The following is a 112,774-nucleotide window of genomic DNA, read 5'->3' on the forward strand; positions in this document are numbered from 1 at the left end:
CCGGCGGTCTCGGCATGCTCCGATTCAGATTTATGCCTGTTCCGGCTGCGAACCGTGTCGCGTTTGCGGTGTCGACGGCGCTGACCCTGTGGCGGACCGGCCGCCGCCTTGTATTTCGATGATCGCATCCCCAATTATTAATGGCGGTTTCTGCGAACTTCGCGGCGCGCCTCGAAATATTGTCAGCCGATCTTCTCCGCCGTGCTAACACTCCATAGCCACTGAACTGGCGGAGAGACGCCTCGCGCCGAGTCGTCCCCGGGGGCGATACAAACATTCTGCCGCGCGCCAGCGCCCGCAGTCCGAACTCCGAAGGGATAGACTCAATGGCCAAAGCTGAACTCGGCGTGAAGCGCCGATGCCTGACGTGCGCAACTGCTTTTTACGATCTCAATCGCGCGCCGATCGTCTGCCCGAAATGCGCCGCGGTCTTTCAAGTCGTCGAGGTCTTGCGTTCGGCGGCGAGGCGACCGGCTTACCATTCTTTCGCCAGGTCGGCGCCAGTCGCGCCGGTCATCGCGCCGATTGTCGACGATGTCCTCTTGTCAACGGCTGACGAGGAGGAAGACTCGCCGGCCGATGAGGAAGAAGACAGAATCGAGGCGGTGCTGGAAGAAGTAGAAGCGGACGTCGTCGAAACCGCTATCGAATAGGCTGTTGGCGTTCTGAGCCGCTTAATCGAGGCTTGGATCGATCCCGGCCAAGGACAAAGCGAAGACGACGATGCACAGGGCGAGCGCAACCGTGACGCCGACGAGCGGCGCGGCAAAGCTTGGGAGGTTTTTGAAGAAGCGCATGAACCCGTTCGCCTGAGAAAGATCGCGATCTAAATGGCGAGCCGTTAAGAGTAGGTTTACTGACCGCTGTCAAGTGGGAAAGCGAAGCTTGGCGACCGCCCATCGACGATTTGCCCGGTCAACCGTCTATTTGCGCCGCATTCGACGCCAGGCGTTGAAGATCCAGGCGCCGACGAGCAGCACGAAAAGATAGACGACCGCCGCCAGAGCCAGTTCCGGGAGCTGATCCGCCACCGCTGGCCAAAAAAGGAAGGCGAGGAGCGTGACGACTCCTGCGACGAGGGCGGCCAAGAGCGCATCGTAATGCATCGTCCGCGAAGCCTCCGACCTGAACCGCCAGTCCGATGAAATCGGTCATGGCCCGACGTGGAGCGGATCAAATCCCCTTCAGGGAACGTCGCGGCAGAAACCATGCTTGGCGCGCCAAATTATGGAAATTCTTGGCTGGGGGACCTGGATTCGAACCAAGATTAACGGAGTCAGAGTCCGCTGTTCTACCGTTGAACTATCCCCCAACGGCGCCGCGCCGGCACAACGCGACGACCTTGTCGATGACGCTCTACTTCGTCGCCGCCGACTTCAGTTTGGCGAGCGGCCGGATTTTGACGCGCACGCTTGCGGGCTTGGCGGCGGCTTTGACCATCTCGCCCGTCGCAGGATTGCGCACCAACGTCCCCGCCTTGCGCGCCGGCACCTTGCGAAGGGTCGCTTTCAGAAGGCCCGGCAGGGTGAATTCGCCCACGCCGCGCGGGTGAACTGACCCGAGAAACACATTCTCCAACGTCGCATAGACGCCCACCGCGGTCTTGCGAGGAATGTCATTTTCCTCGGCGATCCGGTTGATGAGAGCCGATTTCGTAAATGTCTCTTTGATAGGCCGAATGGCGGCAGGCTCAGCCTTGCTGACCTTCCTGCTCGCGGCCTTCACCGGTTTTCCTCTAGCCATATGATGTCCCTTATAAAATAAGCGCCTGCATTGTTGCTCATCCGCACAGATGCGATTGCTAACGATTTCATTGGTGATTCGCAAATTTCTGCGCAGCAATCGCAAGCGGCGGAAGCTCCCGCGTCAACGCAATACTGATAATGTTGGGTGAGGAGATCATGGCGACGCCCTCGGCCTGGCCTCGTTCAGGACCCTGTCGAGTGAACATCGGCGCTCCATGGGAGCGCAGCGCTGAGCCTGCCGGACGCCTGGCGCCGGTTAGGTCAGCGCAGATGTTGCGCAGCGTTCGCTGACCACCGAGCCAACCAACTAAAAATCAGCTTCCGTCCGATTTGCTCGAACTGAATCGCCTCGCGCCGAGCGATTTCCGGCAAGTTCTCTATGACGTTCGCGCGCTTCGGCTCGCGGCTTCACGACCGCGCTATCTTGGCAAGCGCCCCTTTCGGGTTTTCAGCGCATCGGCGCCGAGCCCCAGACCTTTGCCTCCCTGCGTCTCGCCGGTCGATCCGCCCAAATCGAAACCGGGCCGGTCGACTTGCTCGGAATCGCCCGTCTGCTCTGGCCTGTCGGTCCTGGGCGACGGCTCCTTCGTCTTCTCGGCGGCTGACTTGATGTCAGGTTGAAGTCCACCGTCGCGCGACGGGCGGCGATTGGCCGGATTGTCCTTGTATTCGTCGACCTGAACGCCTTTGCTGTCCAAGCTCTGTCCGGGTCGTCTTTGCGCCTTGTCGCGATTGCTGAGGATTTCGTTCTTCCTCACCTTTTCATCGTCCAGTTCGGTCCTCGCCCCGGTTCCACTGCTTTGTCCTGTCGACATTCTGCCTGCTCCTGTTCGCTCCACGGGGACTGCGGCGCCTAACGAAACCAACCCCTGGACGCGGCGAGGGTTCCCTTCCGGGCCGCATCCGCGCCGGGACCCATCGCGGCAACCGCAAGGATGGCCGGAACCTCGTCGGCTGCGTTACGGACGGCTCGACGTCGGCCATCCGGCGAGCGCCGTCGCAATGCGGTAACGCGCGAATGATGGCGCTTCGCTGAGCTTCATGCTGCTTGGGATCGGCGATGCGGCCGCAATCTTCCGCCGGCCTTTGGGTCTCGGAAATCGCGACTGTCGCCGCCGATTCTGAACAGGCGCAAGGGCAAGTCGCGAAGCGAGTCTGGCTGGGGGACCTGGATTCGAACCAAGATTAACGGAGTCAGAGTCCGCTGTTCTACCGTTGAACTATCCCCCAACGGCGCGCCGCGCAGAGCGCGCGCGAACGGCTGGTGACTTAGAGAGCGCCGCCGACAGTGTCAACCTTCCGGCCGCCAACGCCGCCGCGCGCGCTCTTAATGCTTGCAGGAAACGCCCTTGCGGGCGGCGCGCCGATCCTGCATGAAAGAAATTTACGCTGGCATCACGGCGTTACGATGATCGCCGCTCCGCTTCCGTCGATGCGGCGCGAGGCAGGACGGAGCGGCTTCGCGGAAGGGATCGAGTGAGGGAAACCGGTCTACCGTCTACGGCGTCGGCGTCGGCGCAGGCCGCGCCCGAGCTTCACATAAACCCCGGCGTCGCTTCCGGCGCGCTCGACTCGCGCCATGTCTACGCCGCGCTCGACCTCGGCACCAACAACTGCCGGCTGCTGATCGCCCGGCCCGAGCACAGGCCGCGGCGGCGCAACAATGATTCTTTGCGCATCATCGACGCCTTCTCGCGCATCGTGCGGCTGGGAGAGGGCCTCGGCAAGGCTGGCCGGATCAGCGAGGAAGCGATCGAGCGCACCATCGCGGCGCTCCAAATCTGCCGCGAAAAAATGGATGCGCGCGGCGTCACCCGCGCCCGGCTCGTCGCGACCCAGGCGTGCCGCAGCGCGGCGAACGGCGATGATTTCGTCGAGCGCGTCCGCGAACGCACCGGGCTGCAGCTCGAGATCATTGACCGCGAAACCGAGGCGCGCTTCGCCGCCCGCGGCTGCGGATCGCTCGCCGATCCGGCCGCCGAAAGCGTGCTGCTGTTCGACATCGGCGGCGGCTCCACCGAGCTCGTGTGGCTGACGCGTGAACGGCGCAGTGAAAATGGCGCTTACGCCTTTCGCGCCTGGACGTCGCTCGAACTCGGCGTCGTGACGCTCGCGGAGCATTTCGGCGGCCGCTGCGTGTCGGCCGAGACGTTCGCGGCCATGGCGCAGCAGGTGCGCGAGACTCTCGCCCCCTTCGCGCGTCGCATGGCCTCGGAGCGCCGCTGTCCGCGCTTCCATCTACTGGGCACTTCGGGAACGGTCACCACCCTGGCCGGGGTCCATCTTGGGCTTGAGCGTTACGACCGCTGGCGCGTCGACGGCTTGTGGATGAGCGACGATGATGCGACGCGGGCGATCCTGCGGCTGCGCGACATGGATTTCGATGAGCGCGTCGCCAACGGCTGCATCGGCCCGCAACGCGCAGATCTCGTCCTTGCCGGCTGCGCGATTTTCGAGGCGATTCGCACGCTTTTCCCGGCGCAGCGCACGCGCATCGCCGACCGCGGGTTGCGGGAAGGCATGCTGCTGGAGCTGATGGAGGCCGACGGCGCGCTGACGCGGCGCGTCTAGCCGCGAGATTTCTATAGGTTGTCCATCCGGACGAGACAGAGGAAAGTGGAGTCGCGAAGCTTCGCCTTTTCCGGAAGATCCGGATGAACATCCATAAGAATGCCCGTTTGACGCCGAGCGGTCGAGCGGAATTGGCGCGGATTTGGGCGATTCCGTCCACATGCAGCGTGATCTGGCGGCTCGACGGCGGGCGCGCGGACGGGCAGAAGTGTCCGCGCCAAGAATGCGAACGCTTGGGGGAAGCGGATGACAGATGCAACCGATGGAGCGCGCCAGCATGGGCTGCGCCGCGAGATAGGGCGATGAGCGGCCGCGGATTATATCGGCCCTGCGTCGGCGTCTTGTTGCTCAATGCGCAAGGCCTCGCCTTTATCGGGCGGCGGCGCGCGAAAGGCGCCCACGACCAGACCCGCCCGCCCTATCTGTGGCAGATGCCTCAGGGAGGCATCGACGAGGGCGAGACGCCCTATGAGGCGGCGCTGCGCGAGCTTCACGAAGAGACCAATGTGTCGAGCGTCGCCCTTCTCGCCGAGGCTCCAGACTGGCTTTGCTACGATCTCCCTAGAAACTCCGCCAACCGCTGGAGCGGCAAATATGTCGGCCAAACCCAGCGCTGGTTCGCGCTGCGCTTCACCGGCGACGAAAGCGAGATCGATATTCATGCGCCGGGCTGCGGCGCGCATAAGCCCGAATTCGACGCCTGGCGCTGGGAGACGCTTTCGGCGCTGCCGGAACTCATCGTGCCGTTCAAGCGGACGGTCTATGAGCAGGTGGTGAAGGAATTCGCGCCCCTGGTCGCGGCGCGGGCCTAGAGGGGGTTCCGAAAAAGCCGACAGGCTTTCGATGAGAACCTGCTCCAAGATTTGATTTTTGTGCGCTGCCTTATCGAGCGCATCAATCCATGTGATCGGGAACGCCCTAAGCCGACCGGAGCAGCCGCGCGGCGAAGAATCCGTCGATGCCGGCAAGGCGCGGATCTTCATTTGGCCAGTAATGCGGCAAGGTGCGCAGATCGCCGTCCCGGTTGATGAACTCCCCGGGGACGCCCTCGCCCGGATTGATCGGCATTCGGCGGAAATCCGGATTGCGGCGCAAAAACGCGGCGATCTGCTGCTCGCCTTCCTCAGGCTCCAGCGAGCAGGAGCAATAAACGATGCGTCCGCCGGCCCGCGTCAGGAGCGCCGCGCGATTGAGCAGCTTTGCCTGCAAGGCCGCGAGCGTCTCAATGTCGCCCGGCTTCTTGGTCCAGGGCACGTCGGGATGGCGGCGGATCGTTCCCGTCGCCGAACAGGGCGCATCGATCAAAATCGCGTCGAACGGCTGCGCCTGATAGGCGGCGGCGTCGCCGACCGCAACTTCCGCGTGCAACTGCAGCCGAGCGAGATTGGCGGCGAGCAGCTTCAGGCGCTCCGCCGAACGGTCCAGAGCGACCACCTGCGCGCGGGCAAGCGCGATCTGCGCCGTCTTGCCGCCGGGCGCGGCGCACATGTCGAGCACGCGCTCATCCGGCCGCGGCGCGAGCAGGCGCGCCGGCAGAGCGGCGGCGGCGTCCTGCACCCACCATTCACCGTCCTCATAGCCGGGAAGTTCGCTGATCGGCGCGTGGCTGCGCAGCCGCACCGAACCTGTCGGCAGCACGACGCCGCCGAGCCGCTCCGCCCAGCCTTTGGGATCGTCTTTGACCGACACGTCGAGGGGCGGTTCGAGCATGTGCATCGCCGCGATAGCGCGCCCGGCGTCTTCGCCGTAGTGCTTGCGCCAGCGCTGCGCCAGCCATGGCGGCGCGTCATGTTCGCCGCTTGCGGCGACGTCCAGGAATTCCTGCCGCCGTCGCGCGAGATTGCGCAACAGGCCATTCACCAGGCCGCTGAAGCCGGCGGTCTTCGGTTCAAGGCGCGCCGCCCGCACCGCGAGATCGACGGCGGCGTGATCGGCGGCGTCGAGAAACAGGATTTGCGCGGCCGCGGCGATCAGCGAGAACTCAAGCCGCGCGGCCTGACGCGGCAGCCCCTTTTCGAGGAGTTCGGCGAGAACGTAGCGGATGAGGCCGAGCCGACGCACCGCGACCGTAACGATCGAGCGCGTGAGCGACACGTCACGGGCGTCGAGCCCGGAGAGGCGCGAAGGAACGGCGTTCGGAGCGAAACACTCATCGAGGCGATGTCCGCCCTGCACGATGTCGCCGATGATGTTGGCGGCGGCGAGACGCGCCGGCAACCCGGGAATCTTCGCCGCTTCAGCCTCCCGCACCGCTTCGGCGGGCACGAAGCCTTGCCGGGACCCTTGACGCACCGATTTGGTCCGGGCGGAAATTGATCTACTGTCGCTGTTCGCCAACCGGCTTCTCCCTCCGCGACCGAACCGAATCATAGCATAATTGGCGCGGCGGCGGGCGATGAATGCACACAGGAACAGACCGTGTCGAAGACAGAAGACGCCGCGCGTTTGACGGAGCGGCCCGCGCAGCCGCCGCCAGCCGCGCAGCGCGCGCTGGCCGAAGCCGAGGCGCGTCGCCGCGAGGCGGCGCAAGCTCCGGCCGCGCCGCAGGAACTCGGCGGCCGCGGCGGACTCGACCCGGCGCGCTACGGCGATTGGGAAGTCAAAGGAATCGCTAGCGATTTTTGATCAGCTGCGCGCGAGCGCATTGCCGGAGAGCGTCCCGATATGAAAAAACGAATGGCGTTAGGCGGTCTGTTGCTGTGTCTGACGTTCTCCGCCGCACGGCTGGAGCCGGCGCAAGCTCAGAGCCTCGATCTCGCGTCGAGCAAGGTCGTCGACCTCAGCCACGCCTTCAACGCCGAAACCGTCTATTGGCCGACCTCGCCGTCGGGTTTCGAGCTTAAAGTGCTGCATAAGGGGCCGACAAAGGCAGGCTTCTTCTATTTCGCCAACGCCTTTTGTTCGCCCGAGCATGGCGGCACCCATCTCGACGCGCCGATGCACTTCGCCGAGGGCCGCTGGACAAACGCCGATATTCCCGTCGAGCGCTTCGTCGGTCCGGCGATCGTGATTGACGTCGCCGCCAAGGCCGCGGCGAACCCGGACTATCTGCTGACGATCGACGACATCGCCGCCTGGGAGGCGGCGCATGGCCGCATACCCGACAAAGCGATCGTGCTGCTGCGCACCGGATGGAGCGCGCGCTGGCCCGATAAGAAGGCCTATCTCGGCGACGACACGCCGGGCGACGCCACGCATCTCCATTTCCCGTCTTTCGGGCCTGAGGCGGCGGACTGGCTCGCGAAAGAGCGCCGCCCCAACCTCATCGGCGTCGACACGGCGAGCGTCGACAATGGGCCGTCGCAGGATTTTCTGGTGCACAGGATCATTGGCGCCGCGAATATCGGCGGGCTTGAGAACCTCGCCAATCTCGACCAGCTGCCGCCGACGGGCGCCGTCGTCATCGCCCTGCCGATGAAGATCGAGAAGGGCTCGGGCGGCCCGGCGCGCATCATCGCGCTCGTCCCGCGATAAAGCCATTCTCATCGCATGTCGCAATCTCACGCCGCCATGCGCGAGGCCGACCCCGTTTCGCAAAAGATCGTTCGCTTTACGAGTCCTGCCGGGAGCCAGGAAACCTGCGGGGAACCCGAGCATGCGCCGCGAGCAAGGCCGCGAGTTGCGATTGGCGGCTGACGCCGGTTTTCGCGAAGACTGTCTTGAGCTGATAGCGCACCGTTTCACGCGACGTTCCATCGCGACGGGCGATCTGGTCGGGAGTCAAGCCTTCGGCCACGCCGCTCGCCACTCGCGCCTCGGCCGCGGTGAGATCGAACAGCCCTCTGACGAGCGCAATGTCGGGCGTCGAGGGCGCCGCTGCCGGGGTGAACGCGAGCACGCCAAAACCGCCTTCAAAAATATCGCGCGACCGGCCCGTAGCGGGAATCAGATGGACGACGACGGGATTTTCGGTCGCCGGCTTAGACGGAAATGAGCGAACAGATGTCGCCGCAGCGTTGGAAATGTCTGCCATCGCGCGCGATAGCAGCGCATTGGCCGACGGGTCGACAAGCGCGATACGGTCTCGTGGCAACCACGCGAGATGTGAGTTCAACGCTTCGAGAAGCGCGTTGGCCGCAAGCACTTTTCCTCTGGAATCGAGAACGGCGGCCGGTAGTCCGATCGTGGCGAGCGCGTCGGCGACCGCTCGCAGCCGCTCCAGCCGCCAGCGCGCCGCGAGCATCCCGGCGCGGGCAAGATGGGGACGCAGCGCGTCAAGACGCCTGATGTCTTCAGCGCTGAATTGAGGAAGACCGACACGGCGAATAATCTGGACGACCACCAGGTCGCCGGTCGGCGCTTTGATCGCCGTAGCCGTGCTGTGATGCAGCCCCGCAGGCTTCAGGCACTCGGCCACCATCGCATCGGCGAGATACTCTTCCTCGGAGAACGCCTGGTGATCGGCGACGAATCCGGCCCGGTCGGCCGCCAAGAGGCGCGCCGTCGCTTGCGTCCGCGTCACTGCTTCCGACGCCACAAATGCGCCTGCGGCTTCCATTCCGACGGAGTAGCGCCAGCCAATCCAGGCGTGGCCATCGCCGGCTGCTATAAGACCGCCCGCAGCGTCAACTAAGCGAGCAAGGTCATACATCACCTCTGGCCAAAGGTCGGGGCTGGCGGCGGCGCCATAAATATCGTCGATGAGACGTTCAACGTTCATTGCAAAAATATTCTTTGAAAGGAAAGCTATTTTACAGGGCGGATGTGATCCGACCGCCAACACTCGACAATAGAACAGTATAACAAGTTTTCAACGCGACAATCCAGGAAGAGCGGCGCGGGCAAGTAGCGCCGACGCATGCGCGTTGATTAAAACTCTAAGAGCTCCGTGCGCCGCAACGTTACTCAACGCCCTTCACGCGCAGGAAGGCCAGCGCCCTTTCCCAGGCGTCGCTGGCGGCGTCCAGCCGATAGCTGTCACGATAATCGGCGAAGAACGCATGCGGCGCGCCGTCATAGACGATGATCTCGGCGGGCGCCTGCGCCTTCTTCAGGCGCTCTCGCATGGTCTCGATGAGTTCGGTGGGAATGCTCGGATCAGCGCCGCCATAGAGCGCGAGCGTCGGCGTCTTGAGCTGCGCGGCGACGTCGATCGGCCAGCGTGGCTGCTCGGGCGTATGCGGTCCGTCGAGGCGGCCGTACCAGGGAATGCAGGCGCGCAAGCGCGGATGATGGACCGCATAGAGCCAGGCGATGCGCCCGCCCCAGCAAAATCCGGTGATCGCCGCGCGTTTGGCGTCGCCGCCTCTCGCCACGGCGTAGGCGAGCGCCTGATCGAAGATCTCCATCGTCTCGGCGTCGGGAACCCTGGCGACGATGGCGCGAATGGCCTCTATGTCCGGCGCTTCCTGCGGGTCCCCATAGCGAATGAGGAAGTCGGGCGCGATGGCCAGAAACCCAAGCTTCGCGAATCGCCGCACGATGTCGCGGATGTGTTCGTGCAGGCCAAAGATTTCCTGCGCCACGAGAATAATCGGGAAATCGCCGCCGCTTTGCGGGCGGGCGATATAGGCCGGCGCGCCGCCGGGCAGCGTCGCCATGCCCGCCTCAAGCCCCTCCACATCCGTGGCGATGGCGCTTGGCGCGGGCGCGCCCGCCGCCTGGGCGAACCGGCCCGGATCGGTCGAAGACGAAGGCATGAGGCCACCTCAAAAAGCTGTCGTTGAGTTTAGCCAAAAAAGCGACGCGCGTCGCCCGGCGGCGCGCACCGCCAGACTTGCGCCGTCGCCGCGACTTCTCTTCGCGCGCGAAACCGCGTATATCGCCGCACCGTATCGACGGCCCGCGCCGAAGGAGACCAACCGTTGCTCCTGTTCGCGCGCGACCTGAGCGAGCGCCTGGCTGCTGCTTCGGTAAGAGCTGCGGCGGGTCCGATTAAAGGAAACGTCCCATGACGCAGCGATCCGACGCCGGCCCTGCCTCCGGCGGCGATGGGCAAGTTCACGCCCATCACGGATCCGAGCGGACGCGCGCCGGATTCGCCGGTCTCATCATCGGCTCGATCGGCGTCGTCTACGGCGACATCGGCACGAGTCCGCTCTATGCCCTGCGCGAGTCGCTCGCGCATCAGGTCCAGTATGACGCGCTGACCGAGGAGTCGGTCATCGGCGCGATTTCGCTTCTGATTTTCGCGCTCGTTTTCACCGTGACGATCAAATACGTCATCTTCGTCATGCGCGCCGACAACCGCGGCGAAGGCGGCATTCTTTCGCTGATGGCCCTGGCGCAGACCGCCATGGGCCGGCGCACGAAAGTCGCCTTTCTGCTCGGCGTCGCGGGCGCGGCGCTCTTCGCCGGCGAGGCGATCATTACGCCGGCCATCTCGGTGATGTCCGCCATTGAAGGGCTGGAGCTCGTCACCCACCGCTTCAGCGAATTCGTCCTGCCGATCACCATCTTCATCCTTGTCACGCTGTTTTGGGTGCAAAGTCACGGAACGGCGCGGGTGGCGGCCTTCTTCGGGCCCATCATGATCGCCTTTTTCCTGACCATCGGCGTGCTGGGCGCGATGCATATCCCCGAAGCGCCCCAGGTGCTGCGCAGTTTCGACCCGCGGCAAGGCATCGCTTTTCTCGTGAGCCACGGCTGGCTCGGCTTCGCCGTCCTCGGCTCGGTTTTCCTCGCGGTCACCGGCGTCGAGGCGCTTTACGCCGACATGGGGCATTTCGGCCGAGGGCCGATCCGTACGGCCTGGCTCGGATTCGTGCTGCCGGCGCTGCTGCTCAACTACCTCGGCCAGGGCGCCCTCGTCCTGTCGCGCCCCGAAGCCGTCGGCAACCCGTTCTTCCTGCTGGCGCCGGACTGGGCGCTGTTGCCGCTTGTCGTGCTTTCGACGCTGGCGACGACAATCGCCGCGCAAGCGGTGATTACCGGCGCCTTCTCGCTGGCGCGGCAAGCGATTCAGCTCGGCCTTATTCCGCGACTCGAAGTCACGCATACGTCGGCGTCGCAGGAGGGCCAGATCTATATCGGCCGCATCAACCGGCTGCTGCTCATCGGCGTGGTGCTGCTCGTCATCGCCTTTAAGAGCTCTTCGGCGCTTGCGTCCGCCTATGGCATCGCGGTCACCGGCACCATGGTGCTGTCGACGTCGCTGCTGTTCATCGTCGCTTGGCGCAAATGGGGCTGGCCGCTATTCGTATCGATCCTCTTCGCGGCCTCGTTCCTGGTCGTCGAATTCGCCTTTCTGGCCGCCAATCTGATGAAGGTCAAAGACGGCGGCTGGGTGCCGCTCGCGCTCGGCGGCTGCGTCATGATCATCATGTGGACCTGGACGCGCGGCACGCATCTTCTCGCCGAGAAAACCCATCGCGACTCCATCCCGATGATGGAGCTCATCGCGATGCTGCAGAAGTCGAAACCGACGCGCGTGCCCGGCACGGCGATCTTTCTGACGAGCGATCCGGCGGTCGCCCCGACCGCGCTGATGCACAATCTCAAGCACAACAAGGTTCTGCACGAGCGCGTGCTGGTGATCTGCGTGAAGACCGAAGACCGGCCGCGCGTCGCGCCGGGCAGGCGCTTCGAAATCGATAAGCTCAGCGACGATTTCTATCGCGCGACGCTGCATTATGGCTTCATGGAGAGCCCGCGCGTACCGGCCGCGCTCGCGGCCATGCGCAAGGCGGGGTTCAAATACGACATCATGACCACGAGCTTCTTCCTGGGCCGGCGCTCGATCAAGGAAAGCCCCTCCTCCGAAATGCCCGTCTGGCAGGACAAGCTCTACGTCGCGCTGACCCGCCAGGCCGCCAATGCGACGGACTTCTTCTCGATCCCCTCCGACCGCGTCGTCGAACTGGGCGCGCAGGTGACGATTTAGCGCGCGCGAAAACAGTGGACGGGAGGGGGGCCAGGCACTAAGCAACGGCGGCCCCCGCGTGGCGCGCGCAAGAGCCGAAAAGGGCCGGCGGCGCCCGGTCGAGAAGGCTTTTTGAAGATTTCGCCGCTTACGAAGGACGTCTGTCGCTTATGCCCACCCGCATCGATGATCGCTTCGCCGCCCTCAAGAAGGAAGGGCGCGCCGCCCTCGTGACCTTTGTGATGGCCGGCGACCCGGATCTCGCGACGTCGCTCGACATCTTGCGCGGCCTGCCCGGCGCCGGCGCGGACGTCATCGAAGTCGGCATGCCTTTCACCGATCCGATGGCGGATGGGCCGGCGATCCAGGCGGCGGGCCTGCGCGCGCTCAAGGCCGGGACCACGCTCAAGAAGACCTTGAAGCTGGTCGCCGACTTCCGCGCCGGAGACGACGCCACCCCCATCGTGCTGATGGGCTACTACAATCCGATCTATGTCTACGGCGTCGACGCCTTCCTGCGCGACGCCCGGGACGCCGGCGTCGACGGCCTGATCGTCGTGGACCTGCCGCCCGAAGAAGACGCCGAACTCTGCGTTCCCGCGCGCGACGCCGGGCTGAACTTCATTCGCCTCGCGACGCCGACGACCGACGACAAGCGGCTTCCCAAGGTGCTCGAAAATACAAGCGGCTTCGTCTATTATGTGTCGCTCACCGGCATCACCGGCGCGGCGCTCGCCGACTACGCCGGCGTCAGTCAGGCGGTTGCGCGCATCAAGCGGCACACGGCGCTGCCGATCGCCGTCGGATTTGGCGTCAAGAATGCGGAGAACGCCGCTGAGATCGCCCGCAACGCCGATGGCGTCGTCGTCGGCACGGCGCTGGTCCAAGCGCTTAAGGCCTCGCTCGACGCCGAGGGCCGCGCCGGGCCGTCGAGCGTGGGCGCGGTGACCGGGCTCGTCGCGTCCATCGCCGAAGGCGTGCGCGACGCCCGCCCTAAGGGCGGCGTGTTGAGTTGGCTGACGAGGCTCGTGTCATGAATTGGTATTCGAACGTCGTCCCGCCGAAGATCAAGGCGCTGATCAAGCGCGAAGCGCCCGAAAATCTCTGGGTGAAATGTCCCGAGAGCGGCCAGCTCGTCTTCCACAAGGACATCGAGGCCAATCTCTATGTCGTGCCCGGTTCGGGCTATCACATGCGCTGTCCGGTCGAGACGCGGCTCGCCAGTCTTTTCGACGGCGGCGAATGCGAGCTGATTCCGACGCCGGAAGCGCCGCTGGATCCGCTCAAGTTTCGCGACATCAAGCGTTACGTCGACAAGCTGAAGGAATATCGGGTCAAAACCGGCATGGCGGACGCCGTGACGATCGCCTTCGGCAATCTCGAAGGCTCGCCGGTCACCGTCGCCATTCAGGATTTCGAATTCCTGGGCGGCTCGCTTGGCATGGCGGCCGGCGAGGCGATCATCGCCGGCTGCGAACATGCGCTCGCCAAGCGCACGCCTTTTGTGATCTTCACGGCGTCGGGCGGCGCGCGCATGCAGGAGGGCATGTTCTCGCTCATGCAGATGCCGCGCACGACCATCGCCGTGCAGCGCCTGCGCGATGCCCGCCTGCCCTATATCGTCGTGCTGACCAATCCGACGACGGGCGGCGTCACGGCGTCCTACGCCATGCTCGGCGACGTGCAGATCGCCGAACCCGGCGCGATCATCGGCTTCGCCGGCGCCCGCGTGATTGAGCAAACGATCCGCGAGAAGCTGCCCGAAGGCTTCCAGCGCGCCGAATATCTGCGCGATCACGGCATGGTCGATATGGTGGTGCCGCGTCAGGAGCTGCGCCAGACGCTGGCGCGCCTCTGCGGTCTCCTGACCAAGTCGCCGCCGCGACGCGCCGCCGCCTGATATCGCGAGGCGCAGCCGCAATGGATCAGCATGACGCGATCCTGTCGCGACTGCTCACGCTTCATCCAAAGAAGATTGATCTGTCGCTGGGGCGCACGGAGCGGCTGCTCGCCGCGCTCGGACGACCGGAGCTCAGACTGCCGCCCATCATTCACGTCGCCGGAACCAACGGCAAAGGCTCGACGCTCGCCTTTCTGCGCGCGATGCTCGAAGCCGCCGGCAAGCGCGTGCATGTCTACACCTCGCCTCACTTGCTGCGCTTCAATGAGCGCATCCGTCTCGGCGCCGACGGCGGCGGCAAGCTTGTCGACGACGAGCGTCTGAACGCGGCGCTCGAACGTTGCGAACAGGCGAACGCTGGGCAGCCGATCACCTTCTTCGAGATCACGACCGCGGCGGCCTTTTTGCTCTTCGCCGATGCGCCGGCCGACTGGCTGCTGCTCGAGACGGGCCTCGGCGGGCGCTATGACGCAACCAACGTCATCTCGCAGCCCAAATGCGCCATCATCACCTCGATCTCCCTCGACCATCTCGAATTTCTCGGCGATACGGTCGAAAAGATCGCCCATGAGAAGGCCGGAATCTTGAAGAAGGGCGCGCCGGGCGTGATCGGCTTCCAGTCGGAGCCCGTGGCGAGGGCGCTGGAGCGCGAGGCGCGACGCGTCGGCGTGACGCCGATCGTCGCCGGGCGGGACTTTCACATCTGCAACGAGAACGGGCGCCTCGTTTATGAGGACGAGCGCGGTTTGCTCGATCTGCCGCTGCCGCGGCTCGCCGGACGCCACCAGCATGAGAACGCCGCCGGCGCCATCGCCGCCCTGCGCGCCGTCGCCCCGGAGATTCCGCCCGCGGCGATCGAGGCGGGGCTCACGCGCGCCGAATGGCCGGCGCGGCTGCAGCGGCTCATACGGGGGCGCATCGTCGAACTCGCCCCGCCCGGCGCCGAGGTGTGGCTCGACGGCGGCCATAATGAGGATGGCGGCCGCGTTCTGGCCGAGGCGATGGCCGAGTTCCACGACAAGGCGCCGCGCCCGCTGGCGCTGATCTGCGGCGCGCAGACGACCAAGGACATTCGCGCGCTGCTCAAGCATTTCGTCGGACTGGCGCGCGAAGTCGTCGCGGTGCCGGTCGAAGGCGAGCATAAGAGCTGGCCGCCCGAGGACGTCGTGAACCTCGCCAGAGCCGAGGGGATGCCCGGCGCCGCGGCGGGCGGCGTCGAGGAAGCGCTCGCGCTCCTTTCGACGCGCCGCTTCGACGCGCCGCCGCGCGTGCTGATCGCAGGTTCGCTGTATCTCGCCGCCTCGGTGCTGGCGGCCAACGGCTCGGTGGTGGAGTGAGCCGCGCCGCCCGTTTCGCCCGCGCCGCGACATCGCCGAAGCGGGCCGGGTCTCACGCTCTTGAAAGCGCCTCCACAAGCTTGCGGGCCGCCGGATCGGAGGACGCCGGATTCTGACCGGTGATCAGCTGGCCGTCCCGGACGACATGCGGAGCCCAGTCCGCCGCCTTCGAGAAGCGCCCGCCCTTCGCCTGAAGCTCGTCCTCGACAAGGAACGGAACGACGTGGGTGAGGCCGACCGCCTCCTCCTCGCCATTGGTGAAGCCGGTCACCGTCTTGCCCGCGACCAGCGGCAGACCGTCGGGACCTTCGACATGGCGCAGCACGCCCGGCGCGTGGCAGACGAGCGCGATGGGTTTGCCGGCGCGGACGAAGGATTCGATCAGCCTGATCGAATCCCGGTCCTCGGCGAGGTCCCACATCGGCCCATGGCCGCCGGGATAGAACACCGCGTCGAAATCCTCCTGACGGACGCTGTCGAGCCGCGCGGTGTCGGCGAGGCGCGCCTTGGCCGCCTCATCCGCCTCGAACCGGCGGGTGAGCTCGGTCTGGAATCGGGGTTCACTGCTTTTTGGGTCGAGCGGCGGCTGACCGCCCTTGGGCGACGCCAGCGTGATCTCGGCGCCGGCGTCGAGAAAGACGTAATAGGGCGCCACCAGCTCTTCCAGCCAGAAGCCTGTCTTTTCACCGGTGTCGCCGAGCTTGTCGTGCGAGGTGAGAACGATGAGGATTTTCATGGATTTCTCCTGTTTGGGGAGCACGTTCGCATGCTTGGAGTTGCGAAAAAATGACGCAATGGTCCGGCGGCGCCCGGCGCGAGCAGGAGGGTAGGCGCGCGAGGCCACTTGGATTCGGGGAAAATTTGCTCCACAAGCGCGCGGAAGCGCGTTGCGCAACGACTGGAGCCAAGAACTCATGACCTTGATGTTGGCGAGCGTTCTCTCCCGCGATGAGGCGGAGATCGCCCTCGCGCGCGGCGCCGACATCATCGACTGCAAGGCGCCCTCGCGCGGCGCGCTGGGCGCCCTACCCCTGGACACCGTCGCCGAGATCGTCGCCTTCGTCGACGGCCGCCGCCCGGTCAGCGCCGTCGTCGAACTGCCGCATGACGTCGCGCATGCGCGCCGCGACTTTGAAGAGGTCGTCGCGGCGGGCGTCGATTATGTGAAATTCGCCCTGCCGGCGACGCCCGACGCCGTCGAGATCATCGAGGCGCTGGCGCCGCTGACCGCAAGAACAAAGCTCGTCGCCGTCCTCTTCGCCGATCTCGGCCCCGAATTCGACACTCTCGAGCCGCTGGCCGGCGCCGGCTTTCATGGCGCGATGCTGGACACCGCGCATAAAGGCAAAGGCCGACTGGTCGACTTTATGAGCGTCGGCGCGCTGTCCGAATTCGTCGCGCGCTGCCGTGAGCTCGGGCTCGCCTCGGGACTGGCTGGGGCGTTGGAGTCTCCCGACGTGCCGCGCCTGCTCGTCACCGGCGCGGATGTGCTGGGCTTTCGCGGCGCGCTCTGCGCGCATGGCGAGCGGCGCGCCGCCATCGACGCCCGCGCCACGATGCTGATCCGCGATTTGATTCCTTCGACGCGAGGCGCGCACGCCGAATTTCACGCCCACTGGTCGTTCCTTGGCCGCGGCTATATCGAGCCCCCCGGCGCGAACGACACCGATTGCGTGTTTCTCAAGGATTATGTCGCGCCCGTCGAGATCGGCGCCTACGCCCACGAACACGGCCATACGCAGCGTGTGCGTTTCAACGTCGAAGCGGAAGTGACCCGCATCAACGGCTCCGACGACATGCGCTCGATCTTCTCCTATGACGTGATCATGGACGCGATCAAAATGATCCTCGCCGGCGGCCATATCGAGCTTGTCGAAACCATCGCCGAGCGCCTCGCCGAAAGCGTGCTGCTGCATGAGCGCGTGCGCGCCGTCACCGTGCAGGTGGAAAAGCTTGATGTCGCGCCCGGCGCCGTCGGCGTGAAAATCCGGCGCGTCCGCGCCCATGAGGAGGCGCGTCGCGTGCAGCCGGCGCCGATGCGCATCGATGCCGTCAAGTAGCGCGCCCCTCGTCGTCAAATTGGGCGGAAGCCTGCACGCCTCGCCGCGGCTCGCCGAGTGGCTCGCGGCGCTGAAGCGCTACCCGCGGCCGCTGACGATCGTTCCCGGCGGCGGACCCTTCGCCGACGCCGTGCGCGCCGCGCAGCCCGCATTAGGCTACGACGATAAAACCGCGCACGCCATGGCGGTTCTGGCGATGGAGCAATATGCGCTGGCGCTCGCGAACCGTGACGATTCGCTGGAGCTCGCGGCCTCTCGTGACGCAATCGCCGCGGCGCTGGCGCGCGGACGCATCGCCCTTTGGCGGCCGAGCGCCATGGTCGCCGCGGCGGACGATATCGCGCCCTCCTGGGAGGTCACCTCCGACAGTCTCGCCGCCTGGCTTGCCAAAAAAATCGGCGCTTGCGCGCTGACGCTTATCAAAAGCGTCGATGTCGGCGACGGCGCCTTACTCAGCGAGATTATGCGTACGGGCGTTGTCGATCCGGCGCTTCCGGATTATCTCGAAGGGACGCCGCTCTTCCTCGCCGGCCCCTCGTCTCTCCCGCGCGCCGCCGCGCTTCTTGCCGACGGCGTCCCGCCGGGCGCAGCCATCGCAAATTTTCCAACGCGGAAGTTCGCCTGATGACCAAAAAGAAAGTAGTCACGCCGCGCTGGGGCTGGGCGCTCACCGGATCCGGGCATTTCTTCACCGAATGTCTCGACATGATCCGCACGCTCGATCACGTCGATCTTTTCGTCAGCAAAGCGGCGGCGGAAGTCGTGCGCATGTACAAGCACGATCTCGATCTGCCGGAGACCGTTCGCATCTTTAAGGACACCACCGCGAGCGCGGCGCCGGTCGGGAATTTCTACTATAATTTTTATCACACGCTGGTTCTCGCGCCCGCGACCTCGAACACCGTCGCGAAATGCGTCGCCGGCATTTCCGACAATCTCGCGACGAATGTCTTCGCGCAGGCGGGCAAATGCCGCGTGCCGACGATCGTCTTCGCCTGCGACACCGCGCCCGAACTCGAAACGCGCGCGCCCAAGGGCATGGTGATGGTCTATCCGCGCCGCATCGATTTGCAGAACACCGACGCGCTCAAATCCTTCGAAGCGACGCAGGTCGTCGAAAGCCTCGCGGCGCTGCAGGAGGCGGTGGAGCGCCGCCGTCGCGAAGTCGAGCCGCAACCTTAAACGAAGTCTCCGCATGAGCGAGCGCCTGCTGTTCCTCACCGGCCATCTTGCACTGCCGCGGTTGGAGCGCATGGTCGCGAGCTTCGGCGAAGCGGCGCAGGCGTGGCGCATCCACGACATTGGCGTGAAGGTCGCCGCGCTGATGACCCAGGAAATCATTCATCGTCGCCTGCCGCGACCCGTGCAAGCGGACCGCGTCATCCTGCCGGGGCGCTGTCGCGCCGATCTCGCCGTGCTGACCGAGGATTTCGGCGTCGCGTTCGAACGCGGGCCGGAGGAGATCGCCGATCTTCCCGCCTATCTCGGGCGCGGCGGCGGCCGGCCGGATCTGTCGCGTTACGACATGCAGATTTTCGCCGAGATCGTCGACGCGTCAAAGATGAGCGTCGCGGATATTTCGATCAGCGCGCGCGAACTCGCCGCGGGCGGCGCCGACGTCATCGATCTCGGCTGCCTGCCGGATACGCCGTTCAACCATCTTGAGGAAACGATCGCGGCGCTCAAGGTCCACGGCCTCAAGGTGAGCGTCGATTCGGCCAATGTCGCCGAGCTTGAACGCGCGGCGAAGGCCGGCGTCGACCACCTCCTGAGTTTGGACGAAGCAACGCTGTCGATCCTTCCCGACAATTCGCCCGTCATTCCCATTCTGACGCCGCGCCCGCACGGCGATCTCGACTCGCTGCAACGCGCCGCGCGTCGCGCGCGCGAACGCGGAATCAGCGCCATTCTCGATCCGATCCTCGATCCGATTCATTTCGGTCTTGCCGCCTCGATCGCCCGCTACGTCGAGCTGCGCGCCCGCGAGCCTGAGGCCGAGATCATGATGGGAACGGGCAATCTCACGGAGCTGACCGACGCCGACTCCGCCGGCGTCACCGCGGCGATGCTCGGCGTATGTTCCGAGCTGGACATCCGGCATCTGCTCACGGTGCAGGTGTCCCCGCATACGCGACGGACGCTGCAGGAGCACGACGCCGCGAGGCGGTTGATGTTTGCGGCGCGCGCCGACGGCGCGCTGCCAAAAGGCTATAGCGACGCCCTGCTGCAGATCCACGACCGCAAACCTTATGCTGCGACGCCGGAAGAGATTGCCGCGCTTGCGCGCGAACTGCGCGATGCTAATTTCCGCATAGATGTGGCGCAGGACGGCGTGCACGTCTACGCCAAAGGGTTCCACCATGTCGCGGCCGACGCGATGGCGCTTTTTCCGCATCTTGCCGTCGAACATGACGGCGCCCACGCGTTTTACCTTGGCGCGGAATTGATGAAAGCCGAGATCGCCTACAAGCTCGGCAAGCGCTATCGTCAGGACGAGCCGCTCGACTTCGGCGTCGCGACGGAGAGCAATGAAGAGGATTCGACCCGCTTCAAGGAGATGGGTCACACCATGCGCAAAGCGGGCCAGGGACCTGCGAAAGATGCCTCTGATACATGAATGCGTCGTCACGACGCTGTCGCCGGAAGGTCGACCGCATATTGCGCCGCTCGGACTGATCGAGGAACACGGCTTCTGGATCGCCGCGCCGTTTCGTCCCTCCTCCACCCTGTTCAATCTCACGCATAATCCGAAAGCGACGGCGAGCTTCACCGACGACGCGCGGATTTTCGCCGGACTCGTCGCCGGCCAACGCAACTGGCCGCTCACCGACATCGAGGGCTGGCCGGCGCCGCGCCTTTCCGCCGCGCTGGCGCACGCCGAACTCATCGTCGCGCGCGTCGAGGAGCACGAATTGCGGCCGCGCTTTTTCTGCAGGGTGAGGCGGATTGAATCGCATCGCGCCTTTCTCGGCATGAACCGCGCGCGCGCCGCCGTGCTGGAAGCGGCGATTCTCGCGACGCGGCTCGACATGCTGCCGCGCGAAAAGATCGAGAGCGAACTCGCCTATCTGCAGATCGCCATCGACAAAACCGCCGGCGACGCCGAGCGCGAAGCCTGGAACATGGTGATGGAGAAAATTGACGCGTATAAGGAGCGAGCGGAGAAGTGCGCGTCGCGTTAGAGCAGGTTCCGAAAAAGTTGACTGACTTTTTCGATGAGAACCTGCTCCAACGGTTTGATTTTGAGCGTTTCCTTATCGATCACATGATTCCATGTGATCGGGAAGCGCTCTAGCGAAGCTTGGTTGCGCGATTCGCTAGCATGCCCCGTGAAAGAAGCGTGCGATGAACCCAAACGTCTGCGCGATGGCGGCGATCATTCTCCTTTCAACGTCGCAGGCGATTTGTGGCGACGCGTCGCCGACGAAGTCATCGGCGTCTACGCCAAGCTGGCTCGACAGCCTTACGATCGACGGATATTTGTCGGGAGGCGTCGCCATCAACTTCGCTCTCCCATACAATAAAATCAATTTCGGGCATCTTGATACGGATCGCGCCAACTGGCCCCAGTTCAATCAAGCGATTCTGAACGTCGAGCGGCCGCCAGACAAGAAGGCGGCCAACCTCGACTTTGGGTTAGCCTTCATCGGAATGCTCGGCACGGACGCTCGTTACACTCAGTTCCTTGGCCAAACCGAATATCTCATTCACGATCGCACGCAGCTTTCGATCGTCAAGGCGAATCTTCAGGCCCATCTGCCGATCCTGACGAAGGGCGGCGTTGACGTCACTGTCGGCCAATTCACAAGCTACAACGGTTTCGAAATGCTCACGTCGAAGGACAATATTTTCTATACGCGCTCTCTTAGTTCGAATGCCGGCCCCTTCGTCGACACCGGCGTCATGTCGATCATCCATGCAGCGGACTGGCTCGATCTTTACGCAGGCATTGTCACCGGCGTCGACACATCGATCGGCTGGCCGGGCGACAACAACAATTCGCCTTCCATTCACGCCGGCTTTGGCCTGAACCTCTTAGACGGCGATCTGACGATCCTCGCGATTACGCATTCGGGACCAGAAAATCCGAATGTGAAAGACCCTTTGTTGGTGGGTTGGCCGGATGGCGTCATCGGCGGCGTTCCTGCGGCTTGCGCCTGCAATCCCAACAACGCCTGGCGTCTGTTCAATAATTTGACGGCGACATGGAATGTCACGGAAAATCTGAGCCTCACGTCGGACATCAGCTATTTTCGAGAGAGCGGCTGGTACCCGGTATCAATTTTCGGATCCTCGTTCGACGCGCTTAACGCCCTTCCGAACGGCTGGGGCTTCAATCTCTCTCTCGTCCCGCAACATCCTCGCGGCGCCACCGCATATGGGATCGCCCAATATGCGACGTATAAGATCGACGACTCGATCAAACTCGGCGCGCGCGTCGAATTTTGGCGCGACGCCAAGAATTTCTTCGCCGCCGCCTATCCGGGCTACTTCGACAGCGTCAACGCCGAACACGGCTTTCCGGCTCCATCAGTGATTGTGCAGCCGCAGGGACAAGGGACAAGCTATCTTGCGATCACCGCCGGCGTCACCTTTTCGCAAAAGCTGACGGGGCTTCCATATTTGTCGGGATTGATCCTGAGACCCGAATTTCGATGGGAGGCCGCGGTCAATGATACAGCGCCTTTCTTCGGGCCGAACGGTCCAAAGCGCACGCAGGGCCTTTTCTCGATGGATGTGATCGCGCCATTCACGATCCAATGATCATTGTGCGCTACCGGACCTCCAGCAGCGCGAGCGCCGAAGCCGGCGCGCAATTCGCCGCCCTTGCGGCCAAATCCGGCGGCGCCGCGATCAGATCGGCGAAATCCACAAATGTTCGGCCTTGCGCATGCGCCAGACGCGCAGCGAGTTTGCGGCCGACGCCGGCGCCGACGATCGGCGCATCACACGCAATCGCCTCACGCGATTCGAGCAGCGCGATCTGATCTTCGATGGCGCGCAATTGCGCGCGCGCAAGATACTGCGCGAAGGCGCGCCATTGCGCATCGCGCAATTCGGCGGCGTCGCGCCCGGCCATGCGCGCCAGCCGCGCGCGCGACGCCGCAACGGTCTTCGGGCGTCCGTCCGCCGTCGGCGAAAGATCGGCGTCGGTTTCGCCTTCGGGGAGATCGCCGAGCACGCGCCGCACGTCGGCCATTGACGCAAAGGCTTCGTTGACGAGCGGCGTCCAGCGTCCGGCGATCGGCGCGCGCGCGGCGTAGGCCTGAGGCGCGCCGCGTGAAAATCCGGCATAGGCGAGTTCGCCATCAGCGAGGCGCGCGGCGTCGCTCGCCCCGCGCGCCGCGACGCGCCCGGCGCAAATCGGCGCAAGGTCCGTCGTCGTCGATCCAATGTCGATGAACAGCGCCTCGGCGCAATGGCGCGCGACGAGTTCGGCCGAAGCGCGCCAATTGGCCGAAGCGACGGCGTCGACGTGCGCGCCGACCTCGTCGCGGCGGATGAAGCCGCGTTCGCCGGCATAAAAAAGAATGTCGCGAACGCCGATCTCGCGGGCTGCGATGGCGGCCACCGTAACGACGCCGCGCGATCTGCTTTCGAAGGCGTCGGAGAGCTCCGCCGTCATCGTGACGTGATGACGCTCGGCCTCGCCGAGCGCCGCGCGCACGGCGCGTAGCGCCTGCTCCAGGCTGGCGACGCTTTCGTGGGGGGCGCAGGCGATCTGCACGACCGCCGTGAGGCGCCCGTCATCCGCGCGCGCCGCCTTGATATGGGCGCCGCCGATATCCCAGCCGATGACCGCCGCCATCCGCCTCTCCCAAAAGAAAAAGGGGAGCCGCGCGGCTCCCCCTCAATTTCGAAGATGCTGCGCGGTTCAGTTCGGCGCGAAGGGATGCTTGGCTTCGTTGCGCTTGGCGACGACTTCCGAAGCCTTCGGCTCGCCCTTGACGGCGCGGGCGATCGCTTCCTTCGTTGCGGTGTAATTATAGTCCTGGATCTTCTTGTCGTCCGAAGCGTCCCAGTGAATGAACACGCCGACCGAAATGAAGATGTCGTCGGCTTCGTCGACCGGGATCACGCCCTCGGCGACCGAATCCGCGACGGCCTTGGCGACGCCATGCTGCGCCGGGCCGAACATCTGCACGGCCTGCTTGGCGCCCTTGATCGTCACCTTGTTGAACAGGATCGTGTTGGGCTTGCAGAGCAGGTTCGGCGCGACGACTGCGAGCAGCGTCGTGAAGCCGTCCTTGTTGTTGACGAGCGCATTGGCGAAGGCGAGTTCGGCCGCCGAGCCGCGCGGACCCATGATCAGATCGATATGCGCAACTTCATTGCCGTCGCCGACCAGCGACTCGCCGACCAGCATCTTGTTGATTAAAGCCATGTTTTTCTCCCAGAATTCTGGCGCCGGATTCACGAGCGCCCTATGCAAGCCGCACGCGGGGGCGCGGCGATGAGAGCCCACGCACGCGGCGCGGACTCAACCATTTTTGCGCGGCCTTGCCAAGGCGCGAGACCAGGCAAGCGCGCGAGACGTCACACGAGTTCGCGGGCCAACGCGAAAGCGTGACGGAAGTCAAGGCAGAGCGGCTCGTCGGACGTCGCCATCTTCTTGAAGAGACCAGATTCCGTGCCGTATTTGACGTTGCCGATCGCCAGCGCGCCGATGCCCAGGGCGCCGTGAGGCGAGACCACGACGCCATTGTCGTGCAGGCCGCACCCTTCGACGCCGAGAGGCGGCACGGCGTTGACGTCGGCGGCGATCAAGAGATCCTCGGCGGCGGCGAGATCGTCTTTCGACAGCACCTGGACGCCGGCGCGCGCCGCGCACAACGCGATTTCATGCTGGCGCAGCAGGTCCCGCACTTGCTCTGGAGTGGAGCCGTCGGCAGGCGCCACCTTGATGTTAAAGCGCTTGCACATTTCGTCGGCGAGCTTGGCGACACGCTCGAGGCCGCTATAGCCGACAACGGTGACCTCTGCGCCTTCAAGCGCCGAGATGACGGCGGCGGAATAGCCAACGACGCCCGTCGCCCCGTAGATGACGACCTTCGAGCCCTTGAGCTCGCGCTGTTTCTTCTCCCGCAGAATCTTTTCGACGCAGGCGACCATGGCGCCGGCGGTGGTGAAGGAGCCGTAGGGATCGGCGAAGAGCGACACTTCGAAGGGCTTGAGTAGCGCTTTCTTTGCCTTGTCCATCATGTCGAGCGCGAGCACCGCGTCGCGGCCGGCGAAGAAGATGCCGGTGCGCAGCGCCGCCGAAGGCGCGCGCGAAAACATCGCGTCCTGCACGAGCGCGGTGACTTCGTCGAGCGTGACATTGGTGTAGGGAATCGCCGCGTCATAGCCGGCGTCGAGCGCCATGTTCACGTCGAAGGGGCTCATGTGCTTCAACGTGCTGAGCATGTGCAGAATCGCTTTGGCCATTGAATCTCCCCAACCTTTCCTCGATTTTCGCGTCTTACGCGGCCATGGGCGACGCGCGGCGGGAGACAGTCTCCAGCCCCTCGATCTCTCAAAGATTCCCGGCAAAAGGAACGGCGCGCGGGCGCGCGCCTCGGCCTCGCCCGGAGCGATGGGAGGCTTAGAACCCAGAACGAAGCCGATGTCTAGAGGCGTGTGCGCCGCAGCGTGCGGCCGCATGACGGCGGCTGTTGGTTGACGCCGGCCGCGCTTTGCCTCTATAAGCCCCGCAAACGAGGCTCGGCGCATCGGCGTCGCGCCTCGCTGTCTTTTTCACCCTCTGCTGGCCGACCGCGAGCGACTGACGCCGCGGTCGACGCATGGAAGAATAGAGCGAAAGGAACCATTATGTCCCGCCGTTGCGAGCTGACCGGAAAGGGCGTGCAGTCCGGCAATCTCGTCAGCCATTCCAATCGGAAGACGAAGACCCGCTTTCTGCCCAATCTCGTCAATGTGACGCTCGCCTCGGAGGCGCTGGCGCGTTCGGTGCGGCTGCGCATCTCCGCGGCGGCGCTGCGCTCGGTCGAGCATCGCGGCGGGCTGGACGCCTTCCTCGTGAAGGCGAAGAGCGAAGAGCTCTCGCAGAACGCCCGCGACTTAAAGCGCGAAATCGAGAAGAAGCAGGCCGCCGCGAGCGCTTAATCAGGCCCATTGGCTGAGATCATTCTCGTTCGGCATGCCCCGTCGCTGTCAAGGCAACGGGGCTTTTGTCTTTTATGCGCCGCCGAGTTTGCCACGAACATAATCAGCGACAATGCCGATGACGCCGATACGCTTAATCGCCGCCCATAACTGCGGGAAAATCGTGTGCACCGCTGCCGCCCAATAGCGCCACTTCGCGCGACGCAGCGATATGCCGCTGACAATGTCGTTCCGGAAGTCTTCATCGAGGCATTGAAGAAGGCTGGCGCGATAGCGCTTCTTGGCGAAGAGACCAACGAGGAACTCCGCAAATAGTGGAGGCTCCCTCATGCTCTGAGGTTCAAACTTAAATTTTAGTCTACGCAAATTCTCTCGATAAACCAAATCCTTAATAAGAGCTGAAAAAACTGAAATACGATAGCTACAGCGATAGATACGCCGTACGTAAAATTAGCGCTAAGCTCGATATATACGCAAGCTTTGAAACATAGCCCAAACACGATCAACGCTAATGCATTTTCGCCACCTTGTAGCACGCCTCCTTTCAGTCCTCGGACAAGCGCTTGCGAGTTGCTCCGAGCCTTCATGCCGAAGCCCCTTCAATTTCAAGTCCATCGCGCATCGCGTCCAGCGCTCGCAGTGACGCTTGCAACGCCAACTGCCCCGGCCCGGTGATAGCGAAATACTGCTTCTTCCGTCCGCCGCGCGCGGCCGTCGCCTCACCTTCTCGCGAAGAAATCAACCCGCGGTCTTCAAGACGCTCCAGCACGGCGTATATGGAGCCGAAGGAATATTCGCGATCCGTCCGCTTCTTGATTTCATCGCGGATCGAAACGCCATAGGCGTTGGGATGCTGAATCATGATGGCAAGCAGCGTTTGCTGCTCGGCGGTCGTCAACTCAGGGATTTTGGACAAGAAACGCTCCGCGATTCGATTTCTTCGTGATCTTGGAAGAAATCGAACGCGGGGTCAAGCTCTCCTCACCCTCATGCTGAGGAGGCTCCGAAGGAGCCGTCTCGAAGCACGAGGGTGAGGAGAGGCGCATTATGTTTATCGAGTTTCCTCGTCCTTCGAGACGCGCGCGTTGCGCGCTCCTCAGGATGAGGAAACTCTTGGCCGCCCTATCCCCTATATCCGGCCCCTACCCCCGCAGATCCGGCGGCGTCGCTTCCTCCGCCAGCCGCTTCAACGCCTCATCGAGCGGCAGCTGCGTCTGCGCCTGCGAGCCCAGCCGGCGCATCGAGATCGTGCGCTCGGCCGCTTCTTTCTTGCCGGCGACGAGCAGCACGGGGACCTTCGCGAGCGAATGTTCGCGCACCTTGTAGGTGATCTTCTCGTTGCGCGCGTCGACCTCCACCGCCAGCCCGAGCTTGCGCGCCGCGACGGCGATCTCATAGGCGTAGTCGTCGGCGTCCTGCGTGATCGTGCAGACGACGATCTGCAGCGGCGACAGCCATAACGGCAGATGTCCGGCGAAATGCTCGATCAGAATGCCGGTGAAGCGTTCGAGCGAACCGAAAATCGCGCGATGGATCATCACCGGCGTCTTCTTCTCGCTGTCCGGGCCGATGTAATAGGCGCCAAAGCGCGACGGCAGGTTGAAGTCGACCTGCGTCGTGCCGCATTGCCACTCGCGGCCGATCGCGTCGCGCAGCGTATATTCGAATTTGGGGCCGTAGAACGCGCCCTCGCCCGGATTGATTCCCGTCTTGATGCGCCCGCCCGAGCCCGCTTCGATGTCGCTCAACACCCGCGTCATGATCGCCTCGGCCTCGTCCCAGGCCTCGTCGGAGCCGACGCGCTTTTCAGGACGCGTCGAGAGCTTCACGACGACTTCCTCGAAGCCGAAATCGGCGTAGGTCGACAGAATGAGGTCGTTGATCTTGAGACACTCCTCGGCCATCTGCTCTTGGGTGCAGAAGACATGCGCGTCGTCCTGCGTGAAGGCGCGCACGCGCAGCAGGCCATGCAACGCGCCGGAGGGCTCGTAGCGATGCACGACGCCGAACTCCGCCATGCGCAGCGGCAGATCGCGATAGGATTTGAGGCCATGTTTGAAGATCTGGATATGGCCCGGACAGTTCATCGGCTTGATCGCGTACAGCCGGTCCTCGTCGGTCTGTTCGCGCGCCGGCTGCGAGACGAACATGTTCTCGCGGAACCATTCCCAATGGCCGGACGTCTCCCAGAGCGTCTTGTCGAGGAGCAGCGGCGCGTTGACTTCCTGATAGTCGGCCTTCAGGCGCCGGCGCATGTAGGAGATGACGTTCTGGAACAGCGCCCAGCCCTTCGGGTGCCAGAAGATCGCGCCGGGACCTTCCTCCTGAAAATGGAAGAGGTCCATCTCGCGCCCGAGTCGCCGGTGGTCGCGTCGCTCAGCTTCCTCGAGCCGGTGCAGATAGGCGTCGAGCTCCTCCTGCGTCGCCCAGGCGGTGCCGTAAATGCGCGACAGCATCGGATTATTATGATCGCCGCGCCAATAGGCGCCGGCGACCTTCATCAGCTTGAAGGCCGTGCCGACCTTGCCGACCGAAGGCAAATGCGGACCGCGACAGAGATCGAGCCACTGGCCCTGCTTATAGATCGAGAGCGGCTCGTCGGATTTGATCGCGTCGATGAGCTCGCCCTTGAAAATCTCGCCCTTGGTTAGAAACCATTGCTTGGCGTCGTCGCGATCCCAGACTTCACGCGTGATCTTGGCGTCGCGCGCGACGATCTCGCGCATCTTCTTCTCGATCGCCGGCAGGTCTTCGAGCGTGAACGGCTCGGCGCGGAAGAAATCGTAATAGAAGCCGTTCTCGATGACGGGTCCGATCGTCACCTGCGTGCCGGGATAGAGCTCCTGCACGGCTTCCGCCAGCACATGCGCGGCGTCGTGCCGAATGAGATCGAGCACGCGCGGATCTTCGCGCGTGACAAATTCGATGTTCGCGTCGCGCGCGATCGGCAGCGCCAGATCGACGAGCGCGCCGTCGAGCGTCATGGCGACGCTGCGCTTGGCGAGAGAGGGAGAGATGCTTTTGGCGATGTCGACGCCCGAAACGCCGGGCTCGAACTGACGGGACGCCCCGTCGGGGAAGGTGACCGCTATCATCTTGCGCTCCTGACGCGCTCAGTCGCCGATACGAGTCGACGTAAGTCGCTAGGGATGGACAGACGCTTTCATAGCGCGCGTCGCGCGCGGGCGCAATCGTGGCGCGCGTGTGCTTCGAGGTGAAAAAGAACTGGCGCGCCCGAAAGGATTCGAACCTCTGACCCCCAGATTCGTAGTCTGGTGCTCTATCCAGCTGAGCTACGGGCGCCTGCTTCGCCATAGACCCCGTGCGTTGGACGGGCCATGGCGACGTGTCGGCTCGTTTAGCGGCTAGCGGCGCGAATGGCAATAGCGCATCTACTTTGCCGCCGAGCGGCCTTGCGTCGACCGCGCAAGCATTTAGATAAAAGGCTCTAAGTGGGATTGCTAATGGAAACGTTCCTGTCGGACGGCGTCGAGATAGCCTATGTGGATTTCGAGCCTTTAACGGAAGATCGCGGCGAACCGATCGTCCTCGTGCATGGCTTCGCCTCGACCCATGCTGTGAACTGGCTGTTCACGCAATGGGTCAAGACGCTGACCGAAGACGGCCGCCGCGTCATTGTCTTCGACAACCGCGGGCATGGTCGCTCGGCCAAGCTGTACGATCCGGCGCAATATAGTCTCGACCTGATGGCCGCCGACGTCGTGCATCTGCTCGACCATCTGTCGATCCCACGCGCCGACGTCATGGGCTATTCGCTCGGCGGACGCATCGGCGCGGTGCTGGCGCTGACCGCGCCCGAGCGCGTGCGCTCCTTGATCCTCGGCGGCATCGGCGAAAATCTCATCGAGAACTCCGGCCTGCCGCGCGGTCTCGCCGAAGCCATGGAGATCGAGCGCATCGAGGACATTGATGATTCGACGCTCAAGATCTTTCGCGGCTTCGCCGAATCCACCCGCAGCGATCTCGCCGCCCTCGCCGCCTGCGTGCGCGGCGCCCGCAAGTCCGTCGAGCCTGAGCTGCTCGCGCGCATCACCGCGCCGGTGCTGATCTGCGTCGGCACGCGCGACGACGTCGCGGGCGACCCGCTCCCGCTCGCCGAGTTCTTCCCCAACGCCCGCGTGGTCGACATTCCCGGCCGCGATCACAACCGGGCCGTCGGCGACAGAATATATAAGCAGGCGGTGCTGGAGTTTCTGGATACGCGGCCTTAACGGCCGCCGGCGGGGCCCCCGTGCTATTCTGCAAGCGCTCCGCTATGTAACTGCCAGACCAAGGAGGGGCGGATGGGCGCCGAAACGCGCGAATCTGGCGCGAAAATCATCGATTTCGCCCAGAATGATCCTTTGTTAGCGCGCCTGCGCGTGGAGGCGGAGGACGTGCTGCGCCGCGAGCCGGAGCTCGGCGGCTTCCTGCATCCGGCGATCCTCTCGCAGAACGGCGTCTTGGGAGTGGTCGCGCATCGCGTGGCGCAGCGCCTCGACCGGCCGGAGGCGCCCTATATCGCCATCCGCCAGGCGTTCGAAGAATGCGCCGCGCGCGAACCGGGACTGGTCGAGGCGTTCCGCGCCGACCTGCTCGCCGTGTTGGAGCGCGATCCCGCCTGCACAAGGCTGATCGAGCCGGCGCTGTATTTCAAAGGCTTCCATGCGCTGCAGACCTATCGTCTGGCGCATTGGCTGTGGAAGAACGGCCGCAGCGACTTCGCCCTGATCCTGCAGAGCCTGTCCTCGCAAACCTTCCAGGTCGACATCCACCCGGCGGCCGTGATCGGCAAAAGCATCTTCATCGACCACGCGACCGGACTTGTCATCGGCGCGACCAGCGTCGTCGAAGATGAAGTCTCGATGCTGCATGGCGTGACGTTAGGGGGCACCGGCAAGGCGCGCGGCGACCGCCATCCGAAGGTCAGGCGCGGCGTGCTGATCGGCGCCGGCGCGAAGGTCCTCGGCAATATCGAAATCGGCCGCTGCGCCATGATCGCCGCGGGATCGGTCGTGCTCGACCCGGTGCCCGCCAACAAGACCGTCGCCGGGGTGCCGGCCCGCATCGTCGGCGACGCGCGCTGCGCCGAGCCGGCGCTTGCCATGGATCAGATGCTGGCCTATCTCGACGCCGGCATGTGAGGGGCGGGGTTGACCTTGAGCAGAATTTTACTGGGCATTGCGCTCGTTTTCATCGCGGCGTCGTTGCTGTCGCCCCGCGCCGCCACGGCCGCCGGCTGGCATTATTACGATCCGGAATGTCCGATCGATCTTGGCGGCAATGAACTTGGCGGCAAGGATGTTGGCGGCAAGTCGATGAAATTCGTCGCCATGCAGCCCAAGAAGAACGTCGACCGGGAATGCGTCGCGCTGCCGGACGTCGGCCCCAGCGTCATCGTGCTCGACGCCGCCGACGCTGAATTGCGCGACATGAATTGGGACATCCGCATCCTGCGCGGCAAGGGGCCGAAAGGCGAGGCCGACCCCGAAGCCGACGTCGTCGGCCGCCTGCCGGTGCAGAAATTTCGCAACGGCATGGTGAATTTCGACCAGAATTTCAAGGAGCCCGGCGAATACGTGCTTTACGCGAAGCTGACGAGCGACGACGGCGCGAAAAGTTTTGAGGGCCGGCATCCGTTCTCGGTCGGCCTCGTCACCGACGAGGAACTTTACCTCTACATCGCCTTCGGCGTTTTCGTCATTGTCGCCGGCGGCGTCGCCTTCACGCTGTGGCGCCAGGGCAAGCTAGGATTTAAGATTCCGGATTTTTCCAAGACGGATTGAGCTTCCCGCGGAACGCTTGGAAGCGCCCCCTCCCCAACGCTCGGCCGCGCTTCGCGCGGGAGAGGGGGCAGATTGCACGCGTTATGAAGATTCCTGCACGTAAACCGCGACGGCTTTCACCAGCTCGTCGATCTCCGCGCATGAACGGTCATCCAACTACTCGGGACGTTTTCCCAACCGCGCCGAGAAATTTTCATTTTCGCAAGTCATGGATTGATTTGCCGATAGCGTATCGGTAGAGAGCGGCATTGTGTCCACAGGAGTTGCCCCTAAGGACAACTAGGTCACTACTTGATAAACCTACACGGCGCTGGCCAAATCATTCCGGGTCTCCACTCCGGAACGATTAGACGTCGCTTAAACTGGCATCGAGACTGTCGCTTCAAGAAGTCAGGTGATCGCAGATACGTTCACTTTTTCAGGTTTAACCTCCAATGTTTGAGGCCAGCGTGACAATTGCGCAACGTGATCACCGCAAAGTTGTTGGCTATTTGCGCTGTCAGTTTGAAGCGGAAAGGCGCCATAAGCTCGAGGCTCAAAAAGTAGACACGACGTATGACGTCGATCCAATTACGCGCGGCGCCTATCGTAAGATGCTGGAGCTGTACTGGACATTATCACGAGTGCTTGCTCCGCAACGTCGCACGTCTCCCGCGGCCCAAGTTGAAGAGGAAGCCCCACGGCCGGCCCCGCAGCAACAGTTCCCGCTCATTACGAGCGCGCCCGGGGACCAGCCATGCATATACGTTGATGTCAGTGACACCAAATTTTTCGACAAAGTAACCGGTATTCAACGCGTTGTCGGCGAGACCGCTCATCACGTCACGGAACTGGGAAACGGCCAACCGGTCCAGATTCGCGGGGGACTCATACTAGCCGAAATAGAAGGAGTGATGGGCAGGATCGAAGCGCGTCCTGGCGATATACTCCTGTTACTAGACGCTGGCTGGAACAATGTGGACAATTATGCGCACGCCATCAACTCCTTCAGAGAAAAAGGCGGCGCTGTCGTAGCGGGCGTTTATGATCTTTTTCCAGTCCTCTATCCGACGTTATATGGGCCCGAACTCGTGATCGCCTTTGAAACTTGGCTCAGCGAAGTCGTCTCCCGGAGCGATGCGGTCGTTGCAATTTCTCGGAGTTCCGCGAAGTGCTATGCCGAATATGCAATGATGCGATACAAATGGTGCAGGAGCCAAAAAATCGGCTGGTGGCGGCTGGGCGCCAATCTATCGGCTGAAACCTCCAGCGAACCAGGCGCAGCCGCAATCGAAATCGCGGCGCAAGGCCCGTTTTTTCTCTGCGTCGGCACAGTCGAGGCGCGCAAAGGCTATCCGGTCGCTATCGAGGCTTTCGAACGTCTTTGGGCCGACAACATAGACGTCAACCTTGTCATTGTTGGCAGACCCGGGTGGAACGCCCGGGCGTTTGAACAGCGCTTGCGGCAGCATGAGGAAAGGGGACGGCGTCTGTTCTGGCTAGAGGACGCGAGTGACGCGGATTTGCGCCACTTTTACCGCGAGACGTGCGCGGCCGTATTCACGACCTTCGCCGAAGGCTTTGGTTTGCCTTTGGTGGAGGCCGCACAATGCGGCGCCCCCGTCATCGCCAGCGACATCCCCCAGTTTCGCGAGCTTGGCGGCTCGGATGTGCGCTATTTCGATCTCCTTGATTCCGCGAGCCTCGTAGAGGCCCTCATGCAAGCGCTCTCAGACGAGAAACGGCCGCCTCGCGTCGAGACTCTTACATGGCGAGAATCTACGATCGAATTGATCGGGCTGCTGCGCTCTGGCGCTTACCAGATGGACGTCTCTGAAATCTGGCGTGACATAGCCATGGCCGGACTGGCGGCCGCCACGAAATGAGCTGACCGGGCAGCCCATCATCCGCTCAGCTCATCATCAGAGCAGCCGGCCAACACAAATTACCCTCACCCAAACCGATTATTCCTCGGAAAGCCGCGCGGCGGCAATCGTCCCGCTTCGGCGCGGTGGCCGATCCAGTCCTTCAGTTCCGTTTTGTCGATGGTGAAGACCCGGGCGGAGGCGTCGGTCCAGGTCAGACCGTCCTTCAATGCGAAAACCTTCGCGTCCGAGACGCCGCCGTCCTTGTAGCGCTGCATGCGCACGCCCTTGCCGCGCGCCATGCGCGGCGCTTCGCTCAAGGGAAACACCAGCAGCTTTCGGTTCTCGCCGATGATCGCGATCGTGTCGCCCTGCGCCGGCGTCACGATCTTCAATCTCGACGGCGGCTCCACGTTGAGCGCCGCGCGCCCCTTGCGCGTTGACGACAAGAGATCGTCTTCGCTCACGACGAAGCCGCGTCCGTCATTCGTCACCAGCAGCAGCGCTTCGCCCGCAACATGCGGCAGAACGGCGACGACCTCGGCGCCCTCCTCGATCTCGGCGAAAAGCCGGATCGGCTCGCCATGTCCGCGCCCGCCGGGAAGTTTCGAGGCCTCCAAAGTATAGGCCTTGCCGTTCGACGCGAGCGCCAGGATTTTCGACGTCGTCTGCGCGAAGAATGACGCGGCGAGCGCATCGTCGCCCTTGAACTGCAGGCTCGAGAGATCCTGCACATGCCCCTTGAGCGCGCGAATCCAGCCCTTCTGCGAGACGACGATCGTCACCGGCTCGCGCTCGATCATCGCCTCGGCAAGGTCGAGATCGATCGCCTCGGGCGCATCTTCGAAACTCGTGCGCCTTTTGCCGATCGGCGTCTGCGGACCATAGGTTTTTTTGAGTTCGCGCACCTGCCAGGCGATGGTCTTCCACTGCTTGTCCTCGTCGGCGAGCAGCGCCTCGATGTCCTTGCGCTCGGCCGAGAGCTCGCTGAGCTCTTTCTTCAGCTCCATTTCTTCGAGCCTCCGCAGAGCGCGCAGCCGCGTGTCGAGAATATATTCGACCTGAAGATCGGTCAGCTTGAACGCCTTTTTCAATTCCCCCTTGGCGTCATCCTCTTCGCGGATGATGCGGATCACCTCATCGAGATTGAGAAAGACGATGACCATGCCTTCCAACTGCTCGATGCGCCGTACGATCGCCGCGAGTCTGTGGCGCGAGCGGCGCTGCAGCACGGTCCGGCGATGGTCGAGCCATTGCCGCAGCGCATCGTCGAGCGAAACGACGCGCGGCGTGACGCCGTCGACGAGCACATTCATGTTCATCGTAAAGCGCGTTTCGAGTTCGGAGAGCTTGAACAATGTCTCCATCATCAGCGCCGCATCGACCGTGCGCGCACGCGGCTCGAAAACGATGCGCACGTCTTCGGCCGATTCATCGCGCACATCGGCGACGAGCGGCAGTTTGCGCTCGGAGATGAGTTCGGCGAGCCGTTCGATGAGCCGCGACTTCTGCACGCCGTAGGGGATTTCCGTCACGACGGCGACCCAGCCGCCGCGCGGCAGCTCCTCCTTCCTCCAGCGCGCGCGCACACGAAACGAGCCGCGCCCGGTGCGATAGGTCTCGATGATCTCGTCGCGTCTGTCGACGACAATGCCGCCCGTCGGAAAATCCGGCCCCTGCACGAAGGTCAGCAGCTGTTCGGCGGTCGCCTTGCGGTGAGAGATGAGATAGAGCGCCGCGTCGCACAGCTCGGCGAGATTATGCGGCGGGATCGACGTCGCCATGCCGACGGCGATCCCCTGTGCGCCATTGGCGAGCAGATTGGGCAGCGCCGACGGCAGCACCACCGGCTCCTTCTCCTCGCCGGAATAGTTGGGAATGAAGTCGATCGCGTCTTCGTCGATGCCTTCCAGAAGAGAGCGCGCGACCGCCGTCATGCGCGCCTCGGTATAGCGATAGGCGGCCGCCGAATCGCCGTCGACATTGCCGAAATTGCCCTGCCCGTCGACGAGCGGATAGCGCGAGGAGAAGTCCTGCGCGAGGCGCACCAGCGCGTCATAGATCGCCTGGTCGCCATGCGGGTGAAACGAGCCCATCACGTCGCCGACGATCTTTGCGCATTTCTTGAACGGCGCGCCGGGGTCGAGGCGAAGAATATGCATGCCGTAAAGGATGCGGCGGTGCACGGGTTTAAGCCCGTCGCGGGCGTCGGGCAGCGCGCGGCCGGTGATGGTCGAAAGCGCGTAGCGCAGATAGCGCTCCTCGAGCGCCTCGCGCAGATCGACCGGCGCAATCACGCTAACGTCGCTTGCGCTCTTGCCTTTTCCGCTTCCCCCGCCGCCTTTTTGCGCCATGTCAAAAACCCGATTCTGCCTTTGTGATCGGTACTATGGCCGCGGGGGCGTCGGCGCAAGCGAAGGATTTCGAGGCGGCTCTTTCGCTCTGCAAGCGCGTCGTCGACGCATCGACTACGTTTTATGCGGCATTGTAACAAATAAGGTCTTGCAGACGTCGCGTTTCGTCCATTAGAAGGCTTGCGAAGCGATGGCGCGGATCGGCGCGGTCGAATTTTCGCCGGTTTTCCGCGGCTTTCAGAACATGGCGCCCATGAAGAAACTGCTTTCGTCGCTCATCGCCGCGCTGCTCGTAACATCCGCCTCGTTCGCCTTGGATAGATCGCAAATGACGGTCGCCGGGTCGGCGGTCGCCGCGCGGGACCGCGCGGCTCAGCCGCGCGACGCCGACGAAGACATGCAGGCGCTCTGCCGCGAGGTGCTCGTCGACATCGATCAGGGCTACGGCGTCAGCAGCCATGAATCGCGTTATATCTGCGGCGACAAGCGCCGCTAAACATTTTGAATTTAAGTGATTCCTAATCGATCGCATGAGTCCGTGCGATCGAGAGGCGCTCTAAGCGACTCGCCGACGCGTCCCCTGGTTTTTCCTCACGCCACGCGCAAAAGCGCGCCGACGTAAAGTTCGCGCGCCGCTGGCAGCGCGACGCCGCGCGGCTTGAGCACGTCGCGCGTCAGGAAATATCCGGTCAACCGGAACGCGGCGATGAGATCGGCCTGCTCCGCCACAATGCTCTCATGCTGAAGAAAGTCGGGATAAGGCAGGAGTTTGTCGCGCCACGGCGCGCCGGCGGCGCGACTCACCGCGCGGCCGGATTTCGGCGACACATAGGCGAGATCGTCCCTCGCGCCGGTCAGCGCGCAGGCGTTGAGATCGAGCCCGAAGCCGAGCGCGCCGAGCAACGCAAGCTCGAATCGCGCCAACATCGTCGCGGCGCCTTCAGCGGCGCGAATGTCGCCGAACAGCGCCGCAATGGCGTCGGCCATTTCGAACAATTCCTCATGAGGATCGCGCTCGGGCAGCAGACGCAAAAGCGCGCAAAGCGAGGCGACGCCGTTGAGCGCCGCGGCGCGGTCCAGAAAATGCGCGGCGCGGGCGGCGAGCGGCTCGACCGTCAAGGCGCCGAGATGGTCCTCAAGACGCGCGCGCCATTGCACGACGACGAGATTGCCGGGCTGCAGAATCGGGCGAAGCCGGCGCGAGCGGCCGCCGCGAACGAGACCAAGATGCCGGCCGTGTCCGCGCGTCATCAGCTCGAGGATGACGGACGTTTCGCCATGCCGACGCGCGCCGAGAATGAGAGCGTCGTCGCGCCATTCCATATCAGGCTCACACTTCGGAAAGCTTCATATCCGGCCGGTAATCTAAGCCTTCGACATCCTTGATCAAAGCCTGGCCGCAGATCACCCGGTTTTGCGTCGGGTCGAAGGTGAGCGAGGGCGATCCGTGGAGTCGCCAGCCGAGGCTCAACGCTTGCGTGACGCGATGGCAAAAGGCCGCGTCATCCGGCCCGGTGAGCAAGCGATAGGCGGTCATCGCCTTGCGTTCGTCAGACATCCAATTCTCCCGCGCCGCGCGAATCACCCGATCTTGGCCGATATTATTCGCCCTTGGGGAAATCCAGGCGCATCTCCCGATAGCGCTCTGGGTCGTCCGCCCAATTTTCGCGGACCTTCACGAACAGGAAGAGATGCACCTTCTGTTCGGCGGCCTCGGCGATCTCGCGGCGCGCCGCCTGACCGATGGCCTTGATGGTGCGCCCGCCCTCGCCGATGACGATCTTCTTCTGGCTGTCGCGCGCGACAAAGATCGTCTGCTCGATGCGCGCCGAGCCGTCCTTCTGATTGGTCCAGGAGTCGGTCTCGACCGTCGACTGATAGGGCAATTCGTCGTGCAGCCGCTCATAGATCTGCTCGCGGGTGATTTCCGAGGCGAGCAGCCGCAGCGGCGCGTCCGAGAGCTGATCCTCGGGATAGAGCCAGGGCGAGGGCCCCATGCGCCGCGCGAGCGCTTTGCGCAGATCGCCGACGCCGTCGCCTTTCAGCGCCGAGATCATGAAGGTTTCGTCGAATGTCTCGCGCGCGTTGAGCGTTTGCGCCAGCGCCAGCAGCCTTTCGCGGGGAATGAGATCGATCTTGTTCAGGACGAGGAGCTTGGGCGCCTTGGCGTGCTGAAGCTGCGTCAGTAGCGCGTCCACTTCTTCGTCGATCCCCTTGCGGGAGTCGACGAGCAGCGCGATCACGTCGGCGTCGGCGGCGCCCGAGAGCGCGCTCGCCACCATGGCGCGATCGAGCCGCCGCTTCGGCTTGAAGATGCCCGGCGTGTCGACGAGGATGATCTGCGCCGCGCCCTCGATGGCGATGCCGCGAACCAGCGCCCGCGTCGTCTGCGCCTTGCGCGACACGATCGAGACCTTGGCGCCGACGAGTTGATTGAGCAGCGTCGACTTGCCGGCGTTGGGCGCGCCGACCAGCGCCGCGAAGCCGCAGCGCGTGTCCTCCCGCGCCAATTCGTCGTCGCCGCTCATGTGTCGCCCTTTCCTGTGGCCGCGCCTTCGCGGGCCAGAAACGCCGCCGCAGCAGCCTGTTCCGCGACCCGTTTCGAGGCGCCCGACCCTGGCGCGGGCGCAAATCCCTGCACCTCCACGACGACCTCGAAGAAGGGCGCGTGGTCCGGTCCGCTGCGGGCGACGAGCCGGTAGCGGGGCGTGGCGAGGCCGCGCGCCTGAGCCCACTCCTGCAAGGCGGTCTTCGCGTCGCGCAAGTCCTGGCCGCTCGCCGCCATGCGGTCGCTGAACGCCTTGCGAACGATCTGTTCGGCGGCGGCGGCGCCCCCGTCGAGAAAGGCGGCGCCGATGATCGCTTCGCAAATGTCGCCGAGCAGGGCGCGTTTGCCGCGTCCGCCGGTCTGGGCCTCGCCCTCGCCGAGCCGCATCGCTGCGCCGACGCCCCAGGCTTCCGCCACCTCGGCGCAGGTCTCCTTGCGCACCAGCGCCGCAAGGCGGCGCGACAGCTCGCCCTCGCTCTCGTTTGGAAAGGCGTCATAGAGCATGTGCGCCACGGCGAGGCCGAGCACGCGGTCGCCCAAAAACTCCAGCCGCTCGTATGAATCGCGGCGGGCTGGCGAGGCGCTGACATGCGTCAGCGCGCGGCCGAGCAGCGCCGGATCGGCGAAGTCATGTCCGATACGCGCCTCGAGATCAGCGAGCCCCTCGTCGCGGCTGCGCGTCATGTCACGCCTGCGCGTCCGATCAATGAACGGGCCGGAACAGCCGGTCCCAACGCACCGACCACGGCCAGCGCCAGAAGGCGAGCGCCGATTCATCCTTCCTGACCGAGAAGAAGATGATCTCGGCGCGGCCCACGAGATTGACGAAGGGCACGAAGCCGACGCCGCCAAGCTCTGGCGCGATGCGCGAATCCGTGGAGTTGTCGCGATTATCACCCATCATGAAATAGTGATCGGGCGGCACCACGAACAGATCGGTGTTGTCGTTGATGCCGTGATCGCCCTCGATTTCGATGATCGTATGTTCGACCGCGGGATGATCGCCGTTGCCGGGGAGCGTTTCCTGATACGTAGTCACGGGGACTTCACGGCCTTCGCGGTTCTCCGTCACTTCCTTTTCGAGCGGCGTGCGGGGCACGATGACGCCGTTGATATAGAGCCGGCCGTCGATGACCTGGATGCGATCGCCCGGAAGGCCGATGACGCGCTTGATGTAGTCGGTCTCATTGTCCCGCGGCAGCTTGAAGACGATGACGTCGCCGCGGTTGGGGGGCGAAGCGAGAATGCGGCCGGAGAAAATGTCGGGGCCGAACGGCATCGAGTAATTCGAGTAGCCATAGGCGTATTTCGACACGAAAACATAATCGCCGATCAGCAAAGTCGGGATCATCGAGCCCGACGGAATATTGAACGGCTGAAAGAGCAGCGTGCGGATGACAAGCGCGATCGCCAGCGCCTGAAGGATGACCTTGATGGTTTCGAAAACCCCGCCCTCTTCGCGTTTTTCAGCCACCGGAACGTTCCTGCTCAAGCCGACTCACTCCTCATGCATTTGGGCGGCGTCGGCCCGCCCGGCCGCCCGGCTTATCACGCTACAGCTTCCATGAGAACCTTCGCCCGAGCCAAAGAGTAGGCGCGGGACGGCGTCAAATGGATGACCGCCCGCCACCTTAGCGCGCCCAGCCGGCGCGTCTCCGCCCGATCGGGATTAACGCTAACGCCGCGCCTGCGCTTGCCATCCGCCGCGCCGCGCCCCGGCCCTAGGAGGCGAGCGCCCGGCCCTGCGCCATCGCCTCGCGCATCCGCCGGATCGCCTCGGCGAGCCCGACGAATATCGCCTCGCCGACGAGAAAATGGCCGATATTGAGTTCGATGATCTGCGGCAAGGCGCTCACGCGGCGCGCCGTCGCATAATCGAGGCCGTGGCCGGCGTGAATCTCGAGGCCGAGGGCGGCGCCATAGGCGGCGGCTTCGGCGACCCGCGCGAATTCCGCCTCGGCCCGGCCCATATCCCCGACCTCGACGGCGTGGCACCAGGCGCCCGTATGGAGCTCCACGACCGGCGCCTTGATGGAGACGGCCGCGTCGATCGCCTCGGCCGACGGCTCGATGAACAGCGACACGCGCACGCCCTCTCGGGTCAGCTGGTCGACGTAAGGCAGCAGGTAATCGTGCTGGCCGACGACGTCGAGACCGCCTTCCGTCGTGCGCTCGGTGCGCTTTTCCGGCACGAGACAGACGGCGTGCGGCGCGGTCGCGACGGCGATGTCGAGCATCTGCTCGGTCGCCGCCATCTCAAAATTGAGCGGCTTCGAGATCGCCGCCTTCAGCCGCGCCATGTCCGCGTCATTGATGTGACGGCGGTCTTCGCGCAGATGCGCGGTGACGCCGTCGGCGCCGGCCTCAATGGCGAGCAGCGCGGCGCGAACGGGGTCGGGCCGCGGCCCGCCGCGCGCGTTGCGGACGGTGGCGACATGATCGACGTTGACGCCGAGGCGAAGGGGTTTCGTGGTCATGCCGCTCTCATAGCGCGCAGGCGGACGGTTTGTCATTGGGCGTGCGGCCGGCGCGACGGCGCAAAGAGCAATTTCAGTCAGGAAGCCGGCCGTTGCGCTTGCTACGATGCAAACATGGAGACCAAGACAAGACGAAAGGAAGCTGACTATGCGCGGCGCATCAATCGCGTGCTGGATTACATCGACAAGCATCTCGACGAAGAGCTGACCATCGACGCGCTGAGCGAAGTCGCGAACTTCTCAAAATTCCACTTCCTTCGGCAATTCTCCCAGCACTGCGGGATCAGCCTCTCGCGCTACGTTCAATTCATGAGGCTGAAGCGCGCCGCTTACCGACTCGCCTTCAATCCCACCGCGCCGATCATCGACGTCGCTTTGGATTCGGGGTTTGAAAATCCGGAATCCTTTTCCCGCGCCTTCAAAGCCGCATTTGGCCAAACGCCCAGCGCGTTCCGCAAGACGCCGGACTGGGCGTCATGGAGCGCGCGATCTCGAATAAGCCTCCCACCCAGTGAAAGGACGAAAGACATGGACGTAAAGATCATCGAGGTCGAACCCGTGTTGGTCGCGGCGCTCGAACATCGCGGCGCGCCGGCGCTGCTCAACGACTCAGTGCAGCGCTTCATCGCCTGGCGCAAGTCGTCCGGGCTTTCTCCGGTCAGCCGATGCGAGACCTATGGCGTGCCCTATAACGACCCCAATACGACGCCGCCGGAGGAGTTTCGCTTCGATATTTGCGGCTCGGCGCCGGCGCCGGTTCCCGCCAATGAACAGGGCGTCGTCACCAAGACGATCCCAGGCGGGCGCTGCGCCATGACGATCCATGCTGGCTCGCGCGAGCGGATCGACGAGACCGTCTATGCGCTTTATCGCGACTGGCTGCCGGATTCAGGTGAAGAGCTGCGGGATTTCCCGGTCTATTTCCACTATCTGAACCTCGATCACGACACGCCCGAACACCGCCATCTGACCGAGGTTTATCTGCCGCTGAAATAGCGGCCGGCGGGCGGCGCCGATGTGTTGCAGTTGTCAACACACATTGATATGATACCGAAATGACCGCTCGCCCCCGCCAATCCGCCGAAGTCAATATTCATCTGCGCGCCCGAGCGCGGGACAAGAAGCTGATCGACCAGGCGGCGGAACTGGTGGGATCGAACCGTTCGCAATTCATGATGGCCTCGGCGCTCAAAGAGGCCAAAAACATTCTGCTCGACCAATCGACCCTCTACGCCGACGCGAAAACTTTCAAAAAAATCATGGACTGGATGGATGCCGAAGCGACGCAAGACGAGGCGGCGGGCATGAAGCGCATCCTTCAAGCCAAAGCCCCGTGGCAGAGTGACTGACGCAGCGCCTTTATTCAGCCCGCCCGTTTTATTGACGCAAGCGCATGACACGGCGTCTTTCGACTGTGGCGAACCCGTGCTCGATGACTGGCTGCGCAATCGCGCATGGCCCAATCTGCAAGTCGCGGCCAGCCGCACCTATGTGATTTGCCCCGCTGGATCTGGCCGGATTATCGGCTATTTCGCCTTGAGCATGGGGCAAATCCTCGCGCAGGACGTCAAAGGCTTCATGCGCCGGAACATGCCGAGACAGATTCCGGCGGTGACGCTCGGGCGTCTGGCGATCGATCGCGCGTGGCAGGGGAAGGGATTGGGGCGCGCGCTGCTCGCCGATGTGGTGCGGCGGTCGCTGCGGGCGGGGGCGGAGGTCTCGGCGCGGCTGGTGATCGTCCATGCGATCTCGCCCGCCGCCGAAGCCTTTTACCTACATCACGGATTCACCCGCCTGCCAGGGGAGGCCCCGACTCTCGCCCTCGATTTGCTTAAGCTGCAAAAGCTGTCGAAGATGTAACGCTGCCGGCCGTCAAGAAAGCAGCACCCCGTCTGATCGGCACGCTTTAACGGATGCAACGAAGAGCGTCGCTAGGTGCGGGCGAGGTCAGCACAGCCACATTTCACATTGTAGAACGGTGGCGCGGCGATCGACTCGCTTTCTTTCTAGGCTATAGCTCAACGCGGAGATATGCACTGACCGGAACAGCCCGTCGCGTCGCACTCCCAGATTTCGACACCCGGTGGGATAAGATGGCCGTAGTTGCGTAAATAATACTCAGCAAGCGACTGATTGCTCCGGACACTCCGGAGCACCAGAAGTATTTTCCTGTACCGGTCCGGCGCGATATGAAAGTACAGCATCGACTCATTCCAAACAGTAATTTTTGCGCTTGGAATGTTGCCCCCCTGCGTCCAGTTGTGTGATTTGCACTCCACGACGACAGCTGGATCGCTCGATCCCAGATCGAACTTTCTGATTTTTCTCTTGGCAAAACCCACTTCCACGCCAAAGTTGCTAATCAAATCGATGCCTTGGCGGGCAAAAAACAACTGCGCCGCTTGCTCGAACTCCCTTCCTGCATGCGCATTGCTGATGGAACCGACACGCTGAAAATTGTTGACGTCCATTTTAATCTCCAACTACCCAATCATCCGCTCGACCTTGCTCACCAAAGCGCTCGCGCGCAGCCGCGTGACGACGCCGTTCAGATGCTTGAGATCGGCGACTTCGAGATCGAAGGTCATTTCGCGGAAATCCGGCGAATGCGCCTTGAAGCTGATGTTGTCGATATTGGCGCCCGTCTCGCCGATCAGCGTCGCCAGCGCCCCGAGCGTGCCCGGCTCGTTGATCGCGGTGACGACGAGCCGCGCGGGAAACAGCGCCGAGGAGCCGGCTTCGATATCCCAGCGCACGTCGAGCCAGCGTTCGGGCTGATCGTCGAAGGCGGTGAGCGACGGCGACTGGATCGGATAGATGGTGATGCCTTCGCCCGGCGTGAAAATGCCGACGATGCGGTCGCCCGGCACGGCGCCGCCGTCGGGCGCGAAACGCACCGGCGCGTCGCCGCGCAGCCCGCGAATCGGAATCGCGCCGCCGCCCTCTTTCGCGCCGGGCGCTTTGAAGACGACATTGGCGTTCGCCTTGACGCCGAACCAGCCCGGCTCCCCCGGTCCGATGGCGGTCGGCGCGGCTTTGCGCTCTTCGCTGAAATCCGGATAGACCGCTTTGACGACGTCGCCCGAATAGATTTCGCCGCGGCCCACGGCGGCGAGCGCGTCTTCGACCGACGGGCGCGCGAGCCTGGTCAGCGCCGCCTTCAGTTTCTCTTCGCTCCAGACGCGGCCGGCGCGCTCGAAGGCGCGTTCGACGATCTGGCGGCCGAGCCCGGCATATTGCTGGCGGACAGCGTCGCGCGTCGCGCGTCGGATCGCGGCGCGCGCCTTGCCGGTCGCCACCGCGCCCTCCCAGGCGGCAGGGGGCACATGCCCCTCGGCGCGGATGATCTCGACCTCGTCGCCGTTTTTCAGCTGCGACAACACCGGGGCGACGCGTCCGTTGATCTTCGCGCCAACGGCTGAATCGCCGAGCTTGGTGTGCACGGCGTAGGCGAAATCGATCGGCGTCGCGCCGCGCGGCAGCGCGATCAATCCGCCCTTCGGCGTGAAGCAGAACACTTGATCCTGAAACAGTTCGAGGCGCGTATGCTCTAGAAATTCCTCTGGATTGTCGCCATGCGCGAGGAGATCGAGCGTTTCCTGCAGCCAGCGGAAGGCGCGGCTTTCCTTGGCGAGCTGCTCGCGGCCATGCGCGCCGACCGCATCCTTGTAGAGCGCGTGCGCGGCGATGCCGAAGCGCGCGATCTCATGCATTTCGGCGGTGCGAATCTGAAGTTCGACGCGCTGGTGGCCGGGGCCGATGACGGTCGTGTGGATCGAACGATAGTCGTTCTGTTTCGGCGTCGAGATGTAATCCTTGAAGCGGCCGGGGACGTTGGGCCACTTCGTATGCACGACGCCGAGCGCGCGATAGCAATCCTCCACCGCCCCGACGATGATCCGAAACCCGAAGATGTCGGACAATTGCTCGAAGGAGATCGACTTGCGCTCCATCTTGCGCCACACGGAAAAGGTCGTCTTCTGGCGTCCGGTGACCGCCGCGGTGATGCCGCGGGCCTCGAACTCCTTGGTGAGTTCGTCCTCGATGCGCTTGATGATGCGTCCGTTCTTCGCGCGCAGATCATGCAGCCGCTGCTCGATGGTCTGATGCGCTTCCGGCATCAAATGCCGAAAGGCGAGGCCCTCCAGTTCCTCGCGCAGCCGCTGCATGCCCATGCGGCCGGCGAGCGGCGCATAAATGTCGAGCGTCTCCTGAGCGATGCGCGCGCGCTTTTCCTGTGGGACGAAATGCAGCGTGCGCATATTGTGTAGGCGGTCGGCGAGTTTGACGAGCAGCACGCGCACGTCTTCGGCGACGGCGAGCAGCAATTTGCGGAAGTTCTCGCCCTGCCGCGCCTGTTTGGTGACCAGATCGAGCTTCTCGATCTTGGTCAGCCCTTCGACCAGCTTGCCGATCTGTTCGCCGAACAGCCGGTCGATCTCTTCGCGCGTCGCGTCGGTGTCTTCGAGCGTATCGTGCAGCACCGCCGCGACGATCGTCGCGTCGTCGAGCTTCAGATCGGTGAGGATCGCCGCGACTTCGAGCGGGTGCGAAAAATAAGGATCGCCGGAGGCGCGGGTTTGCGCCCCATGCGCCTTCATCGCGTAGACATAGGCCCGGTTTAGCAAATCCTCGTCGACGCGCGGGTTATATTTCCGCACGCGTTCGACAAGCTCGTACTGACGCATCATGCGCGTGGCGCCAAAGACTGGTTATGCGCCGACCCGGCCGCCGCCCATGCGCAAGTTCCACGCGACAGGCAAGCGAGCGGCGCCGGAGCGGCGCGTGTGTCGAGCGAGGATAGCGCAGGCCAGCCGCCATGACCAACGGCGACGAAGACCAACGGCGAGGATGACCGACGGCGAGGGCGCGAAGGGCGGCGTGGCGGAGGCGTCGCGGCGGAGAGGCATCGCCGACGCCCCGCCAGCGGGGATCGGGCCGACCCTACTCCGCTTCGTCCTCGACCTCGGCGGGCGGAACCAGCCCTTCGAGACCGCGCAGCAGGTCTTCTTCCGTCATCCGGTCGAACTGGCCCTCGACTTCGAGTTCGCCGGCGACCGCAGGGGTCAAGGCCGGCGCCGCTTCGGCCTCCGGCTCGTCGACCTCGACGTGATGCTGCAGCGAGTGGATGAAATCCTCGGAAAGGTCTTCCGGGGCGAGCGCCGATTCAGCGATCTCGCGCAGGGCGACCACCGGATTTTTGTCGCGGTCGCGATCCACGAGGATCGGCTGACCCGACGAGATGTTCCGCGCCCGATGCGCCGCGAGAAGGACGAGGTCGAAGCGATTTTCGATCTTGTCGACGCAATCTTCGACAGTAACGCGCGCCATCTGCTGTCAAGCTCCATTCGGTTCGGGAGTAGCGCTGATACGCCAATTGGAAAAAATAGGCAATAATCTCTTGGCTCTAGACGCGCGGGCGATTTTTTTTGACGCTGCCTTGGGGATTTTTTCTAGAAAATGCCCAATCATCGTCCCGTAAAAAAACGCAGTTCCTCTTGACGCTGTGACATGGAGAGGCGATGTATTTGCCTGAGATGTGTGCGGCGCTTTTCAGAGATGGCGTGAATAGCCGGCGAATGCAGCGGGAACGGCGCAATCGCCATTTGTTAATTTGGGCGCCGGACATCAGACGATTGAGCGAAACGCCGAACTGCGGGTTGACGGCGTTAGCCGGCGACGCCCGCGTTTAACACCGTAACCCGACCGCGAGACTAAGATGGCAGATATCGAACGAACTGCGTTGTTTATTGATGGCGCGAACTTATACGCGACCGCGAAATCACTTGGATTCGATATTGATTATAAGCGCTTGCTCCGCGAATTTCAGGGCAAGGGCCGTCTGATCCGCGCGTTCTACTACACTGCGTTGATCGAGGACCAAGAGTATTCGTCAATCCGTCCTCTTATCGATTGGCTGGACTACAATGGCTATGCGGTCGTGACTAAGCCGACGAAGGAGTTCGTCGATTCGCTCGGCCGTCGCAAAGTTAAAGGCAATATGGACATCGAGCTGGCGGTCGACGCCATGGAAATGGCCGGCCATATCGACCACATGGTGCTGTTCTCGGGCGACGGCGACTTCCGGTCGCTTGTCGAGTCCGTGCAGCGGCGCGGCGTTCGGGTTTCGGTCATTTCGACGATCACCACTCAGCCGCCAATGATCGCTGACGAGTTGCGTCGCCAGGCCGACGAATTCATCGACCTCATCCATCTCGTGGGCAAGATCGGCCGCGATCCGGGCGAGCGCGCCGAGCGCATGCAGCGCTATCAGGAGCGTCCTCGTCCCACGCCCCAGGCGGCTCACGCCGAAGAAGAAGACGGCGAGTGACGGCGCGGCCCTGACGGACAACCCGATGCTCGGCGTCTCGACTGCAGGACGCCGAACCCTGGGAGGTCGGGGTCAGCCGCGGGCGCGCAACAGGCGGCCTTTTTCGCGGCTCCAGTCGCGCTTCTTTTCGACTTCACGTTTGTCGTGCAGCTTCTTGCCCTTTCCTAGGGCGATTTGCAGCTTGGCCCTGCCCTTGGCGTTGAAATAGAGCTTCAGCGGCACGATCGTCATGCCCTCGCGCTCGACGGCCTGCGACAGCTTGACGATCTCCCGCGACTTGAGCAGCAGTTTGCGCGGCCGCTTCGGCGGATGGTTGAAGCGGTTGCCGGCGAGATATTCCGGGATGTTGGCGTTGACCAGCCATGCCTCGCCTTGCCGATCGACATGGGCGTAGCTTTCGGCGATCGTCGCCTTGCCCGTGCGCAGCGACTTCACCTCCGTGCCCGTCAGCGCCAGCCCTGCTTCGAAAATCTCGCCGATTTCGTAATTGTAGCGCGCCTTGCGATTGTCGGCGACGACCTTGAAATTCGGATCCGGCTTTGCGGCCACTGATTTTCCTCAAAGCGTCTCGACACAGGCGAGACGAGAATCTGGCGCCTTAGAGCAGGTTCCCAAAAAGATGCGAACCTGCTCCACCATTTTGATTTCGAGCAATTCCTATCGATCACATGATTTCGTGTGATCGGGAAGCGCTCTAGGCGGGGAGCACGCCGGCGTGGATCATCGCCGCGCGTATGCGATCCTTCGTCGGTTGCGTGCACGGCACCAGCGGGAGACGCACCTCTTCTTCAGCCTTGCCGAGAAGCGACAAGCCGTATTTAGCGCCCGTGACGCCGGCCTCAAGAAAAGTCGCGACATGCAGCGGCGTCAGCCTGTCCTGGATCTCCAGCGCTTTGGCGTAGTCGCCGGCGAGACAGGCGTTCTGCAGATCGGCGCAAAGCCGCGGCGCGATGTTGGCGACGACGGAGATGCAGCCATGCGCGCCCGCCGCCATGCAGGCGAGCGCCGTGAGATCGTCGCCCGAAAGCTGGATGAACTCCGGCCCCATCGCCGCGCGCTGCAGCGAAATGCGGCCGATATTGCCGGTGGCGTCCTTCACGCCGACCACATTCTTCAATTCGGCGCAGCGCTTCATGGTCTCGACGCTCATGTCGATGACCGAGCGCGGCGGGATATTGTAGATGATGATGGGAATCGAGACGGCGTCGTTGATCGCCTTGAAGTGCAGATACAGCCCTTCCTGATTGGGCTTATTATAATAAGGCGTGACGATCAGGAGCCCGTCGGCGCCGGCGCGTTCGGCGTGGCCGGCGATGGCGATCGCCTCGCGGGTGTTGTTCGAGCCCGCGCCGGCGACGACCGGCGCCCGCCCTCGCGCGGCGCGAATCGTCTCGGTGATGACCCGCCCATGCTCCTCGTGGCTCAGCGTCGGGCTCTCGCCCGTCGTGCCGACGGGCACGAGGCCATGCGTTCCATTTTCGATCTGCCAATCGATCAGCGCGCGCAGTGCGTCATAATCGACCTCTCCATGGGAAAACGGCGTGACAAGGGCCGTCATCGACCCATGAAAAATCGGCTTTACGCTCATAGAATCAATGCTTTCCCTACGCCTCAGAGCCGCCGTAATCGCGTCGCTAAGATTGAACGCCCTTCATAGCCGTTGGGCTGCGTTGAGGAAAGCCCCACGCTATACTGGGAAGCGGCGAGAGATCGAAGACCACAGATGGCGCGCGAAGTTGACCCTTCGTAAACCAAATGAGCGCAGCTTTCTCATACCAGTAGGGAAACGCGGTGATAATGTTGCCTCGACGTGTCGCGACGCGGTTCAAACTGACGGTCGGCATCGCCGCCCTCGTGATCGCCGCGCCTGCTTTCACCGGCCTTGACCGTCTTGGCGACGGAGAGGCGAAGCGCAAAGCCTCCGGGGGTTGGACGCCTTCGATCCCTTTCAGTCTCGGCGCTTGGCGCTCGCGGGTCGGCACGTTGCAGGAGGCTGTGCACGAGTTCGTCGACCGCAAACACGCTGACGACGAGGCCGCGCATCCTCTGGAAAATTCACTCTTTGCCGCCGACGAAGGCGGGCTGCCGCCGATCGTCGCCTACGTTCCTGCGCAGGGCTGGCTCAACGGCGCTGCGGCGAAGGCGAATCTCGCCGCGCTGCTGGGCGGCGACACAGACGGCTTCATACAAGCGGTCGCCATATATAAAGCCGGAGATTTCGCTCAAGGTGACGACGCCGCGTCGCGACTCGATGCGCCGCTCGCCGACGCCGCGCGGTGGACCGGCCTTCGGCTGCATCCCCGCGAAGCCGGGTTCAGGCGCATCGCCGAATTCCTTGCGGCTCACCCGGACTGGCCCGCCGGCGACTGGTTGCGCCGTCGCGCCGAGCAGGCGCTCGTCGCCGAGCGCCACGCCGACAAGAGCGTGCTGGCTTGGTTCGCGGACAACAAGCCGCTCACCGGCTTTGGCAAATATGCCCTCGCGCGGGCGATCGCGCGCGAAGGCGATTTCGAAACGGCGGCGGCGCTGGCGCGCGACGCCTGGCGCAACGACGATATCGGACAGGGATTCGATACGATCTTCAACAAGGAGCTCGGCGAGTTTCTGACGCCGGCCGATCACAAGTTCCGCGCCGATCGTCTGCTCTACGCCGGAAAGAATACGCTCGCCTTGCGCAGCGCGGAGCTCGCCGGCAAGGACGTCGCGCTGCTCGCCCGCGCGCGCATTTCCGGCGTCGAAAGGCTGGCGGCCGCTTTGCCGGCGTCTGTGCAGAACGACCCCGGACTGCTTTACGGACGCGTGCACAAGCTGCGCAACGACAAGAAATTCGCTGAAGCGGGCGCGCTGCTGCGCAATGCGCCGCGCGACATCGAGAAGGTCATCGACGGCGACGCCTGGTGGGAGGAGCGGCGCATCATCGCCCGCAAGCTTCTCGACCAGGGAGATCCGCAGACCGCATACAAGCTTTGCGCGGATCATGCCGCCGTCAAAACCAGCAACAAGGTCGACGCCGAATTCAACGCCGGCTGGATCGCTCTGCGGTTCTTGAACGACCCGATCAAGGCCGAGCGCCATTTCGCCCGGCTCGCAGAGGTCGCCGAGACGCCGCTGCAAAAGTCTCGCGCGTTTTACTGGCTGGGACGCGCGGCGGAAACCGCGCACGCCGAGGATGACTCCAAAGCGCGCAATTTCTATCTCCAGGCGGCCACGCATTCGACGACGTTCTACGGGCAGCTCGCCAATTCCCGCCTCGGCGCCGACGAGCGCCCGCTTCGCCGGCCGCCAACAGCCGCCTCAGGCGACAGCCGCGCCGAAGCGGTTCGCGTCGCGGAGCTGCTGTTCGCCGTGGGCGAGAAGGAGGTCGCGGCGCCGCTTGCGCTCGACAGCGCAAAATACTTGCAGGACGAGGCGCAGGTCGCGGCGCTCGGGGAAGTCATTGCGCGCCAGGGCGACGCGAAACTCTCGCTCATTTACGGCAAGGCCGCCTCCTATAGGGGAATCGCGCTCGACGACGTCGCCTTCCCCGCCTATGGCGTTCCGGATTTCAACGCGCTTCCCGGCTCCGCGTCCCGTTCGATGGTCTTCGCCGTCGCACGCCAGGAAAGCGCCTTCGATCCCAAGGCCGTCTCCTCCGCCGGCGCCATGGGACTGATGCAGATGATCGCCTCGACGGCGCGGCACACCGCCTATATGCGCGGCGTCAGCTTCGACATGTCGCGGATGCTGAGCGATCCGCCCTTCAACGCCCAGCTCGGCGCGGCGCATCTCGGCATTCTGCTGGGCGAATATCGCGGCGCCTATCTCCTCACCTTCGCCGCCTACAACGCCGGCGGCGGTCGGGTGAAGCAATGGATCGACGCCTATGGCGATCCACGCAAGCCCAATGTCGATCCGATCGACTGGGTCGAGCGGATTCCGATCACCGAAACGCGCAATTACGTGCAGCGGGTGATGGAGAATTTCGTCGTCTACCGGGCGAAGTTCGAGGATAAGGCGACGCGGTCGCCGCAGGTCGAACTCGCGCGCGCCGGCGACAGCCTGTGATCTAGCAAGGAAAGCGGTTATGATAGCCGAGCAGGTCGCCAAGCGGCCAGCTGTGGCGCAACTCCGCTAACGGCGAGGCGAAATATTGGGTGCTGCCCGAATAGGGATAGCCGAAATCGCAGCCTGACGTCTGGGTGACCCTCGACGACATGAACACAAGCTCTAGGGTCGCGACGAAAAAGCGCCTGTTGTCGATGGCGATGCGCGTCCAGCTTGGATCGTCGCGGATGATTTTGATTTCCGTTCCCGCCGGCGCGGTCGTGATCGCCGCATAATTCTCCCCTGGACCGGCGCGCAGCACCGCCGGATAGGCGAGCGTCAGCTTTATCGCCGCCGCCTGCTCACCGCAGGAGAGCGCGCCGAAAAGAACAAAGGCGAATAGCGACCGACGCATGCCGACTTCCCTGGTTTTGATGTGCGCTCGCGCAATCCCCAGACACGGAGCCTAGCCTAAAAGATATTCCCGCCGGCTCCAAATGGCGTCGGTCGAACAAGCGCATAGGACAGCGGCATGGACGAATCGGCGGCGCAACGAGAGGCGCGTGGCTCTCGACTCAGGCGCGGCGCGCGGCCTATGCTTGGCTCCAGCGGCGGCGCGGCCTTTCCGGCAAGTCCGCCGCTGGCTTACGGTGCGCTCATGCGGCGGATCGCGTTTTCTCTTGTCGCCGCCTTCGCGGCCTATTTTGCGCAGCCGTTGTGGCGCGCCACGCAAAACGCAATCGCCGAGACGAGAGCCAAACCGAGCTCGATCAGCATTTCGCCAGGCGAGTTGCCGGCGGATCGCGACGGCGCGAGTCTTCTTACCGTTCCCGCGCCCGGCCGCTATTCGATCCGCGCCAAGAGCCCCTCCGGCGCGCGCATCGAACTCGTCGACATGATCGCCGGCCCGCTCGATTCGAGCGGCGCGCCCGGTCTGCGCGATGGACGAATCGACGCGCTGCTCGACAAGGGCGTCTACAAGCTGCGGGTTTCCGGCGCTAAAGGCGCGAACGGCAAGACGACGCTCTCCGCCAAGCCATTCGTCGAAGCCGACGCGTCGAAGCCAATGCTCGCGCCCGGACGCATTCAAGGCGGCGAACTCGGCGATCTGCAGCAACGCTCCTACGCTTTCGACGTCGGCGCCGAGGGTCGCGTGAGCCTTGAGGCGATCGGTCGCGCGCTCAGCGACCTGCGCGTCTGGCGCAGCGACGGCGAACTCGTCGATCTCGCCTTCGAGCAGGAGACGGTCGAAACAAAGCCGGGCCGCGCGATGAATCGGCTGCGTGTTGAAGGCGCGCTGGAGCCCGGGCGCTATGTCGTCACCGCCTATGGCGGCGAGAAGCTCGTCTGGGCGCAAGGCGATACGGCCCAGCCCTTCCTGCTGCGGCTTGACGCGCCGGCGCTGCTCGCGGCGGGCGTCGCCGAGGGCGTGATCGGCCCCTTCGGCGCCGCGCGCTTCGACGCGCCTTCAAGCTATGACGCGTTCCGTCTCGATCTACCGCAGACGACGCCGGCGCGGCTTGACGCACGACGCAACGATACGAAAGAGATCGCGACGATCTCGAAGAACAGTCGCACGCCCTCCGTAAATCTTAGGCTCGCATCCGACGGCAAAAGCAACGCGCGACTCGAAGTGTCGGGCTATGAGGGGCAGGCGTTCACGCTGCGCGGTCTGCGCCAATCAGACCGCGAAACATTCGAAGCGTCGGGACCGCATCTTGTCAGCATCGATCTTGCTGGCGAGGGCGGCGACGAAGCGCCGGCGACGGCGCTCTTCGCGCGCATCGAAAGCGACGGCAAGACGCGGGTGATCGCGTCAGACGCGCCGCGCATCGGCGCAGGGAAAGCATGGCGCGGAAAGTTCAATCTGTTCGGCCCGACGTCGATCCTCTTCGAGGCGACGCGCGACGGGCCCGTCGCGATCGACGCGAAAGGCGTGAAGGTCGACGCCACGATTGAACCGGCGCTCGGCGCACAGGCCGCGCGCGCCGACGGCAAAAACGCCGCGCGCTACGATCTACAGGCGGGCTATTATTTTCTCAGGCTGGAGCCGAAGGGCGAGTCGGGCGGCGTGATCGATGTGACGCTCGGTCCGCCCGGACTCTCCGTATCAGCGCCGGCGCCGGCGCCCGCGCGCGCAACGATGTCCTTCGGGACGCAGACCCTCGAAAGGGACGGCTCCTATCTCATCCTGACGAATGTCGCGCCGCAACTCCTGACCGGACCGCGCGTCGTCGCGCTTCCGGCCGAGCTCGACAAGGCGCCATTGGCGCTCTGGCAGGACGCGGGGAAGGACGTTGCGTTGCCGGTGCGGCTTCCAAAGACCGGCAAGATTATTGCGCGCGATTCGCATGGCGCGGATGTCGCGCTGACCCTCGCCGATCAAAAGGAACAGAATGAGCAGCGTCTCGCGACGATAAACATCGCGGCCGCGGAAAAACCGCGCGCGCTGGGCCTCATCTTCGTTCCCGAATCGACGGCGGCAAAGCCCGAGGAGCCGGGCAAGCCCGCGCCGACGACGCTTTCCGCTTCAGTCGCGCGTCCGGCGTATTTCGATCTTGCCCGCGACGAGACGAAGCGGTTGCGCTTCGACGTGCCGCAGGGCGGGCTCTACCGCGTCGAGACGCTGGGGCGCATGAAGACCGCGCTGCGCGTCGGCGCGACTGTTTCGCCGCGGCTTGGCGAAGGCGATGCGAATGGCCCCGGCGCCAACGCGCTGGTGACGGCCTTTCTGCGCGCCGGCGGCTATCGCGCGGCCGTAACGGCGAAGGAGTCCGCCGGACATCTTGGCCTTGCCGTCTCGCCTGCGACTCTCGCGCCGACGGCGAAACTCGTCGATGCGGGAATCGCCCGCGCGACGCTCGATTCAGGCAAAGGCGCGGTCACGCCGATCGAGATCACGCGCGAGGGCGAATATCGCATCGAGCTTCTCGGCCTGAAGCAGAAGTGGCGCGCAAGACTGGAGGACGCCGACGGCTGGCCGCTCGCGGCGCCGGGCGAAATGCAGCGAATCACGCGCCGATTCGAGAAAGGCGTCTATCGGCTGGTCGTCATGCCGAGAGACGTCGAAGCGCGGATGGTCGCGCGACTAACGCCGATCGTCGCCGCGAAGGCGCTGGAAGGCCATGGTCCGCATCCCCTGCCCTTCGGCAAAGCGCAAAGCTTGCAGTGGCGAGAGCCGCAGGCGCGCGATGCGCCGCGCGCGCCCGACGTCTGGCGTTTCACGCTCCACGGCGATTCCGACATCGAACTTTCGATCGGCGAAGGCATGGTGGGCGAGATTTTCAAAGGCGAGACGGACAGCGTCGGCAAAGTTGCCGCGGGCAGGCCGTTCAAGTCGAAGCTGTCGGCCGGCGACTATCGGGTCGAGGCGCGAAGCCTCGCGCATGACGATCGTCTCGACTACGAGATCTCACTCGATTCGAAGGAGCTGCAGCCGGATGCGCCCCGCGCCGTCGAACCGCCGACGCGCGTCGACTTCTCGCTGGCCAAGGACAGCGTCGTCGATCTTTCCAGCTTCAGCGCCATCGAGACCATCGGCGTGTTGACGGACCACAAAGGCGATGTGATCGAGCGTCTGCAGCCGCGCGCCGACGACTGGAACGTCGCACTGTCGCGACGCCTGCCCGCCGGCGACTACCGGCTCGCGCTCGAACCGCTCGGCGCTGCGCCGAGCGCCTCGGTGGAAGCTCAGGAAGAACCAAGCGAAGAGACCGAAGACTCTTCAAATGAAGAACAGGTCGCGGAAAGTGCAGAAGCGCCATTGAGCGGCGTCGAGCTTCGCTTGTCGCTGCTTGAGGAGAAGAATGACGGCGCGCTGACGCTCTCGGGCGAGAAAACGCTGAATGGCGCCGGCGCGCATGTTCTTGCCCTCGCGCCTTCGCCCGCCGGCAGTCTCGCGCTGGTCGCGGCCCGCGCCGAAGGCGACGTCGCCATCTCGATCGAACGGCGCGGCGCTGACGGAAAATGGCGCGCCATCGGCGTCGAGCGCGGCCCTGCGCCAGTCGCCGCATGGCCCGCGGCCGACGAAGGCGAAACGCGCGCGGTCGTCTGGGCGATTGGCGGCGGGGACGCGCCGATTGCGGTCTCCGCGCGCGCGATCGAACGCCGCGCGCGCCGGCTCGGCGACATCGCCCTTGATCCCGTCGACGGCGTCGCCGGTCTCTGCGTCGCCAAGGTTGCAACGCCCGACGCGGCCCTCGTGACGCTGGCGACGCAGGAGGACATCGCCGCCGGCTCGATGGCGGGATCGTTGTTGCGTGCGGCGCGCGCCGGAACGCTTGCGCCGCAAGCGCAGGATTTGTGGCTGATGGGGCGCGGCGACTGCGCGGCGCGCGTCGGCGTCGCCGCCTTCGATTGGAAGGGCGCCGAATTTTCGCTCGATATCGGCGAGGGCGAGCGCGCGCATCTTGCCGCTCTTGCGCCGCCTGCCGGCAGACTGCGGCTGTGGCTCGCCCGGTCCGCCTTCGCGCAGCCGGCGCTCGATGGCGGCCAGGGCGTCGGCGTGGCGAAGGGCGCGGCGCTGGCGCTTGCCGGGGAGGCGCCGCTCGAACTTTGGAATGCCGAAGGCGCCGCGCCGATGCGCGTCGCGCTGAACGCGATCGACGTCGCGACGCGGCCGGCGGTGAAAGGCGGCGCGCTGTTTTCGGGGATCATCGCGCCGATGAGCGCGCAGCCTGTCGACATGGATGACGCCGCCGGGCCGCTCGCGCTCGACCTTGCCGGAGGGCTCGCCGCTTTTGCGCAGCCGCGCGTCGTCTTTAACGACGGCGCCGCCACGTCGCGCATTCTGCACGGCGTCAAATCGCGCGTGCTTCTCGTCAATCTGACGCAGGCGCCGCTACCGGCGCGCATCGCGCGCGAGACCGGCGAGAACCGACGGCTCGACGCTACGCGCGTATTCACGCGCTTCTTCCCCGCGGCGGGGCAGGTTTCGCTGCCGCTCGACGCGCAAAAGAACGACAGGCTGATCGTCAGCGGCGCTGGGGCGACAATCCTGTCCGACAGCGGGCGAGTTTCGCGCGGCGATGACATGACGCTCGACGGCGCCGGCGAAGCGATCATCGAGCATGGCCCCGGGCTCGTCGCCTTCTGGATCGAACGCGCCGGCGCGTCGCCCTGGCCCGCGGCCGCGGCGCGCGCGCTCAATCCGCCGCAGCGCGTAATGTTAGAGGGCGCGGCGACGCGCTTGTCGATCAAGGGCGACAGACCGGCGCTGTTGAAAGCGACGGGCGGCGCGCCGGCGATCGTGAGCTTTACGCAGAACGGCAGGCGCGAGACATTCGCCTTCGCCAATGGCGTCGATCTTTATCGCTACATGACGCCGGGCGAAGCGATCATCGACATTTACGCGCCCTATGAGGGGACGCTCTCCGGCGCGCTCGACATTTCGACGCAGCCCGTCATCGAGGCGCATGAGGGCGTGAATGACGCGGTGGCGGTTTCGCCCGGCGCGCGCGCGCTCTTCAGCTTCGAGGTCAAGGAAGCGCGCGACATCGGCCTCGGCGTGCGCGCCGAGCCTGATCGCGTCACGGCGCGCCTCTTCGACGCGCAGGGCAAGACGCTCGGCGAAGGCGTCGCGCAAACGGTGAAACTTTCGCCCGGCCGCTATTTCGTCGAGGCGCGAACGCCGGCCGACGCGCCGACGACGACGATCCGCGTCGCGATCGTCGGACTGTCGCCGCCGGTGAACGCGCCGCCGGCGGAGATCGTCGCGGAGCTGCTCGACAAAGCCGGGATGAAGAAAAGCAAGGCGCAATGATTGCGAAAGGCGCGGCGATGAAAAGACTTCTGCTTCTCTCTCTTTGCGCGCTTCTCGCCGCGGCGACGCCGCTGCGCGCGGAAGCGCCGCCGGTCTTCGATCGCGCGCAACGCGCCGACGGCGCGCGCGTCGCGCCCGACCGATTCCTGCGCGCCTATGACCCGGTGACCATCTTTTTCCCCAGCGACGCCGGACCGAAGAACGGCGGCGCGGAGGACTCGCCGCAAAAATATGCGACGATGATTCCGCAGCCCGCCGGCGAATGGCGCTGGCTCGGTCCGCGCGCGTTGCAGTTTCGTCCCGCCGACGCCTGGAAGCCGCTCTCGCGCGTGAACGTAAAACTTGGCGCGGCGGAGACCAGGCTCATCGCGCTGCTGCCGACGCCGCGTTCGACGAATCCCGCCGAGGGCGCCGATCCGCAGCTCGAACTGACGCAGATCGCCCTGACCTTCGCCGAGCCGGTCCACCTCGCCGCGCTCACGCGGCTACTGACGATCGAAGTGCGTCCGGCGCCGGGCGTTTCGCCGCAAGGCGGACAATTGCTCAGCGCCTCGGCCTATGAGATTCGCGCGCTGGAGCGCGGCGAGCGCGCCCAAGAACAGACCTATGTCATCCGTTTCAAAGAAAGGATCGCCGACGGGAGAGTCGCGATCCTGCGGCTGCGCCTTTCCGACGAAGCCGGGCTCGACGACCAGACCTATGAATTGCGGCTGCGCACGGCGCCGCCTTTCGCGGCGACCGAAGCAAGCTGCGGGCGCGGCTGGAGCGACGACCGCGCCGACAATGTGCTGCGCTGCGCCTCCTATCTCATGTCGCCGGAGAGCGGCGAGGAGGAAAGCGAAGGCGCCGCCATCCCCTATGCGCCGGCGAGCAAGCGGCTGCTCGCGCTGTCCTTCAACGCGACGCCCGAGACGCTCGACATTCTGCGCGCGCGCGAAGCGCTGCGGATCACGCCGCCCGTCGACGACCTTGCCGTCGAGACCGACGGCAGGCGCCTGCGTATCGTCGCGAAGTTCCTGTCGGATCGCGTTTACGAACTTTCTATCGCCGAAGGCGCGCTGAAAGATTCGCAGGGGCGTGCGCTGGCGAGCCCCTTTACCCAGCGCTTCGCCTTCACACGCGACGCGCCGGCATTGCAGTGGGACGCGGGCTATGGCGTCGCCGAGCGCTTTGGCCCGCAACTTTTGCCGGCGCGCGGCCGCGGCTATGAGCGCGCCGACATTCGCATCCACGCCATCGATCCGCTGTCACGCGATTTCTTCCCCTTCCCGGCGCATGGCGTCGACACCAGCGACACCGACGCGCCGCCTTTGCCCGGCAATGAGCCGAAGCTTTGGAGCGAGAGCGCCAACATCGATTCGGACGCGATCAAGCAGCGCATCAAATTGCTCGGCTCGCCCGCCGTGTCGCGGCTCGTCGATCTGCCGATCCGCCGCAACGGGCCCGACGCGAAATTCGGCGTCGATCTCAAGGAAGATTTCGCCAAGGTCAGCGGCCGCGATCAGCCGGGGACCTATCTCGTGGGGCTGCGCGCGGTCGATGAGGACAAGCGCCGCTGGCTGCGCGTGCAGATCACCGACCTCTCGCTGTCCGCCGTCGAGGAGCCGACGCGGGTGCGTTTCGCCGTGACGTCGCTCGCGACGACGCAGCCTGTGAGCGGCGCGCAGATCCGCGTCGAAGGGATCAAGGACGAGAAATTCGTCACGCTCGCGAGCGGAACGACCGACGCTTCGGGCTTCTTCTCCTGGACGCCCGACAGGCGCGGCGGCGGCGAAGCGCGCCGTATCGTCGTGAACAAGGGATTGGACACGCTCGTCGTCGACCCCAACAGCGCGCCTTCGGAATATTCGCGGGAACTCTGGTCGAAGCCGGAATCGGAATGGCTCGCCTGGACAAGCGAGGCGGACCAGCCGCGCGCCGAAAAGCCGCGAACGCTGTGCCATCTCTTCTCCGAGCGGCCCATTTATCGGCCGGAAGAATTCGCGCACATCAAAGGCTTTGTGCGCAGCTACCGGGGCGGCGCGCTGAGCCTCACAAAGACCGGCGGCACGCTTGTCGTCACAGGCCCGGGCAATCAGGAATGGCGCATTCCCGTGAAGCTCGACGCGAGCGGCGGCTTCTATCACAAATTCGACGCGCAAACCCAGGCGACCGGAGACTATTCGGCAAGGTTCGAGCCGGACGCGCCGAAAAAGGCGGAGGCGCAAAAAGACGAAGCGGCCGAGGGAGAAAGCGAAGCGGCCGAAGCCTCGCAGGACATTTCCTGCGGACAATTCTCGTTCAAGAAGGAAGCCTATCGTCTGCCGACTTTCGAAGTCGTGCTCAACGCGCCGCAGACCGTCGCGCTCGACGGAACCTTCGACGTCGATCTCCTCGCCCGCTATTTCGCCGGCGGGCTTGCGGCGGAGCGTCCCGTCAAATGGCGCGCGGCGCAATTTCCGCATGTCTTCACGCCGCCGGGACGCGAGGGCTTTCTCTTCTCGACCGATGCGCGCTTCTCGGGCGACGGCAAATTCAAATCGACCGCCGTGCTGGAGCGCGATCAGCGCACCGACGCCGGCGGCGCCGCGCGCATGACCTTCGACACGACGATCGAGCCGACGGCGCAGCCCCGCCGCTATTCGATCGAAGCGACGGTGACCGGCGACGACGGCGTCGAAGTGCGCAATGTGCAGAACGTCATTGCGCTGCCGCCCTTCGTGCTCGGCGTGAAAACGCCGCGCTATGTCGAGCGCCCCGGCGCCGTTACGCCGCAGCTCGCCGCCATCGACGGCAAGGGCGACGCCGTCGTCGGCCTGGAGATGACGCTGCGGCTGATCAAGCGCAACTGGATTTCGACGCTGCAGGCCTCCGACTTCGCGCAAGGCGCGGCGAAATATGTCACGCAGGCGCAGGACGACGTTCTGATTGAACGCAAGGTGACGAGCGCCAAAGAGGCGCAGCAGGTCGAATTGCAGACGCCCGACGCTGGCGTCTATGTCGTGCAGCTCGAGGCCTATGATCGGCTGAAGCGCCGGCAGCAGGTGAGCGTCGATTTTTTCGTCGACGGCGATACGCCCGTCACTTTCGCACGGCCGCCGGCGGAATCCGCGACGATCACGACCGACAAGGACAAATATGCGCCGGGCGAGACCGCGACGCTCATCATCCAGTCGCCCTTCCAGAATGCGCGCGCGCTCGCCATCGTCGAACAGCCGAGCGGCGTCTATGATTATAGTTTCGTCGACATCGCCAATGGCTTCGGCCGCTATGCTCTGCCAATAAAAAAGGAGCAGACGCCGAAGCTCGCCGTGCATTTCCTGATCATGCGCGGACGGCTCAAGGATGCGCCGCCACAGCCAACCGCGAGTTTCGACCAGGGCAAGCCGGTCACCATCGCCGCGACGAAATGGGTAGAGGTGACGCCGGTCAAGAACATCGTCAATGTGAAGCTCGAACATCCGGCGAAGGCGCGCCCGGGCGATGCGATCGAGGTCACGCTGCGGCTCTCCGACGATACGGGCAAACCGCTCGCCGGCGAAGCGACCTTCTGGATGGTCGATCAGGCGGTGCTGTCGCTCGCCAAGGAACGCCCGCTCGATCCCCTGCCCGACTTCATCGTCGAGCGCGAGACGAAAATGGCGGCGCGCGATACGCGCAACATGGCCTTCGGCGTCATTCCGCTGGAGGAGATCGCCGGCGGCGACGGCGACGAACTGCAGGAATGGGGCGCCGAAAACAACATTTCCGTGCGCAAGAATTTCACGCCCGTGCCGATCTATCTGCCGAGCGTGAAGGTCGGTCCCGACGGCGTTGCGAAAATCAAAGTGCAACTTCCCGACACGCTGACCGTTTTCAAGCTGCGCGCCAAGGCGGTGAGCGGACCGGACCGCTTCGGCGCGGCGGGCGGCGAGATGCTGATCCGTCAGGCCCTCGTCGCGCAGCCCGCGCTGCCGCGCTTTATCCGGCCGGGCGACGCCTTCGACATTGGCCTCGTCGCGCGCATCGTCGAAGGGCCGGGCGGCGCCGGCAAGGCGTCGATCGCCGCGCCGGCGCTGACGCTCTCCGGCGAGACGAGCCGCAAGATCGACTGGGCGCAGAACAAGCCCGTGCGCGTCGATCTGCGCGCGCAGGCGCCGGCCCAGCTCGCAGGCGACGCGACGCTCGCCTTCCGCATTGAACGCGACGGCGACCGCGCGAAGGACGCCGTCGAGATCGCTTTGCCGGTGAAGCAGGATCGCGAAGCGACGCGACGCTTCGAATTGGTCGAGATCGCGCCTGGCGAAACGAAGACGCTTGCGCCGATCGGTGAACCGGCGCGCCCCGGCAGCTTCTCGCGCGAGACGATCGTCGCCGCCGACCCGTCGATCGTAAAGCTCGTCGCCGGCTTGAACGGGCTCGTCGAATATCCCTATGGCTGCACCGAGCAGCGCCTATCGCTCGCGCGCGGCGGGCTGGCGCTCAAGAGCTTCGCGCCAATTCTCGCGGCCGCGGGGCTCGAGGACCGCGTCTCCGCCAATGTGAAATCGACGGCGCAAATCATCGACCAGTCGATCGACGCCGACGGACTGGTCGCCTTCTGGCCGCGCGCGCGCGGCACCGTTTCGCTGACCGCCTGGGCTTATGATTTTCTGGCGCGGGCGGAGCGCGCGGGAGAGGCGATCGACAAGACGCTGCTGGATCGTCTGGCCAATATTCTGAAACTCTCGCTGCGCTCGGATTATCCGCGACTGCTTTCCGGCGATGAATCGCGCGAGCGCGTCGAGGCGCTGTCGGCGCTCGCCGAGGGCGGCAAGCTCGACGAATCCTATGTCGCTGAATTCGCGCGACGGGCCGATTTCCTGCCCAACATCAGCGTCGCGCAGATGGCTTCGGCCGCCGCGCGTCTCCCCAATGTCGATCAGCGCGCGATCGCTTCGCTTGTCGACACGATGTGGAGCCGCGTTAAGTTCGCCAGCCGCAATGGCGTGCAGGTCTATGCCGGTCAGGCCGCGGAAAGCGCTTCGCCGCTCATTCTGCCGTCGGAGACGCGCAGCATCGCCGAAATGACGCGCGCCGCGGCGCTGACGGCCTCTGGCGATCCGCGCGCCAATGCGCTGCGCGACGCCCTGCTCCGGCTTGGCGAGGGCGACGGCTGGGGAACCACCAACGCCAACGCCGCAGCGATTGAAGCGCTCGCCGAAGGCTGGCGGCGGCCGGTTGCGCCGATCGCCGTAACTGTCAACGATGGCGGACAGGATCGCGCGCTGACGCTCGACGCCAGCAATCCCGTCGCGCGGCACGTGACAAAGACCGACGCGCCGCTGAAGATCGCCAACGGCTCCAATGCGCCGCTCGTCGCCATGATCGAGACAAGCTACATGCCGGTCGAGCCCGGCGCAAAAGCGCAGCCGACGAGCGACGGCTTTACGATCACGAGGCAGAGCTGGCGCATCGGAAGCGGGAAGGCGCCGGAGAAGATCGACTCTCGGGACGGCGTTCTGGACGTGAAACAGGGCGACCTCATCGAAGAGACGGCGGAACTGGTCAATCCCGAGGATCGCACCCATGTCGCGATCTCGATCCCGCTCGCCGCGGGCTACGAGCCGCTCAATCCCAATATCGCGACGGCGCCGGCCGAAGCGCAGCCGTCAACTGCGCCGACGCTGCAGCCGAGCTGGGTCTCCTTTGGCGATGATCGCGTGTTCTACGCTTACGATTCGCTGCCGAAGGGAACCTACCGCTTCGCCTTTCGCCTGCGCGCGCAAACGGCGGGCGCTTACACGCAGCCGCCCGCGCTTGTCGAGGCGATGTACAAGAAAGGCCTTCGAGCGACGAGCGCCGGGGCGCGCGTGGAGATCGGCAAGTGATGAAAGTTAGCGGCGGCGCCTCGATTGCGCCCTTCTCCCGCTCGCGGGAGAAGACGTCATGCGAAGCATGACGGATGAGGGTCGCGTGGATCACCCTCACCCGACCTCGCTTTGCGGGGCCACCCTCTCCCAAAGGGAGGGGGTTGGCGTGCGGAATCATTCTCGCTGTCGTTGCGGCGTTCATCGCCTGCGCCGCCTGGCTGTCGCATGAGGCGCTGTCGCGCGCCGAACTCAATTCTCCACGCGCCAGCGCCATCCTCTACGACCGCAACGGCGCCTTTCTCACGCAGATCGGCGAAAGGACCCGCGATCCGGCGACGAACGCGCCGCGCATCGATTATGGCTATTGGCCGCTGAAGACCGTCCCGCACAAAATTGCCCGCGCGACGCTCGCTCTCGAAGATCGCCGCTTCTACGATCATGCTGGCGTCGACGTCCGCGCGCTGTTGCGCGCCGCCTGGCGCAACCTCGTTTCGCGCGGCAGACGCGAAGGCGCCTCGACCATCGCGATGCAGGTCGCGCGCATGCAGGGCGAGCGACCGCGCGCGTTCTTCGAGAAACTGATGCAGGCGGCGACGGCGATCGCCATCATCGCGCGTCACGGGCATGAAACGACGCTGGCGCATTATCTGCGGCTCGCGCCCTATGGCCTTAACGGCCATGGCGTCGCCTACGCCGCGCGATTTTATTTCGACAAGCCCGTCGACGACCTTTCCTGGGCGCAGGCGGCGCTTCTCGCCGCCATCCCGCAATCGCCCGGACGGATGAACATTACGCGCGAGAGCGGATTGAAATTGGCGGCGGCGCGCGCGCGTTACGCCATCGCCCGGCTCGAAACGGAAGGCGCGCTCGACGCGGCGCAGGCGGCGCTCGCGCGCGCCGAGCTCGATCATATGCGGCCGCTCGACGCCAAGCGCCGTCCGGAAACATTGCATCTCGCGCTGCGCTACGAAGCGCTGGCCCGCGAGGGCCACGCGCGCCAGATCTCTGAAGACGATCCGCGCGTCAACGCCACGATCGACTTGAGCGTCGAGGGCGACGTTGCGCGTCTCGCGCGCCGCTATCTTTCGATGTTTCGCGTCCGCGGCGCGCGCCAAGTCGCCGTCATGGTCGTTGAGCGCGGAACCAACGCGGTCATCGCCGACGTCGGCTCCTCCGACTATTACGACCCGCAGGCGGGGGCTTTCGATTTCACCCGCGTGCGGCGCTCTCCGGGCTCGACATTGAAGCCGTTCATTTATGCGCTGGCCTTCGAGCGCGGCGTTCTCAAGACGACGGATCTCTTGAACGACATTCCTGAAGGCGCCTCGGGCGTGTCGAACGCCGACGGGCTCTATCTTGGACCGCTGACGCCGCGTCAGGCGCTCGCCAATTCCCGCAACGTGCCGGCGACCAATCTGCTGCGGCGCGTGGGGCTCGAGGCGAATTTCAACTTCCTTCGCGACCTCGGCCTGCACGATCTCGAAACGCCGGCGGAGAGTTTCGGAATTTCCATGGCGATCGGCGCGCTGCCGACGCGGCTCGAGGACGTGATGCGCGCCTATGCCGCGCTCGCGGACGATGGGATCATGCGCGAACTTGCCTTCACGCGCGACGAATCGCGACGTCCGGCGCGGCGCGTCTTGTCGGTCGACAGCGCGCGGCTGATCGCCTCGATGCTCGCCGATCCCCAGGCGCGGCTTCCGTCCTTTCCGCGCTACGGACCGCTCGAATATCCCTTCGCGGTCGCCGTGAAGACCGGCACGTCGCAAGCCTATCGCGACGCCTGGACGATCGCCTTTTCGCATAAATTTATCGTCGGCGTATGGCTCGGGCGTGGCGACGCCGGCGCGATGCGCGCGATGACCGGCGTTTCATCGGCGGCGCGGCTCGCCCATGGCGTGCTGGCGAAGCTGCATGACGCGAAGCCCGGAGACATCGCGCCGGAAACATTTGCGCCGCCGCCGGGACGAATCGCCATCGATCTCTGTCGCGCTGGAGATGGCGCCGACTGCGCGCAGACAGTGCGCGAATGGGTGAAGCCGGAGGACGCCCGTTGGAGCCAGACGCAACATCCGCGTCCTCATCCTGAGGAGCCGCGAAGCGGCGTCTCGAAGGATGTTCCGGAAACGGCGCTCTGCGCGCCGCCGGCCTTCGAGGCACGCATTTCCGGCGCTCCGCAGGGGGAGAAAGCGGATCGCGCGTGCGACTCGCAAGCAATGAGCGTCGCGCCGCTCGTCATCGCGACGCCGGAACACAACACGCATATCTGGCGAAACCCGGAGCAGCCCGAGCGCTTCAACCGACTCGCGTTGAAACTCGCGCCCTCAGGCGCGGATGCGCAGATCGTCTGGACGATCGACGGCGAACCTTTCGCGACGGCGCAGGCGGACGAAACTGTGTTCTGGCCGATGACGCCCGGCCGACATCGCATTCAGGCGCGGCTGGCGCTCGCGCCTGTCGCGTCGCGCGCGGTGAGGGTTGTGATTGAGTGACGCTTGGGCGTCCGTCGTCGAACGCAGCGCGGCGCCTGAAGCCTCATAGACAAGACTGACGGTCGCGGCCGTTCCCGTCGTTCCATCAGTGCGCGTGAAGATCGTCTGGCCGTCGATCGACGAGGAATTAAGGTGAGGCGGTCATTAGAATCCGAAAGATCAAAATCAGAAGAACACTCGATATAGCTAAAGGCGTCCAGATATTCTCATAAGCGTCTACAAGCTGACAATTTAGTGCATTATTTTTGTCGCATGTCAATAAAACTTTGTCGCCTGATTTTATATGGAGGTGCCCCGCATTAACTTTCACAGTTATCTGCTCACATCCTTCCGAATACTGTACTAGCAACTCATACAAATAGTTGTTGTCGCTGTACAATTTTCCTTTACAGTTAAGCACAACTCCTTCACATTTTTTCCAATCACGTGACCGGAAATAGTAAGTAACAATTCTGTGCCAAGACCATACGAGGCCCACTGACGCAAAAATTAGGAAAGCAACTAGTTGCAGCTCATTGGACAATTTGGATACTCTTCTCATTCCGCTTTTTATCTGGCGAAGCCAGCGGAGAATTTTGCTGTCACTGGCCAGAGCGAGTCGGAACTCGCTCAATGAACGGCCACCGAGTCTCGAGGCAGGACTTTCTCACTTGGATATGTCAGCCATCGTCATCCTCCAAATCAGCAGGAATTCCGGCGGAGCCATACAGCGTGGCCGGATCGCCGGCTTCGTATTCTCGAATTTTCGTTTCGAAGAACCTTGCCAAACTATTGCGCAGATGGCGCGTGTCTCGCCCGCCAACTACGTTTTGGTAATTCCAGCGTCCCGAACACGTCGTGATTTCGCTTAACATATGCGCTTGCGTCCACATCATGTGCAGCGGATCGCCAGGGATGACGCGGCAGCTGCGCAAAGCCATCCGGCCAGGCCGGGTGGGCGAGGTGCGAACCGCATGCCTGCAAGCGCTCCCTATTCGCCAACTCGAAGAAAGGCGGGCGCACAGTATGCGCCGCGCTGAACCTGTAATATTGAGGCGCCTTCGGCTTTCGTCCGCGCATGCGCCGAGTCTGCGCTGCAATTTCAGTCGCCGCCTGCATCATGCGCCGCCCTTGCCGGGCAGATTGCCGTCGCCGTAATCATTGCCCAAGGAGGAGCTCCCCCAAGCACTTAGTTGACATTTAACCGAGGAACAAATGCGCCATCGCGTATTTCACAAATAGTCTGATCGGACGGCATGTATAATATATATTTATACATATCAAGAAAGATATAGTATTCCATAGAATCCGCTATGATTAGCAGCGCAGCGCTGTGATCGCCAAGATACACATCATGAAGGTTTTTGAACGCTGTTTTTAGTAGCGTATTCCAATATTTATCGATGACGTTCGTCATAATTATTGAATTTATTAGTTTTCCAGAGCCGCCTGGAATGTAGCAGACCAGGTAACGATGGCCAGCTTTGAGCTTTAGTCCGGCCACATCCTCCTTACGGCTGACGTCGACTGTGTTAGGATACGCCATTAGAAGCTCTCCAATGTCGAATTCGAAAGCGTACAGCAAAACGCCTGCGACCAACACCATTGATACAAGAATAGAGATCATCATTTTCATGTTCTATGATTCCGATCCGACGCCGCCGGCGTCGCGGCTGAGCTTGATCGGCGGCTTCCGATCGCCGGCATACTGACCAGCATCGTCAGGAGGAGGAGAATTTAGAAAGAGACGTAGCCAATAGTTCAAACTCCTCCTTATTTAGATAGTACCTGCACACTACATCACTTTCACTAATGGTCATGACACCGAAATAACCGTCTTGATTTCTACGGCATTCAATAGTGATTGAGTATTCTCCGTTCATAGAAAATTCACCTTTGCTATGGATTTTATCTCCTTCAAGAGTTCGCTATTCTCTCTTGGATCGGAGAAGATAGAGGACAGCCACCGTTTAAAGGAAAGAGCCACATCGATGCTCCAAGCTATTCGCCCAATCCACACTTCATTGTCACAGGCCAACGAGCCTCTTAATCCCTCAGCAGCGAACGGGCGCGTCAGATCCAGCTTGTCTGAGTTTAACGCCCATGATTCTCACTCCAGCTCTCTTAATCTTGTAGCAGCAGCTTCATGGCCTGAGTAATGAACAATCTGGTCGAGGATTGCACGTCCCCATAGAGCAAGTAATAGCCAGCGATTTGTGATCATGGTCTAGGAACTCATAAACAAAATCTACTGTTATAACTTCATTGTAAGGGAACCTATTTTCTCGAGAGACATACCACATGCCTTTACTTCCTTTCTGGCGCCGCCTACTAACATAATCCTCCGACGCACTGACTTCAGGATAATTTTCGAGAAAAAATTTCACCTCAGGAGACTTTTTAACAAAGTCAATTCCATTTCATCTGACTGAACACGTTTATTATCGTCGCAAAAAAAGTTGTCTCTGGTATCCCGGTAGAACCCTACTGCAACTTCCACCGCTAGTAGCACGAAGAGAAGGATAAGCGGCAATGAAATGAGAGTAGCTCCAGCTAGAGCGACCGTCTTTCTTCTTTTATAGCTCGTTTTCTAAGGCTATCTAAATTCAATTCGATACCCCAATTTGATTATTTTGCGATCGGCTCGACTCCTTATGCCGTTTTAGATGAGCTAGCGAATTGGCGATACCCGCCTGCGCCAGCGTCTGCGTCTGCAGCGTCTGCGTGCCGTCGGCGTTGGTGACGATCAGCTTGAACTGCGAGAAATTTGCGTCGCCGGCGCTGAGCTTGCCGTCGTGGGGACCCCTCCTCCCCAACCAAGTAAATAATTGTATAAATACGAGCCCGTATCTAAGGAGTAGCTTGTAATAATATTCGCCATAGATGTCTCTCCGCTTGATTAACAAGAGGGCTTATTAGGCGGCTCAACTCGACGATTGCCCCGACCTATAAAAAATGGACCACAGCAAGTGAAAAAACCCAAATCCAACAGAAAAGCTAGCGCCGCACAATACAAACATTGTTATAAACCACGTCTTTTTCACAAAAGCTGAATCAATTACACCAGATGGAGGGCTATACTGATAGACTAAGAACATCAAAATGTAAATTGATAGGCCAAAGCTAAGCGCTAAGGTAGTAAAATTCCAAAAATTGGGGGCAGACTTCCCCCGAATCTTCCCCCTCCGAATCAACAATGGAGGCATTGCCTTACCGAAGTATATAAATCCAACAATAACAGCGACTGAGTAGTATAAGAAAGCCCGCTCAAAGGAGCATACCTCCTGCGGAAACAGGAATTTATACTCGATGAACTTCTGAACCAAAGGCAGACCGGACAAGAGGCCATGTGGGCTGCGACATAAGTCAACTCTTGTTGATATTAGCGGAACAAGAAATGCAATAACCGCGGTGCCTGCCATGAAGCCTTCGAATACCTTTTCCTCAAGGGAAGTTGCCTCCCCTAGCAGTCCGTCTCCCTCGCCTTTCAATGCGCTGGGAGCGCGCCGTTCCTGACCAGAATTTTTACACATAGTTCTGCCAGGCGTGAGGTTGCCGGGTTCAGTTGTCGAGAAGGGCATGTCTTCTCTCGCGCGTGATTTACGCTTCACGGTCGCCATCGGCGACCGAGGCCAGTTCATTCACGCCGATGCGAGGAATGGGAAATCGTCGATAAACGACCTCCGCCCTCACCCCGCGGCGGTAATGCGCTCGATTTCCGCGCCGCAGCCCGAAAGCTTCTTCTCCAGCCGCTCGAAGCCGCGATCGAGATGATAGACGCGGTTGATCGTCGTCTCGCCGCGCGCGGCGAGCGCCGCGATGACGAGCGAGACGGAGGCGCGCAGATCTGTCGCCATGACCGGCGCGCCATCGAGGTGATCGGCTCCCGTCACGATCGCCGTATCCCCTTCAAGCTTGATTTGAGCGCCGAGGCGCGCGAGCTCCTGCACATGCATGAAGCGGTTCTCGAAAATCGTCTCGGTGATGCGCGAAACGCCCTTGGCGCGCGTCATCAGCGCCATGAACTGCGCCTGCAGATCGGTCGGGAAGGCGGGGAACGGCGCCGTCGTGACGTCGACCGGCGAAATGCCCGCGCCGTTACGCGTCACCCGCAGTCCTTCATTCGTCTCGGTGACGCTGGCGCCGGCCTGCACGAGGGCGTCGAGCCCCGCCTGCAGAAGATCGGCGCGCGCGCCGGCGAGCAGAACGTCGCCGCCCGTCATCGCCACCGCCATGGCGTAGGTGCCGGCCTCGATGCGATCGGGCATGACGGCATGCCGCGCGCCGTATAGCGAACCGACGCCCTCGATCTCGATCGTCGATTGCCCCGCGCCCTTGATGCGCGCGCCCATTTTCACGAGGCAGTCGGCAAGATCGACGACTTCCGGCTCGCGCGCGGCGTTGCGCAGCACGGTGGTTCCGCGCGCGAGCGACGCCGCCATCAGCGCCGTATGCGTGCCGCCCACCGTGACCTTGGGGAATTCGATCTCGGCGCCGACAAGGCCGTTCTTCGCCGTCGCGACGACATAGCCATTCTCGATGTCTATCTTCGCGCCGAGCTTTTCCAGCGCCATAAGCAGCAGATCGACGGGGCGCGTGCCAATCGCGCAGCCGCCCGGCAGCGACACGCGCGCCTCGCCGCAACGCGCGACGAGCGGCGCGAGCACCCAGAAGCTGGCGCGCATGCGCGAGACGAGATCATAGGGCGCGGTGGTGTCGACGATTTCACGCGCGGTGAGATGAACGGTGCGGCCGGCGTCGACGGACTCGCCGGTGCGCTTGCCGGCAATGGCGTAATCCACGCCATGATTGCCGAGGATGCGCTCGAGAAGCATCACGTCCGCGAGGAGCGGCATATTGGCGAGCGTCACGGTTTCGCGCGTCAGGAGCGATGCGATCATCAACGGCAAGGCGGCGTTCTTGGCGCCGGAAATCGGGATCACGCCATTGAGCCTGGTCCCGCCGACGATCTTGATCTTATCCATCACCCCTCGCTGTCGGTTTTCGAGTTCCCGCCGTGTGTCGCTGGCGCCTGGTTCCGCAGCGCGCGTTCGCGCGCCTTGCGACGGGCAAGATTGGCGCGCAAGGCGGCGGCAAGCGCCGCCTTCTTCTTCGGCTCGCCGTTAGACTTCGGGCTAAAATCCGCCCCTTTTGGGGCGCCGCCCCTGCCCTCCTCGTCGTTCTCTGTCATCGCGGTCGACTGCCCCTTTGCAAAACTACTGCGATTCTAGGGCTCTATCCGATCAAGTCATCGCCCGCACGGCGAGCGCCGCGTTGATGCCGCCAAAGGCGAAAGAATTCGAGAGCGCGACGCGAATCGGCATTTGCCGCGCGACATTGGGAATGGCGTCGACAGCGCATTTGGGGTCAGGCTCAAGAAAATTGATCGTCGGCGGCGCGATCTGATCGCGCAGCGCGGAAACGGTCACGACGAGCTCCAGCCCCCCGCTTGCGCCGAGCGCATGGCCATGCACGGGCTTCGTCGACGAGACCGGCGGCGGCGCGTCGCCGAAGACGGCGCGCATCGCCTGGGACTCGGTGATGTCATTGGCGTAGGTCGCCGTGCCATGGGCGTTGAGATAGTCGACGTCGCCGGGCGCCAATCCGGCGCTTTCGAGCGCAAGCCGCATGCAGCGCGACGGGCCTTCCACATCGGCGCGCAGCGGATCGAACGCGTCGCTCGTCGTGCCATAGCCGGCGAGTTCGCAGAGCGGCGTCGCGCCGCGCGCCAGCGCGCCCTCCAGAGTTTCGAGAATGACGACGGCGGCGCCTTCGCCAAGCGTCATGCCGTTGCGCTTCAGCGAAAACGGGCGACAGAGATCCGGCGTGAGAACGCGCAGCGCCTCCCATGAACGAATCGAGCCGTTGATCACGCAGGCTTCGGCGCCGCCGGCGATCGCGCGATCGGCGCGGCCGGCGCGCAGCATTTCAAAGGCCTCGCCGATGGCCTGCGCCGCCGAGGAACAGGCCGAGGCGAGCGCGAAGGTCGGTCCCTTGGCGCCGTAGCGCATGCCGAGAGTCGTCGGCGCGGCGCTCGGTATCAGGCGCGGCACGGTCAACGTATCGGGACGGCCGTCGAGCTTATATTCGAGATAGGCGTTGTTATCGATGGTCGTGGCGCCGCCGATGCCGGTGCCGATGATGACCGCGGTGCGCGGCCCGCCGACTTGCTTGCGCTCGAACCCCGCCTGCGCCAGCGCCTCGTCGGCGGCGACGATGGAAAATTGGGTGAAGGGATCGCAGTAGGGGAGCAGTTCGGCCTCGATATGCGCCGACGGATCGAAATCCGGGACCTGCGCGGCGATCTTGATTCTCCCCACATAGGGGCGCGCCGATCTCAGCGGGCGCACGCAAGACACGCCGTCGCGCGCCGCGCGCCACAGCGGCGTCGCGCCAACGCCGGCGGCCGACACGGCGCCCATTCCAGTAATGACGATTCTGCGCGCGGCGCCTTGTTGCGGCATCAATGTTCAATCCTTTGCTTGATTTAAACCACGCGCGCCATGCGCCGATCTTAAGAATCGTTTGAAGGTTTAATGAGGCGCGCGCCGGCGTCAAACGCGGGACCGCGCCTCAGACAGGGGCCGCAGTTCGCCCAAGACGGGCGTAAGCCCCTGTCTCTTTAGGGTATACACTCTAATCGAGCATCTTCTTCAGCTCGGCGCGCAGGCCCTCCGCGACGTCCGGCCGCGCCAGGCCGAAGGCGACATTGGCCACGAGAAATCCAAGCTTTGAACCCGTGTCATAGGTCCGCCCGTCGAAGCGCACGGCGTGGAAGGGCCGCGTCTTCGCAAGATGAATCATGGCGTCGGTAAGCTGAATTTCGCCGCCGGCGCCTTTTTCATGCCTTTCGAGCAGCGCGAAAATTTCCGGCTCCAGAATATAGCGACCGGAAATGATGAAATTGCTGGGCGCCGTCCCCTGCGGCGGCTTTTCGACCATCCCTGTGATTTCGAACGTCGCCCCGTAGTCCTTGCCGCGCGCGACGATGCCGTATTGATGCGTCTCTTCCGGCTTCACTTCCTCGACCGCGATGATATTGCCGCCGTGTGTTTCGTAAGCCGCGACCGCTTCCGCGAGACAGCGCGCGCTTTTGCCTCGCGCGGGAAGCGTGATCATGTCGGGCAGCAGCACCGCGAAGGGCTCGTCGCCGATAATGTCGCGCGCGCACCACACGGCGTGGCCGAGGCCAAGCGGGGCCTGCTGGCGGGTGAAGCTCGTCGCGCCCGCGGCTGGCAGGTCTGACATCAGCGCTTCATATTCCTTGGACTTGTTGCGGCGGCGCAGCGTGTCCTCAAGCTCATAGGCCATGTCGAAGTGATCCTCGATGGCCCCCTTGCCGCGCCCGGTGACGAAAATGAAATGCTCGATTCCGGCTTCTCGCGCCTCGTCCACGACATGCTGCACGACCGGGCGGTCGACGACGGTCAGCATCTCCTTGGGCACGGCCTTGGTGGCCGGCAGGAAGCGCGTGCCGAGCCCGGCGACGGGGAAAACAGCCTTGCGAATGCGTTTGCTCATGGAGAGGCCCATTGGGAGGTGAGACGGCGAAGGGTGATAGCGGCGAATCGCTCCGGAGGCGACTCGCCGCCGGATCGATGGAAGAAGTCTTGAAAAACGAGCCGTTTAGCACGATTTGGCTGGATCGTAGAGTTCGCCACGCGAATGGCGCAAAGACATGAGGCGTTAAAGGCCGCGCGGCGTTACCATCCGCCGAAGATATGAGAGGAAGGTTTTGGCATGACGGTTCTGGTTACGGGGGGCGCCGGCTATATCGGCAGTCATACGGTTCTCGAACTGCTCGACGCCGGCGAACCTGCGCCCGTCGTGCTCGACGATCTCTCGACAGGCTTCCGCTGGTCGGTTCCCGAGGGGACGCCGCTCGTGGTCGGCGATTTTGGCGACGTGGATCTCGTCGCGGATTTGATCGAGCGCTACGCCATTGATGAGATCATCCATTTCGCCGCAAAGATCGTCGTTCCCGATTCCGTCGCCGATCCTCTCGGTTATTACCTCAACAATACGGCGAAAGCGCGCACGCTGCTCGCGACGTCGGTGGCGCGTCGCGTCAAACGCTTTATCTTTTCTTCGACCGCCGCCGTCTACGGCGATCCTCTGCATAATCCGGTGACCGAGGACGAGCCGCTAAAGCCGGTGTCGCCCTATGGGCGATCGAAGCTCATGGTCGAGTGGATGCTGGAGGATACGGCGCGCGCGCATGACCTCGCCTATGTCGCCCTGCGCTATTTCAACGTCGCCGGCGCGGATCCGAAGGGTCGTTCGGGGCAATCGACGCCGAACGCCACGCATCTCATCAAGGTCGCCGTGCAGACGGCGCTCGGCCTGCGCCCAAAACTGCAGGTCTTCGGCGACGATTACCCGACGCCCGACGGCACATGCGTGCGCGACTATATCCAGGTCACCGATCTCGCGCGCGCCCATCTCGACGCCTTGCGCTATCTGCGCGAGGGCGGCGCCAACCTAACGGCCAATTGCGGCTATGAGCGCGGCTTTTCGGTTCTCGAAGTGATCGAATCGGTCAAGCGGGTTTCCGGCGTTGATTTCGACGTCGAAATGTCGCCGCGCCGTCCAGGCGACCCTGCCGCGATCGTCGCGGCGAACGAGCGAATCCGCCGAACGCTCGGTTGGACGCCGCGGCATGACGATCTTGACGAGATCGTTCGTCAGGCGCTGGAGTGGGAAAAGCGCCTCATGGCGCGCGGCGGCTGACGCAGCGCAGGAACGCGTCGTCCAACACTTAAGCAGTTCATGAAGTTTCTGTTGCGGATGACGCAGCGCAATGATACTTAAGCACATGCCTAAGCGTTCCGAGAGTCTCGATCGCATGTTCTCGGCGCTCGCCGATCCGACGCGACGCGCCATGGTCGAGCGCCTTGCGCGCGGGCCGGCGAATGTCAGCGAATTGGCCGGGCCGCTCAACATGTCGCTGCCTGCGGTCATGCAGCATCTGCAGACTCTGGAGCGGAGCGGGCTCGTGACGAGTCGAAAGGTCGGTCGCGTGCGCACCTGCCGCATCCAGCCAAAAAGATTCGACGCCGCGCAGGCGTGGCTCGCGCGGCAACGCGCGCATTGGGAGGCGCGCTTCGATGGTTTGGACGCGTTCCTTGAGAAAAGCGAGGATTAAGGATGGGCGATCAGAAACTCGATCTTGAAATTTCCCGCTTCGTGGCCGCCCCTCGCGCGCGCGTCTGGAAGGCGTGGACCGACCCTGAGATCCTTCAGCAATGGTGGTGCCCGCGGCCCTGGACAACCGAGATTCGCGCCTTCGACTTCCACCCCGGCGGCGCCTTCCACACGTTCATGAGCGGGCCGGATGGCGGAGAAAGCGACAATCCCGGCTGCTTTCTCGACATCGCGCCACAGGAGCGCATCATCTTCACCTCGATGCTGGTCGGCGGCTGGCGTCCCGCCTCGCCCTGGCTCGCCTTTACGGCGATTCTGACCATGGCCGACGAGGGCTCCGGCACGCGCTACGTCGCGCGCGTCATGCACAAGGACGAGGCCGAACGCCGCCGCCATGAAGAATTGGGATTCTACGACGGCTGGGGCGCATGCATCGCGCAGCTCGAGGAAGCGGCCCGGAATATTTCCTGAGGAGTAACGCCCCGAAAGCGCCGGCCGGCGCGCGCACGGAATTTTTTTAAAGCGCGCGCCGTGCTAAAGAAGCTCGCACGGTCCCGTAGCTCAGCAGGATAGAGCAGCGGTTTCCTAAACCGAAGGTCAGGGGTTCGAATCCCTTCGGGACCGCCAGCAACGCCTCAGCGCGCCTCCGGGAAGGCGCCCAGCACCGCTTCAAGCGGCCCTGAGTCGACCGTCATGCCGCCGTTGAATGGATTGTCCATCGCGGCGATCAGAAAGATCACCGAGCCAAGAAACAGCGCCATCGCGCCGCTCAGGATCAGATGGACATGGAGCTCCATGTCGAAGATGCATATCAGGCCCAGCAACAACAAACCGCCGAGACAGACCACCAGCCACAGCTCCTTTGGAATGCCATTCGCGCCGGCGGCGATGAGATAGCGGCGATGCTCGACCAGCGTGTTCAGACGGCTGAACGCCTCGGTCTGAACGATTTCCTCGCTTTTCAGCTTGGCCTGAAAACTCATCACCTGCGCGAAGAGCGCCGTCAATCCAGGCGAACGCGAATGGGGGTCCTGAGGAACATTGGGCGGCGGATGGACAGTGTCGATCGCCTCGCGCGCATAGTTGTGCAGATCGCGCTGAAGCTCGCCCCGAGTCGGCTGCGGAAAGCCGTCGAAATCTCGATGAAGGGTGGCGATCGTCAACGCCTCCTTAGAGACGATGTCCTGAACGGAAGAAAAATCCTGATAGGCCTCGACCGCGAGCAATCCCAACAAGATTCCGTAAAGCGTCGAATAGGCGGCGAGCGTCAGTCCGATCATTTCATTGGCGTTGCGACGCCCATGAATCCACGCATGCGCGAGCCGATTGAAAAGAAAAACGCCGAGCCAAGTCACGGCGACCGAGCCGACGCAGAGCAGAACCGCCATTTGCGGAACGGACAAAGTTTTAAACGACTGCGGCACCGGCGCCTCCTTCTTCGGCGACATTACGGACGCCCGCGTCGAATTGTCAAAAGGCTCACCGACTGAATATCCACAAGAGCAGACTGCCGACGACGCTCAAAATGAGCGACGTGGCGAGTGGAAAATAGAATTTGAAATTGCCGCGCTCGACGACGAGATCGCCTGGCAGGCGCCCAAGGCCAAATCTCTCGCCGACCATCCACAGAAGGCCGAGGCCGGCCATGACGAGCCCCGCAATGATGACAAACCTGGCCATAGGGTCAGCCTTTCTTCGCGTTCCTGATCGATGACTTTCCTATCGCTATTTCGTGCATTTCGGCGAAATCGCCAGCGGCGCCGGGACGATGCTCCGCAGCGCGCTTTCAGGTGACACATTGTCGCAAAGCCAGGAAACTCAGCGCGCTTCGCTTGACCGGCGCGTCGTCAAAGTTTAGGTGCCGACGAAGGGTTCGACGCCATTACTTTCTTTCGCCTGCGGCGAACCGACGCAATCGAACCGACGGCGCATGGCGCGGCTCTTGCGGGAGCCGGTTCGAGACGCGGGCCGCGCGACGCTTCGCAAAGCAACTGTCTCACTCCAATGGGTCGCTCCTGATGCGATCGCCGGCGCGCAGCGTTTGCGTGCGACTATGAGGGTTTTCATGAGGCCTGATCACATCTATCTCGCCATGACCATGGTCAAGCACAGCACGCTGGCCGCCGCTTGCATCTATGCGTTCAAGATCGTCTCGTTTTTCGTTAAGACCTTATAGTATAGCGATAGTTTCGCGCGCCGTTGCGCCGGCGCCGCGCTTCGCGCATAACCTCGCCACGCATCGATGCGACGAAGGGGCGCAGGTTCATGGCGGCGATTGACGGTCCGAGAGTGCAGGCGCGTTCCGGCAAGCCGAAGCAGCTCGTAGTTTTTCTTCACGGCTACGGCGCCGACGGCGCCGATCTCATCGAGATCGGCCGCCAATGGCGCGCCTTCCTTCCCGACGCCGATTTCGTCGCGCCGCACGCGCCCGACCGATGCGCCGCGTCGCCGACCGGACGACAATGGTTTCCGCTCACCATGCGCGATCCCGAAGAACGCTGGCGCGGCTGCGTCGCTGCGCGCCCGACGCTCGACGCCTTTCTGGACGCCGAGCTCGACAAGCGCGGGTTCGACGATCGCGCGCTGGCGCTGGTCGGATTCAGCCAGGGCACGATGATGGCGCTGCATACGGGACTGCGCCGCAAGCGCGCGCCGCGCGCGATTCTCGGCTATTCGGGAGTCTATGTGCTCGGGCCGGCGGAGGCGGACGAAGCGCCGACGGCCTATGAGAAACCGCCCGCCGTCCTCTTGGCGCACGGCGAAGAAGACGAAATGATCCCGGTCGAGGCGCTGCTCATGTCCGCCAATGCGCTTGCCGACTCCGGCGTGCCGACCCAATGGCACCTATCGGCGCGGCTTGGCCATGGAATCGACGAAACCGGATTGATCCACGGCGCGCTGTTCCTGGCGCAGTCCTTCGGCGTCGCCGTCGAACTCCGCCGGCGGTGAGGCGCGAAGCCGTCGTGCGACGCTCTAACTTATTCCTTCCAGCCCCGCCTCGGCGCCGGCGGGCTCCATCGCCGGCTCGAGTTCGATCGGCAGGCGACGCACGGCGCGGCGCATGACCGGGCGATAGAGCTGCTTCGTCGCCTCGACGATATGCACGCCGCCGCCGGGCAGCGAAAAGCGCCCGGCGATTCGCTCGAAGGCCGGCGCCGAGCGCAGCAGCGACGCGCGCTGGAACGGCGGCACATAAAGCGCCTCGTCCCAATAGAGCGGCAGAAACTGCGCCGCCTGCAACAATTGCTGCAGCTGGCCGCGCGAATAGGGGTGGCCCTGTCCAAAGGGCGTCGTGTCGACGCGCGCCCAAAGCCCCGTGCGGCTCGGCGCGACGATCAGCACCCGGCCGCCCGGCGCAAGAATGCGCCAGATCTCCTCGAGGAGATCATGCGGATGTTCGTCGGTCTCGAGCGCATGCACGATCAGGATGCGATCCATGCTGGCGTCGGGCAGCGGCGTCATCGACGGCTCCACCAGAGCGGAGGCGGAGCGCCCGTCGAGCGGCCAATGCACGACGCCCTGAGTGGCCGGCATAAAGGCTAGAACCCGCTGCGCTTTCTCGCGAAACCCGTCAAGATAGGGGGTCGCGTAGCCAAGGCCGAGCACGCGCAGGCCGGCGTGGTCCTGCCAGCGCGCGCGCACCAGCCGCGACACGAGGCGGCGGGCGACCCCGCCCAGCGCCGTATCGTAAAACGCGCGCAATTCGACAACGTCCAGCATGGCGCGGATCATCGGCGCAATCGCGCAACGGCGCAAGGCGCAGGGATCGTTCGCGCGCCGCAGTCGCGTTTTTTGGCGAAGCGCGTTTATGATAGGGACCGCCCGAGGAGACAAGCCCGATGGCATTGGAAGTCGCGCAGTTCATCTGCCTCAACGATAATTTCGGCTTGCTCGCTCATGAGCCGGAGCTCGGCGCGACCGCGAGCGTCGATGCGCCCGACGGCGAAGCCATCGCCAATGAGGCCGAGCGGCGCGGCTGGCCGCTGACGCATTTGCTGCTGACCCATCACCACGCCGATCACGTGCAGGGAACGCAGACGCTCAGGGCGCGCTTTCCGCACATGAAGGTGATCGGCGCCGCCAAGGACGCGCATCGCCTGCCGCCGCTCGATCGCGCGGTTTCGGAGGGCGATATCGTGGAAGTCGGCGAGGCGCGCGCGCGCGTCATCGAAACGCCCGGCCATACGCTTGGACACATCGCCTATTATTTCGGCGACGATGAAATCCTGTTTGTCGGCGACACGCTGTTCTCGCTCGGCTGCGGCCGCGTTTTCGAGGGCACCATGGACATGATGCGTCTCACGCTCGAAGCGCTCGCCAATCTGCCCGGCGAAACGCAGGTGTATTGCGGGCACGAATATACGCAGGCCAACGCCAAATTCGCGCTCACTGTCGATCCGGAGAACTCAGTGTTGCGCGAGCGGGCGCAGACCGTCGCCGAGCTGCGCAAGGACGGAAAATTCACGCTGCCGACGACGATCGCGCTCGAAAACGCCACCAACCCGTTCTTGCGCGTCGAGAACCCGAGCGTGAAGGCCGCAATGGGCATGCAGGGCGCCGATCCTTTCGCCGTCTTCGCCGCGATGCGCGAGCGCAAAAACAGCTTCGCCGCATGACGAACGGGCTCTCGACTGAGGAGGTTGTGCGGCTTCTCGATCTGGCGCCCCATCCCGAGGGCGGCTTTTATCGGCAGACCTTTCGCGATTCCTTGCCGGTCGGCGGCCCCCGCGCCGCCTCGACGGCGATCTATTATCTGCTCCCTGGCGGCGGGATATCCCGCTGGCATCGGGTCGACGCCGCCGAAGTCTGGCACTTTTACGCCGGCGCGCCGCTGGAGCTGAAGATGGCGTCGCAGGGCGCCCCGACCGAAGTCCTGCGCCTCGGCGCCGCCCTCGCGGCGGGCGAGCGGCCGCAAGCCGTGGTCCCCGCAGGCGTTTGGCAGTCGGCGAGAAGCCTCGGCCAGGGGGCGAGCGAATGGACCCTCGTCGGCTGCACGGTCGCGCCGGGCTTCGAATTCGCCGGCTTCGAGCTGGCGCCGGCGGACGCCTCGCCCGACTCTTTGCCTTGAACGCAAGGGCTTTCAGCCGATCGGGGGCTTTGACCGACCCGGCGGATAGTGTATCGGGTCGCAGACAATAAAAGAGGAAATGCCGAATGTGTTGGAGTGGAGAGGCGTCAACGGTGTTGGCGGCGACGGGAATCGCCGGCGCGGCCTATTCGGCGCTCAAGAAGGACCCTGAACCGCTCGCTCTCTGGGTCTGCCTGCTCTACTTCGCCAGCATGGAGTCGCTTCAGGCGGTCGCCTATTCGGTTCTCAACCAATGCGACTCGCCGCTCAATCAATTGATGACCATGTTCGGTTATCTCCACATCACCTTCCAGCCTTTCTTCATTAACGCCGTCGCGCTCTATTTCATGCCCAAGGACAGCGCCCGCATCATCGCGCCCTGGGCCTATTTCGGCTGTTTCGTGGCGGCGATCGCCATGCTGCTCCAGCTCTATCCCTTCGCCTGGGCGGGCCACTGCGCCCTGGGTCGGCCGCTCTGCGGCGACGTGCTCTGCACGGTGCGCGGCGAATGGCACATCGCCTGGCTGCTGCCGACCAACGGTATGGGCAACTCCATGGCGGACAACGCCTATCTCGGCCGCGGCTACATCGAATATCCGCTGATGGCCTTTTATATCCCCTCGCTCTACGGCAGCTGGCGCTTCATCCTGTTCTCCTGGGTCGCTGGTCCGTTCCTGGCGAGCCTGACGACCGGCAACATCAATGAATGGCCGGCGGTCTGGTGCCTGTTTTCGATCGGTTTGGTGCTCGCCATCATCAAGACGCCGCTGCGCTATCACCTGCATGTCGGCGACCCCTGGTGGATGATGCTGATCAAATGGTGGAAGCGGCGCAAGGCGGCGGCAAAGGCGGCCCTGGCCGCGACGGCGCCGCAGCCGTCCGAGCCCGTCGCTCTCCTCACCGAGGTCAAGGAGCCGGCGGAATAATCAGTCTAGCGCGTCGACGACGCCGCCGACGAGATTTTCCGCCAGCAGCGACTCGGTGGTGATCTCGGCGCTTAGAGGCTCGCGCGTCGCGCCGGCCTCGATAGCCTCAAAATAGGCGCGGCGGGCGGCGACCGCCTCGTCCCAATCCACGGCGCGGAAGGACAGGTCTTCGCCAGGACGCAGCTGCGCCAGCCGGCCCAGATCCGCCCCGATCACCGTCGCGATTTTCGGATAGCCGCCGGTCGGCTGTCGGTCCGCCATCAGCGCCAGCGGCGCGCCGTCGCCGGGAATCTGGATCGCGCCCATGGCGACGCCGTCGGAAACGATGTCATGTCCGCGCAAATGCCGGATCGCCGGCCCTTCGAGACGATAGGCCATGCGGTCGCTGCGCGCGCCGATGCGCCAGCGCGCGTTCAGAAAGGCCTCGATCTCCTCCTCAGCGAAATACTCCGCCTGAGGCCCAAGCAGCAGCCGGATCGGCGCGTCGCTGGCTGTCAGCCAAGGCGCCGCCAAGGCCAGCGGCTCGAGCGGCGGCGGCGCCTCTGCGAGCGAGAGCGCATCGCCGGCGGCGAGCGGCTTCGGCCCCAGCCCCGAACGGGCGTGCGCGGCGCGTGAGCCCAGCATGGGCGCGAGATCGAGCGTTCCGCCGACCGCGACATAGCACCACGCCCCCGAGCGGCCGGCGCGCAGGACGAGCCGTGCGCCATCGCCAAGCGGCAGCAGGCAGGCCGGCGGCATTGGCCGCCCGTCCAGCCGAATGTCGAAGTCGCCGCCCGCCACCGCGACGCAAAGCCTCGCCCCTTCCGCCCGAAACGCTGCGCCGCCAACCGAAACTTCGATTGCGCTGTCGGCGCCGGCGGCGCGCGTCGCGGCAAGATAAGCGCCACGATCCATCGGCCCCGCCGGCGTGACGCCGTAGCGCGACAGTCCGAAGCGCCCCTCGTCCTGAATCGTGACGCCGGGCCCGGCGGCCTCGATCAGCAGCCGCGCGCTCATTGGAGCGCCTCCCGTCGCGCCACGATCTCGCCGGCCGCCGCCCGCGCGTCCAGCGTCAGGAACGTCTTTACCTCGATCGGCTCAAAGCGCACGGCGTCGCCCGGCGCGACAAGAAAAGGCGGACTGCGGTCCCGCGCGAACATGCGCTCAGGCGTGCGTCCGACGACATACCAGCCGGTCGGCATGGGATTGGCGGCGATCAGAGAGAGCGCGCCGCCGATCAGCGCCGCGCCCGGCGGCGTCGGACCGCGGGGGCTGACGCGCCGCGGGATCGCGAGCGCCTGAGGCAGTCCGCCGAGATAGCACCATCCCGGCGCGAAACCATACATGTAGGCGCGATAGTCGGCGCCGGCGTGCAGCTGCGCGATGGCGTGCGCCGTCCGCCCGAGCAGCGCGGCGGCTTCGCCAAGATCCTCCGCGAATTCAGGATCATAGCAGCAGGGAATGGTCCAGCGCGCCGCCGGCTGCGACGCCTCAACGCCGGCAGGCCCGATCAGAGCTTCGATCGCCGCAATGAGCGCGCCGCGCGAAATTTCGAGCGGCTCGTAGCGCAGGAACAGCGCGCGGTAGGTGGGCGTCGTTTCGCGCAGCCCGGCCGGCGGCGCGGCGCGAAGACGTTCGTCAAGGGCCAGCACCCGGGCGTTGATCGCGGGATCGACGCTGTCGCCGAATTCGACCGACAGCGCCGCCTCGCCGCAGTCGAGAAAGCGCGGCGTGTCATCGTCCATCGCGATCAGGCTCCTATGAAGGCGCGCAGCTTCCAGCCGTCGCCTGCGAGCGCGGCGCGCAGGCTGCGGGCCATTTCAACCGCAAGCGGCGAATCGCCGTGAACGCAGACCGAGTCGATCTGCGTCGGCAAGAGTCCGCCGCTGATGGTTCGCAGACCGCCGCCGGCCAGCATGTCGCGCACGCGGGCGCTCGCTCTTTCGACATCCTCGATCACCGCGCCTTCTTGCGATCTCGGCTGCAGGCGTCCGTCGTCCATATAGGCGCGGTCGGCGAAAATTTCGTTCACGACGCGCAGCCCCGCGCGCGCGCCGGCGCGCGTCTGCTCGGAGCGCGCGATCGCGAGCAGCGCGAGCGACGCATCGACGCCGCGGACCGCGCGGGCGATGGCGTTCGCGACGTCGGCGTCGCGCTCGGCGATGTTGGCGAGCGCGCCATGCGCCTTCACATGCGTGATCCGATGTCCGCTCATAATCGCGAGCGCCTGCGCCGCGCCGAGCTGATAGGCGACCGCGCGCTCGATCTCCCGCGCGCTCATCGGCAAAGAGCGCCGTCCAAATCCTGCAAGATCCGGAAAAGCGACATGGGCGCCGACGGCGACCCCTTTTTCTTTGGCGCGCGCAAATGTCGTCGCCATGATGTCGGGGTCGCCGGCGTGGAAGCCGCAAGCGACATTGGCGCTCGTTACGATGTCGAGCATGGCGTCGTCGTCGCCCATGCGCCAATGGCCGAAACCTTCTCCGAGGTCGGCGTTAAGATCGATGGCGCGAGGGGCGGAAGTCATGAGAAATGCGAGTCGCCTTTGAAGAGGGGCCGCGACTTTGGCGGAACCGCGCCACGGCGGCAATGCGCGACGCTCGCTCGGTCTGCGCGCCGCAATTTCTACGGGCCGGTGGCTTCAGCGCCGCGATTGTCGGCCTGCGACGAGGCGATCCGATGCAGCGAAGATCGGCACATGCCCGCACAAATAGGGCAAGGCGGCGCTTGACAAAGACTGTGCCCTTTGGTGAAGCTATATCGCGGCGAAGCCGGAAAAAAGAGCCACTGGCTGGCTTAACGTGGGAGGAAAAAATATGCAGTATCTTATCCCGGGACTCATGCTCGCTATCGTCGTCGGCGGCGCTCTCGTCGCGATGCGGATTGGCAAGTAAGTTCAAGAAAGCGGGACGTTACGTCCCATATGGTCCGTTGGCGGGCAGCTGCTTGGCCTGAGCGCCAGCGGTGTTACGCCAACGGACCGAGCTGATTTGCTTCAGCTCTCGCTTGCCGCTGCGGCGGCAATTTTCCCCATTCGCCGTTTGGACTATTCCGCTGCGAGCGCTTGCGGCGGCGGAAACGCGATTTCGATCAGCGTGCCCTCGTTGTGACGGCTCTTGATGCTGAACGACGCGTGATTCGCCTCGATCAGGGCCTTTGTCAGCGGCAGTCCAAGCCCCGTTCCGCTCGCCTTGCGCGAAGCGCCGACCTGCCGGAACGGCTCCAAGGCGGTGGCGACATCCTCCTCCGACATGCCGACCCCAGTGTCTTTGACGCGGATGACGACAGAGCCGGCGTCGTTTAGCGCGCTTGACACGATGACCTGACCGCCCGGCTCGCTGAACTTCACCGCATTCGACAAAAGATTGAGAAGAATCTGCTTGAGCGATCGCGCATCGGCGCGCAGCGGCGGCAGTCCCGCGGCAAGCGCGAGACGCATGACGACGCGACCCTGATTGGCCTGGGCCTGCATGATCGACGCGCATTCGGCGATCGCCGCATTGGCGTCAACGCGCGAGAAGGAAAGCTCCATCTTGCCCGCCTCGATCTTCGAGAGATCCAAAAGATCGTTGACGAGGGATAAGACATGCGCGCCGGAAGCGCGAATGTCCTTCAAATATTCCTTGTAGCGAGGAGAGCCGATCGGCCCGAGACGCTCCTCCATCATCACTTCCGCAAAGCCCATGATGGCGTTCAGCGGGGTGCGAATTTCATGCGATACGCGGGTGAGGAAATCGGACTTCGCGGCATTGGCGCTTTCGGCGGCCAGACGCGCCGCTTCAAGCGCGCGGTCATCCGCGGACGCGGCCTCCCGAGGCTCGGCGGAAACCACTATCATCGGCTTTCCGTCGACGGAGACCCGGCGCGGGATGAGATCGAGAGGGACGCTCCCGCGCATCGGCGTCGCGGCCAGCGACACTCGTGCGTGGACGTGCGGCTGGGCGTCAGCAAAGCTCTGACCGAGGATTCGCGCGTCGGACGGGCTGAGCAACGACGTCAGGTTGCGGCTCTCGAGCGCTGGCGCCTCTGTCGCGAAGCAAGCCGCGAATGGCGCGTTGGCTCTCACGACCATCCCGTCGGCCGACACGATCGCAAGCGGCGTGCGCGAGAGGTCGAAAGCCGCGCCAAGCAGCGCGCTCTCGGACTTCGCCCGGGCGAGCTTTTCTTCGAGCGTGCGGGCGAGCGCCAGGGCGCTTTGCTCCGGGCCTGGCGCGATGAACTCGAGATTGCGACGCGTCGGCGCCGCTTGCGCGTCAGGCTCGGGCTCCGACGGCGCGGCGGCCTCCGCTGCGGGGATGGCGAGATCGCCTTCCGTGAGCGCCCGCGCGATTTCGTCGAACGCCAGGCGTTCGCTCGAACTGAGCGCCTCTCTCACATCGGCGCGCGCCGAAGCCGGCGCGCGCAGCATCACGACATTGTCGGCCGACGGCTCGACGGCGTTCTCTTCGACGCTCGGATGGGAAGCCGTCGCCGCTGCGGGTTCGGCGACCCGCCCGCGCTCAATGTGCAACACGCCATAGCCCTGATAGCCGAGAAACCGCCCCGCGGAATCGGTCAACTGCAAAGCGCCGAGCGTCGTCGGCACACATCCGGCGTCGCCTTCCAAAGGCCACTCGACCTCGACGCCGCTCCACGCGCGGCGCGAGGCGACGGCGCGGGCGAACGCGGCGTCGAGCGTAAGGGCGTGCGCCGCATCCTGCACTGAGCGGCCGAGGATGTCGGCGGCCTTTTCGCCCACCACATCGGCGAGCGTGTGGGTCACATCGGTGAACCGTCCTGCCGCGTCGGTCTTCCACAGAAAGCGCGGCGAACGCGCGCCATGTCGCGCCGCAAGACGGCGGCGGAGGGCCGCCGTCGCGTCGGTGACCCGCGCTTCTACCGAAGCGTCGGGCGCGCGCCGGTCCTGAGCTGGCGCATCCGCGCGCACGCCAAGCGCCGCGATAACGAAACAGTCGCCGCTTTCCCCGGCGAGGCCGCGGCAGAGAAAGGTGACCGTTTGCGAAAGCGCGAAAGCGCGAAAGCAAAGCCGCTCGAGCCGAAGACCGGGGCGGCGGCGCAGTTCGCCGACAAGCTCGGCCAGACGTCGCGGCCCTGGCTCGTCGCCGCGAAACAGCCGCTCGGCGAGCCCGCCGGCGTCTTCGCCAAAGACGGCGCGCGCCGGACCGTTCATAAACGCGATGCGCAGGGGATCGCCGCTCGCCGCGATAATTGGCGCGCCGGAGGCGTCGAGCGCCGAAAAAACAGGATCCGCGGCCACGCAAGCGGCGGCTCGCGCGTCTTCCTCGAGGTCCTGGTGCGAACCGCCCATTGCCTACCGCCTCAACCGACGGTCTCGCTCGCCGCGCGCTTTCCAGGCGTCTCGTCGGCTCGACGCTAACGGAAGGAAAGCAAATTAATCGCCGCGACGCGCAAGGTCTATGATTGTCGCGCATTTTTCATAGTATTTCTGCGCTTCCGGCGCTTCCGTCCAAATCCGCGCCGCCGCCCTCGATCTGCTGCGGCGCACAAAATTATTGCATTGCAACATCAAATCGGGCAGTATGAGTGAGCGCCAGATCGTCATTGGGGCCGGGCGCGGCGCGGGTTACATATGGTTTAGCGCGGGGCTTGTTTGAATTTTCACCGCACGGAGGTGCGCCATGGTCGAAGCTGTCTATCAAATTCCCACTGAAGTCCGCGATTTTGCGGAGAAGAGCGTCGAACAGGCGCGCAAGGCCTTTGAAGGTTTCGCCGGAGCCGCGCAGAAGGCGCTCGACACGTCGGCGGACCTGCCGTTCGGGCTGCCGAGCGCCAAGGACGTTAGCGCCAAGGCCCTGTCTTTTGCTGAGGCCAATGTCAATGCGGCCTTCGATCTCGCCCAAAAGCTCGTTCACGCCAAGGACCCGCAGGAAGTTTTCAAGCTTCAGTCGGAGTTCGTGCAGGCGCAGCTGCGCGCGATCCAGGAACAGACCACGGAGCTTGGCGCGAGCCTTCAGCGCTCGACGACGAAGTCCTAACGGGGAGAAGCTCAATGGCCAATCCGCAGAACGGTTCCCCTAAGCCAAAGGGCCCCGAATCGAAACGCCCGGCCCCCAGCGTTCCGGAGACCGAGGCGACTCCGACGGCGAGCGAAGCTGTCAGCGCAGAGCCTGCGCCCGCTCCTGTTGAAGCGCAGACGCCGGTGGTCGTTGCGGCTCCGACGACAGCCCTCGCGATCCCCGAACCTCCAAAGCCCGCCGAAAGCGAGGCCGAAGAATTCGACCCTGCCCTCTGGCAGCAGAAGTCCATCGATCTCTGGGCGGAAAACGCCACAGCGTTCCTCGACTTCGCCGAGCGGCTCGCCAACGCCAAGACGATCGACGAGGTGACGACGCTTCAGTCGCGTTTCGTGAGCGAACGGATCGACGCGCTGCTGCGGCAGTCCACCGAATTGATGACGCTCGCGCAACGTCTGTTGAACTTCGCCATCGCGCCGATCTACGGCGCGCGCGCGGCGTAACGAAGCAATGAAGCAATGTCAGGAAGAGCGCCGCTAGCGATGTCGCGGCGCTCTTTCTTTATAGCGTTCTTTTATAGCGTTGCGACGATCATGGCGCGCAGCGCCGGCGTCGCCTCCGGCATCACGCCGGTCCAGTCGCGAAACGCCGGGCGCGCCTGATGCAGCAGCATGCCGAGCCCATCGACGGGAGTCGCGCCATGTTTGCGGGCGGCCGCCAATAAGGGCGTCTCCAGCGGCGCATAAACGATGTCGGCGACGAGCGCCGATGTCGGCAATGCCGCCAGCGACAGATCCAGCGGCGGCTGGCCGACCATGCCCTGGCTCGTCGCATTGACGAGAAGTCCCGCGCCGGCGAGCCCCGCCTGGCGTTCGTCCCAGCGCAGGGCCGACACGCGCGGGCCAAAGTCGGCGGCGAGAATTTCCGCGCGCGCGAGGGTGCGGTTGAACAGACGAATCTCGCGCGCGCCCGCCTCAAGCAAGCCGTGGACGATCGCGCGCGCGCCGCCGCCGGCGCCGATGATGACGCAGGGCGCGCGCTCGGCGCGCCAAAGCGGCGCCGCCTCATAGAGCGACGCGATGAACCCGTAACCGTCGTAATTGCGGCCGATCAGAGCGCCGTTCCTTTCGACGACGATGCAGTTGACCGCCCCGATTCGCGCCGCCGAATCATCGACATGATCGAGAAACTGGAGCGCCGTCTCCTTATGCGGAATCGTGAGATTGCAGCCGGCGAAGCCGAGCGCCGGCATGGCGCGCAGCGCCGCCTCCAGCCGGCCGGGCTCGACCGGCAGCGGCGCGTAGCAGCCCTCGATTCCATATTGCGCGAACCAGTGATTATGGATTTTCGGCGAGCGCGAATGCGCGATCGGCCAGCCCATGACTCCGGCGAGAACAAAGCGATGGCCGTTCGTCATCTTCTTCTCTCCAGCTCACGCGTCAGGGGCGACGGAAAATCCCGCGCCGCAAAACGCGACAAGCGCGGCTTCATCCGCCGGCTCCTCACGCAGCGCGTCGACTCGCGCGAGCCGGGGGCCCCGGCGCGCCGCAGCGATCAGCGCGGCGAGCGCCGGGCGCGGCCCAGAGACGACCGACTCGACCGCGCCGTCGCGCCTGTTGCGCGCCCAGCCGGTGAGATCGAGCGCGAGCGCCTCACGCACGAGAAAGGCGCGATAGCCGACGCCCTGCACCCGGCCTTCGATGAAAAGACGTATGATCTCCCAATCGCTCATGATTGAACCGCGATGTTGTCGATCAGCCGCGTCGCGCCGAGCTTCGCCGCGGCGAGCAGACGCATGGGACCATCCGCGAGAGAGGCGACCGGGGCGAGCGTCTCGGCATGCCGCGCTTCGAGATAGTCGACCTCGAATCCGGCGGCGGTCAGCGCGTCCCGCGCCGCGCCCGTCGCGGCGCCGTTGTTCTCGCCCTTCAGGATGCGCCGGGCCGCCTCGCTCATTTCGCCGTGCAATTGCTTTGCGCGCGCGCGGTCCTCGCGGGAGAGATAGACGTTGCGCGAAGACATGGCGAGGCCGTCGGCTTCGCGCAGCGTCGGCGCGCCGACAATTTCGGTGGCGATGTCGAGATCGCGCGCGAGACGCTTGATCACCAGGAGCTGCTGATAATCCTTCTCGCCGAAGACCGCGACGTCGGCCTGCGCCTGATTGAGCAGCTTCGTCACCACCGTCGCCACGCCGGAAAAATGCGTCGGCCGAAATCGGTCTTCGAGGTCGGCGCGCGCAGGCCCTTCGAGCACGACTTTCGTCGCAAAGCCCGGGGGATAGATCTCGTCGACGGCGGGCGCGAAGACAAGATCCGCGGCGACGCTGCAAAGCTTCTCGACATCCGCCGCAAGCGTGCGCGGATAGCGGGCGAAATCTTCGTTCGGGCCGAACTGCGCCGGATTGACGAAGATCGTGACGATGACGCGGTCCGCCGCCTGACGCGCCGCGTCGACGAGCGACAGATGGCCGGCGTGGAGCGCCCCCATCGTCGGCACAAGGCCGATGCGCTCGCCGGCGGCGCGGCGCGCGCGCACATAGCGGCGCAATTCGTCGACGGCGCCGACGATCGGCGTTTTCGCATTCATGATCGTCGCCCTGATTGCTGAGCGGTAAGCAGGCTCGACAGATAATCGACATACTGGCCGGGCAGCGCTTGCGCCCGCGCCGCGGCGATCACCGCCTCGAAATAGCCGCGGGGCGCCGCGCCAAGATCGAGCCGCGCGCCGACATAGGTCAGCGCGCGGACCGAGCCGACCGGTTCGCGCAGAATCGGCAGATTTTTCTTGGCGTAAAGACCGTGGGCGACGTCTTCGTAGCGATCGAGCGACGCCATGTCGCCGATCGCGACGTCCCACAGCACGCCGTGAACGCTCATGCGGCGGTCCGGCGCGACGCTGACAAAGCCTGAAGGCATGAGAATCGTCCTGAAGCCGGCAAGCCGTCCCCGCCCGAGCAGCCGGGACCGCGGACAGCGACCCGCCATGGCGGCGGCGTCCATGTTGGAGCCATAGGCGAAGTAGAGCGGCACGCGCAAATCCGGGTCGCGAAAAAGACGACGCGTGCTATATCACGATCGGCGCGGAAGGGTGGCCGAGCGGTTTAAGGCACCGGTCTTGAAAACCGGCGTGGGGGCGACTCCACCGTGGGTTCGAATCCCACCCCTTCCGCCAGTTCAGAACAGAAGTGGGCGCGCCGCCGGTAGCCGATTTTTCGCCTGCTTCTCCGGCGAGCGTCCGCCGTGAATGGCCCTTCGTTCCCCTGATTCGGACTTCGCGTTCGGCCAGCACAGATCGCGACAGAACCTCCGGCGAGTTGCGGCTCACTCATGCGTGCGGCGCGGTTTTTCGTAACGCCACGCGCATCGGCATGCCGTCCTTGGGAAACAAGAACATGCGCCCGGCCGGGCGAACCTGCTGCTCCTGCGCAAGCTCGAAGTGGGCGGCTCGCACGAAGGTCGCAAGCATGATTGTAGCCTCGATCGTCGCGAAGGAGGCGCCGATGCAGATGCGCGGTCCGGCGCCAAACGGTAGGTACTCAAACCGCGTGGGTTTCTTCGTGCTGTCGGGCGCAAAGCGAGATGGATCGAACCGGTTCGGATCTTCCCATATCCGCCGATGCCGGTGAATGGCGTAGATCGGGATGATCCCAATGCTGCCGGCGGGAACAATCGTCCCGTTAAATTCCATGTCTTCGACAATGTCGCGAATGACGATCGGCGCGGTCGGAAAGAGCCGCAGCGACTCGTTGAGCACCTGCTGCACGACGACGAGATTTGCGACATGGATCGAAGCGACGGGCGCATCCCCTACGACACGCTCCACTTCCTCCAGAATGCGGGCCTCCCACTTCGGGCTTTGCGAAAGCAAATAAAGCGTCCAGGTCAGGGCGAAAGCCGTGGTGTCATATCCCGCCACCAGGAAGGAGACGATATTGTCGACTAGAAGTTCGTGCGTGATGCTTTGTCCAGTATCTGGATCGCGGGCGCGAAGCATCCGCCCGAGCAGGTCATTATCTGCGGCGGCGCTGTCCTTCCGCTGTCGCACAATCTGTGACACCGCCTCGCGCAGGCGCCGTTCATGCGCGCGCATCCGGCGCCCGCCCGGCCGCGGCAGCCAGTGCGGCAGACCGAGCAGCTTATAAGCCACCCACCAGTTCGCGCCCCGGTAGTAGTCTGCGTGTCCGACCTCGATGGCGTCCAGCATCTGCCGCGCGCCGCCCACCAGCATCGTGTTCGAAATGACGTGAAACGCCGCGCGCATCATCTGTCTGTGGATCGGATGCGTGACGCCAGGCGCGGCCGCGCGCCACTGCGCAACGATCCCCGCCGCCGCGTCGCTCATGATCGACCCGAATTGCAGGATTTCCTCATGCCGGAATAGCGGCGCCGCCACGCTGCGCTGCCAGCGCCAGTCGCCTCCTTCCGAAGAGATCATGGCGTCGCCGAACATCGGCCGCAGCACTTCAACCTGCAACTTCCCCTTGGGAAAATCATTCGGACGCGTAACCAGAAGCTCCTTGACGAGATCCGGGCCAGTGAAAAAAGCCATGCGGGGCGGGCCGGGAGCGACGACGAGCGTTTCGAAGTACGCCTGTTCGGGTATGGCCTCCAGATTGTTGTTGAGCAGCGCGATCAGATTGGCCGGGAACCGGAGTGGTCTGGCGGCCGGCTTCACAAATGGCGGATAAAACGGCGACGAATTGATCGTCTCGAACATCTAACTTTTCCTTCCTGCGCATCCCTCGGCTCGGGGCTATCGCCTGCCGGCCGCGCCGATTTTGCGGCATGGCCAAGGGTCTATGGCGCAACCGGCGGCGCATCGGCCGGCGCAGCCTTCTCGCGCAGATTGCGCAGTGGCCGCCGCTCGCGATTGATGCGGTCGTAAAGCGCTTCGTAGTCAGCCCATTCAGTGCCGAAAGCGCGATCCATGATCCGCGTTCCCAGACCATAATTGCCCGTATATCGAGAATGATGCAGCGCGTGATAGGTCGCCGTCGTCAGAACCTTTCCCGACCATTCGTTATAGTCGCGTGATTTTATTTCAAAATTCGCATGGCTGAAGGAATTGATGACGAGATAACCGATAAGCCAAGCGGCTACGCCATAAATGTTCAAGCTAACGAAATGATCAATGACCGCCAGGGGCCCGAGCAATCCGAGGTCAAATATGAGCTTTTCAGTAAAGGAGAAGGAGATTGCGGTGAACGGGCTGTTGATCCGGCTGCGGTGATGTTCGGCGTGAATCCAATGCAGCGCGGGCAGATGGAAAGCGCGATGGGAAACATAATGCCAGACCTCCGCCCACAGCGTTGTCGCAAGCGCGGTCGCGACGAACGACGATAGGCTGCGGTTGGCGAAAAACCCGAGCAGAAGAAAGGCGCCCAGGATCGCCGCATGTATGGGTGCATGCAGCGAATTCTTCAGCTCGCGCCGGATCTGCTCCTCGCTGATCGACAGGTCATAGATCTTGCGCCCGCACAATTTCCACTCGCTCGTCGCCGCGAAGCGCCAAATCAGCGCCATCACATGCCCGAGCGCTGCAATCGCCAGCAGCATCATCCATTCCGTCGTTGTGAACATGGCCGTCTTCCCTAAATCGCCAAAACCGTTCCAATCGGTCCTTCAACTGCGACGGAACGTCGATCATTTCAGGCGCGCGGCATGTTTGACAACGTCAATCGCCATCGGCAGCGACGGACCATTTTCGACATGAAGGAACATGGGGCCTGCGACAGAAAAGCCGATCGCCTTATAGAAGGGCAAAAGCGACGGAACGCAGTCTATGAAACATTCCTTCACGCCGAGTCGAAGACCGAGGCGGACCATTGCGGACATCAGCTTCAATGCTGCGGGACCCGTGCGCGTTGATTTCCGCACGACGAATTTTGTGCAAACTGCGACGCAGTCAGGAAAATGCGGCGACGACTCCATTCCATAAAGCTGCGCCAGGGCGCCAAGCGGCCCCTCGCGCGGAAGATTGCCGCGTAGCGTGCCTATGGCCTCGCCCGCCTCGATCGCAATCAACGTGCGGCCAAATTTGTCCAGGTCGTCGACGATGACCTTCTTTTCATGGTCGGCAAACGGGGATCTTCTCGCCAATTCCTCGCAGTAGACGTCATATCGCAACCGCTGTGCGCGCGTGAGCATCTCCTCGTTGCGGCACAGCAGAACCTCGACGCCTTGCTCGCCAGCGAATTCTGTCGGCAGATAGAGAATGAGATTCTGACTGGTTCGATCTTCAGCGATTTCCGCGAGGCGACGCAAAATCGAGGCAAATGCGGTCGGGTGCCGCGTTTCCAAGCGCAAAAAAGTGGCGTCGTCGATACGTAACGCGCGCGTTGGCCTAAGCGCTGTGACAGTCGCCGTCGCCGGACGCCCGTGCAGAAAGCCGATTTCGCCCACGGGTTGGCCAAAACCTGTCAACACGACCTGGCCTTTGCGGCCGGCGGGGAGGAAATCCACCTCGACGGCGCCCTCGACCAGCAGATACATGTCCTGGTAATGCTGGCCGGCCGTCCGCAGTCTCTCGCCGGCCGGAAATTCCACCTGCCCGCACTCCGCCTGCAGAGCCTGAAAGTCGACGCTGTCGGGCGTCATTTCCTGATGAACGCTCATGTCAGATCCCGCACCGGAGCCTAACCGAGGATTTCTCCGTCTGCTTTAGCGGAGGTAGGTTCCACCTAGAAAGTTGTCGATTGGTCCGGCAGCTGCCGATCTGCATGAGCCATGCTGGATTTGGATGACGGCGTTAATCACGCGGCGGACTTTATCTTTGCTTGCAACTTCGACGATAAACAAATGAGGTGCGTGGAGTGTTTGACGCAGGGCGAGCAGCCAGTCTTCCTCGGCTTTCGCTGCTCGCGTAAGAAAAGAGCTTCGAACAGAGTCGAGGCGTCGATGAAAATCACGCGTGGTCGCGCTCGCCCCGATTCGCCTCAGCGAACGCCACTGAACCGGCCGTTTCCGGGCGACGGCGCACCCGCGCCCGCAACTCGTCTAGCGTTGACTGTTCCGCCACTCCACGATTTTCGCTGAGAGATGGTTGCAAAGCGGCATGCTGGCCAACGCTGCACGCATTCTAAGCCGACGATGCAACACCTCCGCGAAATTGTGGACTCGGCCCATCATTTCCGGGCGCAAAACTTAGGAATATGCGCATTGCATGTCAACGCCGCCATCATCGGGCGATGGCGTAGAAAAAGTTCACATCTTCGTATAGCGCGGCCCGATGCCGGCCGATCGCCACCATGGCGCGATGTCGTCCAGCGCCATGGCTACGCAACCGCCGCCGATCACCCTGCGTTCCGCAGCGCATTCTCCATCGCGTAAGTCGGCGGGTTGAGGCGGGCGAAGCCCTCCTGGATCCGATAGGGAAAATGGGGGTACGGCGGCATGACGGCGCTCGCCGCGTCGAGCCGCGCGATCTGGTCGGGCGCCAGCGTCCAGCCGACGGCCCCCAAATTCTGCCGGAGCTGGGCTTCGGTCCGCGCGCCGACGATGATCGACGCCACCGTCGGGCGATTGATCAGCCAATTGAGCGCGATCTGCGGCACGGCCTTGCCGGTCTCGCTGGCGAGCTCGTCGAGCACGTCGATGACGCGATAGAGGCGTTCCTCGTCGACCGGCGGGCCGAACCGGGCCGTTTCATGCAGTCGGCTTTCAGCCGGCGGCGGCGCGCCGCGGCGGATCTTGCCGGTCAGCCGTCCCCAACCGAGCGGGCTCCAGACGAGGGCGCCGAGGCCCTGGTCAGCCCCCAGCGGCATCAGGTCCCATTCGTAGTCGCGGCCGACGAGCGAATAATAGACCTGATTGGCGACATAGCGCGGCCAACCGTGGGCGTCGGCGACGGCCAGCGACTTCATGATCTGCCAGCCCGCGAAATTCGACACGCCGACATAGCGAACCTTGCCGGAGCGAACGAGCGCATCAAGCGTCGCCAGCACTTCCTCCACCGGCGTCGCGGCGTCGAAGGCATGGAGCTGCAAGAGATCGAGATAGTCTGCGCCAAGTCGCTTCAAGGCGCGCTCGACCGAGCGGATCAGGCGAAGCCGCGACGTGCCGGCGTCATTCGGCCCGTCGCCCATCGGCAGGCCGATCTTGGTGGAGATCAGCACGGCGTCGCGTCGGCCCTTGATCGCAGCGCCGAGCACTTCCTCGGAAGCGCCATCGGAATAGACGTCGGCCGTGTCGAACAGGTTGACGCCGGCGTCGAGGCAAATGTCGACGAGGCGACGCGCCTCGATGGCGTCGCTCGTCCCCCAATTGCCGAAGAGCGGGCCGCTGCCGCCAAACGTGCCGGCGCCGAAGCTGAGGACCGGGACCTTGAGCCCCGAGCGGCCGAGAAAGCGAACGTCCATGGCATGCCCTTTCGCAGGATGTGGAGCGGCGGCGTCAGCGGGCGACGCGCTTGGCCGCGCGCTCCTCGCTGACCGCGACCCCCGCGACGAGGATCGCCGCGAGCGGAAACAGCGCCGCCCACAACGGCGCGGCGGCGAGACCGGCGCCGCGAAGCCGCCCGCGCTGGCGCCGATGGCGGCGCCGAGGTTGAAGGCGGCGAGACGACAGATAGAGATTCGGCGTCCGGTGATATAGAATGCGGATTGGAACATCATTTATGAATTGAAAGACAATGGCGCGACCTGAGATCAATCGGTCCGGCGAGATGGAAATCTTCGCCCGCGTGGTCGAACACGGCGGCTTTTCCGCCGCCGCTCGCGTCTGCCGCATGACCCCCTCGGCCGTGAGCAAGCTCGTCACCCGATTGGAGACGCGGCTCGGCGCGCGCCTCGTCAACCGATCCACGCGCGCCCTCCAGCTCACGCCGGAGGGCTGCGCCTTCTATGAAAGGGCGACCCGCATTCTGGCGGATATCGAGGACGCCGAGCGCAACGCCGGCGCCGGCGAGCAGCCGGTCGGCCGCATCCGGCTCAACACCAGCGCGTCCTACGCCGCCCATATCCTCGCGCCGATCCTGCCGGAGTTCCTGGAGCGCCACCCCGGCGTCACGCTCGATCTCGTGCAAACCGACCAGATCGTCGATCTCCTGGCGGAGCGCACGGATGTGGCGGTGCGCGCGGGTCCGTTGAAGAGTTCGAGCCTCGTCGCGCGCAAGCTCGGCGACGCCGCGATGGCGATCGTCGCTGCGCCGTCCTATCTCGCCCGCTTCGGCGCGCCGAAGACGATCGAGGACCTCGACGGCCATAGTCGCCTCGGCTTCGGATATGTCCGCACCGTCGACGGTTGGCCCCTGAAGAAGGGCGATGAAACGGTCGTGGTTCCGGCCGTCGGGCGTGTGCAGGCGAGCGACGGCGAAGCCTTGCGGCGTCTGGCCCTCGGCGGCGGCGGACTTGCCCGTCTCGCCGCCTTCACGGTGCGCGACGACATCGCCGCCGGCCGTCTCGTCCCCGTGCTCGATCACCTCAACCCTGGCGATCGCGAAGCCTTCCATGCCATCCATATCGGCCGGGGCGGACCATTGCCCTCACGCGTCCGGGCGCTGCTCGATTTCCTCGCGGAGCGGGGAAAGGTCGAATAGCTCGTGACAGGCGGCGGGCCACGACGACATACAAGAGGAGCTAAGGCTATGAGTGCGCCACAGATCATTCGGACGCCCGGCGGCGAAGAGCTGGTGGTGCTGCCCCGGGCCGAATATGAGGCGCTCGTCGACCGCGCCGATCACCAGGCCGAGGATGCCGACGACACCGCCATTTACGACGCTCGGAAGGCCGAATTGGCTGCTGGCGGCGTCGTGCTGCCCCCGGAGGTCAGCGCGGCGATTCTTCGAGGCGAGAGTCGGTTGAAAGCCATCCGCAACTGGCGCGACGAAACGCAACTCCATTTGAATTTCAAAACCGGCATCAGTCAGGGCTATCTGTCCGATCTCGAAAGCGGCCGCCGTACGGGAACCCCCGAGACCATCGCGAAGCTCGCGCAGGCTTTGAATGTGCCGGTGGAGTGGCTTTCGTAAACGATATCGCACGTCTCAAATCGCTCTGGCGTTCGAGACGGCTCTCGCGGATATACCCGTCGCAGCGCACAGTGTAGCTCACGCTTCTCGATAAAGCAGCAGCAAGACGCCCGAGAGCATGAATGCGACGGGCCAGACATAACCGCCAATTCGACCCGCGACGCTGTCCGACAAACGTATTTCCAGCCAGCGCGCGCTTGCGGAAACAACCCCGAGCAATGCGATCGGCGTATGACTGATCGCGATCAGAACCTCTTCCGCGCCTTCCGTGTGTCCATAATGCGTCAACAAGAACGCCGCCGCCGCGCCGGTCGTTATCGGGAAGACGAAGGCCGGCCAGTCGGACTTGAAGCGGCCTCGTCGAACCTGCCATTCGAATATCGCAAAGGTCGCAATGAGGATCGTAATGACTTTGTGTTGGACGATCTGAGGGTCGCGAAGGCTTTCAAAGAACCCGATGGGCCCGAGGGGCCATGCGGTTTCGTCGGCGCGAATCACCAGAACGCCGCCAAGCAATAAAAACAGCAGAGGCCAATGACGCACCACCGGCGCCGTTCGCCGATGGCGCTCCAGCAAGGCGAAGACGCCCATAAGGACGACAAAAACGCCCGCCAGATGATGGTTCATCTCCGCCCAGGCGATGTCCGCCGGGCTGAGCGGGCCGGATGTTTGGGGTTCGGCTACGCTGGAGGCTGCTTTCGCGGCAGACAGCTCGGCATATGCTGGACTATGGAAACTCGGCCAACGCGGCGCAAAACGAGCCGCGATTTCAGACAGACTCGTGCGCTCGGCGCCGCCGTCTATCGGGAGCGACGCCGATGCGAGCGCGGCGGCGCAAAACAGCGCAACGAGGCCCAGTCCCACCTCCACCTCGGCGAAACGCAATAATCTTCTGATCGGCGTGGCAGAAACGCGCCACAGTTTTCGCGTTGTTGAAAGATTTGCGGCGGCAAAGCAAAGCAAGCCAAACAGGAGCACGATCTTGGTGCTGAGCAGCATTCCGTAATTCGTTTCATACAGCGCCGTGAGATCGGGCGTATGGCGCGTCATCATCAAGAGGCCGGCGATGATCAACGCTCCCACGGCCCACATGGCGCTCCGCGAGAATCTGGAGGCGATAAACCGCCGCGCCTCGCCGCGCTTCGTCATTCCGAGCGCGACCAAAAAGAACGGTATGCCGCCGATCCAGATCGCCGCTGCGAGCACATGCACAATCTCGGTCGTCACCAGCAATGCGGAGGCGACGGGACGGCTCGCGGCATGCGTCACGCCCACATGCGCGCAAGCCAGCAGCAACGCTAAAGCGACGGCGCCCATCCGCCACATGAAAAAGCTGCGGGCGTCGAGGCGGGCGTAAAGCGCCAGCGCGCCCGACAGGATCATGGCGATGAAATGACTGACGACGGCGTCGGCGCTGGCCGCGACCGCAAAATCCACCTGCAGCGTTCCGACGAGCATCGCGGTCAGCACGCCCACGGCGACGATCTCGCCGACGACCGAAGCACAGCAGCTCCAAAAAAGAATGCGAAGGCAACGTCGCGCGATCGGCGCCTCCTCGACGTCTAGCTTCCCGTCAAGAGGAGACAGAACGAGCGTCAGAAACGCCACGCCGCCGACAACGACCGACTGCGTCGCGAGGAGATAGGCGCGCAGCACGAGATCCAAGAAACCGTATAACGCGATGAAGGACTGCATCATCGGCGTTCCACGCGAAAATTCAGCCTGCCTTGCGTCAGGTGGCCGTCAAGGCTCAGGATTTGCCACTCGAGCGTATACGCGCCCGACCGCAAGTCCGGCGCTCTCGCTTTCAGGCCTTCGGAGACCGGGCTGGTTTCGAGAGGCTGAACGACGCTTTGATCTGCGGCGGTCTTGAGAAGCGTGAGACGCGAAAGCTTCGAGTCGATGCGGCTATTGAACCGAAGCTGAATGACGACGTCTCCGCTTGGAACCGTTGCGCCATCCTGAGGCGAAGCCGAGATCAGAGCCGCATGAGCGAGGCAGGGAGCGCGCCCAAGCGCGAACGCGAGGATAAGCGACAGAAGAAAAGGTAATTCTTTCCGCAGGATCATAGCGAGCCCTAGTTGAAAACCAGCGCCTTCGGCCGTTAACGTCATTGCATCTAAGTCGCGCGCGTATACCGGCAAGCGGAGCATCGCCGATGTTTGTGCGCCGTCGCTCCGAGCATTTGCCGCCGAAAGCGCGCGCCCTGCCCTGCAGGTCGTTCGCCCGTTCGCTCTCGTCGTCGATGCTGTCGTCGTCGCGATAAAGCAGGCTTGATAACCGACGAACGAGAGGAAAAATGCGCGCGCCCATTGTCGATGTCGATGCGCGAACCAGTTCAGAAACAGGTTGTATGCATCCCCTAAAGGAGAGCGTTATGGATCATACTTCCAGCGGCCGTCCGCTTGCGGTCGTCACCGGCGCTTCCGTCGGCATCGGCTTCGAACTGGCGCAAGTTTGCGTCGTCAATAACTTCGATGTCGCAATCGCATCCAACAAGGCGCGCATCCATGACGCCGCCGCGAGTCTCGAAGCGCGAGGCGCCAGCGTCGTCGCGATTGAAGCCGATCTTTCGACGATCGAAGGCGTCGATCGGCTTTATGACGCAGCTCAGCAATTCGGCCGGCCCGTCGACGTCCTCATCGCCAACGCGGGCATTGGCCTGGGCAACGCCTTCCTTGATCAGGATTTTCAAAAGGTTCGCGCTGTCATCGACACCAACATCACCGGAACGGTCTATGCGATCCAGAAATTTGGCCGCGACATGCGAAACCGCAACTCCGGGCGCATTCTCATCGTCGGCTCAATCGCCGGCATGGTGCCGGGAACCTTCCAGGCCGTTTACAACGGCACCAAAGCATTTCTCGAGAATTTCGCGTTCGCGCTGCGGAGCGAACTGAAGGACACCACTGTTACGGTCTCCCTGCTTATGCCGGGCGTGACCGAAACGGACTTTTTTCGCCGCGCCGACATGTTGGACACGCGCGTCGGGCAGGCCAGGAAGGCGAATGCGGCGGACGTCGCGCGTGACGGCTTCGACGCGATGATGCAGGGTCAGGCGCAAGTCGTAAGCGGATGGAGGAACAAGATTTCCGCGACCTTCATACACGCTATGCCCGCGACCTTTCTCGCCAAACAGCATCGCAGGATGGCCAAGCCGGATTCTGCGCGGCGCTAGAGCAGGTTCCGAAAAAGTTGACAGACTTATTCGATGAGAACCTGCTCCAACGTTTTGATTTGGAGCGATTCCTTATCGATCACATGATTCCACGTGTTCGGGAAGCGCTCTAGCGGCCTGCATCATCAATTTTGACGGCGCGTTCGGCATATCGGCCCGGCGCACATCCTTTCCGCCACCCGCATCGCGCCGACGCTATTTCAACACGGCGCAGGCGACGCGCGCGCCGGCGCCGCCGATCGGCTGCGACATGTGGTCGTCAGGGCTCGCATGCACCACGACCGCCGATCCGTCGGCGTCAAGGAGATTGATCTTGCCGCCGCTCAAGGACACGCCGTCGATGAACATTTCCGCCAGCGCGGAGCCATCGGCATATGCGTAGACATTCGGCAGATCGGCCGGATGCGGCCCCTTGGGATTGAGGAACCCATGTTCGGCGTTCGCCGGATTGATGTGACCCTTCGAGTGCATGAATTTTTCGATGTCGGAGCAGTCGCCAACTTCGTGCAGATGGACGCCGTGCCAGCCCGGCGTGAGCGCGCCCGGCCGCAGCATGACGCGAAGAACGACTCCATGCGGCCCCTGCTTGACCTCCATGGAGCCTATCCCCTTCCCCTTGTTGTCGATGACGTCGGCGGTTCGCTCCTCCGCGCGTGCGAAGCCGGTCATGAGAGCGATCGAAACCAGGGCGAGGACAAATTTGTCGAACATGTTTCCCTCTCACGTTTTTGCGCGCCAGCGGTCGTCGCCGCGTCGCATGATATCTAGCGCGCCGGCGCAGTTCCAGGCTCTCCGACGCTGATATATGAAGGGCGGCCGGATAGGGAACGCATTCCGTCAAAGCGAATATAGATCCAGCGCCCCGGACAAGCGCGTGCGATATTGTTCCAGCCGAGCTTTGTCCTTTTCCGCGGCGGCCCGCTTCACATAGGGGGCGTAATTGATGAGGTTGATCGCCTTTATAATCGGCGCCATTTCGCGGATCTTCTCCTCCGTCAGGCCATAGCCCATGAGAAATTCCTGCTTGGCGTCGACCGAGAGATCATGAAGCGCCATCGAAAGATCCCAGTACGGCGCAACGTTGGAGGCGCAGCACTCCCAGTCGATCACGGCGGTGATCGCCCCGGAGGCGTCGGCGACCACGTTCTTTAGCCGCATGTCGCCGTGGTTGAGAACGGGCGACGGGTCCCAGCGCTCCATGTCGCGAACGACCGATCTCAGACGTTTAAGCTGGCCGACGTCCAGCATATGCTGCGCGTCGAGCAGGTCGACGCGCGCTTCAATTTCCAGTTCGCCGCGCAGATACTCCTTCCAGGTCTCCTTGCGCGAGAGCTGGTTGCCTGACCAATCGAAGGTTTGGCCAAAGCCAGACGTCTTCACCGAGTGGATCAGAGCGGTCAGGCGTCCCATCTCCCGCAGAATCGCGAGGCGTTCGGGATGATGTGTCGCCTCCTGCCCCTCGACCTTCGGCAGCACCATATAAGGCATGCCGATGATGTCCGCGCCGACCTCCAAAATTTTCGCGGTCGGCACGCCAGCCTCGCTGGCCTTGGTGATCGCCCATTGCTCCTTGAGATAATCCTTCAGCTTGTCCGGCGTCGTGTTCATGCGGACGATGAAATCGCCTTCGGCGTGGCGGACCTCGAAGACGAAATTGGTGATGCCGCCGCCACGCGCGACGATGCGCGTCGGCTTTGACCCGAGGTGATGCTCGATAATTTTGCCCGCATTGGATCGCGCCTTGCGCGGATCGATCGGCGCTTCTTGCGCAGCGGTCATTGCAGCGCCTCGCTCTGCAGGCCGCCAAGGCGAAACAGCAGTTCGCCAAGCTCCTGGGAGCTTTCAATCTTCACCGTTCGCAGCAGTCCCTTATGTTCCAGATCGCGCGACCCGACATGAACGGCAAGGCCGACGCCGGAAAGAAATGAATCCATTTGCGTGTCGCCGCAGCCGACAGAGGCCTGCAGATCGACGCCGAGCCGGTCCGCGATGGCGCGCACGCCGAACAATTTGTCGACGCCCTTGCGCGTCGCGAAATTCGAGCGCTTGACATGCTGATAGGCCATCAGGCGATCCTGGGGCGCTTCGACCAGCAGAAACATCATGCAGACGTCCTGGGCCATCAAGGAATCGCGAAGATCATCCACCGAGAGGCAGACGATCGACGACGCGCTCGTGTATTTCGCGCGAAGATGGGGGATCTTCTCCCTGACAGGCGTCCAGATCGTCTCGCCAAGCGTCCAGTCGCGCGCGTAGTAGAAGACAAGCAGGTCATCGACGCCATTCGCAAGCAGCCCGCGCACGCCCGTCAGCACCTCGTCAATTTCCCCCGGCTCAAGCGGAAAGGCGTCGAGCTCCTCGAAGACGATGTCTCCAGCCGCATCCTCTCTAAGATAGCCGACGACGCCGCCATTGAGTGAGACGAGCGGCAAGGGCGCATTGGTGATCGCATACCACTCGCGCCCGAAGGTGCGGATGACGTTCAGCGGAAACCGAAGCGTGTTCAGCACAATGGGGCGGCCAAGATCATTGAGGCGCTTCAAGCCGCAGGCGACCGGATCAGGGATGACGATGCGGCCCTCGAACTCGTGCACCGCAGTTCCGTCAAGGTCGGTAATGAGCGCGCCCGATCCGGTGAAATTGGTCTCCGCCAGAAACGCCCTGAGCGCTTCGTCGATCTGCTCCCTAAGCGCCATTCCGGGCCTTCCATCCTTTGTCGCCGCTTTCGTCCTTCCACAGGCAGCGAGCTATCGCGTTGAGACCGGGGACATGATGATCGCGCCTGCAGTAGCCAGACGAGAGCCCACGATCGACGTGCGCTTGACGGCGGACACTCCGTCCTATGTGGCGCCGACGCTCTTAAGCGACAGCCTCGATGTCTAAAATACTGTCTCGCGCTTATGCGCGAAGATCGAGCTTGGAGCGGCGCAGTTCTGACGGCCAGACGCCTGCCGCGAGCTTCTCGCGCGAAGGTTCTGCGCTTCCGACGCGCTGCGCTTCTCTCGGCGCCAAGAGAATTTTTCCTGCTCGGGGAACAAGTCAGATCGCCCGAGGTTTCGCTCACGTGCGCTGCGGGCGAATCCGTCATGGCTAACTTCGCAAAGAGCCAAACCGAACAACCCGAACTTGTCGCGGCCGAGAGTGAAATGTCTTACGCGCAGCCCGAAGGCGACGCGGTGAAACGCACCAGACCGCCACTGACGCGTCACGCCTAACAGAACAGTCAAACAACGCGCAAAGGAGAACCAGAATGCCAACGGCAAGCACGGGCGGCAGCGCCAAAGGATCGAAGCCCCGATCGGGCGCGAAGACGTCGGCCAGCGCCTCCAAAACAGCGGACGCCATCAAGCTGCTGCGGGAGGACCACCGGGAGGTGAAAACCTGGTTCAAACAGTATGAAAAGCTCGAAAACGAATCGGAGAAGGAAGATCTCGCCCAAAAAATTTGCGCCGCGCTGACCGTTCACGCCAAGATCGAGGAGGAGATCTTCTATCCGGCGCTGCGCAGGAACATCGACGACGAAGAGCTTCTCGACGAAGCCGAAGTTGAGCACGCAAGCGCCAAACAGCTGATCGCGGAAATTCGCTCGATGTCGCCGCAAGACCATCTCTTCGACGCAAAGGTCAAGGTGCTTGGCGAATACGTCCTGCATCATGTCCAGGAAGAAGAGCAGGAAATATTTCCCGAGGCGCGCAAGAGCGAGGTCGATCTCGACGCCCTGGGTCAGAAGCTGTCGAAGCGTAAAGCCGAGCTGATGAAAAAAGCGGCCTGATCGCGGCCGCTTCAACGTCATTCACGCCGCGGCGGCTGGCACGTCATGCGCATGCACGTCGCGGCCGGAATGTTTGGCGATAATGCGCTTGGCGGTCTCCTCAAGCGCCGCGTTTCGCGTTCGCACCCAGAGCAACAAGCCGCCATGGTCAAGTTGCTCCTGGAGATATTTCGCGTGACGCTCCTCCATGAATTCGCCAAGCACGACGCCGATGAGGCCGCCAAATTCCGCGCCGATCAGGCCGCTCACGAGAAGCATCGCCAGCGCTCCGCCCGACGCGAGCGCCGCGCCGGCCGCCACGGTGGCGCCGACATAGACAAGACCGCCAATGATCGCGCCTTCTTTTCTGCTCAAGGATTCCCTCGGCGCATAGGCCACGCGCGGGGCGGCGGCGTCGTCTTCGGCGGCCTCCACCTTTTCATATTTATGGCCGAGCTTGTCGACGATCGCCTGTTCCCCCGCAAGCAGGCTGACATCGCCAAGATCGAACCCCGACTTCAACAATTCCTCGACAGCGCTCTCGAGCACATAGCCGTCCGAGAAAACGCCGACCACCTCTCGCGCCCGCCGCTCCACACTGGACATGCCGCCCTCCCCTAGCCTTGCACGCCTCGATCCGCTTCGAAGCGGCCCGCCGCATCCGGCTGTTCGGAGCAGAGTGCTGCCGAAAGCCGGCCCTTGGCAAGAGCCGCATTGACGCTGGCGAGGGAGCTAAGGAGACCGCGCGGCGGATCGGGACGAACCGGCTGACGCCGCCAGCAGGCAGAGATATTCCCAGACCATGGTCGCGCCGGCGAGCGCGGTGATTTCGGAAACGTCATAGGCCGGCGCCACCTCGACGACGTCCATCCCGATGAAGTTCAGACCAGCGAGCTTGCGGATGATCGACTGCGCCTGCCAGGTGGCCAGGCCGCCGATTTCCGGCGTGCCGGTTCCCGGGGCGAAGGCCGGATCAAGCGCGTCGACGTCGAACGTCATATAGACCGGGGCGTCGCCGACGACTTCGACGATCCGCGAGGCGACCGCCGCTGGCCCGATCTCATGCGCCTGCTGCGCGGCGACGATCGTGACGCCTTGTCCAAGCGTCCAGTCATAGACGTCGCGTTGCACCGGCGAGCGAATGCCGATCTGAATCATGCGGCGCGCATCGAGGACGCCTTCGTTGATCGCATGATAGAACATCGAGCCATGCGCATAGGGCTGGCCGAAATTGTCGGGCCATGTATCGACATGGGCGTCGAAATGAATCAGCGCCAGCGGTCCGCGCTTTCTTGCGCAGGCGCGCAGCAGAGGCAGCGTGATTCCATGGTCGCCGCCCAGCGTCACGAGATGCGCATAGGCCGAGGCCTGCTCTTCGATGAGCTTGAGACTTGCGGCGATGTCGCCCAGCGCGATGGCGAAATCCCCCACGTCGGCGAGCGGCAGATCGACGGGGGACGTCCAGTGCGCGGGGTGCGCGCCGTCGATCAACATACGGCTGGCGTGACGAATCGCCGACGGCCCGAAGCGCGCGCCGCTGCGGTTGGTCGTGCCGATGTCGAAGGGGACTCCGGCGACGACGACCGCCGCGTCAGCGCGCGGGGCGACGCCGAGGAAGGTCGGCGGCGCGGCGAATGTCGGCGCCCCGCTCACGGCAAACCGTCGAGTTTGACGAAACGGAACACCGCCGCGGCCACCGCGCAGGTCCAATCGCCGTTGGCGGCGCCTTCGGCCGCCGCGGTCAAAGACAGGCTCTCGACGATCAGCTCGCTCGTTTCATAAACCTTCTTGCGCTCGTTCCAGGCGGCGTCGGGATCGAACTCGATCCCGAGCGTCGACGCGAGCATCGTCGCCGCGAGATCTTCCGCATGATCGCCGCTCTCGCGCTCCGTCATGCCATAGCCGTGATGTTCCGAAATATAGCCGTAGAGCGTCGGCTGCTTTGGCCGCGCGAGGCCGATGCTTGCCGTGACGCGCCGTCCGGGCTCGTCGGTCTCGGCGCGCGCAAGCACCGTGAAAGTGATTTCGCCAGGCTGAAGCGTCGCGACGCCCCGCTCCACCGGAACGACTTCGCATCCGGCCGGCAGAATGGACGACACCGCCACGAGATTCTGCTGTTCGATGTCGGCGTCGCGCAGCGCATATTCGAACGCCGTCAGACGATGGCGGTGAACGCCGACGCCGCGCGTGAGAAAGACGCATTGCGGAATGGGAAACATCGAACGCGCTCCTGGCAGAAACCGCAAAGCTTCAATCGGGACAGGCGGGCTAGACCGTCACGCGAACTGGCCCGCTCCTTAAAACCAACAGCCGTCCACGCTATTTTTTGCAGGCCGGCGTCGGCTGCAAAATGAGATCCGTCATGTCGCCGCGCAAGACGAAGTCGCCATAGTCGAGCTTCAGCGCGCGCGAGACGCCGTTTTCATAAAGGTCGAAGGACAGCACATAAATCGGCTGCCCGTCTTTCTTGCCAAGGTCGAAATAGGAAATCGCGACCGGCCAGCGACGGATGTTGTTGAGCGCATTGACGCGCGCGACCTTTTCCTGGGGCGGCTCGGTCGTCGGCTTGCCAATGACCGTCAAGGTATCGAACGCCTTCTCGCCGTCGCCCGTGCCGTCGAAGACCCGCGCTTCGAGCAGCTGTTCGCCGGCCGCGGCGGTTTCCACGATCTTGCGCAAATGTTCGGTCGGAAAGAGCATCGGACCGGCCAGCTCCAGTCGCGTGCGCTTTGGCTTTGCAAGATCAATGGCAAGCCGCGTGTCGGCGGATTTCTTGGCCTTTCCGTCGACCTCATCTGTCCGCGAATTGTCGACTTTGGTCTCCACCTTGAAGCGAAAGTCCACGCCGTCGCCGCCCTCGAATGTCGCCGAACGCATGTCGGAGAGCTTGGCCGCCCCTTCCGAGGGCTGCAATTCGGTGATCTGGCGAAAGTTCTGCACATAGCCCTCGCAGGCCGAACCGGAAAAGTCGAAGGCGATCCGGCCGCGCGCCTGCGCCGGCGCCTTCGCGCCGCTCGATTTCAACAGGCTCAGATCATAAACGGCGCGATGATTGGCGAGCGGCAATGCCCGCTCGGCGAACGCCTGGCCGAGGGGCGTCGCCGCGCAGATCGCGGCGGCCAGCACGCGTGACGAAATCATTGGTCCTCTTTCTGTGTGGCGGCGCGTGCGACGCCATTGCGTCGCGTGGAGTAGGAAACTAGGGTCGCGCTTCATTTGGAGCAACGACTTTCTCTTTGAAGAGGCGCCATGACCGCATCGTCCGACACCCCGCTCGCGCGGCTGAAAGAGCTGGGACTGACGCTGCCCGCCGCGGCGGCGCCGGTCGCCAACTATGTGCCTTTTGTCCGCACGGGCGCCTTGCTGTTCATATCGGGACAGCTGCCGCTGGGCGCCAATGGCGTCGATCCGGCGCATCGAGGCAAGCTCGGCGCCGGCGTTTCGCTTGAGGCCGGGCAGTCCGCCGCGCGTCAGGCGGCGCTCAACGTCCTCGCCCAAGCCACGGCCGCCGTCGGCGATCTTGCGAAACTGCGCGCCGTGCGGCTCGGCGGCTACGTCAACAGCGCGCCCGACTTCGCTTCGCTGCCGCAAGTCGTCAACGGCGCTTCCGATCTCATCGCCGCCGTGCTGGGCGAGAATGGCAAACATGCGCGCTTCGCCGTCGGCGTCGCGCAATTGCCGCTCGACGCCGCGGTCGAAGTGGAAGGAATCTTCGAGATTCTTCCGTGAACTCCCGTGATTTTTTGTGGCTGACGGCGCGGCCGATCGCCCACCGCGGACTGCATGACGCCCGCAAGGGCGTGATCGAAAATTCAATTTCCGCCGCCCGCGCGGCGATCGCCGCGGGCTTTGGCGTCGAATGCGACGTGCAGCTCACCGCCGACGGCGAGCTCGTCGTATTTCACGACGAGACGCTGGAGCGGCTGACCGAAAGCGCCGGCGCTGTCGCCAAGCACAGCGCGGATGAGCTCAGCCATATGAGGCTGCGCGGCGCCGGTGACGCCATTCCGAGGTTTTCCGAGTTTCTCGCCGCGATCGGCGGGCGAACGCCGATCATTGTCGAGATCAAGAGCGCCTTCGATGGCGATACGACCGCCGCGCAGCGCTTGGCGCAGTCGCTGGCGCGTTATGAGGGGCCCGTCGCCGTCGAAAGTTTCGATCCCGATCAGATCGCGTTTCTGCGCGCGCGCGCCGCCGCGCTGGGGATCGCGCATCGCCCGCTCGGCATCGTCGGCGAGGCGCATTACGACGCGGATGATTGGCCGCAGCTGTCCGCCGCGCAGCGCGCGGAGCTCACGCATTTTCTGCACTACAGGCGCACGCTGCCGGATTTCCTGTCTTGGCGCGTGCGCGATCTTCCGCACGCCATTCCGCTGCTGCTGCGCGACGGGCTGAACCTTCCGGTAACCGCCTGGACCGTGCGCTCGCCGGAAATGGCGGCGCGGGCGCGAGAATGGACCGATCAGATCGTCTTCGAGGGCTTCGCGCCTTAAGCGCCTGCGTCGCGCGGCGTGCGCCGCCGCATCCGCCCAAGCGCCAATTCTTGTTAGCAGAGCCGATCGGACGCGACATGGATCGTCATCGAGCGCCCTCGATCGACGGGAGCAACATCGTCATGCGCCAGCGCGGACGCTCAATTCGCCTTGTGCTAACAATCGGGATAGCGGCTCTCCTGGGAGTCGGAACGGCCATCGCCGACATTAAAAACGGATCCTTCGACGCCGACGGCGCCCGCCGCGCGACAGCCGAAATGGATCGCGACAAGACGCTGCAGTCCAGCGTCCACGCCTGTCCGGCGGACGTCTTCCGTAAGGAGGCCTCGCTTGGCGGATTGCTCCTGGGAGATGAAGCGGTCACGCGCGATCACTGCGCGGCCCGTCCTGAGGAATGCTATCACACCTGCATTGGTAAGCGCAGCGGCGAACACTGCTTCCGGTTGGCGCTGGCGTTTCAGGAGAACGAAAGCGTCATCGCGCCGCGCTACGCGCAGCTCATGTTCGCAATGGCCTGTGCGCTTGGCAAGGCCTCCGGCTGCACCAACCGCGCCGCGCATATGCGCAACGCCGCCGAAGAAGGCGATCCGCTCGAGTCGCTGTCGGCGAAGGCCAGCGAGCGCTGTCAGTTTCGCAGCTTCAAGATCGCCTGCGCCAGCAACGATCACTGGGGGTGCGCGATGCTCGGACAGGCGTACCGCAACGGCGAGGGCGTAAAGAAAAGCATCGCCCTCGCGCGTCGCTCCTACAGGAAATCCTGCAGGCTCGACCCAGAATTCGCCGCCTGCGAATTTTCCCGCCGCGCGCTGACGTCAATGTGATTCGCCGCGGCGCTATTCCGCGGGGACCAATCCGTTGACCGGCTCCAGGCCCCGCATTTCCTTGAGCTCCACGCGAATATTGTAATCGCTCGCAGCTTTTATGAAATCCTGAATCGTCTCCATGATGTCCTGATCGATAAAGCCGGCGCGCGTGCCGTCGATCACCAGATAGCTGTCTTGCTCGACATTCTCGAGTAAGTTGCGCAGCTGCGCCTTGTTGAGGAAGGACACGTCCTTCTGCAGGCGCAGCAGGTAGTTGCGGCCGTCGCGCGTGAGCGTGAAGGCGGAGTGGTAATTCGCGCGCAACACGAAGAAGAGGCCCACGGCCATGCCGATCGCCATGCCCTTGAGGAGATCCGTCGAAAGAATGGCGCCGACGGTCACGGCGAAGGGCGCGAACTGGTTGAAGCCCTTGTCATATTGCTGAACGAAGAGCTTCGGCTTCGCGAGCTTGTAACCCGTCAGCAGCAGCACCGCGGCAAGGCATGCGAGCGGAATCATGTTGAGCAGACTCGCCAGGAACATCGCGCTGAGCAACAGCAGCACGCCATGGACAAAGGACGCCACCTTGGTGTGCGCGCCAGCGTCGATGCTGGCGGAGCTGCGCACGATCACCGCAGTGATCGGCAATCCGCCCAACATGCCGCTCAGGAAATTGCCCACGCCCTGGGCTTTGAGCTCCTGATTGGTCGGCGCGATGCGCTTGAGCGGGTCGAGCTTATCGACCGCTTCGAGACTCAGCAGAGTCTCAAGGCTGCCGACCAGCGCCAAAGTGGCGGCCGTCACATAGATCTGGACATCGATCAGACGCGTAAAGTCCGGAAAGTTGAACTCCCGCGCGAAGTCTATCGGTCCAAAGATCGCCGGGAGATTGACGAGATGCTGCGGCGCGATCGCCAAAGAGGGAAACAGCGTCTGAGCCGCGATGTTATAGGCGACGCCAAACAGCACCGCGACGAGCGGACCGGGCGCGAGCGAAAGGTAGCGATGCTTCTTGATGTAGGGCGTTTCCCAAAGAAGCATGATCGCGAGGGAGACGATGCTCACGATCACCGCTCCCGTCGAAAAGGAGCGAAAGGCGTCAAAGATGAACGAGAGACGCGTGTGGCTATCGTCCTCGAGGAACGAGAGGTCAGCTTCCGCGTCGGCGTCGTAGCCGACCGCGTGCGGCAACTGTTTCATGATCAGGATCAACCCGATCGCCGCGAGCATGCCCTTGATGACGGCCGACGGAAAAAACGCGCCGATGACGCCCGCCCGCAGAAAGCCCATTCCCAATTGCAGGAGTCCCGACAGCGCCACCGCAAGCAGCATGGCGTCGAAGCCGAGTTTTTCGACCGCGGTCGCGACAATCACGGTCAAGCCTGCGGCAGGACCCGAAACGCTCAACTGCGAACCGCTCAGAACAGAGACGACGAGCCCGCCGATAATCCCCGAGATAACGCCCGAAAAGGGCGGCGCGCCAGACGCGACCGCGATGCCAAGGCACAGCGGCACTGCGACGAGAAACACCACGACGCCCGCCGGAATGTCGTGATCGAGGTAGCGGAAATAGTAGTCGAGATGCCGCCTAAACACGCCTGAATTCTCCTTATTGGCGGCGGTGCGCCGCGCGGCCGGTTAGAAATCCTCGCCGCCGTGTTGCTCATAGATGACGTCGACGTCGCTGCCCGGCGGCAAGGTAATGAGCTGATGCAGTATTCCGTCATCGAGCCCGAACACCCAGCCGTGCAGCATCGGCCGCTGGTCCTCTTTCCAGGCGGTCTGCACGATCGATAATTGCGACAGTCGCATAACCTGCTCGATCACATTGAGTTCGACAAGACGGTTGGCGCGTTCGGTCTGAGAGTTGAGCGCATCGATCTCGTCTCTATGCATCCGATAGGTGTCTTTGATATGCATCAGCCATTTGTTGAGCAGCTCCAGATCGGGCCGCTGTCGGTCAAGGGCGGCGCGAACGCCGCCGCAATTGTAGTGACCGCAGACGATGACGTGCTGAACTTTGAGCACTTGCACGGCGTATTGGATGACGCTGAGACAGTTGAAGTCCGTGCAGATCACCTGATTGGCGATGTTGCGGTGCGCGAAAATGGCGCCGGGCAGCGCATTGACGATGATGTCGGCCGGCACGCGGCTGTCGGAGCAGCCGATCCACAAGAATTCCGGCTTCTGATCGGCCGCGAGACGCTCGAAATAGCCGGGATCGCGCTCGCGGACTTCCTCGGCCCAAGCCTTGTTCTCAAGCAACAGTTTTTCGAAGGATTTCATCACGCCCGGTTTCTCTCAGCCGTAAGCCTCAAAAGCGGTCTGGCTGCGACAGCAATGTGACAGCGACAGGAAGCCGCTCGGAACAGGAGCGCGAACTGAGGCGATCATCGTCGGCGTCGCGCCCTCGCTCAAGCAGGGCGAGTCTACGAAGGTCTTGAGGTGACGACAAGTCCGCCCGCGCATCGTCGCGTAGGGCCACGCTCGCGAAACGCCAAGAAGGCCGCTCGCTTCGGCCGCCTATTTTTGTTGAACCGCGCAGAGTTCGCCCCACACCTGCGGCAGGCTGGCGATGATGTCGTCGGCGATCAGCCCAGGACCAAAGATCTCGGCGGCGCGGGCATGCATCCAGGCGGCGCAGGACGTCGCGAGGAAGCCGTCCATGCGCTGCGCGAGCAGGCCGGCGATGACGCCGGTCAAGACGTCGCCCGAGCCCGCGGTGGCGAGCCAAGGCGTCGCATAAGGAAGGATCGAGGCGCGTCCGTCGGGCGCGGCGACGACCGTGTCCGCCCCCTTGAAGAGCACGACCGCGCCGCTGGCGCGCGCCGCCTCGCGCGCCTTGTCGAGCTTCGAGCGGCAGCCGCAGTCGCTCTCGCAAGCGGCGAAGAGCCGTGCGAATTCGCCGGCGTGCGGCGTCATCACCACCGGACCGGGCGCGGCGCGCGTTGCGCGCCACAGCCGCTCCGGATTGGCGGCGAAGCTCGACAGGGCGTCCGCGTCGAGGACTGCGGCGCGGCGATAGGCCTGCGGCGCAAGCGCCGTTTCGACCTGCGCGCAGCTTTCCTCGCTGACGCCCAGCCCCGGACCGATCGCGACGGCGTTTTTGCGCTCGTCGGAGAGAACCTTGGCGAGGCCCTTCGCGCCGTCGGCCGGTCGAACCATGACCGACGTGAGCGCGCTGGCGTTGACCGCAAGCGCTTCGGTTGGGCTGGCGAGCGTCACGAGACCCGCGCCGGCGCGCAAGGCCGCCGCCGCTGAAAGCCGCGCGGCGCCTGTAAAGGAGGCGCCGCCCGAGACGACCAGCGCATGGCCGCGCGAATATTTGTGGCCCTCGACCTGCGGCAGGGGCAGCGCGGCGCGCCAGAGCTGCGGCATGTTGACGAAAGTCTCGACGGCGAGCGAATCGAGCGCGGAAGGTCGAATGCCGATATGCGTGCAGGTGAGCGCGCCGCAATGCAGACGGCCGGGCAATAGCAGATGGCCGGTCTTCACGCGAAAAAAGGTGACGGTCGCATCGGCCTCCACCGCCGCGCCGCGCACCGCGCCGGTCGTCCCGTCGACGCCGCTGGGAATATCGACGGCGACGACGTTCTGGCCGCTTTCGCGCCGCCAGCGGTTCAGGCGGCGGACGAGCGCGCTGGCGTTCGAATCGAGATCGCGCGCGAGGCCCGTTCCGAACAGAGCGTCGATAACGAGATCGACGCCGTCAAAGCTGCAGTCGAGCGCGGACGTGACCGCACAGGGCCAGGCGGCGGCCGCTTGCGCCGCGTCGCCGCGCAATTGGTCGAGCGGGGTCAGGGAAGCGACGCGGACTTTATAGCGCTGCGCGCGCAGCAGCCGCGCCGCGACAAAGCCGTCGCCGCCATTGTTGCCCGGACCGCAGAGCACCAAGACCCGACGCCCGCTGGTGCGTTGAAGAATTTGGCTGGTCACCCGCGCGATCGCCGCGGCGGCGCTCTCCATCAGCGACATCGCCGGCACGCCGCTCTCGATCGTCAGGCGATCGGCGCGAGACATTTGATCCGTCGTGAGGATTTCGAGCGGGAAAGCGGCGGGCATGGCGCGATGGTGACCGAAGGCCGCCGCCCGCGCAATGGGCGCCGCTCACAAGATGGACGCCACGCCCGTTAATCCGGCGCCGCATTCCGCCGCGCCTCGGTTTCGGCTATGTCAGCGACATGCTGACCGCCGCGCTGATCGCCTTCGACTCTCCCGGCGCGCCGCTGCGGCCGGAGGCCGTGGCGCGCAGCCTCGGTTCGCTCGTCGAGTCGTGCGTCATGGGACTGATCGCCGACGCTCTGATCCTCGCCGCGCCGGGGCGAGGCCTGGACGGGATCGCCGACGAAGCCGGCTGCGCGCTGATCGAGACGCCGCGCGCCGCCGACGGCCTGGCGCAGGCGCTGAAAGCGGCGCGGCGCGACCATCTTCTCCTTCTGCTGGCCGGGTTCGCCGTGGAGCGCGACTTCGCCGAGGAAGCGCAGGATTTTTTCGCCTATGGCGACTCCAGCCGCGCCCGAACGCTTCGGCTGGCGCCCGATTCGTTGATCACCCGCGTTGCGCCGG

Annotated in this window: 105 protein-coding genes and 5 tRNA genes (1 of these 110 cut by a window edge); 48 read left to right on the top strand and 62 right to left on the bottom strand. The window is 63.9% G+C overall.

Going from position 1 to position 112,774, the window contains the following annotated elements:
- Positions 1-326: 326 nt before the first annotated feature.
- The gene (locus tag BN69_RS05190; protein WP_014890512.1) at positions 327-653 is read left to right on the top strand and encodes a TIGR02300 family protein; all 327 of its coding nucleotides are present in this window, start codon (positions 327-329) and stop codon (positions 651-653) included.
- 21 nt (positions 654-674) lie between these two features.
- Here BN69_RS05190 and BN69_RS19955 read toward each other — a convergent pair whose 3' ends face one another.
- The 6 genes from BN69_RS19955 to BN69_RS05215 all read right to left on the bottom strand — a co-directional run bounded on the left by BN69_RS19955 (position 675) and on the right by BN69_RS05215 (position 2,975).
- The gene (locus BN69_RS19955; protein ID WP_256364808.1) at positions 675-797 is read right to left on the bottom strand and encodes a hypothetical protein; all 123 of its coding nucleotides are present in this window, start codon (positions 795-797) and stop codon (positions 675-677) included.
- A 126-nt stretch (positions 798-923) separates the two neighbouring features.
- Positions 924-1,106 carry a hypothetical protein gene (locus tag BN69_RS05195; RefSeq protein WP_014890513.1) on the bottom strand — a complete coding sequence of 61 codons (183 nt, stop codon included), beginning with the start codon at positions 1,104-1,106 and terminating at the stop codon, positions 924-926.
- 132 nt (positions 1,107-1,238) lie between these two features.
- Positions 1,239-1,312, bottom strand: a tRNA-Gln gene (locus BN69_RS05200).
- Between the two features lie 44 nt (positions 1,313-1,356).
- Positions 1,357-1,743, bottom strand: coding sequence for an HU family DNA-binding protein (locus BN69_RS05205; protein ID WP_041926805.1), 387 nt, complete (start codon positions 1,741-1,743; stop codon positions 1,357-1,359).
- Positions 1,744-2,164: 421 nt separating this feature from the next.
- Positions 2,165-2,560, bottom strand: a complete 396-nt coding sequence (locus BN69_RS05210; RefSeq protein ID WP_014890515.1) for a hypothetical protein — start codon at positions 2,558-2,560, stop codon at positions 2,165-2,167.
- Between the two features lie 341 nt (positions 2,561-2,901).
- Positions 2,902-2,975 (bottom strand) — tRNA-Gln (locus tag BN69_RS05215).
- Between the two features lie 246 nt (positions 2,976-3,221).
- On the opposite strand from BN69_RS05215, the gene BN69_RS05225 reads away from it, so the two are divergent.
- Together BN69_RS05225 and BN69_RS05230 are read left to right on the top strand one after the other, a co-directional pair.
- Complete coding sequence (locus BN69_RS05225; protein WP_014890517.1) at positions 3,222-4,316, top strand: Ppx/GppA phosphatase family protein; 1,095 nt, start codon at positions 3,222-3,224, stop codon at positions 4,314-4,316.
- A 302-nt stretch (positions 4,317-4,618) separates the two neighbouring features.
- On the top strand, positions 4,619-5,128 hold the full coding sequence (locus BN69_RS05230) for an RNA pyrophosphohydrolase (RefSeq protein WP_041927170.1): 510 nt from the start codon (positions 4,619-4,621) through the stop codon (positions 5,126-5,128).
- Between the two features lie 106 nt (positions 5,129-5,234).
- On the opposite strand, the gene BN69_RS05235 is transcribed toward BN69_RS05230, so the two are convergent.
- Positions 5,235-6,581, bottom strand: coding sequence for an RsmB/NOP family class I SAM-dependent RNA methyltransferase (locus BN69_RS05235; protein ID WP_051013388.1), 1,347 nt, complete (start codon positions 6,579-6,581; stop codon positions 5,235-5,237).
- 153 nt (positions 6,582-6,734) lie between these two features.
- On the opposite strand from BN69_RS05235, the gene BN69_RS05240 reads away from it, so the two are divergent.
- Both BN69_RS05240 and BN69_RS05245 read left to right on the top strand, forming a co-directional pair.
- Positions 6,735-6,941, top strand: coding sequence for a DUF1674 domain-containing protein (locus BN69_RS05240; protein ID WP_014890520.1), 207 nt, complete (start codon positions 6,735-6,737; stop codon positions 6,939-6,941).
- A gap of 39 nt (positions 6,942-6,980) precedes the next feature.
- Positions 6,981-7,790: a cyclase family protein gene (locus BN69_RS05245; protein ID WP_014890521.1), complete on the top strand. Its 810-nt coding sequence runs from the start codon at positions 6,981-6,983 to the stop codon at positions 7,788-7,790.
- Between the two features lie 76 nt (positions 7,791-7,866).
- On the opposite strand, the gene BN69_RS05250 is transcribed toward BN69_RS05245, so the two are convergent.
- Positions 7,867-8,976 carry a helix-turn-helix transcriptional regulator gene (locus tag BN69_RS05250; RefSeq protein WP_014890522.1) on the bottom strand — a complete coding sequence of 370 codons (1,110 nt, stop codon included), beginning with the start codon at positions 8,974-8,976 and terminating at the stop codon, positions 7,867-7,869.
- Positions 8,977-9,157: 181 nt separating this feature from the next.
- Complete coding sequence (locus BN69_RS05255; RefSeq protein ID WP_014890523.1) at positions 9,158-9,955, bottom strand: dienelactone hydrolase family protein; 798 nt, start codon at positions 9,953-9,955, stop codon at positions 9,158-9,160.
- A 251-nt stretch (positions 9,956-10,206) separates the two neighbouring features.
- Here BN69_RS05255 and BN69_RS05260 point away from each other — a divergent pair, with 251 nt between their 5' ends.
- From BN69_RS05260 to BN69_RS05275, 4 genes are all read left to right on the top strand, one after another.
- Positions 10,207-12,138 carry a potassium transporter Kup gene (locus BN69_RS05260; RefSeq protein WP_014890524.1) on the top strand — a complete coding sequence of 644 codons (1,932 nt, stop codon included), beginning with the start codon at positions 10,207-10,209 and terminating at the stop codon, positions 12,136-12,138.
- A gap of 149 nt (positions 12,139-12,287) precedes the next feature.
- Positions 12,288-13,154, top strand: a complete 867-nt coding sequence (gene trpA / locus BN69_RS05265; protein WP_014890525.1) for a tryptophan synthase subunit alpha — start codon at positions 12,288-12,290, stop codon at positions 13,152-13,154.
- The gene (accD, locus tag BN69_RS05270) at positions 13,151-14,017 is read left to right on the top strand and encodes an acetyl-CoA carboxylase, carboxyltransferase subunit beta (RefSeq protein WP_014890526.1); all 867 of its coding nucleotides are present in this window, start codon (positions 13,151-13,153) and stop codon (positions 14,015-14,017) included. The genes trpA and accD overlap by 4 nt, the downstream gene beginning before the upstream one ends.
- 20 nt (positions 14,018-14,037) lie before the next feature.
- Positions 14,038-15,354, top strand: a complete 1,317-nt coding sequence (locus BN69_RS05275; RefSeq protein ID WP_014890527.1) for a bifunctional folylpolyglutamate synthase/dihydrofolate synthase — start codon at positions 14,038-14,040, stop codon at positions 15,352-15,354.
- A gap of 52 nt (positions 15,355-15,406) precedes the next feature.
- Here the strand turns inward: BN69_RS05275 and BN69_RS05280 are convergent, their stop codons facing one another.
- A complete protein-coding gene (locus BN69_RS05280) occupies positions 15,407-16,090 on the bottom strand; it encodes a type 1 glutamine amidotransferase domain-containing protein (RefSeq protein ID WP_014890528.1) in 684 nt (227 codons plus the stop codon).
- Between the two features lie 178 nt (positions 16,091-16,268).
- On the opposite strand from BN69_RS05280, the gene BN69_RS05285 reads away from it, so the two are divergent.
- The 6 genes from BN69_RS05285 to BN69_RS05310 all read left to right on the top strand — a co-directional run bounded on the left by BN69_RS05285 (position 16,269) and on the right by BN69_RS05310 (position 22,178).
- Entirely contained in the window at positions 16,269-17,414 is a 1,146-nt protein-coding gene (locus BN69_RS05285) for a (5-formylfuran-3-yl)methyl phosphate synthase (RefSeq protein WP_041926806.1), read from the top strand.
- A complete protein-coding gene (locus tag BN69_RS05290) occupies positions 17,401-18,039 on the top strand; it encodes an amino acid kinase family protein (RefSeq protein WP_014890530.1) in 639 nt (212 codons plus the stop codon). Before BN69_RS05285 ends, BN69_RS05290 begins: the two co-directional genes overlap by 14 nt.
- Entirely contained in the window at positions 18,039-18,596 is a 558-nt protein-coding gene (locus BN69_RS05295) for a flavoprotein (protein ID WP_014890531.1), read from the top strand. The genes BN69_RS05290 and BN69_RS05295 overlap by 1 nt, the downstream gene beginning before the upstream one ends.
- Positions 18,597-18,609: 13 nt before the next feature.
- Positions 18,610-20,031 (top strand): DUF6513 domain-containing protein, encoded by a 1,422-nt coding sequence (locus tag BN69_RS05300; protein ID WP_014890532.1) that lies wholly within the window; start codon positions 18,610-18,612, stop codon positions 20,029-20,031.
- Positions 20,015-20,596 (top strand): DUF447 domain-containing protein, encoded by a 582-nt coding sequence (locus tag BN69_RS05305; RefSeq protein WP_014890533.1) that lies wholly within the window; start codon positions 20,015-20,017, stop codon positions 20,594-20,596. The genes BN69_RS05300 and BN69_RS05305 overlap by 17 nt, the downstream gene beginning before the upstream one ends.
- A gap of 163 nt (positions 20,597-20,759) precedes the next feature.
- Complete coding sequence (locus BN69_RS05310; protein WP_014890534.1) at positions 20,760-22,178, top strand: outer membrane beta-barrel protein; 1,419 nt, start codon at positions 20,760-20,762, stop codon at positions 22,176-22,178.
- A gap of 10 nt (positions 22,179-22,188) precedes the next feature.
- Here BN69_RS05310 and BN69_RS05315 read toward each other — a convergent pair whose 3' ends face one another.
- From BN69_RS05315 to BN69_RS05325, 3 genes are all read right to left on the bottom strand, one after another.
- The gene (locus BN69_RS05315) at positions 22,189-23,223 is read right to left on the bottom strand and encodes a hydantoinase/oxoprolinase family protein (RefSeq protein ID WP_014890535.1); all 1,035 of its coding nucleotides are present in this window, start codon (positions 23,221-23,223) and stop codon (positions 22,189-22,191) included.
- A gap of 66 nt (positions 23,224-23,289) precedes the next feature.
- Positions 23,290-23,799: a formaldehyde-activating enzyme gene (gene fae / locus BN69_RS05320; RefSeq protein WP_041927171.1), complete on the bottom strand. Its 510-nt coding sequence runs from the start codon at positions 23,797-23,799 to the stop codon at positions 23,290-23,292.
- A gap of 152 nt (positions 23,800-23,951) precedes the next feature.
- Positions 23,952-24,842 (bottom strand): NAD(P)-dependent methylenetetrahydromethanopterin dehydrogenase, encoded by an 891-nt coding sequence (locus BN69_RS05325; RefSeq protein WP_041926807.1) that lies wholly within the window; start codon positions 24,840-24,842, stop codon positions 23,952-23,954.
- 384 nt (positions 24,843-25,226) lie between these two features.
- On the opposite strand from BN69_RS05325, the gene rpmB reads away from it, so the two are divergent.
- On the top strand, positions 25,227-25,520 hold the full coding sequence (gene rpmB / locus BN69_RS05330; RefSeq protein ID WP_014890538.1) for a 50S ribosomal protein L28: 294 nt from the start codon (positions 25,227-25,229) through the stop codon (positions 25,518-25,520).
- Positions 25,521-25,592: 72 nt separating this feature from the next.
- Here the strand turns inward: rpmB and BN69_RS05335 are convergent, their stop codons facing one another.
- From BN69_RS05335 to BN69_RS05350, 4 genes are all read right to left on the bottom strand, one after another.
- A complete protein-coding gene (locus BN69_RS05335) occupies positions 25,593-25,886 on the bottom strand; it encodes a hypothetical protein (RefSeq protein WP_148277036.1) in 294 nt (97 codons plus the stop codon).
- 217 nt (positions 25,887-26,103) lie between these two features.
- Positions 26,104-26,418 (bottom strand): PadR family transcriptional regulator, encoded by a 315-nt coding sequence (locus tag BN69_RS05340; RefSeq protein WP_148277037.1) that lies wholly within the window; start codon positions 26,416-26,418, stop codon positions 26,104-26,106.
- 244 nt (positions 26,419-26,662) lie between these two features.
- Positions 26,663-28,615 carry a threonine--tRNA ligase gene (gene thrS / locus BN69_RS05345; RefSeq protein ID WP_014890541.1) on the bottom strand — a complete coding sequence of 651 codons (1,953 nt, stop codon included), beginning with the start codon at positions 28,613-28,615 and terminating at the stop codon, positions 26,663-26,665.
- A 131-nt stretch (positions 28,616-28,746) separates the two neighbouring features.
- Positions 28,747-28,823: transfer RNA gene (locus tag BN69_RS05350), tRNA-Arg, on the bottom strand.
- Between the two features lie 161 nt (positions 28,824-28,984).
- On the opposite strand from BN69_RS05350, the gene BN69_RS05355 reads away from it, so the two are divergent.
- The 4 genes from BN69_RS05355 (at position 28,985) to BN69_RS05370 (ending at position 33,171) form a co-directional block, all read left to right on the top strand.
- The gene (locus BN69_RS05355; RefSeq protein ID WP_041926808.1) at positions 28,985-29,752 is read left to right on the top strand and encodes an alpha/beta fold hydrolase; all 768 of its coding nucleotides are present in this window, start codon (positions 28,985-28,987) and stop codon (positions 29,750-29,752) included.
- A gap of 72 nt (positions 29,753-29,824) precedes the next feature.
- Positions 29,825-30,664, top strand: coding sequence for a serine O-acetyltransferase (cysE, locus tag BN69_RS05360; protein WP_014890543.1), 840 nt, complete (start codon positions 29,825-29,827; stop codon positions 30,662-30,664).
- A 15-nt stretch (positions 30,665-30,679) separates the two neighbouring features.
- On the top strand, positions 30,680-31,306 hold the full coding sequence (locus tag BN69_RS05365) for a hypothetical protein (RefSeq protein ID WP_148277038.1): 627 nt from the start codon (positions 30,680-30,682) through the stop codon (positions 31,304-31,306).
- Positions 31,307-31,740: 434 nt separating this feature from the next.
- A complete protein-coding gene (locus BN69_RS05370; RefSeq protein WP_014890545.1) occupies positions 31,741-33,171 on the top strand; it encodes a glycosyltransferase family 4 protein in 1,431 nt (476 codons plus the stop codon).
- 65 nt (positions 33,172-33,236) lie between these two features.
- Here the strand turns inward: BN69_RS05370 and parC are convergent, their stop codons facing one another.
- Complete coding sequence (gene parC, locus BN69_RS05375; protein WP_014890546.1) at positions 33,237-35,504, bottom strand: DNA topoisomerase IV subunit A; 2,268 nt, start codon at positions 35,502-35,504, stop codon at positions 33,237-33,239.
- A gap of 190 nt (positions 35,505-35,694) precedes the next feature.
- Here parC and BN69_RS05380 point away from each other — a divergent pair, with 190 nt between their 5' ends.
- The gene (locus tag BN69_RS05380) at positions 35,695-36,000 is read left to right on the top strand and encodes a hypothetical protein (RefSeq protein ID WP_014890547.1); all 306 of its coding nucleotides are present in this window, start codon (positions 35,695-35,697) and stop codon (positions 35,998-36,000) included.
- Between the two features lie 95 nt (positions 36,001-36,095).
- Here the strand turns inward: BN69_RS05380 and recO are convergent, their stop codons facing one another.
- The 6 genes from recO to BN69_RS05410 form a co-directional block, all read right to left on the bottom strand.
- Entirely contained in the window at positions 36,096-36,827 is a 732-nt protein-coding gene (gene recO / locus BN69_RS05385) for a DNA repair protein RecO (RefSeq protein WP_014890548.1), read from the bottom strand.
- 7 nt (positions 36,828-36,834) lie between these two features.
- Positions 36,835-37,041, bottom strand: coding sequence for a DUF1737 domain-containing protein (locus tag BN69_RS05390; protein WP_014890549.1), 207 nt, complete (start codon positions 37,039-37,041; stop codon positions 36,835-36,837).
- Between the two features lie 64 nt (positions 37,042-37,105).
- Positions 37,106-38,032 (bottom strand): GTPase Era, encoded by a 927-nt coding sequence (gene era, locus BN69_RS05395; RefSeq protein ID WP_014890550.1) that lies wholly within the window; start codon positions 38,030-38,032, stop codon positions 37,106-37,108.
- Positions 38,029-38,736, bottom strand: coding sequence for a ribonuclease III (rnc, locus tag BN69_RS05400; RefSeq protein WP_014890551.1), 708 nt, complete (start codon positions 38,734-38,736; stop codon positions 38,029-38,031). The genes era and rnc overlap by 4 nt, the downstream gene beginning before the upstream one ends.
- Before the next feature lie 19 nt (positions 38,737-38,755).
- Positions 38,756-39,526 (bottom strand): signal peptidase I, encoded by a 771-nt coding sequence (gene lepB, locus BN69_RS05405; RefSeq protein ID WP_014890552.1) that lies wholly within the window; start codon positions 39,524-39,526, stop codon positions 38,756-38,758.
- Positions 39,527-39,773: 247 nt separating this feature from the next.
- Positions 39,774-40,529, bottom strand: a complete 756-nt coding sequence (locus BN69_RS05410) for a pyridoxine 5'-phosphate synthase (protein ID WP_041927173.1) — start codon at positions 40,527-40,529, stop codon at positions 39,774-39,776.
- A 114-nt stretch (positions 40,530-40,643) separates the two neighbouring features.
- Here BN69_RS05410 and BN69_RS05415 point away from each other — a divergent pair, with 114 nt between their 5' ends.
- The 3 genes from BN69_RS05415 to BN69_RS05425 are packed head-to-tail and all read left to right on the top strand — an operon-like array spanning position 40,644 to position 42,389.
- Positions 40,644-41,525 (top strand): AraC family transcriptional regulator, encoded by an 882-nt coding sequence (locus tag BN69_RS05415; RefSeq protein WP_014890554.1) that lies wholly within the window; start codon positions 40,644-40,646, stop codon positions 41,523-41,525.
- 59 nt (positions 41,526-41,584) lie between these two features.
- Positions 41,585-41,878, top strand: coding sequence for a type II toxin-antitoxin system TacA family antitoxin (locus BN69_RS05420; protein ID WP_014890555.1), 294 nt, complete (start codon positions 41,585-41,587; stop codon positions 41,876-41,878).
- Between the two features lie 31 nt (positions 41,879-41,909).
- Entirely contained in the window at positions 41,910-42,389 is a 480-nt protein-coding gene (locus BN69_RS05425) for a GNAT family N-acetyltransferase (protein WP_148277040.1), read from the top strand.
- A 158-nt stretch (positions 42,390-42,547) separates the two neighbouring features.
- Here the strand turns inward: BN69_RS05425 and BN69_RS05430 are convergent, their stop codons facing one another.
- From BN69_RS05430 to rpoZ, 3 genes are all read right to left on the bottom strand, one after another.
- A complete protein-coding gene (locus tag BN69_RS05430; RefSeq protein ID WP_041927174.1) occupies positions 42,548-43,000 on the bottom strand; it encodes a hypothetical protein in 453 nt (150 codons plus the stop codon).
- Between the two features lie 12 nt (positions 43,001-43,012).
- Complete coding sequence (locus tag BN69_RS05435) at positions 43,013-45,220, bottom strand: RelA/SpoT family protein (RefSeq protein ID WP_041926809.1); 2,208 nt, start codon at positions 45,218-45,220, stop codon at positions 43,013-43,015.
- Positions 45,221-45,473: 253 nt separating this feature from the next.
- Positions 45,474-45,860, bottom strand: coding sequence for a DNA-directed RNA polymerase subunit omega (rpoZ, locus tag BN69_RS05440; RefSeq protein WP_014890559.1), 387 nt, complete (start codon positions 45,858-45,860; stop codon positions 45,474-45,476).
- Positions 45,861-46,248: 388 nt separating this feature from the next.
- On the opposite strand from rpoZ, the gene BN69_RS05445 reads away from it, so the two are divergent.
- Positions 46,249-46,860, top strand: coding sequence for a LabA-like NYN domain-containing protein (locus BN69_RS05445; RefSeq protein ID WP_014890560.1), 612 nt, complete (start codon positions 46,249-46,251; stop codon positions 46,858-46,860).
- Between the two features lie 72 nt (positions 46,861-46,932).
- Here the strand turns inward: BN69_RS05445 and smpB are convergent, their stop codons facing one another.
- On the bottom strand, positions 46,933-47,409 hold the full coding sequence (gene smpB, locus BN69_RS05450; protein WP_014890561.1) for an SsrA-binding protein SmpB: 477 nt from the start codon (positions 47,407-47,409) through the stop codon (positions 46,933-46,935).
- A gap of 145 nt (positions 47,410-47,554) precedes the next feature.
- The gene (gene dapA / locus BN69_RS05455; RefSeq protein ID WP_014890562.1) at positions 47,555-48,448 is read right to left on the bottom strand and encodes a 4-hydroxy-tetrahydrodipicolinate synthase; all 894 of its coding nucleotides are present in this window, start codon (positions 48,446-48,448) and stop codon (positions 47,555-47,557) included.
- A gap of 209 nt (positions 48,449-48,657) precedes the next feature.
- Between dapA and BN69_RS19985 the strand changes: the two genes are divergently transcribed.
- Positions 48,658-50,904 carry a lytic transglycosylase domain-containing protein gene (locus tag BN69_RS19985; RefSeq protein WP_014890563.1) on the top strand — a complete coding sequence of 749 codons (2,247 nt, stop codon included), beginning with the start codon at positions 48,658-48,660 and terminating at the stop codon, positions 50,902-50,904.
- A 1-nt stretch (position 50,905) separates the two neighbouring features.
- Here BN69_RS19985 and BN69_RS05465 read toward each other — a convergent pair whose 3' ends face one another.
- Positions 50,906-51,298, bottom strand: a complete 393-nt coding sequence (locus BN69_RS05465) for an SH3 domain-containing protein (protein ID WP_014890564.1) — start codon at positions 51,296-51,298, stop codon at positions 50,906-50,908.
- A 180-nt stretch (positions 51,299-51,478) separates the two neighbouring features.
- Between BN69_RS05465 and BN69_RS05470 the strand changes: the two genes are divergently transcribed.
- From BN69_RS05470 to BN69_RS05480, 3 genes are all read left to right on the top strand, one after another.
- Entirely contained in the window at positions 51,479-56,644 is a 5,166-nt protein-coding gene (locus tag BN69_RS05470) for a hypothetical protein (protein WP_014890565.1), read from the top strand.
- Complete coding sequence (locus tag BN69_RS05475; protein ID WP_014890566.1) at positions 56,641-62,472, top strand: alpha-2-macroglobulin family protein; 5,832 nt, start codon at positions 56,641-56,643, stop codon at positions 62,470-62,472. The genes BN69_RS05470 and BN69_RS05475 overlap by 4 nt, the downstream gene beginning before the upstream one ends.
- A 74-nt stretch (positions 62,473-62,546) precedes the next feature.
- Positions 62,547-64,946: a transglycosylase domain-containing protein gene (locus BN69_RS05480; protein WP_014890567.1), complete on the top strand. Its 2,400-nt coding sequence runs from the start codon at positions 62,547-62,549 to the stop codon at positions 64,944-64,946.
- Between the two features lie 659 nt (positions 64,947-65,605).
- Here BN69_RS05480 and BN69_RS05485 read toward each other — a convergent pair.
- The 5 genes from BN69_RS05485 to BN69_RS05515 form a co-directional block, all read right to left on the bottom strand.
- A complete protein-coding gene (locus BN69_RS05485; RefSeq protein WP_014890568.1) occupies positions 65,606-65,866 on the bottom strand; it encodes a hypothetical protein in 261 nt (86 codons plus the stop codon).
- A 248-nt stretch (positions 65,867-66,114) separates the two neighbouring features.
- Positions 66,115-66,561 (bottom strand): hypothetical protein, encoded by a 447-nt coding sequence (locus BN69_RS05490; RefSeq protein ID WP_041926812.1) that lies wholly within the window; start codon positions 66,559-66,561, stop codon positions 66,115-66,117.
- 2,053 nt (positions 66,562-68,614) lie between these two features.
- A complete protein-coding gene (gene murA, locus BN69_RS05500) occupies positions 68,615-69,910 on the bottom strand; it encodes a UDP-N-acetylglucosamine 1-carboxyvinyltransferase (RefSeq protein WP_014890572.1) in 1,296 nt (431 codons plus the stop codon).
- A 258-nt stretch (positions 69,911-70,168) separates the two neighbouring features.
- Positions 70,169-71,389: a beta-ketoacyl-[acyl-carrier-protein] synthase family protein gene (locus BN69_RS05510; RefSeq protein ID WP_014890574.1), complete on the bottom strand. Its 1,221-nt coding sequence runs from the start codon at positions 71,387-71,389 to the stop codon at positions 70,169-70,171.
- Between the two features lie 172 nt (positions 71,390-71,561).
- On the bottom strand, positions 71,562-72,446 hold the full coding sequence (locus tag BN69_RS05515) for a UTP--glucose-1-phosphate uridylyltransferase (RefSeq protein WP_014890575.1): 885 nt from the start codon (positions 72,444-72,446) through the stop codon (positions 71,562-71,564).
- Positions 72,447-72,665: 219 nt separating this feature from the next.
- Between BN69_RS05515 and galE the strand changes: the two genes are divergently transcribed.
- The 4 genes from galE to BN69_RS05535 all read left to right on the top strand — a co-directional run bounded on the left by galE (position 72,666) and on the right by BN69_RS05535 (position 74,696).
- On the top strand, positions 72,666-73,655 hold the full coding sequence (galE, locus tag BN69_RS05520) for a UDP-glucose 4-epimerase GalE (protein WP_014890576.1): 990 nt from the start codon (positions 72,666-72,668) through the stop codon (positions 73,653-73,655).
- A gap of 85 nt (positions 73,656-73,740) precedes the next feature.
- Positions 73,741-74,070, top strand: a complete 330-nt coding sequence (locus tag BN69_RS05525; RefSeq protein WP_041926813.1) for an ArsR/SmtB family transcription factor — start codon at positions 73,741-73,743, stop codon at positions 74,068-74,070.
- Between the two features lie 2 nt (positions 74,071-74,072).
- Positions 74,073-74,540 (top strand): SRPBCC family protein, encoded by a 468-nt coding sequence (locus tag BN69_RS05530; RefSeq protein ID WP_014890578.1) that lies wholly within the window; start codon positions 74,073-74,075, stop codon positions 74,538-74,540.
- Between the two features lie 79 nt (positions 74,541-74,619).
- Positions 74,620-74,696: transfer RNA gene (locus BN69_RS05535), tRNA-Arg, on the top strand.
- Between the two features lie 8 nt (positions 74,697-74,704).
- Here the strand turns inward: BN69_RS05535 and BN69_RS05540 are convergent.
- Together BN69_RS05540 and BN69_RS05545 are read right to left on the bottom strand one after the other, a co-directional pair.
- On the bottom strand, positions 74,705-75,517 hold the full coding sequence (locus tag BN69_RS05540; RefSeq protein WP_014890579.1) for a bestrophin-like domain: 813 nt from the start codon (positions 75,515-75,517) through the stop codon (positions 74,705-74,707).
- A gap of 31 nt (positions 75,518-75,548) precedes the next feature.
- On the bottom strand, positions 75,549-75,749 hold the full coding sequence (locus BN69_RS05545; RefSeq protein WP_014890580.1) for a DUF2905 domain-containing protein: 201 nt from the start codon (positions 75,747-75,749) through the stop codon (positions 75,549-75,551).
- Between the two features lie 585 nt (positions 75,750-76,334).
- Between BN69_RS05545 and BN69_RS05555 the strand changes: the two genes are divergently transcribed.
- Positions 76,335-77,018 carry an alpha/beta hydrolase gene (locus tag BN69_RS05555; RefSeq protein ID WP_014890582.1) on the top strand — a complete coding sequence of 228 codons (684 nt, stop codon included), beginning with the start codon at positions 76,335-76,337 and terminating at the stop codon, positions 77,016-77,018.
- A 24-nt stretch (positions 77,019-77,042) separates the two neighbouring features.
- Here the strand turns inward: BN69_RS05555 and BN69_RS05560 are convergent, their stop codons facing one another.
- The gene (locus BN69_RS05560; protein ID WP_014890583.1) at positions 77,043-77,801 is read right to left on the bottom strand and encodes a class I SAM-dependent methyltransferase; all 759 of its coding nucleotides are present in this window, start codon (positions 77,799-77,801) and stop codon (positions 77,043-77,045) included.
- Between the two features lie 107 nt (positions 77,802-77,908).
- Between BN69_RS05560 and gloB the strand changes: the two genes are divergently transcribed.
- The 3 genes from gloB (at position 77,909) to BN69_RS05575 (ending at position 80,063) form a co-directional block, all read left to right on the top strand.
- On the top strand, positions 77,909-78,685 hold the full coding sequence (gloB, locus tag BN69_RS05565; protein ID WP_014890584.1) for a hydroxyacylglutathione hydrolase: 777 nt from the start codon (positions 77,909-77,911) through the stop codon (positions 78,683-78,685).
- Positions 78,682-79,137 (top strand): cupin domain-containing protein, encoded by a 456-nt coding sequence (locus tag BN69_RS05570; RefSeq protein WP_014890585.1) that lies wholly within the window; start codon positions 78,682-78,684, stop codon positions 79,135-79,137. Before gloB ends, BN69_RS05570 begins: the two co-directional genes overlap by 4 nt.
- A gap of 86 nt (positions 79,138-79,223) precedes the next feature.
- A complete protein-coding gene (locus tag BN69_RS05575; RefSeq protein WP_014890586.1) occupies positions 79,224-80,063 on the top strand; it encodes a DUF5765 domain-containing protein in 840 nt (279 codons plus the stop codon).
- Here BN69_RS05575 and BN69_RS05580 read toward each other — a convergent pair whose 3' ends face one another.
- From BN69_RS05580 to BN69_RS05595, 4 genes are all read right to left on the bottom strand, one after another.
- Positions 80,064-81,059: a 5-oxoprolinase subunit C family protein gene (locus tag BN69_RS05580; protein ID WP_014890587.1), complete on the bottom strand. Its 996-nt coding sequence runs from the start codon at positions 81,057-81,059 to the stop codon at positions 80,064-80,066.
- Positions 81,056-81,787, bottom strand: coding sequence for a 5-oxoprolinase subunit B family protein (locus tag BN69_RS05585; RefSeq protein WP_014890588.1), 732 nt, complete (start codon positions 81,785-81,787; stop codon positions 81,056-81,058). Before BN69_RS05585 ends, BN69_RS05580 begins: the two co-directional genes overlap by 4 nt.
- 5 nt (positions 81,788-81,792) lie before the next feature.
- On the bottom strand, positions 81,793-82,569 hold the full coding sequence (locus tag BN69_RS05590) for a LamB/YcsF family protein (protein WP_014890589.1): 777 nt from the start codon (positions 82,567-82,569) through the stop codon (positions 81,793-81,795).
- 519 nt (positions 82,570-83,088) lie between these two features.
- Complete coding sequence (locus BN69_RS05595) at positions 83,089-85,350, bottom strand: sensor histidine kinase (protein WP_014890591.1); 2,262 nt, start codon at positions 85,348-85,350, stop codon at positions 83,089-83,091.
- A gap of 331 nt (positions 85,351-85,681) precedes the next feature.
- Between BN69_RS05595 and BN69_RS05600 the strand changes: the two genes are divergently transcribed.
- Together BN69_RS05600 and BN69_RS05605 are read left to right on the top strand one after the other, a co-directional pair.
- Positions 85,682-86,038, top strand: coding sequence for a phasin (locus tag BN69_RS05600; RefSeq protein ID WP_014890592.1), 357 nt, complete (start codon positions 85,682-85,684; stop codon positions 86,036-86,038).
- A 14-nt stretch (positions 86,039-86,052) separates the two neighbouring features.
- Positions 86,053-86,520: a phasin family protein gene (locus BN69_RS05605; RefSeq protein WP_014890593.1), complete on the top strand. Its 468-nt coding sequence runs from the start codon at positions 86,053-86,055 to the stop codon at positions 86,518-86,520.
- A 71-nt stretch (positions 86,521-86,591) separates the two neighbouring features.
- On the opposite strand, the gene BN69_RS05610 is transcribed toward BN69_RS05605, so the two are convergent.
- Genes BN69_RS05610 through BN69_RS05625 form a run of 4 tightly spaced genes read right to left on the bottom strand, consistent with a single transcriptional unit; the run spans position 86,592 to position 89,052 of the window.
- A complete protein-coding gene (locus tag BN69_RS05610) occupies positions 86,592-87,434 on the bottom strand; it encodes a shikimate dehydrogenase (protein WP_014890594.1) in 843 nt (280 codons plus the stop codon).
- 15 nt (positions 87,435-87,449) lie between these two features.
- Positions 87,450-87,749 carry an acylphosphatase gene (locus tag BN69_RS05615; protein WP_014890595.1) on the bottom strand — a complete coding sequence of 100 codons (300 nt, stop codon included), beginning with the start codon at positions 87,747-87,749 and terminating at the stop codon, positions 87,450-87,452.
- A complete protein-coding gene (gene panC, locus BN69_RS05620) occupies positions 87,746-88,603 on the bottom strand; it encodes a pantoate--beta-alanine ligase (protein WP_014890596.1) in 858 nt (285 codons plus the stop codon). Before panC ends, BN69_RS05615 begins: the two co-directional genes overlap by 4 nt.
- Positions 88,600-89,052, bottom strand: coding sequence for a gamma-glutamylcyclotransferase family protein (locus tag BN69_RS05625; protein WP_014890597.1), 453 nt, complete (start codon positions 89,050-89,052; stop codon positions 88,600-88,602). The genes panC and BN69_RS05625 overlap by 4 nt, the downstream gene beginning before the upstream one ends.
- A gap of 46 nt (positions 89,053-89,098) precedes the next feature.
- Between BN69_RS05625 and BN69_RS05630 the strand changes: the two genes are divergently transcribed.
- Positions 89,099-89,188: transfer RNA gene (locus tag BN69_RS05630), tRNA-Ser, on the top strand.
- 153 nt (positions 89,189-89,341) lie between these two features.
- On the opposite strand, the gene BN69_RS05635 is transcribed toward BN69_RS05630, so the two are convergent.
- The 4 genes from BN69_RS05635 to BN69_RS05650 all read right to left on the bottom strand — a co-directional run bounded on the left by BN69_RS05635 (position 89,342) and on the right by BN69_RS05650 (position 94,373).
- Positions 89,342-90,733, bottom strand: coding sequence for a cytochrome P450 (locus BN69_RS05635; protein WP_014890598.1), 1,392 nt, complete (start codon positions 90,731-90,733; stop codon positions 89,342-89,344).
- Positions 90,734-90,813: 80 nt separating this feature from the next.
- On the bottom strand, positions 90,814-91,596 hold the full coding sequence (locus BN69_RS05640) for a sterol desaturase family protein (RefSeq protein ID WP_014890599.1): 783 nt from the start codon (positions 91,594-91,596) through the stop codon (positions 90,814-90,816).
- Between the two features lie 63 nt (positions 91,597-91,659).
- Positions 91,660-92,631, bottom strand: a complete 972-nt coding sequence (locus BN69_RS18370) for a cyclic nucleotide-binding domain-containing protein (protein WP_014890600.1) — start codon at positions 92,629-92,631, stop codon at positions 91,660-91,662.
- 677 nt (positions 92,632-93,308) lie between these two features.
- Positions 93,309-94,373, bottom strand: coding sequence for an aldo/keto reductase (locus BN69_RS05650; protein WP_014890601.1), 1,065 nt, complete (start codon positions 94,371-94,373; stop codon positions 93,309-93,311).
- A 272-nt stretch (positions 94,374-94,645) separates the two neighbouring features.
- Between BN69_RS05650 and BN69_RS05660 the strand changes: the two genes are divergently transcribed.
- Complete coding sequence (locus tag BN69_RS05660; protein ID WP_041926816.1) at positions 94,646-95,551, top strand: LysR family transcriptional regulator; 906 nt, start codon at positions 94,646-94,648, stop codon at positions 95,549-95,551.
- A gap of 48 nt (positions 95,552-95,599) precedes the next feature.
- Entirely contained in the window at positions 95,600-95,983 is a 384-nt protein-coding gene (locus tag BN69_RS05665) for a helix-turn-helix domain-containing protein (protein ID WP_014890604.1), read from the top strand.
- Between the two features lie 78 nt (positions 95,984-96,061).
- Here the strand turns inward: BN69_RS05665 and BN69_RS05670 are convergent, their stop codons facing one another.
- Entirely contained in the window at positions 96,062-97,681 is a 1,620-nt protein-coding gene (locus tag BN69_RS05670) for a copper resistance D family protein (protein WP_244435044.1), read from the bottom strand.
- Entirely contained in the window at positions 97,678-98,136 is a 459-nt protein-coding gene (locus BN69_RS05675) for a copper resistance CopC family protein (RefSeq protein WP_371212423.1), read from the bottom strand. The genes BN69_RS05670 and BN69_RS05675 overlap by 4 nt, the downstream gene beginning before the upstream one ends.
- A 224-nt stretch (positions 98,137-98,360) precedes the next feature.
- Between BN69_RS05675 and BN69_RS05680 the strand changes: the two genes are divergently transcribed.
- Complete coding sequence (locus BN69_RS05680; protein ID WP_041926817.1) at positions 98,361-99,161, top strand: SDR family NAD(P)-dependent oxidoreductase; 801 nt, start codon at positions 98,361-98,363, stop codon at positions 99,159-99,161.
- Between the two features lie 195 nt (positions 99,162-99,356).
- On the opposite strand, the gene BN69_RS05685 is transcribed toward BN69_RS05680, so the two are convergent.
- The 3 genes from BN69_RS05685 to BN69_RS05695 form a co-directional block, all read right to left on the bottom strand.
- A complete protein-coding gene (locus tag BN69_RS05685; protein WP_014890608.1) occupies positions 99,357-99,872 on the bottom strand; it encodes a superoxide dismutase family protein in 516 nt (171 codons plus the stop codon).
- Between the two features lie 126 nt (positions 99,873-99,998).
- Positions 99,999-100,940 (bottom strand): phosphotransferase family protein, encoded by a 942-nt coding sequence (locus BN69_RS05690; protein WP_014890609.1) that lies wholly within the window; start codon positions 100,938-100,940, stop codon positions 99,999-100,001.
- A complete protein-coding gene (locus tag BN69_RS05695; RefSeq protein WP_014890610.1) occupies positions 100,937-101,857 on the bottom strand; it encodes a Cof-type HAD-IIB family hydrolase in 921 nt (306 codons plus the stop codon). Before BN69_RS05695 ends, BN69_RS05690 begins: the two co-directional genes overlap by 4 nt.
- 554 nt (positions 101,858-102,411) lie before the next feature.
- Between BN69_RS05695 and BN69_RS05705 the strand changes: the two genes are divergently transcribed.
- Positions 102,412-102,933, top strand: a complete 522-nt coding sequence (locus BN69_RS05705) for a hemerythrin domain-containing protein (protein ID WP_014890611.1) — start codon at positions 102,412-102,414, stop codon at positions 102,931-102,933.
- 21 nt (positions 102,934-102,954) lie between these two features.
- On the opposite strand, the gene BN69_RS05710 is transcribed toward BN69_RS05705, so the two are convergent.
- The 4 genes from BN69_RS05710 to BN69_RS05725 form a co-directional block, all read right to left on the bottom strand.
- Positions 102,955-103,518 (bottom strand): hypothetical protein, encoded by a 564-nt coding sequence (locus BN69_RS05710; RefSeq protein ID WP_014890612.1) that lies wholly within the window; start codon positions 103,516-103,518, stop codon positions 102,955-102,957.
- Between the two features lie 126 nt (positions 103,519-103,644).
- Positions 103,645-104,565 (bottom strand): agmatinase, encoded by a 921-nt coding sequence (gene speB, locus BN69_RS05715; RefSeq protein WP_014890613.1) that lies wholly within the window; start codon positions 104,563-104,565, stop codon positions 103,645-103,647.
- Positions 104,562-105,131 (bottom strand): pyruvoyl-dependent arginine decarboxylase, encoded by a 570-nt coding sequence (locus tag BN69_RS05720; RefSeq protein ID WP_014890614.1) that lies wholly within the window; start codon positions 105,129-105,131, stop codon positions 104,562-104,564. Before BN69_RS05720 ends, speB begins: the two co-directional genes overlap by 4 nt.
- A 100-nt stretch (positions 105,132-105,231) precedes the next feature.
- The gene (locus BN69_RS05725; protein ID WP_041926819.1) at positions 105,232-106,053 is read right to left on the bottom strand and encodes a cell envelope integrity EipB family protein; all 822 of its coding nucleotides are present in this window, start codon (positions 106,051-106,053) and stop codon (positions 105,232-105,234) included.
- Positions 106,054-106,161: 108 nt separating this feature from the next.
- On the opposite strand from BN69_RS05725, the gene BN69_RS05730 reads away from it, so the two are divergent.
- From BN69_RS05730 to BN69_RS05740, 3 genes are all read left to right on the top strand, one after another.
- On the top strand, positions 106,162-106,641 hold the full coding sequence (locus tag BN69_RS05730) for a RidA family protein (protein ID WP_014890616.1): 480 nt from the start codon (positions 106,162-106,164) through the stop codon (positions 106,639-106,641).
- Positions 106,638-107,405: a glycerophosphodiester phosphodiesterase family protein gene (locus BN69_RS05735; protein ID WP_014890617.1), complete on the top strand. Its 768-nt coding sequence runs from the start codon at positions 106,638-106,640 to the stop codon at positions 107,403-107,405. Before BN69_RS05730 ends, BN69_RS05735 begins: the two co-directional genes overlap by 4 nt.
- 77 nt (positions 107,406-107,482) lie before the next feature.
- Positions 107,483-108,226, top strand: a complete 744-nt coding sequence (locus tag BN69_RS05740; RefSeq protein ID WP_014890618.1) for a tetratricopeptide repeat protein — start codon at positions 107,483-107,485, stop codon at positions 108,224-108,226.
- 12 nt (positions 108,227-108,238) lie between these two features.
- On the opposite strand, the gene BN69_RS05745 is transcribed toward BN69_RS05740, so the two are convergent.
- The 3 genes from BN69_RS05745 to BN69_RS05755 all read right to left on the bottom strand — a co-directional run bounded on the left by BN69_RS05745 (position 108,239) and on the right by BN69_RS05755 (position 112,270).
- Complete coding sequence (locus tag BN69_RS05745) at positions 108,239-109,804, bottom strand: SulP family inorganic anion transporter (protein ID WP_014890619.1); 1,566 nt, start codon at positions 109,802-109,804, stop codon at positions 108,239-108,241.
- Between the two features lie 42 nt (positions 109,805-109,846).
- Entirely contained in the window at positions 109,847-110,494 is a 648-nt protein-coding gene (locus BN69_RS05750; RefSeq protein WP_014890620.1) for a carbonic anhydrase, read from the bottom strand.
- Positions 110,495-110,731: 237 nt separating this feature from the next.
- Positions 110,732-112,270, bottom strand: coding sequence for an NAD(P)H-hydrate dehydratase (locus BN69_RS05755; protein WP_014890621.1), 1,539 nt, complete (start codon positions 112,268-112,270; stop codon positions 110,732-110,734).
- 119 nt (positions 112,271-112,389) lie between these two features.
- Here BN69_RS05755 and BN69_RS05760 point away from each other — a divergent pair, with 119 nt between their 5' ends.
- Positions 112,390-112,774 carry the 5' portion of a hypothetical protein gene (locus tag BN69_RS05760; RefSeq protein WP_014890622.1) on the top strand. 134 nt of this gene lie beyond the right edge of the window, so 385 of the gene's 519 nt are visible here — the first part of the coding sequence; the start codon lies at positions 112,390-112,392; its stop codon lies off the right edge, out of view.

Source organism: Methylocystis sp. SC2, from assembly GCF_000304315.1.
Lineage (GTDB): Bacteria > Pseudomonadota > Alphaproteobacteria > Rhizobiales > Beijerinckiaceae > Methylocystis.

Excerpts from the sequence above, each read along its gene's own strand:
- BN69_RS05190 (WP_014890512.1), top strand. The coding sequence starts at position 327 with ATGGCCAAAGCTGAACTCGGCGTGAAGCGCCGATGCCTGACGTGCGCA.
- BN69_RS19955 (WP_256364808.1), bottom strand. The coding sequence starts at position 797 with ATGCGCTTCTTCAAAAACCTCCCAAGCTTTGCCGCGCCGCTCGTCGGC.
- BN69_RS05195 (WP_014890513.1), bottom strand. The coding sequence starts at position 1,106 with ATGCATTACGATGCGCTCTTGGCCGCCCTCGTCGCAGGAGTCGTCACG.
- BN69_RS05205 (WP_041926805.1), bottom strand. The coding sequence starts at position 1,743 with ATGGCTAGAGGAAAACCGGTGAAGGCCGCGAGCAGGAAGGTCAGCAAG.
- BN69_RS05210 (WP_014890515.1), bottom strand. The coding sequence starts at position 2,560 with ATGTCGACAGGACAAAGCAGTGGAACCGGGGCGAGGACCGAACTGGAC.
- BN69_RS05230 (WP_041927170.1), top strand. The coding sequence starts at position 4,619 with ATGAGCGGCCGCGGATTATATCGGCCCTGCGTCGGCGTCTTGTTGCTC.
- BN69_RS05245 (WP_014890521.1), top strand. The coding sequence starts at position 6,981 with ATGAAAAAACGAATGGCGTTAGGCGGTCTGTTGCTGTGTCTGACGTTC.
- BN69_RS05250 (WP_014890522.1), bottom strand. The coding sequence starts at position 8,976 with ATGAACGTTGAACGTCTCATCGACGATATTTATGGCGCCGCCGCCAGC.
- BN69_RS05255 (WP_014890523.1), bottom strand. The coding sequence starts at position 9,955 with ATGCCTTCGTCTTCGACCGATCCGGGCCGGTTCGCCCAGGCGGCGGGC.
- BN69_RS05260 (WP_014890524.1), top strand. The coding sequence starts at position 10,207 with ATGACGCAGCGATCCGACGCCGGCCCTGCCTCCGGCGGCGATGGGCAA.
- trpA (WP_014890525.1), top strand. The coding sequence starts at position 12,288 with ATGCCCACCCGCATCGATGATCGCTTCGCCGCCCTCAAGAAGGAAGGG.
- accD (WP_014890526.1), top strand. The coding sequence starts at position 13,151 with ATGAATTGGTATTCGAACGTCGTCCCGCCGAAGATCAAGGCGCTGATC.
- BN69_RS05275 (WP_014890527.1), top strand. The coding sequence starts at position 14,038 with ATGGATCAGCATGACGCGATCCTGTCGCGACTGCTCACGCTTCATCCA.
- BN69_RS05280 (WP_014890528.1), bottom strand. The coding sequence starts at position 16,090 with ATGAAAATCCTCATCGTTCTCACCTCGCACGACAAGCTCGGCGACACC.
- BN69_RS05285 (WP_041926806.1), top strand. The coding sequence starts at position 16,269 with ATGACCTTGATGTTGGCGAGCGTTCTCTCCCGCGATGAGGCGGAGATC.
- BN69_RS05290 (WP_014890530.1), top strand. The coding sequence starts at position 17,401 with ATGCCGTCAAGTAGCGCGCCCCTCGTCGTCAAATTGGGCGGAAGCCTG.
- BN69_RS05295 (WP_014890531.1), top strand. The coding sequence starts at position 18,039 with ATGACCAAAAAGAAAGTAGTCACGCCGCGCTGGGGCTGGGCGCTCACC.
- BN69_RS05300 (WP_014890532.1), top strand. The coding sequence starts at position 18,610 with ATGAGCGAGCGCCTGCTGTTCCTCACCGGCCATCTTGCACTGCCGCGG.
- BN69_RS05305 (WP_014890533.1), top strand. The coding sequence starts at position 20,015 with ATGCCTCTGATACATGAATGCGTCGTCACGACGCTGTCGCCGGAAGGT.
- BN69_RS05310 (WP_014890534.1), top strand. The coding sequence starts at position 20,760 with ATGAACCCAAACGTCTGCGCGATGGCGGCGATCATTCTCCTTTCAACG.
- BN69_RS05315 (WP_014890535.1), bottom strand. The coding sequence starts at position 23,223 with ATGGCGGCGGTCATCGGCTGGGATATCGGCGGCGCCCATATCAAGGCG.
- fae (WP_041927171.1), bottom strand. The coding sequence starts at position 23,799 with ATGGCTTTAATCAACAAGATGCTGGTCGGCGAGTCGCTGGTCGGCGAC.
- BN69_RS05325 (WP_041926807.1), bottom strand. The coding sequence starts at position 24,842 with ATGGCCAAAGCGATTCTGCACATGCTCAGCACGTTGAAGCACATGAGC.
- rpmB (WP_014890538.1), top strand. The coding sequence starts at position 25,227 with ATGTCCCGCCGTTGCGAGCTGACCGGAAAGGGCGTGCAGTCCGGCAAT.
- thrS (WP_014890541.1), bottom strand. The coding sequence starts at position 28,615 with ATGATAGCGGTCACCTTCCCCGACGGGGCGTCCCGTCAGTTCGAGCCC.
- BN69_RS05355 (WP_041926808.1), top strand. The coding sequence starts at position 28,985 with ATGGAAACGTTCCTGTCGGACGGCGTCGAGATAGCCTATGTGGATTTC.
- cysE (WP_014890543.1), top strand. The coding sequence starts at position 29,825 with ATGGGCGCCGAAACGCGCGAATCTGGCGCGAAAATCATCGATTTCGCC.
- BN69_RS05370 (WP_014890545.1), top strand. The coding sequence starts at position 31,741 with ATGTTTGAGGCCAGCGTGACAATTGCGCAACGTGATCACCGCAAAGTT.
- parC (WP_014890546.1), bottom strand. The coding sequence starts at position 35,504 with ATGGCGCAAAAAGGCGGCGGGGGAAGCGGAAAAGGCAAGAGCGCAAGC.
- BN69_RS05380 (WP_014890547.1), top strand. The coding sequence starts at position 35,695 with ATGGCGCGGATCGGCGCGGTCGAATTTTCGCCGGTTTTCCGCGGCTTT.
- recO (WP_014890548.1), bottom strand. The coding sequence starts at position 36,827 with ATGGAATGGCGCGACGACGCTCTCATTCTCGGCGCGCGTCGGCATGGC.
- BN69_RS05390 (WP_014890549.1), bottom strand. The coding sequence starts at position 37,041 with ATGACCGCCTATCGCTTGCTCACCGGGCCGGATGACGCGGCCTTTTGC.
- era (WP_014890550.1), bottom strand. The coding sequence starts at position 38,032 with ATGAGCGGCGACGACGAATTGGCGCGGGAGGACACGCGCTGCGGCTTC.
- rnc (WP_014890551.1), bottom strand. The coding sequence starts at position 38,736 with ATGACGCGCAGCCGCGACGAGGGGCTCGCTGATCTCGAGGCGCGTATC.
- BN69_RS05410 (WP_041927173.1), bottom strand. The coding sequence starts at position 40,529 with ATGACCACGAAACCCCTTCGCCTCGGCGTCAACGTCGATCATGTCGCC.
- BN69_RS05415 (WP_014890554.1), top strand. The coding sequence starts at position 40,644 with ATGGAGACCAAGACAAGACGAAAGGAAGCTGACTATGCGCGGCGCATC.
- BN69_RS05420 (WP_014890555.1), top strand. The coding sequence starts at position 41,585 with ATGACCGCTCGCCCCCGCCAATCCGCCGAAGTCAATATTCATCTGCGC.
- BN69_RS05430 (WP_041927174.1), bottom strand. The coding sequence starts at position 43,000 with ATGGACGTCAACAATTTTCAGCGTGTCGGTTCCATCAGCAATGCGCAT.
- BN69_RS05435 (WP_041926809.1), bottom strand. The coding sequence starts at position 45,220 with ATGATGCGTCAGTACGAGCTTGTCGAACGCGTGCGGAAATATAACCCG.
- rpoZ (WP_014890559.1), bottom strand. The coding sequence starts at position 45,860 with ATGGCGCGCGTTACTGTCGAAGATTGCGTCGACAAGATCGAAAATCGC.
- BN69_RS05445 (WP_014890560.1), top strand. The coding sequence starts at position 46,249 with ATGGCAGATATCGAACGAACTGCGTTGTTTATTGATGGCGCGAACTTA.
- dapA (WP_014890562.1), bottom strand. The coding sequence starts at position 48,448 with ATGAGCGTAAAGCCGATTTTTCATGGGTCGATGACGGCCCTTGTCACG.
- BN69_RS19985 (WP_014890563.1), top strand. The coding sequence starts at position 48,658 with ATGTTGCCTCGACGTGTCGCGACGCGGTTCAAACTGACGGTCGGCATC.
- BN69_RS05465 (WP_014890564.1), bottom strand. The coding sequence starts at position 51,298 with ATGCGTCGGTCGCTATTCGCCTTTGTTCTTTTCGGCGCGCTCTCCTGC.
- BN69_RS05470 (WP_014890565.1), top strand. The coding sequence starts at position 51,479 with ATGCTTGGCTCCAGCGGCGGCGCGGCCTTTCCGGCAAGTCCGCCGCTG.
- BN69_RS05475 (WP_014890566.1), top strand. The coding sequence starts at position 56,641 with ATGATTGCGAAAGGCGCGGCGATGAAAAGACTTCTGCTTCTCTCTCTT.
- BN69_RS05480 (WP_014890567.1), top strand. The coding sequence starts at position 62,547 with ATGAGGGTCGCGTGGATCACCCTCACCCGACCTCGCTTTGCGGGGCCA.
- BN69_RS05485 (WP_014890568.1), bottom strand. The coding sequence starts at position 65,866 with ATGGCTTTGCGCAGCTGCCGCGTCATCCCTGGCGATCCGCTGCACATG.
- BN69_RS05490 (WP_041926812.1), bottom strand. The coding sequence starts at position 66,561 with ATGAAAATGATGATCTCTATTCTTGTATCAATGGTGTTGGTCGCAGGC.
- murA (WP_014890572.1), bottom strand. The coding sequence starts at position 69,910 with ATGGATAAGATCAAGATCGTCGGCGGGACCAGGCTCAATGGCGTGATC.
- BN69_RS05510 (WP_014890574.1), bottom strand. The coding sequence starts at position 71,389 with ATGCCGCAACAAGGCGCCGCGCGCAGAATCGTCATTACTGGAATGGGC.
- BN69_RS05515 (WP_014890575.1), bottom strand. The coding sequence starts at position 72,446 with ATGAGCAAACGCATTCGCAAGGCTGTTTTCCCCGTCGCCGGGCTCGGC.
- galE (WP_014890576.1), top strand. The coding sequence starts at position 72,666 with ATGACGGTTCTGGTTACGGGGGGCGCCGGCTATATCGGCAGTCATACG.
- BN69_RS05525 (WP_041926813.1), top strand. The coding sequence starts at position 73,741 with ATGCCTAAGCGTTCCGAGAGTCTCGATCGCATGTTCTCGGCGCTCGCC.
- BN69_RS05530 (WP_014890578.1), top strand. The coding sequence starts at position 74,073 with ATGGGCGATCAGAAACTCGATCTTGAAATTTCCCGCTTCGTGGCCGCC.
- BN69_RS05540 (WP_014890579.1), bottom strand. The coding sequence starts at position 75,517 with ATGTCGCCGAAGAAGGAGGCGCCGGTGCCGCAGTCGTTTAAAACTTTG.
- BN69_RS05545 (WP_014890580.1), bottom strand. The coding sequence starts at position 75,749 with ATGGCCAGGTTTGTCATCATTGCGGGGCTCGTCATGGCCGGCCTCGGC.
- BN69_RS05555 (WP_014890582.1), top strand. The coding sequence starts at position 76,335 with ATGGCGGCGATTGACGGTCCGAGAGTGCAGGCGCGTTCCGGCAAGCCG.
- BN69_RS05560 (WP_014890583.1), bottom strand. The coding sequence starts at position 77,801 with ATGATCCGCGCCATGCTGGACGTTGTCGAATTGCGCGCGTTTTACGAT.
- gloB (WP_014890584.1), top strand. The coding sequence starts at position 77,909 with ATGGCATTGGAAGTCGCGCAGTTCATCTGCCTCAACGATAATTTCGGC.
- BN69_RS05570 (WP_014890585.1), top strand. The coding sequence starts at position 78,682 with ATGACGAACGGGCTCTCGACTGAGGAGGTTGTGCGGCTTCTCGATCTG.
- BN69_RS05575 (WP_014890586.1), top strand. The coding sequence starts at position 79,224 with ATGTGTTGGAGTGGAGAGGCGTCAACGGTGTTGGCGGCGACGGGAATC.
- BN69_RS05580 (WP_014890587.1), bottom strand. The coding sequence starts at position 81,059 with ATGAGCGCGCGGCTGCTGATCGAGGCCGCCGGGCCCGGCGTCACGATT.
- BN69_RS05585 (WP_014890588.1), bottom strand. The coding sequence starts at position 81,787 with ATGGACGATGACACGCCGCGCTTTCTCGACTGCGGCGAGGCGGCGCTG.
- BN69_RS05590 (WP_014890589.1), bottom strand. The coding sequence starts at position 82,569 with ATGACTTCCGCCCCTCGCGCCATCGATCTTAACGCCGACCTCGGAGAA.
- BN69_RS05595 (WP_014890591.1), bottom strand. The coding sequence starts at position 85,350 with ATGGGCGGTTCGCACCAGGACCTCGAGGAAGACGCGCGAGCCGCCGCT.
- BN69_RS05600 (WP_014890592.1), top strand. The coding sequence starts at position 85,682 with ATGGTCGAAGCTGTCTATCAAATTCCCACTGAAGTCCGCGATTTTGCG.
- BN69_RS05605 (WP_014890593.1), top strand. The coding sequence starts at position 86,053 with ATGGCCAATCCGCAGAACGGTTCCCCTAAGCCAAAGGGCCCCGAATCG.
- BN69_RS05610 (WP_014890594.1), bottom strand. The coding sequence starts at position 87,434 with ATGACGAACGGCCATCGCTTTGTTCTCGCCGGAGTCATGGGCTGGCCG.
- BN69_RS05615 (WP_014890595.1), bottom strand. The coding sequence starts at position 87,749 with ATGAGCGATTGGGAGATCATACGTCTTTTCATCGAAGGCCGGGTGCAG.
- panC (WP_014890596.1), bottom strand. The coding sequence starts at position 88,603 with ATGAATGCGAAAACGCCGATCGTCGGCGCCGTCGACGAATTGCGCCGC.
- BN69_RS05635 (WP_014890598.1), bottom strand. The coding sequence starts at position 90,733 with ATGTTCGAGACGATCAATTCGTCGCCGTTTTATCCGCCATTTGTGAAG.
- BN69_RS05640 (WP_014890599.1), bottom strand. The coding sequence starts at position 91,596 with ATGTTCACAACGACGGAATGGATGATGCTGCTGGCGATTGCAGCGCTC.
- BN69_RS18370 (WP_014890600.1), bottom strand. The coding sequence starts at position 92,631 with ATGAGCGTTCATCAGGAAATGACGCCCGACAGCGTCGACTTTCAGGCT.
- BN69_RS05650 (WP_014890601.1), bottom strand. The coding sequence starts at position 94,373 with ATGGACGTTCGCTTTCTCGGCCGCTCGGGGCTCAAGGTCCCGGTCCTC.
- BN69_RS05660 (WP_041926816.1), top strand. The coding sequence starts at position 94,646 with ATGGCGCGACCTGAGATCAATCGGTCCGGCGAGATGGAAATCTTCGCC.
- BN69_RS05665 (WP_014890604.1), top strand. The coding sequence starts at position 95,600 with ATGAGTGCGCCACAGATCATTCGGACGCCCGGCGGCGAAGAGCTGGTG.
- BN69_RS05670 (WP_244435044.1), bottom strand. The coding sequence starts at position 97,681 with ATGATGCAGTCCTTCATCGCGTTATACGGTTTCTTGGATCTCGTGCTG.
- BN69_RS05675 (WP_371212423.1), bottom strand. The coding sequence starts at position 98,136 with ATGCTCCGCTTGCCGGTATACGCGCGCGACTTAGATGCAATGACGTTA.
- BN69_RS05680 (WP_041926817.1), top strand. The coding sequence starts at position 98,361 with ATGGATCATACTTCCAGCGGCCGTCCGCTTGCGGTCGTCACCGGCGCT.
- BN69_RS05685 (WP_014890608.1), bottom strand. The coding sequence starts at position 99,872 with ATGTTCGACAAATTTGTCCTCGCCCTGGTTTCGATCGCTCTCATGACC.
- BN69_RS05690 (WP_014890609.1), bottom strand. The coding sequence starts at position 100,940 with ATGACCGCTGCGCAAGAAGCGCCGATCGATCCGCGCAAGGCGCGATCC.
- BN69_RS05695 (WP_014890610.1), bottom strand. The coding sequence starts at position 101,857 with ATGGCGCTTAGGGAGCAGATCGACGAAGCGCTCAGGGCGTTTCTGGCG.
- BN69_RS05705 (WP_014890611.1), top strand. The coding sequence starts at position 102,412 with ATGCCAACGGCAAGCACGGGCGGCAGCGCCAAAGGATCGAAGCCCCGA.
- BN69_RS05710 (WP_014890612.1), bottom strand. The coding sequence starts at position 103,518 with ATGTCCAGTGTGGAGCGGCGGGCGCGAGAGGTGGTCGGCGTTTTCTCG.
- BN69_RS05720 (WP_014890614.1), bottom strand. The coding sequence starts at position 105,131 with ATGTTTCCCATTCCGCAATGCGTCTTTCTCACGCGCGGCGTCGGCGTT.
- BN69_RS05725 (WP_041926819.1), bottom strand. The coding sequence starts at position 106,053 with ATGATTTCGTCACGCGTGCTGGCCGCCGCGATCTGCGCGGCGACGCCC.
- BN69_RS05730 (WP_014890616.1), top strand. The coding sequence starts at position 106,162 with ATGACCGCATCGTCCGACACCCCGCTCGCGCGGCTGAAAGAGCTGGGA.
- BN69_RS05740 (WP_014890618.1), top strand. The coding sequence starts at position 107,483 with ATGGATCGTCATCGAGCGCCCTCGATCGACGGGAGCAACATCGTCATG.
- BN69_RS05750 (WP_014890620.1), bottom strand. The coding sequence starts at position 110,494 with ATGAAATCCTTCGAAAAACTGTTGCTTGAGAACAAGGCTTGGGCCGAG.
- BN69_RS05755 (WP_014890621.1), bottom strand. The coding sequence starts at position 112,270 with ATGCCCGCCGCTTTCCCGCTCGAAATCCTCACGACGGATCAAATGTCT.